Genomic DNA, 115,343 nt, shown 5'->3' with positions numbered 1-115,343 from the left:
AGTCCATTGACAGCTCCTGCTCTATCCGTTGACAGATTGGAGATTCGATTTAGTAAATATGATGTGATAAATATATCCCCGAAAAGTGAAAGTGAACTTATACACTCATTGTTAGCTATAAATCCTAAAATACAATTGGATGATATTTCATTGGAGCTAAATGAAAACTAGGTTCGATATATTCAGCAAAAGAGTGTAGTTTTGCACATAGTCTGCTCATGAATCGGGCCAAAATCCAATGTAGATAAACTGTTGCTTTACGTTCCGGCGCGCGCTTTCCGGAGGGCGTGGCTTGAGCCGCTTCCTTCGCTGCGCTCCGTCCAGGGTCTCAAGGCGAGTGCAAAGATATGCTCGAAAAGCTAACGCTTTATCTCGCAAAAGCCGTTCTTCGTAACGACTTTCGCTGATTCTCTCGGAGTCGACGCCTGCACTCCAAGCAACGGAGTGTGTTATCTGAAAAAGCATCTTAAGCTAATGGGCCAAATTGTTGCAGACAGTTAGTATTGAATCATACTTATAAATATAATTACAATCGCTATTAGCTATTATAAGAATTTCATCAAAGAAAAAAGAACTCAAAGTAATTTGGAATAATAAGAAAAAACTACTTATGATAAAGGATGTGAAATGGATGTGGAATCGTAATAATAATCATATGATGGGTTGGGAAGGCACCACCGGAATGGGAGTTATAGGTGTTTTAGTTGTCTTGCTCCTGGTTATCATCACCGTGTTGGTTATCTTTACTATCATAAAAATAGCAAGGGAAAATAAAGGTGGGCAAACAACACCTGCACATAAACTCTCGGATAACGAAGCCTTATCAATTCTCCAAAAAAGATTTGCTCAAGGGGAAATCAGTGAAGAAGAGTACTTAAGGATGAAGGATGTATTAAAAGAAAAATGATACAGCAGGAAGGTGGCTGCTGACCTGTTAAGATTAACCCTTATAATACAATAGGGCGCAGTTGTTGAATAAGGCTGTGCTTAAAACGGGCCATTTTGTAAAAAACAAAGGGGGGATACTAATGTTCAAACGTAAGCTATATTGTACGAATTGTAATCGAGAAGTTCAGGACGGAGAAGAAATCTATGCGAAGATGAAGGCTCCTAAGAACACTATAATGGTCGAGATTAAAGCATATTTGAAAAAAGAAAGCGAGATTTTTTGTACAGATTGTCTAGATAAAGTGAAATGATGTTTTAGGCAAACGGGCGCTTTAGTAGAAAAAGCAACGTCATATAAAGTTAATAAAAATAAGGGAGGTATATTAAAATAATCGTAAAAATATTATTTAACCCTATTTTAGCTTTTGCAATTTTTGTGACAGGTATATGGTTGGCCACAATAAATACATCGTTCGGTTTGATGTCAATTTTAGGCGGTTTATTATTTGGTTTCACTTCAATACGTAATGATGTGGGAACTATGAATAAAAAGGCGATGGTTTTATTTTCGGGAACGTTTATTTTCTATCTATCACTATTCTCGATCACATATCTAGTTATTATCAGGACTGTTTTTTAGCTTTGAAGTATTAAATAGTACATCGCAATCGGGTGGAGTTGTTTAATGAGGCTGTGCTTTAAACGGACAAGGTAGTTTGAAAAGGGGAATATTAAAAAATGATTGCCATTATTAGCATTCTAATTATTCTTTTTATATCAGATCAATTTATTAATCGAAAACTAATATAAAAGTTGAATATAGAAGAAACCGATTTAGATAAGCAATACGTAAACAAGCTACATAAACATGGGGAAATAATACTTTCTGGGACAAGTATTATTTTGATGATCATATTAGTAACCGACTTTCCACATCTTAGAATATTGATTTTTGTAGGAATGGTTGCTGTTTTCTCTTTCCGGACTATAATGCAGTGGATTTTCACAAAAGAAGATAAAACATACATTCTCAGTGCTATAACTTGTGTTTTATTAATTTTGGGTTTAGTTACTTATGGGACAACAAATCACTTTAATCTTATTTAAAAATTCGGGTGCCTTTAATGAATAAGGCAGTGCTTAAAACGGGCCATTTCGTTGAATAAATCTGTTGAATCAAGCAGTTGCAACCAATAGTTGCTGTATGGTTGGTGGTGTGCAACCTGTAAAACCAATACGATTACAGTAATCATATTGGAAAAGGAGTTTTGCATAATGTCGTTAGGTTCTAATATTAGTAGTAAAAGAAAATCTCTTAAGATATCGCAAGAATATGTAGCTGAACAGTTAGGAGTAAGTCGGCAGGCAGTATCAAAATGGGAAACAAATCGATCAGAACCATCAACAGATAATCTAATAAAGTTGGCTGACTTATTTGATAGTGATATTAAAGAATTAGTTTCTCCTGAGCAATATGTAGAGGAACAAAAAGAGATAGAAACTCGGATTGAACGAAATCAAAAAAATATAAATATGCAAATTTCAGCTGTCCTTGGTCGAGTTTTTACATTGGTCGGTTTTTTAGGTTATATGGGTGCTTACTCTGATAATGCTTCGCTTCCTGATTGGTATCCCAAAGTTTGGTGGGGTGTTTTCTTTTCGATTGGATTGGTCTTATCATTTGTAGGTTCAAGTGATTATTTTAAAAAACAATTTGGATCGAAAAAAATTATATGGTTTGATTTGTTATTTGTTTTTACTTTCTTATTTTATGATATGTTACCTTTTGTAAAAGATATAAATACATTGATTACTTTACTTTATGCTATTGTGATTTTGAGTTTCATAAATATTAAATTTTTTATACCAGTGTGGAGGACACCAAAGTTATCAAGCAAATAATGTTTTGAATTAACCCTCTTAGGTATATATCGCAATGGGGTACGATTCTTGAAAAGGAATTTGCCCCATTTCAGTAATAAGCCAGTTTAAAATATTGGCTGATTTCATAGCAGCTTTTCATATCGAGTAATTGAGTTACCTACTTCCATAGACTGGTAAACACCTGTTAAACACTTATAAAGAATCCAACACCTTTTTATATTAATGACTGCAAATTCATTTAGGGCGTCATTATCGATATCTACGATTATTTAAAGTGTATTTTTACAGAATAAATAAATGTGTGTTACGGTTTGAAATAGCCGTCAATATAGGGGAACTATTCATAGGAGGTATTTGGGGGTGTAATAACCATTAAAAATCTATATCTTTTTTTACTACTTGGAATTCTCTCTGGTGCAGCTATTACTTATTTCTATGATCACAAACCTTTCTTATTTTATATAGTTATGCTTGTGATTTTAGTCATTATCGGATTAAAAACAGGTAAAGGAAAATAGTGATTGTTTTGGGTGAATTTAAGAATTTCTATATTTTTTTATAGCGGCAATATTCTTTGTTATTCGGATGAAATAATACGTTGGACTAGAATCGGGGGCGATTGCTTTATAAGTGATGTCGTATTGCAATCGGGCCACTATATTTAATAAAAACAAGGAGGGTTAGAAAATTTATTTACTTTTATTCACTATAGTTTATTGTGTAATAACGCGTATTCTGGATATGGACTTTGACATTGCAATGGGGATTTATGTAATCGGCTTCGGTAGTCTCAAAGGATTGTTAAATCATGACCAGGAATACAAAGTTGTTTATAACTTCAAAAGTACTAGTAGCTTGTATAAAAAAATTGGATTTAAAGATTCTTTAATAGAGTTATTGTCTTTAGCATTAGTTTTGTTCAATGGTTATATACTTAGTCCTGACACTTTATCTCCTTTTGAACTAGTAGTTACGCTTTTTATATTGGCAATGCTATACCGTTTTCTGTTTTGGGGCGTAACGCAAACAATTAAAAAAAGAATTGTTCAAGAATAGGGTGCACCTGTTGAATAAGACAGTGCTTAAAACGGGCCAAATTGTGTTAGAGGGGGTGCAGAAGTTGAGTGGAAACAAAATGAAAATCGCTGTGTTAATAGTAAGTATATCTTTTATACTATCCATAACATTTTTTACGCTCTTCAAAATCAACTCTAATCATATAGCAAACGAGCTTGAAATGGCTGAGTGTATCGATAAGGAAGCAGGTATAAGCCTGGAAGTAGAGAAAAAGTTCTTGATTTCCAAAACTACTGTTTCTTGTGATGATAATTAATTTAGACTTTGAGCCCATTCAGTGATAGATCCATTATCTTAAAGAAAAAGTTCTACAAGTGAATTTGTTAGAAGTAACTGGGGGAGTATCATAATCGGGTGCGTAAATGGAACATTGCCTTGCAACAATAGGGCCAAGATTCTTGAAGAAGAGTTGTACTCTAGATTGGGTCAATGAGTTCGGTCGTATATTTAAATATAAGGGAGATGTTACGAATGAATAAAAATGAATGTCCAAAGTGTAATGGTACTGAGTTTGGTGAAGGTACGGATTTTATGGCAGTTAAGCCACTAGACAAAAAGTTATCAGTTGGATCGAATAAAATATTAACCTTCTGTCTTAATTGTGGAGAGGTTGTATCTACAAGGATTGAAGACCCAGGTAAATTTCGGAAGTGAATTGTAACTCTTATCACTTTGCTCATCAAAAGGGTGCGCTTAATGAATTAGGGATGGCGACATGAGGCATTTCGTGGAAATATAAAGGGGTTTGATTACTAATGTCTTTTACTACAATTATTGTATATCTAACATTGGCAGCTTTATTATTTACTCAGGTTGAAGTAGCAAAAATTAAGAAAGAAAACCAGAAACTAAAAGAGGAAATTATAGCAATAAAAACACATATCAAAAAATAGATAAGATAGATATAAAGCAAACCGGGCTATTGTTGAAGAAGAATTGTGCCTTTTTCAGTAATATGCCAATTTCTTTTAGAAGGAGAAAAACATGAAAAGACACTGCTGTGAAAATATGGATTACCATGCAAATTTCAAATGTGACATGCATAGCGACCCATTTGAATGTCCTGATAAAATATTAATTTTTGACAATAAAGAGAATGACTATGGGTTGATAATTCATGATGGTGGTTCATCAAGTATAGCTATTGATTTCTGTCCTTGGTGCAGTTCGAAATTATAACTTGCTAATCAAATGACGTACCGAATAATCATACAATGCTTTGCTAGAATCGGGGACAATTCTGGAATAAAGATTGTACCGCTAAAGGGCCAATTAGTTCAAATAGTTAGGTAAATAATATTGCATTGAAAGGAAAAGACATTGAAAAAAGTTAGAGCAATTTTTATTGGTGATGTCAGATATGATCAATGTCCAGTTTTTGAATTGAATAATGAAACGGACTACTTTGAAATGATAATTGACAAAGAAGTTAGATATGAAAAAGTAGTAGTTGAGGAAGATGATGATTTTTTGATTTTTGAAATTGAAAAAGATATCGCAACATTAATCGAGTAATAAGGTAATCGGGTGCAGTCGTTGAATAAGGGCTTCGCTTCAATCGGGCCAGATTATATAGTTATATTTATTGGTATAAGGAGAAGACTATTAGATTGGAGTTGATATTTAATGGGGCAACCTGGTATGCCATCTGGGTTTTGGATAGAACTTCTAATAATACTATTAATTATTATTTTGCTAGTTGGAATTATTCCAGCTATTTTTCGTTATAGAATGGGTGCAAAAAAAAGGAAATGGTTTTCATACAATCAGGTAAATAAATTGCATAAAAAAGTAGATTTGACTTTGCGTATAGTTTTTGTGATTTTTTTCATAACTTTTGCAATCCTTTTTAATATCCACCCCTTTTCAACATATATAATGATTGGACTTTTCGTACTAACTCAAATTGGTGTTCAAGCATATATGGAATGGAGATTTTCTGATAACAGAAAAGACTTTCAAGTATCACTAATTCAGCTTACTCTAGCTTTTGTTACCTTACTTGGATTCGCTTTTTGGTTAGAATAATTTTCATAAAAAGAATTATTTAAAGTAGCTTTAATGAAGCTATCGGGTGCAGTTGTGGAATAGGAGCTGCGTCGCAAAAGGGCCAAATCGTCGATTGAGTGGGATTGTAAATATTTTCGTGGAAGTTGTGTGTGAAATGAGGGGGAAAAGTGTTAGCAATTTTGATATTATTAGTTTTGATATTTTTTGTGTTCGACTTTGCAAAGATAAGAGCACAGAATCAAACAGTAATTAAGCAGAACTATAAAATTATCTCTCTCTTAAAGGAGATTAAAAGTAAACAATAATTTATGCTACTTATGCTCCATTCGGGGGCTTTAATCGTACAGCGTTATGCAAGAAAAGGGCGTGTTAAATGAATAAGGTGGATTGCTTTTCAACAAAACACTGGAAAAAATTTGTGGGATTTGAAACTTATATTTATTTCAACCGTATTAAAGTCAAAGGGCTGAAACGTTTTCAAATAGGACCTTAGTAAAGGATAATCACAATATACTTTTGGAGGTGTTTTTAAGCTATGAATTATGAATATAAAGAAAAAGAAAAGAAAAATGGTGTATGCGTTTCGATTAGAGATAAAGGTGAGAATTCATTGCTCGAAGTGGAGATAATAGGAAATAACGTAAAAATGGTTACATATATTCGAAATGACTATACAGCACATTTTGAAATGCCCCTGGAACTCTTCGAACAAATGTACAAAAAATTGATGGAGAATCATATTAATGGATAAATATATTTTTACTATTCCCTTGATGAAGGGGGTTAAAAAAGCATTCGAAATACATAATGAAAAAGGAATAACCATAGCTAAAATACAAAAATTCTATCCTAATTTCCTGAATATACTAACGGAGATATTTTTAACGGGATGGGAAGTTAATATAAAGGCTAACCAAGATGAAAAAGAGTTTTTTATCAAAGAGCATTTTCGCTGGACCAAAAATGGGTGGTCAATATTTGAAAATGGATTAAAAATAGGTACGTTAACTAATATCAAGGCAATTGAATTAGGTGATACAAAAGAAATTGTTATTGATGGGAAGAAGTATTACTATCTTGATAAGCCACTCGAAACCAAAACATACATAGAAGATGAAAATAAAAATGTCATTGCAATAATTGATTATAAACTGTTTGATTTATCACGAAAAAAAGAAATAGTCTTGTATAGCAATGAAATAGCAGTCACTTTGTTGGTCTGTATTGACTATTTATCAACTTTAAAGAAGAATTGAAAAACAACTTAACACTTTTAACTTTAGTGCATTCTTATTATTCGAACAATAGGGTGCAGTTGTTTTAATAGGACTACACTTCAATAAAGACAGGTTATTGGTGAAGGATTATTGGGGAAAAGTATTAGATTTAATTTAACATAGCATTATTGGGTATTAATAAGGGGATGAAAATATTGGGACAAAGAAATTCAAATATCAATGAGAAAACCCTGTTAGGTATAGGTAATATTATATTTATTTTTCTAATAGTTTTTGATGTTTATTTGTTTTTCACAAAGACTTCAATGGTTGCCAAGTTACTTGCGGGAGGTTCTTTTGTATTGTTAATGGCTTTACTTATTTTGAGCTTAAAAAAGACCATAAAACCACAAGAGAAATTCATATAACTTTGTAATCGGGTGCGATTCTAGTGCAAACGATTGCCTCCGGATCACGTAAACGAGCGAGATGGTGAAGTAAGGGAGGAGAATTCGTATGTCGAAGTATTTCAAAGGGAAATTTTAATTTCAAAAGTAATTGTAACCTTTATTTTTCTTAGCTTACTACTACTTGTTCAATATCGATCTAAGAATCTACTAAGTTTGGTTCATGTTTAAGGTGAACAATCCGATCCAAGTTTTTTTCATGTAAGTCGTCTGATAACTATAACTTTGAACTATTTGGAGGTCGTATTTTTGTTGCTTTACTTTTGATATATCTTAGATATAATTCGTAAATATTAAAATTAGGAGCTGATCTATTATGTTATATACGAATTCACTCGATAGTATTTCACCGGATATGTTAAAAGGATTTTTTGAAGGTTGGCCAAATCCGCCTAAACCTAAAACTCACTTAAAACTGTTGAAAAACAGCAGTAAAGTAGTTATTGCATTAGATGATGAAACAAATCAAGTCATTGGATTTATTACCGCAATTAGTGATGGCGTTCTATCCGCTTACATTCCACTTCTTGAAGTGTTGCCAGAATACAAAAATAAAGGTATAGGTAAAGAATTGGTAAGTCGTATGTTAAAGGAACTTGATCATATATATATGGTTGATTTATGTTGTGACGATGACCTAGTTCCTTATTATGAAAAGTTTAATATGATGAGGTCTAATGGAATGATTTTGAGAAACTATAAAATGCAGTCTGGGACTTAAAATAATATAAGCGCTTGGACAGAAATCCAAGCGTTTTGCCTATTGAATTCCGAAAAAAACAATTCAATAAATACTCTATTATACAAAAGAAAGATTTAAGTCAACGGGAAAATATCGTGTCATATCATGCAGTTTCATTCACGTCAGTCGATTTTTTTCGATCATTCTAATATTTAGAATGAAATCAATCGAAGCCCATTAACAGTACATTAGCTTAATTACGGTACGTTTAGGTAGTAGAAAATTTGGAGGTTTTAAGATGAATAAATACAATAAGAACATCCTAGCTATAACAATCATTACAATATTCACATTAATCTTAATGACAACATGGCTTGACTTGAACTTTGGATACACTCAGATATTATTAATCATTGCTGCAGCTTATGCTGTTAATCTTAATATTAAAGGCTTTAAGGAAAAGCAAAGAGAATCATAAAGCTTTAATACAAAAGGGTGCTTTAAAGGAATTTCAATTAGATTTAAACGACTTTATTGTTATATTTTTTAAGTACAGTGAAGCTGTATTCGGCAATCAAAACATGCTGATTATGGCAGCATGTTTTATGAATGAAAAAAGAGCCTAAATATACAATGAGTGTATAAATCATTGGATACTTTAGGCTTTTTAATTTTATTCCATATTGTGTTAAAGCAATCTACAGTTTAAGTGGGGACCTTCACAATCTTTTCTTTACCCTAACAAGACATCTCTTAAATATGTGGGACACATCAAAAAGACACCTTATATTCAAGAAAAGCACTCATTTTCTTGAGACTACTCTCCAAGCGACTGATACTTAGCTACCAGACCTTTTTGAACGCCTGGTCGTTCCGCAATGCGATGAGCCCATTCCAAGACATGAGTATATTCATCCATGTTTAAAAATTCATAAGAGCCTTCATACAATTTTCCTAAAGCTAAACGTCCGTACCAAGACCATATCGCAATATCTGCAATTGTATAGACATCACCAGCGATATAAGAACGCTGAGCTAATGTTTTATCAAGTAAGTCTAATTGACGTTTCGTTTCCATAGTAAAACGATCAATTGGGTATTTCATAGGTTCTGGCGCATAAGCAAAAAAGTGGCCAAAACCTCCACCAACATAAGGACCCGACCCAATTTGCCAGAATAGCCAATTAAGGGTTTCTGTCCGTCCATGAATATCTGTCGGGATCAGTTCATTAAATTTCTCAGCCAAGTAAAGCAGAATCGATCCTGATTCAAAAATTTCCACACGTGGACTTTGACTTTGATCGACTAGGGCTGGGATCTTAGAATTAGGATTGATCTTGACAAAATCTGACCCAAATTGATCGCCGGCTCCAATATTGATTTTATACACATCAAAGTCTGCACCATCGACACCCAACTCTTTTAATTCTTCCAGCATAATTGTCACTTTAATACCATTCGGTGTTCCCAGTGAATAAAGTTGGAACGGTGCCTCTCCGACTGGTAGTTTTTGTTCGAACCGTTCACCGGCTGTCGGACGATTACCGCCTTTATTTGGATGCTCTTCTTCCCACTGCCACACGTCTGGTAATTCATATTTTGTCATCTGAACATTCCTCCTACTTTCTATTATTACCCTCATCATACTAACAATATAAAAGTACTCCTAATAGTTAGCTTATCATCTATATTACTTTGATTTATAATTTGTGCCTAACTGTAAATAAACAACCATTCATGTAATCTCAGTCGCAAATTACATGATATACTTGGGATGTGTAAGAATGAATATTCAGTACTTTAGGCAGGTTGCTGAATGGGGTGAAGGAGGGATAGCGTGAGTTATTACTGCAACAGTTATTTAAATGTGCTTAAAAGAAACTATATGTTGGTTATAATTGCAGCAGTTTTGTTAGTTGTCACCTTTTTTATATGGGCTGGTATTCCAGTATTTTTTATAGGAGGTGCAGTAGCAGGACTAACAACGAGTCAATTTCTTGTTAATTTATGCATTTCGCTTTCAGTAGCGATAATTTTTTCTTTATATTTTTTACCAATCAATTTAAAAGTTGCACAAGATATAGCAGACACAAAAAAACGTAGCACGTATAATTCCTTCATACGAATAGAAATTGTGTGGATAGTAGTGATTACAGCGATTTTACAAATAATTTTAAGCATCGTTATTCAATGATTGAGTGCAATTATTGAATGAGACTTGGCATCCATTTTGTACATAAGCTTCAATCACTTCAATTGGCTATATAAATAAAATGGCAGTGAAAGGAAGATACAATGAAAAAAATAAGAGCTATTTTTATTGGTGATGTTAGATTTGATCAATGTCCAGTTTTGAATTGAACAAGGAAACCAACTACTTTGAAATGATAATTGACAAAGAATTTAGATATGAAAAAGAATTAGTTAAGGAAGATAAGGACTTTTTGATTTTTGAAATAGAAAATGATATTGCGACGTTAATCGAGTAATAAAGCAATCGGAGCCATTTAATGGGACAATATCTAAACGTTTGTTAATAGACTGCAAACATATTGTTCACTACAAAAAAACGAGTTGAAGAAATTGGAGGGAAGCCCTTGTCAGGAAAACAGTTCTATAACCGGATAGGAAAATCACGAAATATGTTTCTGATATTCGCCACAATAAACATTATCTTCTTTTCGGGAATATCATTTACTTTTGTAATTCCAGGACTAAAAGGGTTTAGCTTGTTTTTTATGGCTTTGACATTATCAATGTATTTCATTGTGGCAAACATATTTGTAGGCTTATTTAAAGATAGAATATGGTTTGTTTTTACTACTTGTATAATTTTAACCGGCCTTGGAATGGGTTGGCGTTTATGGCTTGAATGGGGAGAATTTAGTTTGGTTGAACATACCAGTCTGGCAGTTTATATAGGTTATCCAAGTGTTAGTGCTATCATCATTACAATGTTTTTTATCATCGGAAATTTTATATTTGTAAAAAAAGAAAACTTATCACTAAGATAACAGAGCGTTTTAAATGAGCTATCTTCTACTATAGGGTGCTTATTTTTTGCATAAGGTTTGTGCTCCAATCGGGTGCAATTGTTAAAGAAGCATTGTGCCTGAAACGGGCCATTTTGGTAGAAAGAGTGGTGATTTTTTGGAGCTATATCATCAAGAGTATTGGAATGAAAATGCATCGCTTATGGTATTCTTACACGGTGGTGGAGTTAGTAGTTGGATGTGGGACAAGCAAATCCAACATTTCACTAGCTATCATTGCGTTACAATAGATTTACCAGAACAAGGGAAAAGCAAAGATGTTGAAAGTTTCTCAATTCAAAAAAGTGCAGAGAAAGTTATTGAGCTCATAGAAAAAATTGCAAAAGGTAAAAAGGTTATTGTTATAGGTTTTTCATTGGGTGCACAAGTAGTTATTCAAATGATGAGTATGAAACCAACACTAATTACTAATGCGATCATTAATAGTGCATTAGTTAGACCCAATACGTTAGTTGGAAAAATGATTAGTCCAGCTATAAAATTAACTTCCCCTTTAATTTCCAATAGGTACTTCTCGAAAGTTCAGTCAAAAGTGCTTTATGTTTCAGAAGAATATTTTGAAACGTATTATAAAGAAAGTTCTCAAATGAAATCAGATACACTTATTCGAATACTAAAGGAAAATATGTCATTTGGAATACCTAAAGGTTTTAATAAAGCAGAGGGCAATATATTAGTAACTGTTGGCAAGAAAGAAAAGACTATAATGAAAAAGTCAGCTATGGACATAGTTTCAAATAATTCAAATTGTATAGGAATCATTATACCTAATGTAGGTCACGGAATTTCAATGTTGAATCCTAATTATTTTAATAAAATGATTGAAAACTGGCTTCAGGAAAGTGTATTACCGCAAGATGCAATAACTATAAAATAAATATGTGAGTGTTACCAACTGTGTGCGTTAGTTAAATAAATGTTGTGCCAGAACAGGGGGCGTTAATGGAACACAGCCTTGCAACATTAGGGCCACTTTGTTGAATGAAAAAGCATTTTAATTATTGGAGGAGAGTAATGAAGAAATATTTGAGTGTTTTAATAATATTCTTTTTATTAGTGCTCGCAGCTTGTGGAGAACCTTCCACATCAACTTCATCGTTTTTGATTGTAATTAAAAAAGGGCATTCAAGCGACTACAAAGAATATTGGATTGAAGCATACGATCCAAATAATCAAACAAAAGCAGAATCTTTTAAGATACTTGTTCAGGAAGAGATGGTTTGGAACTTGATTGAGGAAAATAAAGAATATTTTTCTTTGTACGCAAAAAAAGGTGATAACCCTTGGACTTTAGAACAAATAGAGCATCACGTGATAGCTGATTAATAAACTTTGAAGCTATGACTTTCAAAAAAATGAATTCAGAAACGATGAAAAACTGAACTTGTATTTCTATTTCTTCAATATTCAGGTGTGCGATTGCAGTATAGACGACTGCTACCAGATCACTTAAACGGGCCAGTTTGTTAGAGAGTAAGGGGTGAAAGTATTGCATACAATTTATGATTTTGCTTTTGCCGTTATATTGATTTTTTCTTTGATTTTATATATTATCATTGATTTTAAACGGAACGGAAAAAGTAATCTTGTAAGGAGAATATTATTTTATAGCTTTATCTTTTATTTACTGATTGTTGCCAGACTTACAATTGGGGGAATTTGGATCCCTTTGTCGAAAGATAATGAACCATCCGTTCAATTGGTTCCATTCTATTTCTTGAAAGACTTATTTTTAATGTATCGCTATGTTGGGATTGATTGGTTTTTCTGGAACTCACTAAAATTAACCTTTTTTAATTTTATTATGTTAATGCCTTTAGGGGTTTATTTGTCCTTTTTGTTTAAGATCGAAAGTAAAATTAAAGCCTTTCTAATAGTATTTCTCGTTAGCTTTATGATTGAAACCGTTCAACTTTCCTTTACATACATTGGACTTATAAGACCTCGTACCTTTAATGTCGATGACATAATAATGAATTCAATGGGTGGATACATAGCTTTTTTATTATGCGTGTTACTAAAGAAAGTTTACTTCGACAAACGTCTAGGCAACAAAATTTAATTTAACTCAACTTACGCAATCGGGTGCGTTTGTTTGGTAATATTTTCTCTAGAATTGTGCCAACGTCTTTATAAAACTCTAAAAGGTTCCATGAAGTGAACGAACTATCTTTTGATACATGAAAACTGATATAATAGAGGTAACAACAAACGAGGGGTGTTATTTATGAATGAAAATTCACAAGAAGAACGCCAAAAACAAATAGAATTTGCAGTTGGAATGGCCGCAATTGACGGTGGAAAACCAAGTGCATTTACAAAGAACCTCTTAAATCAATATGAAAATGGGCAAGTATCATCCAGCGAATTGAAGCAAGCGATTGTTGAAAAATATACAAGGGCTTCACAATGATTTATGGATCCTTATATTTATCCTAATACCAACACCTTAATCAACAAACTAGACATTCGGGATGAACAACAATTAATTGACGTTGAAGCACAGTTATTAATCGCTGGGATTGTAGATATTAATTCTATCACCCAAAAGATTGATTTTCAAAAACATGAAAGTCTCCAAATAATTCATCACTTTCTTTTTCATGAGCTGTATTCATGGGCTGGGGAATTCAGAACAGTCAATATCTCTAAAAGTGAACAGGTTTTAAATGGATTATCTGTTGCTTATAGCGATAAAAATCACATTATATCTGATTTGAAAACTGTTTACAGGTGGTCTGAATCTAAACAATGGAGTTATTCTAATCCTAGTCTCGTAAAAGACTTTTCTGCATTTATGATAAAAGCCTTGGCGTGTTCATCCTTACCGTGAAGGAAATACAAGAACAGTTTCAATTTTCATGAAGCTTTTTGCTGAAGCAAGTAGACTAGACTTCAAGGCTCAATTACTTTCACAACATGTAGGATATTTGTGAAATGCACTCGTTCTTGCCACGGTGGAAGAAGCTCCAGAACCACAATACTTATTGAATATGATGTCAGATGCACTAGAAGTAGTCGATTTCAATAATTTTAAGCCTGATGATGAAGCGTCTAATAATTATCAAGTGATTGGAAAATACGATGTTTCCAAATATGAAGAAAAACCTTTCGAAATTGATCTTGATGATGAATAACTTTGTTTTACAAATCAATTCGGTAAGCTATTTGTGTTCAATATAAAAAATGTAAAAGTGAAAATTCACTTTTGCATTTTTTATAACAACTTTATTTTCTTGTTGCTCAATTCCAAGTAATGTAGTTTGGTTGGAAAACTTAAGCTTAACAATAATCAGGGGGCGATTCTTGAAGAAGAACTTGCCCCCTTTCCTGTAATTGGATAAGTTTTCTTGAAGAAGGTTTTTGCTGAAGTGTGGGGGTTTTCGGAGGAGTTCGAATTTGGATTTTTTGAGGATACTTATATTTTTAATGATTGTAATTAGCGTTTATTCTGCTTGGAAAGGTTTTAGGAGAAAGCTTAAAATAGCAGAAGATGAAGAAGAAATAAGACATGCATTTGTGTCTTTCCTCCTGATGATAATTTTGTTTCTTATAGCAATTGTAGTATTTATTTTTTAAACTAACAGGACGAGATTCTTTAACAAAGATTTGCACCCTTTCAGTAACAGGGCCAATTAGATTGAAGAAGAGCCGTCTTCTAGGGGCATAAATATTTGAAAGGGATGCGGTTAACAGATGAAAAAGCATAAGGAAATTGAATACTGGGATTTGACAGAGAATCCTAAGGGTGAAATTTATAAAAGTCTTGTAAAAATTCTATGTGATAACTCAGACAAATTCTATTTTATCACAAGAAAAGAACTAAAATACAATCAAGAAATAATTATGCAATTTGAGCCTTACTTTATAGAAACTTACAAAACGAATAAATGGGCAGGAACTGAAACGACGACTGCAGCTGCAACAGTTTTTGTTATAGAATCCAATATAGAAACCTATAAGTTGTTAGTAAAATATGCAATTAGTTTATATGATTGGGTTGCTCCAGAATTACCAGAAGACTTGACGTTTATAAAAAATAACTTTACTTGGTTTTCTTGTACAACACACGAGAAATTTGCAGGTTTTTCAATTCGGTCAGATTATTACAAAAGTCTAATGTTTGGCATTAAGGGTTTGAAATTGGAAAGAATAAAATAAAAATCATTTGGCAATCAGGTGCGTTTAATGAATAAGGGCTGGGCTACAATCGGACCAGATAGATGAATCTAATTTCAAGCCAAAAACGTCTAAAAAAGGATAAAGGAGGTTTATTGATGAGTATTTCCGAAATTATTATCCTGTTACTGATTTACAGCGGATTGCTTGTTTTCTTTTTAGTTCCATCTACTAAAATGGAACAGGTAAAAGTGTATAAAAGACAAGAATCCCTCTCCTCTGTTTTCAAAGACACTTTAGTTAAATCGGTCTTCCAAAAAAAGGCTATATTTGCTTTAGCACTGTTTGGATTTGCGTTATACGGTATTCAGTCTGGGTTTGTGGGTGAAGAATGGCATTATAATGCTCATAGTGGCTACCCATCAATCAGTTATAAATTGCCAGCACTACTTACTATGGGTGGTGCAGTAATATATACAGCTATACTCTTCCTGGTAATTGGGTATGTGAGTACAATAAAGAGCATAAGGAATGCGAAGTATCAAGCGTAGAAAAGGAATTATAACAACAATCTGGGTGCGATTGTGGGGCAATTAATACACCAACTTTAACAAGAGAATATGGCATGCAAAAACGCGCAGGTCATTATCTGTGCGTTTTTCGTTTGATTTTTCTACTGTTATTCCATTGTCGAAAACATGCGCTAATTAGTTTGCTAATTGGAATGCGTTTATATGTTTTCTCCCGATCAATCGAACCCGTTAAGATAATAATACACTTTTTTATATCGGGTTCTCATCAGAGAGGAAAGCAGAGAAATAAGGAACTGTTTAGCATATTGAATCAACGGAAAACAGAGTGAAATGAGTATCGCATTTAGCAATGCTTTTTTTTATACTTTAAAATCAATAAGAAATCATTTGGACAGTTCATTTAATTCGAAACACTCATTATAATGAAACTTTACATGTCATATGAACGTATCAATAGTAGAACTATTCTTGTACTTTAATAGGGCAAGATAATGGAATAATTCCATCGGCCAAAATTTTATTATAATAATAGATAGGGAGATATATATGGAGATTCAAAAACAAAAATTCAAAAAATCTTCGAAAAAAGCACGAAAAATAAACATATATATGAATCTGTGCTACTTATAGAAAATTATAGCGGGGATTTTTCATATCAACTTGGGTACGGAGGTAAGAACACTGATACCCCCTTCCTAATGGCAAGCATTACAAAGTTGTTCACAAGCACTTGTATTCTTATTTTGAGAGAGCAAGGAAAACTGTCACTAGACGATAAAATAGCAAAATACTTTGAAGAAGATACGTTGAGTAGCCTCCATATATACAAGGGGCAAGAGTATTCCAAGGATCTTACACTCTCTCATTTATTATTTCATACAAGTGGATTGCCGGATGCCATAGAGGAAGGCAGTAATAAAGCAAGAAGACGTGCAATCTACAAGGATAGGCAAATTAGTATTGATGAAACCATCATGAAAACGAAACAATTGAAACCACACTTTGCACCGGATATTGGAAAAAGGGCTCATTACGCAAATATAAACTTTGATTTACTAAGAAAAATAATTGAAATAGTTACTGATTCAACATTAGAAGATGTTTATAAGCAATTCATCTTCGACCCTTTAGGACTCAAAAATACATACCTTCCAATAGAAGAAGATGATTTTGTTCCTAATGTTTATTATAAGGATACCTCCTTTTATCTGCCGAATAGTATTAGAAGTATTTCCGCTAGTGGCGGTTGTATTTCTACGGCTCGTGAATTAATGATATTTATCAAAGCTTTTTTTGGAGGAAGGTTATTTAATAAAACTGTTTTTCATGAATTAGAAATGGATAACAAGTTGCAAATCGCCATGTCCCCCATTCATTACGGTGCCGGATATATGAAAATTTCGTTGGGTGGTCTTGTGACACTATTTATGGGAAAAGGTGAATTATTGGGTCATTTAGGCTCAACAGGTTCATTTGCGTTTTATTATCCTGCATCGGACTTGTTTTTTGTGGGAGACGTAAATCAAATGGCAAAGCCTGCGCTTCCTGTACGATTGGTGATGCGACTCGCAATGTCTATAAAATCGTAAAGATTTTAAAAAGTATAGCTTGGCAGTAATAGGCTTTTTATTTTTATAATGCAGGGTTTCCTAGAATTCGAAGAGAGGGGGTGCGGATAATGTCCGAACCGTTATTCATTAGTTTAATTGCATTTGCAGGTTTGTGTTTAGCAGGAATTGGATTTTACGTTATGTTTAAGTTTTAAAAAAAAATATAAAAAGTTTTATCAGCCTGAAATTTAACCATTAAACAATTGAGGGTTCGATTCTTCAATAAGGATTGTGCCCGTTGTCATATTACTAACTTGTTTGTAGACATTGATAATCTTGAGTGATTGGAGGAGCAGAATGATCTTATTGTATTTTATTACAGGTTATGTGGCTTTATATTCAGCAATTTGGTTACATGAAGTTGGGCACGGTCTTATGTATGCAAAATACGGGTGCAAGAATAATCCATTCAATGTTCATGTTCCACCGTATCTATTTTTCTCTACCCCAAATCCTATTGATGAAGATAAGGCTAAAAAAACGTTGAGTCATCAGCAACTTTATCATGTGGGGATTGCTGGAATTGTGGTTAACCTGCTCTTTGGAATCCCAATTTTTTTACTTCTTTTGTCTCTGGAATTTCCTAATACGCTAGCATTCTTTTTTCTGTTTTCCTTTTCTTTATTTCACTTGGTAGAAGCATCTACATATTTGGTTATCAGTAATATCTTTTTATCCAGTGACATGGTGCTAGTTCAACAATATAATCCTCGATTAAGGATTCCGCTTTTTATTATCGGATTATTTGTAATAGGTTTAATTGTATTTATGATGATTAATTGTCCTGCATCTTGGAAGTTTGGTTTTGTCTTGGCCGTTGTTATTATGACTGCATGCACAGTACTAGGAAGAATTATCTTTACTAAAATACATACAGCCAAGGCAGGTTGATCATCCGTTAAAGGGTGCATTCACCGCATAAGGTTTGTACTTAAATACGACAATTTAACGGAGTGTATATTAAAAAAAGGGGGGATTTAATTGAATCAAGAAAAGACGGAAATTCTTGTACTTGGAAGTTTTCATATGTCCGAATATGAGGGGCTGAATTCAGAAAAAAGGCAAAGGGAAATAGAGGAATTGGTGTCTAAATTAGAAAAGTTTAAACCAACAAAAATTGCTGTTGAAATGGTACCAGAGGATAGTGAATCTTTTAACGAGGAATTTAATCAATATAAACTAGGTACATACAAACTGAAAATGAATGAAATCTATCAAGTAGGCTTTCGGTTAGGTTTAAATCTGGAACATGAACAGATTCATGCGACGGATTGGATGGGCGAAGCGGATATGAGTTTTGGGGAAGTTGAGAATTGGGCAAAGGAAAATCAAACGAAATTTCTCAATGAAATATACGAGGGAATGAAGTTTCCTGTATTGTCAGAAGACAAGAGTGTACTAGATTACTACAAAGAATTAAACGCACCTGCCTTAATTGACACTTTGCATAAACTTCATTTGAATATTGCACGCATTGGTGATGTTAATGATTATGTTGGGATGAACTGGTTAAGTTGGTGGTATAAAAGGAACCTGATCATGTTTGCAAATTTAACTCGTCTCATTGATTCTGAGGATGAACGTATTCTATTCATTGTGGGTGTGGGGCACGTCTCTATTGTTACAAAGTTCATTGAGGAAAGTGAACTTTTCGAGGTCGTTGAGCCTCTTAGTTATCTGTCCTGAAAACAGAAAATTTTAGATGAATCTCCTAGAATCGGGCCAAATTGATGTATTCGATGTCGGGATTAAGGGAGGATTATATGAGAAAGTTATTAATATTTATGGGACTTATAATATTTATTATTTCAGGGTGTTCAAACCCAACAATTGTTGATGATCAAGGATTAGATGTTATTGGTATGCAATCAGGTATTGGTACCATAGATGATTCAGAGGACTTCGATAAGCAGAAATTCAGTTATGACATAACACTAAGTAATAAGGCGGAAATGGAAGTTAAAAGGGAGTCGGTTGAGATTGTTTTAACTGATTGGATTAAACAAAAACAAATAGAGAATATAATTACAGAGTTAACTTTCGACACTGAAAGTATCATTATCAAAGGTCATGTCAATTTCGATACAAAGGGGTTAAGTAAAGAGGAAATTGTTAGCCACGGACCCTTTATTGATGGGATTAATGTTATAACTAAAACTGGGGAAAGAATTTTTATAAAGACTGAATTTCATTAAGCTGAATAAGTTTCATTTAGGTATAGGATGTAGGGTGTTTTGTTTTTATAAGTCAAAGTAAAGTCTTCCGTTAAAGGGTGCGATACTGTAATAAGGATTTGCAACCACCTTTTATATTGGGCCATTTTACGGAAGAATATGCTCAAAGAAAAAGCATCCTTTTTACAAAGGATGCCTAAATCTAGTTGCACAGTTTTGGTATTTCATTTTCCTTTAATCTTTTTCGTTTGAAATCAATAGCGTGCCAATCTTGGGATGTTTCATTATTAAAAGTGATTGTCACTAGATCATTAGGAGGACCGTGGGCATCTTCAAATGTTATTAGCTGCACGGTAACATTAAATAAGTATGTGCCTACGGGCAGCCTTTTAATTTGAATAATCTTTTGGCACTCAAATTGTTTACCTGCTCCATATTGCTTCTCCAATTCCTTTTGAATCGAGGGATAAAGCAAATTCAAAATCAGGTCATCACGCAATCGTATATCAGTTTCAGTTACGGTTTTGGCTTGGCCAGGGGAATAAGAGAAAAGAGTCAAACAAGCAAGCAGAATTAAAAGGCTTTTTTTCATAAAAATCCTCCATTCAAGGTTGCTATTAGTATGAACAATAAAGAAATACTTATTAAACTAACGGGGCGATAAAAGCATAAGGGTTGTTATTCAATCGGGCCAGATTCTTTAAAAGTAAAGGGGGTAGAATGTTTAATGTTTGTAAAGAAAAGCACATTAATAATACTCTCTACTTTAGTTTTAATAATAATCAGTGTATTAATTTATTTTTTATATTTTAGTAAGCCTAAAAACTCACTTGAGTTATATCAAGCTATTTCATTCGCAGATGATTTTGAAAAGGTTCAAAATTTAACTTTAGAGGGTTATGAGGGTAATTTTAAGAAAGAAGACTTTGATTATATAAAAAGTGATGAGTCGATTGCAAAAAGTATAAGCCAAGTGACTTTGTTTGAATATGACGAAAAGACTTATGTCATTATGACATCTCCTGGAACACAAAAATTAAAAGTTTTATCGGTGGAAGAGTTGCCAAAAGATATAAGGGATTATTTTATTCAATTAGGAAAGTAAACAAACGGGCGCGATTCAGGTATAAGGGATTTCAGAAAAGGAAATTTAGTATGCTAAGGAGACAATGCTTTGGACAGATTTCACAGAATAATAGTTGTTTTATTTTTCATAGTAAACTTCTCTCTAATTTGGGTTTCTGCCAACATCTCCGAAATTGTTGTTTCGCTGAGTAGACTTGATGAGAGTAAAGGATATATGTTAACAGAAGCAGAGGAATTTACCCTATTTCTTCTTATTACTATCCCAATGTTTTTGATACAATTTCTTTTCTTATTTTTTGTTTTAATATACTTGAAAAGAAAGCTATACAAAAAATCTTCAATGATACTAAACCTAGTAGCCCATTTTCTGCTTCTTATGTGGTTCGTCTTTAGTGTATATCAATTCACGATAAACGGTTATTAAATAATCGGGTGTAGTTGTTGAAGAAGCATTGTGCCTGAAACGGAGCCAGATTGATGAATTAATTATTCATTCATTGGAGGAAAATATATGAAAAAAACTTTAGGGGCATTCATTATCCTTTTCACGTTATTACTTGCCTCTTGTGGAGGGACTTCAACATCCTCATCGTTAACTGTGATTGAAAAAGGTCAGTCAAACAACAACAAAGAGTTTTGGATTATGGTAAATGACTCGAACGATCCTAGCAAAGAAGAAACGTTTAAGATAATGATAAAAGAAAGGACTGTTTGGAACCTGATCGAGGAAGAGAAGGAGTATTTCATCATGTATTCAAACAATGGAGACAAACCTCGGGTATTAGAAAATATTCAGCAATAATGGCTGGAAAAGGATAACATGTTTAGTGCAATCCTTGCCCACAATAGGGTGCGGATTGTTTTATAAGGGATTACGTCTATATTGCAATCGGGCCAATTTTGAGGAAGTTATATAATTTATAATAAAGTGGTGATGAAAATATTTAACATATCTTTAAATATCATAGTTGTAGTGCTTGGAACTTTTATGATAATTACAGGAAATACTAAGTTGGCACCATTTTTTGTAATACTATTAGGGGTTACTATTTTGCCTAGGGCAATAAAAGATATTAAAAGTAAAGAAGATAAGAGCGATAATTTCGGAGCGTATATGAATATAACTATTTTTGGTATGCTTTTCACCTATTTTTTATTTTTATTACTGTCAGGCCATCTGTATCAATAAATTAAAATTATAAAGCAATAGGGCGCAATTCTGGAATAAGGATTTGCACCCATTCAGCAATCGGGCCAAAAGTTATTGATTTTATTTGTTGGGAGAATGTGGATTATGATAGACGTTGAGATTATGAAAGCTAGAAAGAAATTACGTTTAGAGTTATTAGAAGAAGTATATAATCTACATTTTGGTGGAGAAGGACAATTAAATAATTTATTGATTGCCAAAAGAGATGAGTTAATGGGAGAAAGGAATAGCGAAAAACACTTAGCTTATCATTATCTTCTTGAGTCAGGTTATATTTATATCGACAATATAGAGGTAGAAGATGGTGTGGTGACGGAAATTAATCATATCAAATTAGAAAATGGATATGATTATGTAGCAATTAATATTTTATTAAAGGGAATAGACTATGTTGAGTCTATGTATGATCTAGACTAGCAGAAAAATATTTCCCTATGTTCGAGAATCGGGTGCCGCTCGACAAGTTCTGTTATAAATGCAATCGCATGAAATACAGAGGATTATGCAATATAAATTCTAACTTTACAACGAAGGATGGGAATGATGGAGCTATGTTTCTTGAAACCATCCCGTAAATACAACTGCATGCATCACGACTGACAGGTCATAGGGTCTGAAGTACGCTATACTGAACAAAGGCGGTATTATTTTAGGGAACTTTTATTTTCTTTCCGTCACTATTCTCGATAACATATCTAGTTATTATTAGGACTATTTTTTAGCTAAATTGGATTAAATATTACATCGTAAACGGGTGAGTTTAAAACATGAAATCTCCGCTAGAGAGCCAGTTTATTTGAGTAATGGTAGATGGATAAAGGGAGGAATAATATGAAAAGGTTATTTACACTAGTAGCACTGTTGGTATTTGTTTTAAGTGCCTGTGCTAATAATAATCCGAAATCAAATACGATTTCTGCTGTTGAATTAACAGAGAGAGAGAATGCAATTCTTACGACTACATCAGTTAAATCATTTGTTTTCGACTTCACTATTGACAGTGATTATAAAGAAGTATCCGTATGGGTTGAAAAATACGAATCAGGTAAATTAGTTAATGAGGCAATAAGCTCTTTAATATCTGGTGTAGAGAATAATGGTTCTATTATTTTTGCAACTTCTAATCCAGATGAAAGTGGTAAGAAGCAGACATTCAATATAGGGATTAGCGGTAATGGTGGTATAGGTTCTGTAAGTAACGTCGAGACAACTTCAGATGATTTAGATGCTATGGCTAGCGTTTGGAGTAACCTCGAAGGAAAAAATAATTCAATTGAAGGTGTATTAGTGTTAGGGATTATCGGTTTTTCAAGTGATGGAATTATGAGTGGTCTTACTGATGATTTTTATAAAGATGCTGAAGGTCAGATGAATGAGCTTAAGAAATATGATGTTGCATACCTTCTGAAAGCTGAATTTATTAAGTAAAGAATTATTTAAGAAATGAGTGCAATTCTGGATTGAAAATTTACACCCGATCAAAAACAGGACCATTTTGCGGAATCATTCCTTAGACTAACGGGGCAGGTTAGTTCAATAAGAAGGTTTTTTTGCGATGGTGTTGAATAAGTTAATATGTGTGAATTATTCAACAAACAGGGTATTTTAATTTAGGTAACGGAGCAGTTTAGTTGTGGAAGAGAGGTGAAAATAATAATTAAAAAAGACAAAGAAATTCTTTTACTTTTGTTCTTTGCAATAATATTCTTCCTTATTTATTATAAGATTTTGGCATTTGAATATAACCGTTGGATATGGGAGACTGGTATTAGCGATCATTTTCATTCTTTACTATTGATATTCGTGGTAATTCCTGCGTCTTACTTTTCCGCAAAATACTTATCAAGTTTTTTTAAAGCAACAGAATAAAAGAACTTTACAATCCTTCTTTAACTAATGGGGGCGATTCTTGAAGAAGAATTTGCATCCAATTCCTATAATGGGCTAATTAAAAAGGAGTTCAAATGAATGAATTACAGCTACGAGGAATTTCTAGAAGACTTGGATACAGGGAGAGAGAGTCATTTTATTTATAGAAATGAAAATTACTATATAGGTGCTGGAACAGGTAGATTTATGTTTTGGAAGTTTTATGATTCTGCAAGTGAATTATAGGAGAAAAAATCATTTATATTTCTTGCAATCCAGAAACACAGGCGAGAGATTTAGCGTTATTAGTTGAACACGGATATCAAGTTAAAGGCATACAGCCTGTCGAAATATTCCCACAAACAAATTATATTGAAACTGGCAACCGCCCAACGAGAAATAACACGACAATAAAAAAAGCCTACACCTCGTTTCTCTGTTTTGTAAGTAGAGGGTCGAGGGGTGGGCTTTTTATAATCATTTTTGTAATTAGAACGTTTTAGTGCTTACGCTTTACTTCGATTCTATAGCCGTCAGGGTCAGTAACAAAGAAGTAAGAAGGTGTTCCACCAGAAAGTCCTCTCAATTCGCCTGTTTCATAAGAAGAAGCTTTACAAATTTCATGCATTTCTTCTAAATCATTTACTGTTACTCCTAGATGACTGAAACCATTTCCTATAACATATGGTTCTGCATCATAATTATAAGTAAGTTCTATTTGTACTGAAGAACCTGGTGAATTTAGATAGATTAAATCAAATTTATCATCAGGGAATTCTCTGCGACTGGCTACTTCAAAATCAAAAAGCTCAGTATAAAAATCTAAAGTAGCATCAATGTCTCTAACACGTAAACAAATCTCAACAAGTACTTGGTTCAAGTATATCATCCTCCATAATTTTATTGATTTTAGCTTATCATAGATACTATATAAGAACACTTGAAACGATTGAATAAAGTTAATTGTCCTATCAATTTTCGCTATGTATCATTCGGCAAAAAGCAACCCAGTAATTGTTCTAGAAGTCATCACGGGCGTTACGCAATTGAATAAAGTCCTCCAATGTTTCCGCTTGCAGAAAGAGGTTAATTTCCTTCTCCCTGCTGATCGTTGTCGGAAGCGTTGGCTGTCCTTTAGCACACAATTCCTGGACTTCTTCCAGTGCTTTGGAGATTTTTATATTATCCGGATGCATTTCGTATGCAAAACGTAAATTGGTTTCGGTATACTCGTGACCGGGATAAACATTTATCTCATCATCCAAGCGTTTAAATTTCTGCAAAGTTTCATATTGAGCTTCGTAATCACCGGTAAAAATCCGACCGCATCCTGCTGAAAACAAGGCATCCCCGCAAAAGAGATTATTTCCCATTAAAAAACTGATATGGCCATGCGTATGACCTCCTGATTCGTAGACTTGGAAAGTTTGGCTCAACAAGTTAAAGGAGTCTCCTTCCTTTACAATACTATTCACCAAGTCTTTCGTTTCTTTCGGTCCATAAACAAGACATTCGGGATGACTCGCTAGAATTTCCCGTACCCCGCCGGTATGATCATCATGCATATGAGTTAAAAGAATGGCCGCCAAACGAAGCTGCTTTTCTTCAAGGTAATCAAGGACAACTCTCGCTGTTCCCGGATCAACCACAACTGCCTCTGTTTCTTCTTGAATGCACCATATATAATTATCAGAAAAGGCTTTGATTGGATCAATAATCACTTTATGATTCCTCCTCTTTTTATATAATTAATTTGCGGTTTGGAGACTTTATCTCCCTTCCACCGACAAGTTTTAATTTACCCTGCTATCATAACACAGGGATTATTAATATACATGAAGAAGACAACCTCCTCTATCTGTAACTCAATCCTTAATCCCGTCATTTTAAAAAAATATTTTGTTTATCATTTTGTGAAGTACCACAACCGATAAGAATCCCAAATAGGCATCTTTCGGGAACAAGCACAATAACTTTTGTTGACAAGTTCACTTGACATTCATGGGTAATGAACTTATTGTTAACATGACAAGTATACTTGTCAAAGGTTGTGGAGGTGCCGAAATGAACAAAGATGAGATATTGAAAATTGCTCGAACACAAAAATTAGACGAGGGTCGTAAATATATTAATGATTTTGCATTAGGGGCTGTTGGAGCGTTTGCTTTTATAGCAATCAGCCTTATGATTGTGTATAAAAATATAATCAATGAAAGTTATGGTGATTTACTTAGTTTATTAATTGGTATGGTTGGAGCTTTTTGTTATGGAAAATTTGTTTTAACTTCAAAAAAGCATTGGTTTATTTTATTTGTGATTTTCCTGACAGGTGCATGTGCTGTCTTTATAGAATTGCCGGGATTATAAAATGATGAATGTGAAATTGGTTCTTCATAACAATTTAAAAAAGGTTCGTGCCGATCAAAAATTAAGCCAGGCTAAATTAGCCGAAAAAGTCGGAGTGTCGCGCCAAACAATTAGTAATATAGAAACTGGTGAGTTCGTTCCCACTGCGAGACTGGCATTATTACTTTGCTTAGCATTAGATAAAAAGTTCGAGGATTTATTTTACTTCTAATAGAATTTCCATAGCAACAAATAGTAATGGACCGAAACCATATCGGATTCGGTCCATTTTTTATCTGTTTATAAGAATAGCTCTCTAGACAGTGTTTTAACACTAGCTGCACTAGGTGTTACGTTGTGAATCTTTATTGTAAAACTTGTCGTAAAAGCTCATTTGTAAATAAAAACCTTACTAAGGAAATATTAATTACTGTACTTTAATTGACTTTCGTAAGGTTTCTAAGAGGGGATACATCGCATCGGCACCTTCTACGGGATATTGAAAAGTAATGGCGAGTGCGTGTTCACCAATCTCGTAAGCAATAAATCCTTTCACGGGATTGTCGCCATAGAATTGTATGTTTCCTTGCAATCCGTTTTCTTCAACAGGTGTACTTTCCAACTCAAATATTTCATCATAACTTTCTGTTTCAAATTTTTCTTGAAGATTCCTAACTGTTTTTTCAAGATTTGTGTGTTCTATCATTTCTAATGTTATTTTATAATCATCATATTGAGTGGAATATGTTATTAGATTGTTGCTCATTTCGGTAACAGTGAATACTTCGTCTAATTGATAAGCGATACCATAGGGTTCTATTTGATAATTAAGTACTTTAACTTCCAAGTCACTGCCTTCCACGATCCTAATTACTGTTTCGGAAGAGCCTGTTTGAACCTCCATGTTCGTTTCTGGATTTTCAACGACTTCTTCTGAATTCACTTGGTTTTCATCGTTTTTATCATCGATGATTGGAGTACCATTTGGTTGATTACTTTCGTTGCTCGTTAAATCCTTTCCACTTTGTTGGGTTATGCTGTTAGAAATGAAGTTGTAGCCGAAGAACATTAAAATCAACAGTACTCCAATATTTAAAGCATATTTAAAACCCGCGAATAATTTAGATTTGTTTTTGGAACGATCATTTTCCATTGTAAATAAAATTTTATTATGGAGTTTGGTCTTTCTCTTCTCATCCCAAATAATATCTGTGTCCAATTGTTTTAGTTGTTCATCGAGGTAAGAGTTATCCTTAGACTTGTTTTTCATTCAAAAACCCCTCCTTTAACAGTTCCTTTTCTAAATCGGGAATTGCTCGATAAAGTGTTGTTTTAACCTTTCCTTCTGACCAATTTAAGATTTCGCTCGTTTCCCTAGTACTAAACTCATTTATCTTCCTAAGAATGATGACCTCGCGGTAGCTGGATTTTAGCTTACTTAATGCTTTATACAACTCAACTGAACTTTCTCTGATTTCTAAAACATCTTCCGGTAAAGGTGCGGAATCCTTCAGCGTTTGGAGTACATCTTGGAAAATCTTTAAAGGTTTTTGCTTTCGGATATAGTCTATGGTGTTATTATGTGCAATACTGAACAGCCAAGTTTTGGGCTGCGATTTCTTTTGAAAAGAATGATGGTTTTTGTAAGCTTTTATAAAAGTATCGTGGGTCAAATCTTCCGCTTGATGATAATCGTTAATCATCATCATGATAAACTTGAAAATGGAATCACTATAAAGATGATACCAATTCGTAATTTCCTCCTTTGTATGTGGCAAGTAACTCACCCTTCCTTGCATTTTGTTATTCATCAGTTAGACGTATCATAAATTATTTGGTCACAATCCTGTTTTTTAAAGTGGATAATGGCCGTTGAAAAGCTCTTGAGTAGCTTAGGTTTAAAGTCCTCATTTGCAAGCAAATCGCGTTGAGTGCAAGGAAACCAGTGAAGAGTGCAAGCAAAGTGTTGCGGGGTGCAAGGAAATACGCATTGAGTGCAAGGGAAGTGTTGTGGGGTGCAAGCGAAACAAATGCGATTCCAAAATGGAATCGCATTTGTTTTATGCTGTTTATGCACTATAAGATTGTGAAAAGCTCTTGAGTAGCTTAGGTTTAAAGTCCTTATTTGCAAGCAAATCGCGTGGGGTGCAAGCAAATCGGTGGCGAGTGCAAGGAAACCCCCGCGGAGTGCAAGCAAAGTCACCCCGAGTGCAACCAAACCCTGTCGAGTGCAACCAAAACAATTTTATTTTAAAAGGTCTTTTTTCTTCTTTTCGATCAAAGAAGCTCCGGAGATTCCCGGTTTTGTCATTTCGTATGGATTTAGAATAATGCTTAATTCTTCTTCTGTCAGGACTTCATAGTGAGAACAAAGCTCATAGACGGATTTGCCGGTAAGTATGGCTTCTCGTGCAATTTTACTTGCCAGTTCGTAGCCGATATGTGGATTAATTGCTGTGATTGTTCCGACGCTTGTGTCTACATAGTGCTTCATTATTTCTTCGTTTGCAGTAATTCCGGATACGCAGTTGTCTGTGAATACTTGGAATCCGTTGTTCATGATGCTGATGGATTGCAAGAGATTGAAAACTAGTACGGGTTCCATTACGTTTAGTTCAAATTGGCCGGCTTCTGAAGCGAGGCAGATTGTGTGATCATTGCCTATGACTTGGAATGCGATTTGATTGATCAGTTCGGCCATTACTGGATTTACTTTTCCGGGCATAATGGATGATCCCGGTTGTCTCATCGGCAAGTTCAGTTCATTCAAACCGGTTCGGGGTCCCGATGCCATGAGCCGTATGTCATTTGAAATTTTGGACATATTCATCATACATACTTTTAAAGACGCGGAAACTTCTGTATAGACGTCTGTGTTTTGCGTGGCGTCTACTAAACTTTCAGCGGCACTAAGTGGAAAGTTGCTGATTTTTGCGAGTTGGCCAACGACGTTTAATATATAGCTCGGATCTGCATTCAATCCAGTACCTACCGCGGTAGCTCCCATGTTTACTTCATAGAGATGTTGTCGGGACTGGGAAATTCGATTGATATCCCGTCTGATGACTCGGCTGTAAGCATCGAATTCTTGTCCCAATCGAATGGGAACAGCATCTTGCAAATGGGTACGTCCCATTTTAATAATGTGGTCGAATTCAATTGATTTTATTTTAAAAGCGTCATACATTTTCTCCATTGTTGTGAGTAGTTTTGCGGACAATGCAAGTGTTGCGATATGTATTGCGGTCGGAAATGCGTCGTTTGTGGATTGAGCCATATTGACATGGTTGTTAGGGCTTAAAAAGGCGTAATCTCCTTTTTCTTTACCGAGTATTTCCAAAGCACGATTCGCGATTACTTCATTCGCGTTCATATTAATGGAAGTTCCTGCACCGCCTTGGATGGGATCCACGATAAATTGGTCATGCCAAAGTCCTTCTATAATCTCATCGGATGCTTGCACGATTGCTTGTTGTAAATTGAGCGGAAGTCGGCCGGTTTCATAATTTGCGTTCGCCGCAGCTTTTTTCACAATCGCCATTGCTTTAATTAATTCTGAATTGATTCGGTAACCGGTGATCGGGAAGTTTTCAACAGCTCTGAGCGTTTGGATGCCGTAGTAACACGTATTTGGAACCTCTTTTTTACCTAAGAAGTCTTCTTCAGTTCGCATACCCGAATTTCTCACTTTATTTTCCTCCTAGTTGTTGATGAATCTGAAATAGTACCTATGTAAAAAAATTGAAGTTATCTCGTTGTTAGTATAACACTTTCGCGGAATTCAATAACATAATTCGATTGGACGTACTTGTGAAAGAAACAAACGTGATTGTTTGTCACGCAGGTACGTTTTGTAATAGATTAGGCATGTCCACGCCTTGACTAACATAAAGTGTTGTATCCGCGGATAAATTATTGGAAGACGGATTTATTCGGAAATGGATAGACTACTAAATCAGGGGTGAATAGTATAACTAATTTTAGAAAAATTGGAATCTTGCTGACTTGTTCTGCTCTATCTTTTGGAATGTGTTTATCGACCGCAAACGCTTCTCAATCCATGAGTGATCTGTCTATAAAGCCTCATATTCAAATTGCTGCAACAGAAATGAATTTCACAAAAGATGATTTAATAAAAAAGTTTCGTTCCTTGTTTCCCAATCAGTTTGATTATTTAAAGTCGAGTGATTTTCAAATGGGTAGCGGGCTTTATTATCCTGAAGACGAGACGTTACGCTATGAACTATCCTTTACTAAGTTGGTAAACGGTAAACGAATATATGGGTCTGTGGGGTTTGTTGGTGAAAGTCTTGAAATTGAACAATTCAATTATCAACCAGCGAATGTGACTGAGGCTTTATTTCCACCAAAAGTTTCAAAAGAAGAGGCCAAAGAGATTGCGATTGCTTTACTTAAGAAGTTTAAAGATGGAAAGAAGTACCTATTTGAACCAGACTCGCTGAACTATTATTCGAGACAACTGTTGACTGATCCAATCCATTACTCGTTTTCATTTGCCCGCACGGAAAATAAAGTGCCACTCGCGGATCAAAGAATTGAGGTAAGTGTGCTTGGCAACGGAGAAATCGTCGGACTGTATAGAAACCCCATGAATAAGAACGCGTCCACTTTTGACGATGTAAAACGAGTGATAGATGAAAATAAAGTTCTTGAAAAAGTAAAAGGAAATCTTACGGTTGAATTGCACTATCAAATAGAGAATGATTATCAAACAAATCGAATAAATGATCGCAGTGTTCAGCTCGTATACAAACCAACATCTAATTTACGTGGGGTGCATGCGCTTTCGGGTAAGTGGTTAACGGCAAGGGACTATGTGGATAAGTTGCCAAAAAACACGAAATTGAAGAAGATTTCTGCCAAACCGATTCCAGCAAAATACAACGGAATTACTAAGGAAGAAGCAAAAAAAATTACTGAACAAGCTCTTGATATCTATCCCGACACTTGGAAATTAAGTGTTCAATCTATTGGGGAATACACAAATTATGGTGGACAGGAAGTTTTTAGTGTCCAGTATATGTATCAAGGTGAAAACGGAGGCCATGGGTCCAATTTAGAAATTGATAAAAAGACTGGTGAGATCATCCAGTTTTACGATGTAACAGCTCAAATCTTGGAACAGGCCGCAGAAAAACCTGTAAAGGCCGACAAAATTTCTGAGCAAGAGGCACTTGCTAAAGCAAAGAACTACTTATTGAAATGGGTTCCATCCTACCTTCACGAATATGCCAATCCCATTGCAGACTCTTATTATGAGGAACGACCTGGAACGTATTATTTTAATTTCCCAAGAATTTTAAATGGCGTTATTGTGATGGATGATCAAATTAACGTAAGCATAGCCGCCAATGGTTCATTAAACAGTCTTAGTGTAATGTATCAAGAAGTGAAGGAATGGCCATCAATTGAATCAGCCATTACTGAGGAAATGGCCAAGGAAATCTTTAAAGAGGCACTCAGTCTAAAATTGAATTATATGAAACAAGAGCAAAAAAACAATCACCATTATGATTTAGTCTATTTGCCTGTATTTAACGGACAAATGTTTAGCTCTATGGACGCCAATTCAGGAAAATGGAACAGCTTGTTTAATGTGAGCGATTTCCCCGAAGTTTCACATCCATGGGCACAGGAAGAGCTCAATTACCTCATCAGTGCCAAAATTTTAGAGGTAAAAGAGTTCGATAATTTTAATGGAGATACCGCCGTAACAAAAGAAGAGGCACTTAAAACGCTTATGAATGCCCTCACTTATTTTTATGACGGCAGGTTCTATGATTCGAGTGAAAACAAGAGTCAAACGTTCGAGAATATCGATCCTAAACACCCTTTATATCAAATGGTGGAACAAGCCGTTGAAATGGGCATCATTTTACCAAGCGATACAATCTTTCCAGTCGATGCCCCGATTACGAAAGAAGAAATGGCCGTTTGGCATATACGTGCTTTAGGGCTTGAGTTGGCAGCCAAACAGAGTGGTATTTATAAGCTTGACTTCAAGGACGGGGATCAAGTTCGAAAAGAATATATAGGCCATGTCGCTTTGGCAAATTCTTTGGGATTGTTCACGACGGAACAAAACTCTTTTAACCCCGCTAAAGAAGTGACCTATGCGGAGTTAGCAGTTTCAACAATTCGTCTAGCGCATGAAATAGCGAAAAAAGGAAGTAGCCAGAGGTACTATTAACAAATTAACGAGTGCAACATTCCTAATATAAATTAATAAACCATTGACGGTTAGTTGTTTTCCAGATATGCTATTCTTAATTATCAAAACAATTGAATAAATTTTCTTATCAAGAGAAGTCGAGGGACTGGCCCTATGACGCTTCAGCAACCAGCCTTTTGGTCAGGTGCTAATTCCAGCGAATCTATTTGGATTCCGCAGATAAGGAGAAGCATACTTTTTGTATTTTCAAAAGCCTTCTTCTAATTGGAAGGCTTTTTTTGTTTTTTAGAATAGGAGTGGAATAGTCCATGGTGAAGCATTTAATCGAACAACAATTAATAGAGCGAATTTTAGTTATGGATGGTGCGATGGGTACGATGATTCAGGCAGCGAATTTGTCTGAGGATGATTTTGGCGGTGAGGAATACGATGGGTGCAACGAATATTTAAACATTACGAGACCCGATGTCCTTGAGCGAATTCACCGTGAGTACCTTGAGGCAGGGGCGGATATCATCAGTACGAATACATTTGGTGGAACGCCGATTGTCCTCGATGATTACGATCTTGGTGACCAGGCATATGACATAAACTTTAAGGCTGCTGTGCTCGCGAAAAAATGTGCAGCGGAATTCTCAACGACAGACTGGCCGAGATTTGTTGCTGGGGCAATGGGACCGACAACGAAAACATTATCGGTTACGGGCGGCGCCACTTTCGACGGACTGACAAAAGATTTCTATATTCAAGCAAAAGCATTGATTGACGGCGGCTGTGACATTCTTCTTATGGAGACAAGTCAGGATATGTTGAACGTGAAAGCAGGAACACTGGGCATTAAACAAGCATTTGAAGAGACGGGTATTGAACTGCCTGTCATGATTTCGGGAACAATTGAACCAATGGGAACAACACTTGCGGGACAAAGCATTGAATCTTTTTACATATCGATTGAACATATTAAACCTCTTTCCGTTGGTTTAAATTGTGCAACTGGACCGGAATTCATGACCGATCACCTTCGTTCATTGTCAGAGCTATCTAGTGGATTTGTCAGTTGTTATCCAAATGCTGGATTGCCGGATGAAGATGGGCATTACCATGAATCTCCAGAATCCTTATCGAAAAAGCTCGAAGGGTTTGCGGATAAAGGATGGCTGAATATTGTAGGGGGCTGTTGCGGAACAACGCCTGCACATATTGTGGCGATTCGAGAAGTGGTTCGAGGTAAAAAGCCGAGACAAATCCCTGAGGAATTGCACGGTCATGCGATCTCTGGAATTGAACCACTTTTATATGATGAAACCATGCGTCCTTTACTCATTGGCGAACGAACGAACGTCATTGGCTCAAGAAAATTCAAGCAGCTGATCGTAGATGGGAAATTTGAAGAAGCATCTGAAATTGCTCGTGCTCAAGTAAGAGGCGGGGCACATGTCATCGATATTTGTCTTGCGAATCCGGACCGAGATGAACTTCAGGACATTACACGATTTATGAAAGAAGTTGTGAAGAAAGTAAAAGTACCTCTTGTCATTGATTCGACGGATGAAAAGGTCATTGAGGAAGCTTTAAAATATTCGCAGGGGAAGGTGATCATCAACTCCATCAATTTAGAAGACGGTGAAGAACGCTTTGATGCTGTTCTTCCTTTGGTTAAGAAATACGGAGCTGCTGTTGTCGTTGGAACAATCGATGAGCCAGGAATGGCCGTCACTCGGCAGCGGAAATTAGAAGTTGCACAGCGTTCGTATGACCTACTTGTTCATAAATGGGGAATCGCACCTGAAGATATTATTTTTGATCCGCTCGTTTTCCCGGTTGGAACGGGAGATGCTCAGTACATCGGTTCAGCGGTTGAAACAATCGAGGGCATACGTTTGATTAAAGAAAAAATGCCTCGCGCATTGACGATTTTGGGTGTTAGTAACGTTTCCTTCGGGTTGCCTCCTGTTGGCCGTGAAGTGTTGAACGCAGTGTATTTGTACCATTGTACATTGGCAGGATTGGATTACGCGATTGTAAATACGGAGAAATTGGAACGCTATGCTTCCATTCCAGAAGAGCAAATTCTAATGGCGAATGAACTGCTGTTTACGACAACAGATGAAACACTTGCGGATTTTACAAATTTCTACCGCGGTAAAAAGAAAGAAAAGACCGAGGATGATATTCCGAAAACGGTTCCGGAACGTCTCAGTTACTATGTCGTTGAAGGAACGAAAGAAGGTTTAATTCCCGATTTGGAAGCGGCAAGGGAGATGTATGACGCTCCACTCGATATTATCAATGGTCCATTAATGACGGGGATGGCGGAAGTAGGAAGGCTTTTCAATACGAATAAACTAATTGTAGCGGAAGTGCTCCAAAGTGCGGAAGTCATGAAGGCATCGGTTACGTATTTGGAACAATTCATGGAAAAAGATTCAGGAGACCGCGGCAAAGGGAAGATTGTTCTTGCGACGGTAAAAGGCGATGTCCATGATATAGGGAAGAACTTGGTCGAAATCATTTTGGGGAATAATGGATTTACGGTCATTGACGTCGGGATTAAAGTGACACCAGGTAAGTTAATTGAGGTGATTCGCGAGGAAAAGCCCGACATTATTGGGTTGTCAGGGCTTCTTGTGAAATCGGCACAACAAATGGTGTTGACCGCTCAGGATTTCAAAGCTGCTGGGATCGATATACCAATTCTTGTTGGAGGGGCAGCACTGACGCGTCGTTTTACAGAGACGAAAATTGCAGCAGAGTACGATGGACCGGTATTGTATGCAAAAGATGCGATGTACGGCTTGGAGTTGGCCAATCGTCTGCAAAATAAAGAGGATAAAACTGCATTGCTCGTTGAATTAGAAGAGGCGAAAATAAAGCGCGTTGAAAACGACATCATTAAAGAGGCGAAACGAGCGGCGGCACCAGCTTTGGAAGTGGCGGTTCGACCGGTGAAAATGGTTCGAGAAGACGCAGCAGTTCGAGTTCCAAAAGATTTACGCCGTCGGATTCAAAAGGATTATTCGGTCTCTCATTTGTCGCCGTATGTCAATATGCGAACGCTTATTGGTCATCATTTAGGACTTCGGGGGAATGTTGCTAAGATGCTTGAGAATAAGGAGCCGCGCGCGCTGGAGCTCCATGAAATGGTTACAGGATTCCTAAGTTCGGGTAATTTAAAGGCATCTGGATTGTATCAGTTCTTTCCGGCTCAGTCTGACGGGGATGACGTCATTATTTACAGTTCGGAAGACAGCAAAACGGAAATTGAACGTTTTACGTTTCCAAGACAAAGCAAGGAGCCGTTTTTATGTTTGGCGGACTTTTTGAAGACGGTGGACAGCGGTGAGATGGATTATGTCGCGTTAATGCAAGTAACGGCCGGACATGGGGTACGTGATTTTGCCAATCAATTGAAGGCGGAAGGTAAGTTCTTGGAAAGTCATGCATTTCAAGCGACGGCGTTGGAGCTTGCGGAAGGTTTTGCGGAGCGGATTCATCAGGAGATTCGCGATCAATGGGGGTTCCCGGATGCTACGGATTTCACGATGCTGGAGCGGTTTGCGGCGAAGTATACGGGGCAGCGTTTTTCGTTTGGGTATCCGGCGTGTCCGAATTTGGAGGACCAGTCGAAGTTGTTCGGTCTGTTGAAGCCTGAGGATATTGGTGTGCATTTGACGGAGGAGTATATGATGGAGCCGGAAGCGTCTGTTTCGGCGATTGTGTTTGCGCATCCGGATGCACGTTATTTTAATGTGGATTGAGTGTAGGATGTTTAATGAATAGAAAAATGCGGTTCCGTTTGGTGAGTAGACCAAGTGGAAACGCATTTTCTTTTTTTAGATATATATATGGCAAAGGAATAATGTGGTTAATACGCCGATTTCCGTTCCGACCGGACGCGTTCCATGGGGCGCTTGTCGAGCCTCCTCGTCGCGAAAACCACGCTCCTGTGGGGTCTCGACATTCGCGCTGATCCCATTGGAGTCGCCGGTCTGCACTTCAATTAGCTGAAGTCTGTGGGGAAGATAAGTTCAAGATTCAGATCAAGATCAATAGTGAAAGAGTGTGATTCTCTTTAGAATAGAAATCAACTAAAGTTCTTCACCAAGGTCATTTGACAAAGAACCCTTTCATGGACATCCCCAGTTATCGATAACTGAATTCACTAGGAACAGCGTTGTGACGTTCGCCTTTGTCGAGTGCCGCGATTTTTGTTAGGTCTTCTTCGCTTAGTTCGAAGTCGAATACGTTTAGGTTTTCGTCCATTCGTGAAGGTGTGACTGTTTTTGGTATTGGAACTACGTCTGTTTGTAGGTGCCAACGTAGGATGATTTGAGCTGGTGTTTTGCTGTGTTGTTTTGCAAGTTCTTGGATTACGGGATCTTCTAAAACTTTGGTGCCGTTCATTAATGGGCTGTAGGCTTCGATTAGAATACCGTGTTCTTTACAGAATTTATGGAGTTCCGTTTGTTGCAAGTAGGGATGGTACTCGACTTGGTTTACGGCCGGAATGATTTCGCATTCGTCCATGATTCGTTGTAAATGCTCGATGTCAAAGTTGCAGACGCCGATTGCTTTTGCGCGACCGCTTTTATAAATGGTTTCTAAGGCTTTGTACGATTCTACGTACATGTCGAACATTGGTGTTGGCCAATGTATTAGATAAAGATCTACATAATCAAGACCGAGTTTTTCTAGGCTTTCATCAAAAGCTTGCAGTGCTGTGTCGTACCCTTGATCGGCATTCCAAAGTTTTGTTGTAATGAAGAGCTCTTCTCTGGGAACAGTAGTACTAGCGATTGCTTTCCCGACACCCTTTTCATTTTTATAAATTTTTGCGGTATCAATTAAACGATATCCGGCGTCTATTGCTTTTTGTATTGTATGTTCAGCTTCATCATCAGGAATTTTCCACACACCGTACCCAAGTTGTGGGATTTCAAGTCCATTATTTAGTGTTTTAGTTTGCATGAAATGACTTCCTTTCAGTGTTGTTCTATCAGTCTATCATAGGATTTTGGAAAATTGAATTTTATCGGATAAACGACTTGAATTGCGATTCCCAAACTTTCTTCTACGGTAGTTTAGGTCTATACTATAGTTAAGAATGGGATGCGATTCTGCAAGAAAACACGGGAATCGTATAAACAATCGTGTTCACAGGTTCGTCGCTACTGTCACAAGTTATACACCTACTCGTATTCAAAAAAAGGTAAAATTAGTTTATAGCTATACTGTTGTATGAACGATGTCATTTTTTTATTTTGTATTCAAGGTTGGGCTTATGAACAGGTTTCTAGTAAAGGGAGGAGAATGAAAAATGTTATTTGAAGATCCAGTATTTGCCAGTCGGGTATTAACATTACTAACCCTTTCGTTTCACATTATTTACGCAACAATAGGTGTCGGTGTTCCACTCCTGATAATGATTGCACATTGGGTGGGCATTAAGAAAAACGATGAACATTATCTTTTAATGGCTAAACGTTGGGCCCGCGGGTTTGCTGTCACAGTCGCTGTCGGTGTTGTAACCGGAACAGCAATCGGACTGCAACTTTCATTACTGTGGCCGAACTTCATGGAACTCGCAGGAAATATTATTGCACTACCTCTATTTTTAGAAGTATTTGCTTTCTTCTTTGAAGCAATATTTTTAGGGATTTATGCATATACGGGAGATCGATTTAAAGACAAACGTAAACACTTTTTGCTTCTAATTCCCGTGGTTCTTGGTGCGGCCGCTTCAGGACTATTCATTACCGTGCTCAATGCATTTATGAATTCTCCGCAAGGATTTGACATTGTTAATGGACAACTTATAAATGCAAATCCGGTTGCAGCAATGTTTACACCGGCAATGCCGACGAAAGTAGCCCACGTACTGGCAACGGCCTTCATGACGTCTGCATTTATGGTTGCAGCCATTTCAGCATACAAAATGATAAAAGGATCGAACCATATTTATCATAAGAAATCACTGTATATGACAATGAAAATAGGACTTGTGTTCTCTATAGCAGCTGCATTAATCGGAGATTTCTCGGGTAAATATTTAGCAGAGTACCAACCGGAAAAGTTAGCTGCAGCCGAATGGCATTTTGAAACAGAGGAAGGCGCTCCACTCTTAATGTATGGGATTTTGGATGAAAATGAAGAAGTGAAATATGCACTTAAGATTCCATTCGGACTCAGTATACTTGCACATGGAACTCCGAATTCAGAGGTGATTGGATTAGACCAATTTCCTGTAGAAGAAACGCCACCACTTATAATCCATTACTTTTTCGATTTAATGATTACGATTGGTGTATTCATGATAAGTCTTTCACTTGTCTATTTTATAGGAATAAAACGGGCATGGCCTTTCGTGAAATCGAAATGGTTCCGCTCGCTCATTGTTCTCGGAGGACCTCTATCCTTCCTAGCGATTGAAGCAGGATGGTGGATGACTGAAATGGGTCGATATCCATGGATTCTAAAAGGAATTATGACGATAGATGCGGCAGCAACGTCCAGCGAGTATGTTGGATTAATGGTAATTCTATTCGGGCTTTTGTATTTGTTTTTAGGAATTGGAACCGTAGTTGTATTACGCAGAATGTTTGTCAATAATCCAGTTGAGATAGAGCTTGAAAAACAAAGAGTTGCACAAGGTGGTGAAACAACATGAGTTTAGAAATAATAGGGATTACGGTCCTTTGGACATTTCTATTTGGTTATGTCATCTTGGGGTCAATTGATTTTGGAGCAGGATTTTTTAACGCGTACAGTATCATCACAGGTAGACAACATATCGTTTCAAATGTGATCCAGCGTTACTTATCTCCAGTTTGGGAAGTTACGAATGTGTTTTTCGTATTCTTCTTTGTTGGGATTGTTGGTTTTTTCCCGAAAACCGCATTTTATTATGGAACGGTACTCCTAGTTCCAGGAAGTATAGCGTTAATTTTAATGATCATTCGTGGTTCGTACTATGCCTTTGAACTGTATGGCTCAAAAGGATACAAGGGACATAAAGGGTATGCCTTCATGTATGGAGTTGCAGGCGTCTTGGTTCCGGCATCATTATCCATAGTGCTTACCATTTCGAATGGTGGATTCATCTCCATGATTGATGGAAATCCTGTTTTAGACTATGTGGCATTGTTTACGAGTCCCTTAACATGGTCCGTTGTCGTTTTATCTACCGTTGCAGTTCTGTATATATCGGCTGTTTTTCTTACTTGGTATGCGAATAGAGCACAAGATACAGGTGCAACAAACCTAATGCGCAAATATGCAATGTTTTGGGCTTTCCCTTTAATCATTGCTGCAGTGGGGATCATTTATGAACTGAGCTATCATAATCCGGAGCATTTCTCTCGTATTCTAGATTTATGGTGGATGTTCGGATTATCGTTCCTATTATGGATTGGGTCGGTATGGCTGATTTGGAAGCGAAAGCAATATGGAGCAGCAGTTGGCCTACTAATAGGACAGTTTGCTTTAGCCTTTTATGCATATGGAATTTCGCTGTATCCGTACTTGTTGTATCCACATTTAACGATTCACGAAGGATTTACAAATGATGCAATGGCAATTTCACTTATTGTGGTATTCATTTTAGGGTTGATATTGCTCGTTCCTTCTATGTATTTATTAGTGAAACTCTTCTTATTTGATAAAGAGTATGTCCAGGGAATCAAGAAAAAGGAGTGAGATGAATGCTAAATAACTTTCTAATCTTTGTCGCTCCATTTCTCGTACTTTTTGCTGCAACTGGAGTTGTTTTCTGGAGTGCACCAAAAGATGAATCTGTTACAAAAGAAAAATAAAGCAACACATTTAGTTGAGGTGGATGCTTCGCTAAATTAGCTCATTTTTCGGGAGGTTTAAGCAATGGTTGGACTTAAGGAATTAGCATTAGAACAGAAAAGAAAGCTGGTTCTCTTGGTCATTTTTGCTGTCACAACAGCTGCGGCAATAATTGTACAGAGTTATTTATTAGTCTCAGTTGTGGATCGCATTTTTTTAAAAGATGCAATATTCTCTGATGTATTACCATTATTGATAGGATTGTTCTTTGCGTTTTTAGCAAGAACAGTCCTTCAGTTTTTAAGTGGGAGAACTGGAGTGAAAATGGCTTCACAGGTAAAAGGAAATCTTCGAAAACTGCTTTTAAATAAATTTTCTAAAAATACAACGCAATCCTCACTTCAAGGACAGTCCGGTAAAAAAGTAAGTGTGATGATGGATACTGTGGATGAAATTGATAGTTATTTTAGCGAATATATTCCCCAAGTAATTCAAGCTACTATCATTCCTCTCCTTATTTTAGTCGTGATCTTCACACAACATTTTACCACTGGCTTGATTATTATGATTACTGCACCTTTCATACCAGTATTCATGATGATCATTGGTTTCAAAACAAAGGACAAATCCGAAGAACAAATGGATAAAATGGCTGCTTTTTCGGGTGGATTTCTGGATACGTTACAGGGATTGACGACCCTTAAATTATTGGGGCGTTCGAAAGAACAAAAAGAAAAAATTCGAAAAAGTAGTCTAGATTTTCGAGATGCGACGATGGAAGTACTTAAAGTTGCATTTCAAAACTCATTAGTTCTGGAATTCATTTCGATGCTCAGTATGGGGGTTATTGCCCTAGAACTTGCCCTTAGTTTAATCGTTTTTGAGAATATTACGTTTCTAACCGCATTTTATATGTTGGTATTAGCTCCAGAGTTTTATACGAAATTGAAAGACTTAGGAAGTGCTTTTCATACGGGGAGAGGAAGTATGGGAGCTGCTAAAAAACTAGCTGCTGAACTATCCGAAACAGACAATCCTATTGTATGGGGAACGGACAGCTTGGAAAGAGTAGTACCGCTTGCTATTGAGTTACGCAATGCAGGTTTTACGTATGGAGAAGATGCATTTGCATTAAAGAACATTCAACTAGCAATAGGTCCAAATGAACAAGTGGCAATTGTCGGTAAAACGGGTGCTGGGAAATCCACGCTTTTAAATGTGATTGCTGGACTTGTTTCGGTTTCAGAGGGAGAAATGCTGATTAATGGGAAACCAAGGTCAACCTTTAAAGAAAAAGATTGGTTTGATCGATTAAGTTACATTTCACAAAACCCGTATTTGTTTTCAGGGACAATTGCGGAAAACATTGCGATTGGCGGACGCTTGAATGCGACTCGCATAGAAATCATAGAAGCTGCTGAAAAAGCTGGGATTTCCGATTTAGTGAACTCACTAGAACACGGCTATGATACACCAATTGGTGAAGGTGGAAGAGACCTTTCAGGTGGAGAAAAACAGCGAATCGCTATTGCTCGAGCATTTCTAAAAAGTCCATCCATCATTCTGTTTGATGAACCGACAACGGGCCTTGATCTTCAGACTGAGAAGATATTGCAAGCTTCTATTCGGAAATTGTCTAAAAATTCGGCAGTCATAACAGTTGCACATAGACTTCATACGATTAAAAATGCCGACAAGATTATCTTCTTGGACAATGGAGAACTCTTGGCAACGGGCACACATGAGGAACTGCTGGAATCAGTAGAACCGTATCGTACGATGGTGTCTGTTCAGCAAGGAGGGATTGCAAATTGAAAAAACTAGGATTTGTGATCAAGTTATTATTCATTGAAAAAAAGGATCTATTCTATTCTCTTCTTTTCGGATTTATTGCTGGGATAACAGCTGTTGGTTTATTTGCATCCAGTGGATATTTGATTTCCAAGGCGGCTATAACTCCTTCAATCTTTACGCTCATGATCATTGTTGCGTCGGTTAAAATGCTAGGAATTATATCTGCATTAGGTCGTTACGGAGAACGTTATTTTTCTCATCGAGGGACATTTACGATGTTAAGCAATATGCGTGTTTCCTTTTACGAGCAGTTAGAGCCACTCGCACCAACAATTTTCCGGAAGTATAAAAGCGGAGATCTTCTTGCAAGAGTAGTGGGTGATGTGGAAGCGTTACAGAATTTCTTTTTGCGCGTTTTTTACCCACCGGTTGTATTACTCTTAGTGTTTTTATGTACACTCTTTTTTACTGCGCTGTTTTCAATAGAGGTAGCAGTGCTTCTATTCATCGGTTTGATGGTAACTACATTTGTCGTTCCAGCATTCTTTGCTTTAACACAACGAAAAGTGGATCGACTCGTGAGACAAAGGCGCGGAGAATTATCTACCAAAGTGACAGAATTTCTCTACGGTTTTCGTGATTTGAAAATCTACCAACAACTCGATGTAAAAGAAGGCGAACTGCATCAATCTGTACATGCCTATTTAGAAGAACAAGAACGTGAAAGTATTCATAACTTGTTCAGCCAGGCTGCAAACAAGTTTCTGTCGCTTTTCATATCTTTGCTTGTTCTAGGGACGGGCGCATATTTAGTGGCAGATGGTCGAATGGATGGGATCTACCTTGCGATGTTTGTCATGATTTCCCTGACTGTTTTTGAGAATACAACTTCTATGGCGGCTTTCCCAAGTTATTTAGAAGAGAGTCGGCAAGCCGCGACAAGACTTACTGAAGTTGTTGGAAAAGACGATGTACATGAGAAATCTCAAGAAGTTTTTGAAAACCGATCTATTCTAGGCGTCCCTTCGATTGAAATGAAGGATGTAACGTTTTCGTTTCCTAATGAAATGCGTACTACATTAACAAATGTAACCACATCGTTTCCGTCAGGCTCAAAAACAGCCATAGTCGGTCCAAGCGGTTCTGGAAAATCGACGATGTTGCAGTTGCTGTTAAAGTTTTATCGCGCAGACCAAGGTCAAATTCGCTTCAACGAAGATTCGATTGATCATTTATCACAAGAGACGATTTGGGAGAAGACAAATGTTCTGCTCCAAGAAAATCATTTTTTCTATGGAACAATTCGAGAAAATTTACTGCTTGCCAGTGATGAATTGAGTGATATAGAAATGGAAGAGATGTTGGGACAGGTAAAGCTTGGACACCTATCCTTAGACGATAAAGTCTTAGAAAAAGGGGAGAATCTTTCAGGTGGCGAAAAGCAGCGTCTCGCCATTTCCCGAGCCTTACTCGTAAAATCGTCATTTTGGCTTTTAGATGAGCCAACGTCCTCTATTGATGCATTAACAGAGGCGCACATTATGGATTATTTATTTGAAAAAGCGAAAGAGGCTACGATTATTCTCGTGAGTCATCGCTTAACAGGACTAGAGAAGATGGATCAAATCATTGTGATGGACAATGGAACTATCGTAGAGACGGGTACATTTGATGAATTGATGGAGCTTAAAGGGTACTTTTATGAAATGAAACAAATTGAGCAGAGCGTGTTTCTAGTCCATTAAAGTGGAACACTAGGTATTTAAAAATCGAAACTTTAAAACGCGAAGTGCTGATACCGGTTCAATTACTTTCAACTTGCATGGTTTAGTCCTATACTATATTTAGATGTACTAAAAAAAGGAGATGTATTGAATGAGTAAATTACAAGACAAAGTAGTTATTATTACGGGCGGTGCTGGCGGTATCGGTGGCGGTATTGCAAAAGCAATGGTTAAAGAAGGCGCGGTCGTAGCAATCGTTGATGTGAATGAAGAAATGGGACAAGCGATGGAGAAGGAACTTCAAGCAATTTCTCCAAAATCGATGTTCATTAAAGCAGATTTAATGGATCATAAAAACTTATTTAAAATTGTTGATACTGTTGTTGAAAAATGTGGCAAGCTCGACGTGTTGGTCAACAACGCACACGCTTCAAGACAATTTACAATTGAAGAAACGAGCCAAGAAGATTTAGATTTGTCGTTTGGTACTGGATTTTACCCAACATTCTACTTGATGCAAGCGGCACTTCCACACTTAAAAGAGACTAAAGGTAGTGTCATTAACTTCGCTTCTGGTGCAGGGATACGAGGCCAAGAAACTCAAGGTGCTTATGCTGCTGCTAAAGAAGCAATCCGCGGTATTTCGCGTGTAGCTGCAAATGAGTGGGGTCCGTTTGGCGTTAACGTTAATATCATTAGCCCACTTGCCAACTCTCCTGGTGTTCAGGCATGGGCAAAAGCACAACCTGAGTATTACGAACAAGTTGTAAACAAAATCCCACTAGGACGTTTTGGTGAATTAGAAGAAGATATTGGTCGCGTTGCAGTCTTTTTAGCATCTGAAGATTCACGATACATTACAGGACAAACGCTTATGGTTGATGGCGGATCGGTTATGTTAAGCTAATAAAAGCTTTCTTAAAAGGAGAGTTTAAATGAAACAAAAAAATATTTTCAAACTAATTCGCACAGTTGAACAGATGAATAATGAAAATATTATGCAGTTCACAAAAAAGTTTCAGCATCCTCTTGGTATTTCACCAATATTGGTATTGGCTGAGTTGCGTACAAAAGGCCCCCAAAAGCAGGCGGAATTAGCCGAAACAATCGGTTATACAAAGGGTGCCATGACGAATATTTCCGAAAAGCTTGTGCGTCTTGGCTTTGCGGAACGATTGTACGATGAATCGGACCGTCGAACGATTCAACTTCAAATTACAACTGCGGGTATGAATGCATTGAAAGAAGCCCAAGCAATTGGTGAAGATGTATTCATGCTGCTTTTTGAAAGCTTGAGTGAAGAAGAAATCAATCAGTATTTAATGATTCAAGAGAAGATTGTACAAGGTATTGAGAGTAGAAAGAAGAAATAACGTGGATATGAATTTGAAGGCCTTTGCTTAGTTATGCAAAGGCCTTTTTTGTACGTCGTGGAGTAAAGAGCATTCACAACCAGGGGTTGAACTGGCAATTGTACTTACACGAAAGCATGTTGACTACACACTTTTGTTTAGGGGTCCTATTTTCCGTATTCGATTTTCAACGTATAGGAAGTATCTTCTTGCCCTACGAGTGAATAGTATAAAAAATGATCGCCTATTTTAGTCCCTTGAAAAACAATCATTTGGTCAGACATGTTGATTTCATTCATTGTATAGCCTTTGTCCGTTAAAAAGTTTTTGTAATTGTCTTGGTCATCAACCATTTTTCCAGGCACTTCGTATGTGAGCATAATAGAATTTTCGTCTGTCACAATACTTTTAGTGAGGGTTGCATTAAGTGGTATGTATACATCTTCAGGGAAATCATCAAGAACCAGTTCTTGTGCATCTGCTTCTTCGCCGCTGTTTTCTTTATCTACTTCAGATACTTCATCGTCTTTATCAACAGTTTGGTCTGATTGATCACCATTATCTTTTGGACTTGAAACGCAAGCCGATAAAAGCAACAAAAGGGCAAGCAATCCGACAATGCTTTTTAAAGAGTTCATAAAAAACTACCTCCTTTTGTCGTTTTTTTATACTGTAACAAAGTAAGGTTAAGTTTAGGTTAAGTTAAGTTAAGTGAATACGTGCAAAGGTCTTTTTATTTTCGTATGAATACACTAGTTAAAGAGAATCACAAAAGGAGGGGAACAAGGATGGAGGATTGGATTACGAGTTTACAAACAGACACCCCACAAAAAGGGTTTGAACTAGCGATAGTGCTTGCACAAAAGGGTGTCATGTACACGCAACCTTCAGCAGAAGTGAGGGCGGAGCTCAGAAAGGTCTATTCAAATAACCCCAACAGTCTCATAATGGCCTCCCATGTTGTAGCAAACTACTTTCAAACAGTAGCTGCTGCCAACAATTATTGGAAATAACGGTCTTGTTAAAGAATGGCTTTCCTAAGAGCTGTTCTTTTTTGTTGAATGAAATGCAAACTCATCCAATCGCTACAATTTGAAGCTTCATTTCCCCGCCTGGTGTACTAAAGCTTACTTCATCGCCAACAGAACGTCCTAAAAGGCTCTTCGCCAGTGGTGAATCATTGGAAATCGTTCCGTTTAGTGGATCGGCTTCTGCCATACCTACGATTGTATATATTTCTTTTTCTCCGTTAGGAAGTTCGATAAATGTTACAGGCGTACCGAGAACAACCGAATCGACAAAGTGATTCTTTTCGCTGATCATTTCTGCATTTTCAAGCATGTCCAAGAGCAGTAAAATTCGTTCTTCCATCTGGGCTTGTGCTTTCATAGCCGCTGCGTATTCCGAGTCCTCTCTAAAGTCACAAAACGTTCGCGCTGTTTTAATGCGTTCCAATGCTTCTGTACGTTTTTGCGTCTGTAAGGTGTCTAGTTCTTGCAATACTGCGTGTTTTCCAGATTCCGTCATTGGATACTTTTTAGGTTTCATGGATTTTTCGCTCCTTTGTTAAATGTTTTTGGTATAGAGAATTAAGGTTTAATTCGAGCCAGGTGAAATGAATCAATTTCCTACCTATCATCCTACCTTACTATGCGAATAAGTAAATATGAAAGGACTCAATGTGGGAAACAATAGTGAAGGTTTGAGCAAATAGAATTGGTTTTCACTGTGGTACTAGAGGGGGGCTATGAATAATTCAAGCCTTATTGTATGAAAAAGAGTACAAATTGGCATGCTTTATTGTAAAGGTACGTTTTAACTAAGGAGGATGAAAAATGTCGAAAGATAAGAAGGGTTTATCAAGGCGGGACTTTCTTAAGACGACTGGTATTGCTACAGGTGCTTTGATAGGTGGGGGCGTACTTGGAAGTCTGATCACACAAAACGCTACAAAGGATGATGTTGCAGGGACGGGTAAAAACGAAGCGGGCGGCGGCGAATATGTCGGCGAGGTATTTCGCGGACGAATGTTCTTTACGAATGAAAACGAGTTCAAAGTATTATCGGAAGCGGTTGAACGAATATTTCCGGAGGATGAGCTTGGACCCGGTGCAATAGGACTTGGTGTCCCATATTTTATTGACAACCAATTAGCGGGGAATTACGGAAGCAATGCAAAAGAATATATGCAAGGACCATTCTTTGCGGGCGAATCTACACAAGGGTATCAAAGTAGACTTACCCGTGCCGAAATATTCAGGTCAGGCATCGCAAAAATGGATGAAGAAGCGAAAAAAAGATACGATACAGGATTTGCTGCGCTTGAAGGTGATCAAAAAGATGAAATAATTACTGCGTTTCAAAAGAATGAAATAAATATGAAGGGCGTAGCTTCAGAATTCTATTTTAAATTACTAAGGCAAGCCACCCTTGAAGGTGCTTACGCGGATCCAATCTATAACGGAAATATAAACATGGAAGGTTGGAAGATGAAAGGATTTCCGGGACATCAGATGGCCTATATTAAAGAAATTGAAACCGATAAATATATGAACATAAAGCCTAAGTCAATCAGCAGTATGGAACACTAAAGGAGGAAAAACAATTGGTGAAAACGTTGGATAAAGTGGATGTAGTGACTGTTGGTGTTGGATGGCTTGGTGGAATCATTGGGGCTGAGTGTGCGAAAGCTGGGATGAAAGTTGTTGGAATTGAGCGCGGAAAAGAACGGAGTACCGCGGATTATTTAAGGGTCCACGATGAGTATCGGTATGCAATCCGTTATGAATTAATGCAAGACCTTTCAAAAGAAACAATCACATTCAGAAACAGCCGAAAGATGCGCGCTCTCCCAATGCGTCAAATGGGATCATTCCTTCTAGGCGAAGGACTTGGAGGGTCCGGAACCCATTGGAATGGGCATACATGGCGTTTCCTTCCGTATGATTTCAATATTAAAACGTTAACGGATGAAAAGTACGGAAAAGACAAGCTGTCCGCAGATTACTTGCTTCAAGATTGGGGCATTACCTATGACGAGTTGGAGCCTTATTTCGATAAATTCGAAAAGACCGCCGGCATATCTGGTGAAGACAAAAACCCATTTGCGGGGAAACGTGCGAACGGGTTTCCTACGCCTCCGATGGTAAAGACACCCATCTTGAAAAAGTTTGAAAAAGCGACGAGTGATCTTGGTTATACTCCGTTTATGTTGCCTTCAGCTAATTTGTCGGAGTCTTATAAGAACCCTGATGGTCAAACAATAGCAGCTTGCCAATACTGCGGTTTTTGCGAGCGGTTCGGCTGCGAATATGGTGCGAAAACTTCACCAGAGATTACAGTTATTCCAACGGCACTAAAAACAGGAAACTATGAAGTTCGATTCCATGCAAATGTCGTCGAGGTCATGAAAGAAGGGAACAAAACGACAGGCGTTCGATACATTGATACGCAATCGGGAGAGGAGTTTTTCCAACCCGCCGATGTCGTTGTATTAACAAGTTATGTTATGAATAATGCAAAGCTTCTTATGGTATCAGGCATCGGAGAAATGTATGACCCCGAAACAGGAAAAGGAACACTCGGCAAAAACTATGCGTATCAGGTCCTTCCTGGTGCAACAGGGTTTTTCGATGAACAGATGAATGTCTTTATGGGCGCGGGTTCGCTAGGTATGACAATTGATGATCTGAACGGAGACAACTACGATCATAGCGAGTTGGATTTCATACACGGAGCGAGCATGTCGATTACTCAGACAGGCGTTCGGCCAATTCAATCGAATCCAGTCCCGGCAGATACACCTGCATGGGGCCCGGAATTTAAGAAGGCGTCCATTCATAATTATTCCAGGACGTTAAGTGTAGGTGGACAAGGAGCGTCCATGCCGCATAAGGAAAACTTTTTGTCGCTGGATCCAGATTATAAAGATGTGTACGGTGTCCCGTTACTTCAATTGACGTACAATTTTACCGAACAAGATCGTAAATTACACAAATATTTAACAGAAAAAGCAGCAACGATAATGAAAGAGATGGGTGCAAAAACCGTTATGGCCGGTAATCCAATATCGGATTACGACATAGTTCCGTACCAAACAACACATAATACAGGTGGAACCATTATGGGCGCGAGTCCGGAGAACAGTGTAGTGAACAATTTCTTGCAACATTGGGAAGTTGAAAATCTATTTGTAGTAGGTGCAGGGAACTTTCCTCATAACGGGGGTTATAATCCAACCGGTACCGTCGGAGCACTTGCGTACAGGGCAGCAGAAGGAATTATTAAATACAGCAAAGCCGAGGGTTCACTTGTGTAAGTGTCATATTGAGAGGAGGCGGGTTTAATGGGAGGTTTGGCAGCTATCGGTGTCCCAGGCTTAATCATCATATTGGTTATTGTGCTGATGTTATTCGGACCGAGAAAGTTGCCAGAAATTGGCTCAGCGGTCGGGAAAACACTTTCTGAATTCAAAAAATCCGCAAAAGAAATAATGGACGATGAAGATGAAGTACCAGTTAAGGAACCAAAGAAATTAGATAAAGGATAAGCATCAAATTGAATATCTATATTGTTTTTGTGTTCCGAGGAATGCACCACCATCAAAACGGCCCCCACTCATGGGTTGCCGTTTTTGTTATTTGAAAATTAGGGAAATGACAGTAGTTTTTATTGGCAGCTCCCTTGGTTTTGAGCGTAAATGATATAGGTATAAAGAACCCTTTTTCAATAAACTGGGTAAATAGTTAACTTCTTATGATTGCTTTACTATCAATCCTTGTAGGGCTTTATGAATGAAAATAAGATGTTTTACAGGAAGGGAGGAGGGTTGAAAGTGTTTTCTATTATATGTATGGTGGTAACCATAGAAAAAATAGTTGGATTGTGATTGATAGAAGAACATCGGTAGATTGAATCACATTTTTGTCGACCATAGAAGAAGGGGTCAAAGAATCGGATAACATTTATAAAAATGTTCTTGTAAGCGAACAACTAAAACATAGTGTTTTGAAACGATTGACGAATACGCAAAATTTGGAACATGCATTGGTTAACCCCGTTTAATCTTACCGCTTGATGGAAGAACAACAACAGCATCTGCGATGTATGAAGCAAACCACTTAGTTTAATAAACCATACGTACAAAACGTGTAACGCGTAACAAATTATTTTTTGGAGGAATAGTGTGTATAAAATTGAATTGAAAAATTTAACAAAAGTATTTGGTCCGCAACCTTTGCAAGGGTTGAAATTGTTGGAAGATGGCCAGACAAAGTCCGAAATTCTAGATAAGACAGGAATGACGGTAGGTGTAAACAAAGCATCCCTTCAAATAAAAACCGGAGAAACTTTTGTCATAATGGGCTTATCGGGTAGTGGGAAATCAACATTAATCCGATTGGTGAATCGGTTGATTGAACCGACAAGTGGAGAAGTTTTAATTGATGGTGAAAATATGACTAAAATGAAGACTCCAGAACTATTGGAAACTAGAAGAAAAAAACTCGGGATGGTCTTTCAGAACTTTGGTTTATTGCCCCACCGTACTATTTTAAGTAATGTTGCGTACGGGTTGGAAATTCAAGGGATAAATAAAGAGGAACGAGAAGCGAAAGCACTTAAAGTTATTGATGATGTAGGACTGAAAGGATATGAAGCAAGTTTCCCAAGCGAACTTAGTGGTGGGATGCAGCAACGTGTCGGGATAGCAAGAGCTTTAACAAATGATACGGATATTCTTTTAATGGATGAGGCCTTTAGTGCACTAGATCCCATTATTCGAAAAGAAATGCAAAATGAATTGATGAGTCTACAAAGCAGATTAGGCAAAACAATCTTATTCATTACCCATGATTTGGATGAGGCCTTAAAACTGGGTGATCGAATAGCGATTATGAAAGATGGCGAAATCGTCCAAGTTGGAACAGCAGAGCAAATATTGGAAAATCCAGCAAATGATTATGTAGCCGATTTTGTAAAAGATATCGATCGCTCGAAAATCTTGGAAGCATCTCACGTTATGAAGCGACCAGAAGTCGTTATGACACATAGAGATGGTCCACGCATGGCCGTGCGTAAGATGGAAGAAGTTGGTGCGTCAAGTATCTTTGTTGTTGGAAAAGAAAACGATTTCAAAGGTTTACTGACGATTGATGACGCAATCAGAGCATACAAACAGGAAATTCCCTTAAAAGAAGTCCTTATTGAAGATGTGATTTCTGTACATCCGAGTACTTCACTTAATGACCTCATTGAAATCGCAGTCGATTCGAAATATCCGATTACAGTGGTGGAAGATGGCAAGTTGTTAGGAATCATTTCACGTGTGTCTATTCTTTCTGGACTTGTACTAGGGAAAGAAATAGATAAAGAGACAGATACAGTAATAGATAAAGAGACAGACATCGTAGTAGAAAAAGAAATAGACAATGACGAGGTGGGTGCACAATGAATTATTTTAACTTCCCCATCGAAGATTATACGAATAACTTTGTAGATAATTGGTTACTCCCAAATACAGCAGAGTTTTTCGACAAAATCAGTGATTTTCTACGCGCATTTATTAACATGGTTACGGATTTCCTGCTTTTCATACCAGCTGAAGTCATTGTAGTACTGGTCATTTTGGTAGCTTGGAAAGTTTCAGGAAAAGGGCTTGCTTTATTTGCGCTCATTGGTGGTTTTTATGTAGGAGCGGTGGATTTATGGGACGAATCGATTCAAACCGTTGCCATTGTAATTGTATCCACTGCCATATCTGTTTTATTTGGTATTCCGATTGGTGTTTTAACAGCATTAAATAAAACAGCCGATCGAATTGTACGACCGTTACTAGACTTCATGCAGACATTGCCTAGTTTTGTTTATTTAATACCGGCGATTTTGTTATTTGGTCTTGGAAGCGTACCTGCTGTAATCGCCACATTTGTATTCGCGACACCACCTGTGGTTCGTATGACGAGTTTAGGTGTGAAACAAGCACCTGAAGATGTGATTGAAGCATCTAGAGCTTTCGGATCTACTCGCTGGCAACTACTTGTGAAGATTCAGTTTCCACTTGCGATACCAACAATTATGGCAGGGGTCAACCAAACAATGATGTTAGCCCTTTCTATGGCAGTCATTGCTTCAATGATTGGTGCACCAGGACTAGGGGACACTGTGTTAACTGGTATTTCCACAGTGAACATCGGACTCGGATTATCTGGTGGTTTAGCGATTGTTGTAATGGCCATTATTTTAGATAGAATAACGCAAAGTATAGGTAAAAAATCGTAACAGTTAGGGAGAGATAAGTTTGAAAAAAATAATTTTAGCAAGTCTGATGGCAGTACTGCTCGTCATTATGGCTGCATGTGGTTCATCAGATGACAAAGAAAAAGGAACAGAATCAACTAAAAAAGACACGACGATCACATTGGGTGTAACACCATGGACAAGTACAGTTCCACCAACAGCAGTTGCCAAACTAATCATTGAAGATATGGGTTATTCAGTGAAAGAAGTAAAAGCAGATGTAGGAAACGTGGTCATTGGACTTTCACGTGGAGACATTGATGCGTTCATGGACATATGGCTTCCAGGTCATGTAAACCACATTACAAAATTCGAAGATGATATTGAAGAACTGTCTATCAGCTATGATGATGCAGAACTTGGCATAATTGTCCCTGCATATATGACAGATATTAACAGTATAGAAGATCTAAAAGGAAAAGAAGATTTATTCAATAATGAATTGTTCGGAATCGAAGAAGGCTCTGGTGGTACACCACTTATTAATGATGCAATCGATAAGTACGAACTAGATATGAAACAAGTGAACTCTTCAGAAGGCGGCATGTTAGCGCAAGCTCAACGCTTTATGAGTGCTGAAAAGCCGGTCGTATTTTACGGATGGCGCCCACACTCAATGTTTAATAAATTCGATTTAAAGTTACTTGAAGATGAGAAAAACATCTTTGAATCATCTACAGTACTCGTATATGGTAATAACGGTCTGAAAGAAAAAGCACCTGATGTTCATGCGTTTTTGAGCAATTGGAGCATTACTCTTGACGAGGTCGAACAAATGATCCTAGAGATTGAAGAAGACGGCAAGGACCCTGAAGAACTTGCACGTGAATGGATTGACAATAACCAAGATAAAGTCGATGAAATGTTAGGTAAGTAAAACATAAGCTCTGCATGGTGAGTAAGATATCACCGTTCAGAGCTTTTTTTCATTAAATGGGGCAGCAGACGATGCAGTCTTCTAGTTATGTAGAGTAAATTTAAGGAGAGATTCGTTTGAAGAAAATCGTTTTAGCAAGTCTGATGGCAGTACTGCTCGTAATAATGGCTGCATGTGGTTCAGATGACAAAGAAACAGGAACAGAATCGAACAAAAAAGAAGACACGACAATCACATTTGGCGTAACACCGTGGACAAGTACAGTACCGCCAACTAAGATTGCCAAACTGATCATTGAAGATATGGGATATACAGTGGAAGAAGTCAATGCGGATGTAGGAAACGTGGTCATTGGCCTTGGACGAGGAGATCTTGATGTGTTCATGGATTTGTGGCTTCCAGTGCACGAGGTTAAAATTGAAAAAAATAAAGACAACATCGAAGCATTGTCCATTAGTTATGATAATGCAGCATTGGGTATAGTTGTCCCTACTTATATGACGGATATAAATAGTGTAAGCGATCTTGTAGGAAAAGAAGATATGTTCAACAATGAATTATATGGAATTGAAGAAGGCGCAGGTACGACACCAACTATTAACGAATTGATTGATAGTTACGGATTGGATATGAAGCAAATCACCTCTTCAGAAGGGGGAATGTTGGCCCAAGCCAAGCGTTTTATAAGCGATGAAAAACCGGTCGTTTTTTACGGATGGCGTCCACATACGATGTTTAATAAATACGATTTAAAAATGCTTGAAGATGAGAAAAACCACTTTGAAGCCTCTACAGTAACAGTATTTGGGAATAAAGAGTTGAAAGAAAAAGCACCAGAGGTCCATGCATTTCTGAGCAATTGGAACATTTCCATTGATGATATGGAAGAACTGATTGAAGTACTTGAAAACGACGGAACGGATCCTGAAGAACTTGCACGTGAATGGATTGACAACAACCAAGATAAAGTCAACAAGATGTTAGGTAAGTAAAACATAAGCTCTGCATGGTGGGTAAGATACTACCGTTCAGAGCTTTTTTTATTAAATGGGGCAGCAGACGATGCAGTCTCCTAGTTAATTAAAGTAAATTTAGGGAGAGATTCGTTTGAAGAAGATAGTTTTAGCAAGTTTGATGGCAGTGCTGCTTGTAGTTATGGCTGCATGTGGTTCAGAAGACAAAGACACAAAAACAGAAACAGAAAAGGAATCAGCTAACAAAGAAGACACAACGATCACATTTGGCGTTACACCATGGACAAGTACGATTCCGCCAACAGCGATTGCCAAACTGATCATTGAAGATATGGGGTATTCAGTGGAAGAAGTAAAAGCGGATGCGGGAAATGTGTTCGTTGGCCTTTCACGTGGAGATATAGATGTGTTTATGGATTCTTGGTTACCAGCACATGAGAACCACATTTCGAAATTTGAGGATACGATTGAAGAAATAGCAATCAGTTATGATGATGTGCCGACGGGTCTAGTTGTCCCTACCTATATGACCGATATTAACAGCATAAACGATCTTGCAGGAAACGAAGAGTTGTTCAACAATGAAGTATTTGGTCTTGAAGAGGGTGCCAGTGGTGCTACAAGACTTATTAATGAAGCGATTGAAGGGTACGGGTTAGATATGACACAAGTGAACTCTTCAGAAGGCGGTATGTTAGCGCAAGCGAAACGCGCTATAAGTGCCGAAAAGCCGGTCGTTTTTTACGGATGGCGTCCACATTCGATGTTTAAAACATTCGATTTGAAAGTGCTTGAAGATGAGGACAACAAGTTTGAAATATCTACAATAAAAGTGTTTGCAAATAATGGTTTGAAAGAAAAAGCGCCCGATGTTCATGCGTTTTTGACGAATTGGGGCACTACAATTGAAATTGTGGAAGAAATGATTCAAACGATGGACACAGATGGAACTAAAGCTGAAGTTCTTGCACGTGAATGGATTGAGAACAACCAAGATAAAGTTAATGAAATGTTAGGTAAGTAAATTAGATGAGCTCTGTAAGGTGAGTAAGACATCACCTGCAGGGCTTTTTTTATTGTGTAGTGGCCCATGAAAGTGCTTGTGAGCGTCACCTAGGACGAATTATGTAAATGATGGTAATCCAGTGCATAGGACTCATCCAGCTCACCTTCGGGTAGGTAGGTCGTAGGGTGGCCTTCTCTAGCTCGATTTGAGGTGTCGGTGCAAGGAAATGTAAATGATGTACTTATGTATTTGAAAAGAGATCATAAACACTTTGATGAGCGTCTTGTCATAACATAGATTTTAGTCGAAGAAAATTTTAGTTCGATAGAATCATTTTCAGAAAGACATTATTTCTAATCATGCTGCGTGTTATTTATGGTAAACTAAAGAGTAAGTAAACGAAATATTCGAACTATGGAAGACGCTCAGAAACATGTCCTATTTCTATATTTGTAAACTGTCAGATGCGATACTTTACTATTAATTTGATATAAAAAATAGACAAAGGGAGGAATACGAAAATGAAAAAACATGTTTTGACGTTGTTTCTAATCGTAGGAATGTGTCTTACTTTAGTCGCGTGTAACGATGCCGGTGATGATTCGTCGAACACAAATACGGACTCGGTTAAAGCGACTGAATCCAAAAAGGATAAGGGCGTTGGGGAGAAATCCACTGATGACGATAAACCAGAACAAAAGGATGAGACAGGGAAAGAGTTATCGATACCTGATGATATACCCAAGGATTTTCCGTTTCCAGAGGGAATGGTCATAACGAACATATCCGATAAGTCGGATGAGGAGAAAATTGGTTATTACATCGATATCAACTTAGAAAACATTGATGTGGTAGAAGTATTTGACATGTACCGGGAGTACTCCGAAAAGATCGGTTACATGATTACAAAAGATGGTGAAGTGGAAAGTGTACCTGGTGTCTTTCAATTTGCTACACTCAAAACATCTACAGACATGTTTATTATTACATTGAGACCAGAAGAAGAAAATGGAATGATTCAAGTTTTAGTAGGGAAGTGACCAATACACGAAAAGGTGATTAATATTGTGTACCTGTGCCAGAAACATTCAAGGAAGTTTAAACAAACTTGATTGTTTGGCACACAGGTACACTTTTTTACTTGCCCGCGTACTTTAAACGTCAACTTCTCCTTTACTAAAATCTAATTCGAATGATTTCGGTGAACTGCTTTCCTCAATCTTTCCACCTCTCGTTTCTTCCAAATAGTTTTCAAAATGTGTTGCGTTGAATAAAGTTGAAGGGCGTAAATACTTTTGCCAATGTGGATCGTTCAACCACTCTCTCACTTTCCAATCAATGACCTTTTTGAAATCCTCGAGGTTATATCCTTCTCGGTAGCGTGCTTTCACTAATCGTTCTGTTGGTTTTGAAGTTGTTTGAAAATCCTTTTGTGCTTTTTCATTTAAATAGTCAATGACAGACACAACGCCCGGATCGTTCTCGACAGTATACTTCTTAATACTCTTAATCTCTTTGGTTATTGCTGAGGGCAAATCGCCTTGTAGAGTGGGTGCAATTTGCATTTCATCTTGAGCTGAATTTGCAATCGCAGTGGGGGCATTTTGCAATGTCAGGTCATGCAAAGACGAATAGTCAATCCGGTACCATTTAGTCTTGTCCATCTTCATATGGTTATACTCCGCGGTAGAAATGATAATACCAATCTTTTCTAACTTACGAATGGTTCTTTTAATCGTATCCACAGACCAAAATGGAAACTCTTCAGTTTTCCACTCATCGTACGTCTTATACACCCATCTATAGCCACTCCTATGATTTTGAGAAATGAGCGATCTAAAATGGAGTTGTTGCAACAAAATGGCTTCGTTCAACCCAACTTGTACTGCCAACGATGGAATAATTTGAAGCGGTGCCTCGTTAATTAATAATTTCATCTTAAAACTCCTCCTAGTAAACACCTTTTAAATACACCATCAGTTGATGGCGGTTTTATTCATAAAAGCACTATAGCTTTTGCACAGTCGAATGGGACTATTCACTAGATATATAGACCTTGAATCATAAAAAGGATACTAAGAAGAAAAATTCTTTTTGACTAGGGGCTTTCTACTGCATGAAAAAAAGTGAATCCCATCTAAAAATTGAATTCCACGGGCACATCATATTCCATGAACATATTACCGAATAAAAGTTTACCAATCAATTCACGAAGTACGCCGTCGTAATAGCCGGAAATGTTATGGATATTCTTCTTTTTTGTTGCCTGAAATGTGATGGACAGTGCTTGTAGGGAGAGCGCATTGAATTGTTCGGATTTCCCTTTGTAAATATCATACTTTAAATAGCGCAGCGTTTGCGCACGGTATACGCCATATAATCTGCTGACTAAGGGCTGATTGTCTTTGCCTTTGAAGGATTCAACAAACTTTTTAAATCGATTGTAATGAGTGACGCTCACTTGGTGATACGTATTATGTATATAAGAATCTTTTTTGCTTATAAAAGAGATAGGTTCGTTCTTCGAATTGTTACTTGTATCCGTTGCAGGAGTAGGTTTTGTGAGCTCCTTGCGAGGTGCTGCTTTCGATACGACACTTGATGGTAAAAAAATATAAAGATTGGCTCCAAAACCGCCGGATACTTGCCGGATAAACGGTTTGATTTCGATGATTTGTAAGCGTTCAAGTTTGCGAATCGCACGTTGAATGGTACGCTCCGACTTATCCACATGCTTTGCAATTGTAGCAACTTTTAAATGAGCCACACCCGGATATTTTATGGCGTAACGGCTGAGCATTAAGAGTACATCACGGTCCGTTTCGTTTAATTCATACTTGCAACGGCCGAGATGGGAGGCAGTTGCTTCATTTAATTCGTGTTTGGATTGGAATGGTTGGTGGTTTGTTAAATAATTCATTGGCTCGTCCCCTTTGGATTCATTAGACCTATTAAATACGCTGTCACTACGTATATAGGTGAAAATCTTTAAAAGGGATACTTTTGAGTGAAAATAGTTTTGCGTGCTTGTGTAAGAAAGGTTCATGGAAGTTTGAAAAAATAGGATTGGTTGTCATATGGATTCCTTTAATAGCCGCAAAAAAACACCCCGAAAGTTAGATTGTAATTCTAAATTTCGGGGTGCATTTTAATTAATACTATTTTATTATCTACTCAATGGCCTGCTAAACGTTTTTCAAAATTCCCCTTGAATAACAAAATAGCATCCATATTTACTGCGAAATCGTAGTCACTGATATTCATATTAGTGACAAACTCGTTAGATCGCTCACGTACCATAATTGTCGGACGGATAGTATCTCCAATAGCGTCCTGAGTTACAGTGCTGCCGTAAAAATACCAGTTCGTTTCAGTAGGTGAATCTGCTTTATTTGTAGATAAATCCTTTTTTATGAGTTCGCATAAGTTATCCATAAAATCTTCACTTAGCTCAAGGGTTTTTCCGTATTCACCATCAACAGATATATCAGCATATCCATACCATATATTCCTACTTGAATGCTTTCCGTCATTAGATGTGTGTGTTTCGTCGAATAGAATTTTCATTTTTATTCGCCTCCAATTTAATTAGATTTCTTAAAACCAGTATACGCTAATTAGGAAATTTCAAAAAAAATTAGACGGATCCGTACAAGAATGATATTTTAAGGCAATTGTATACAAGTAAATATGCTAATTAACAATCCGCTAAATCTGTAGTGAAATCATGCTAATTAGCATTCTACTCACTAATTACATAGAGTTATTTGAATACTTAAGCTTATTGTCTAAAAAGTATGGTAAAATAATAGTAATGGGTATTATTTCTAATATAGTGTGTGAAATGACGTGGTAATCTATCTCTAGTTAAATAAGAAGACCTATGGATAGGAGTGAATCGAATTGATTATATACAATGAGCCATCTTCAAACTTTTTAGAACATATACTTGAGAATAAAATTGGATATGTACTTGAACAAAACGTGAAAAAGTACATGAATAAATCCATTTCAGCAAGTGAGTTAAGGTCCTGGGAAAACTCTCTTCCACAAATGGCGAAGGTTTTGAGAGATGCGGATTTAAAGGATAATACACATATTTTACTAGAATATAATTTACCATCGACCGAAAAAAGAATTGATTTCTTAATCGCTGGTCATGATAAAAAAGGTAGGAGAAATGCAGTAATTGTTGAACTAAAACAATGGCAGAAAGCGAAAGTGGTAAAGAGTGACGGAATCGTACGTACATTTTTAGGGGGTAGAGAACGAGAGACTGTACACCCTTCCTACCAAGCCCGTTCTTATAAACGTTTCCTTCAAAACTTCAACGAAGCTCTCTATCAAGATTCAACAATTAATCTTACTTCCTGTGCTTATTTGCATAATTATATTCCAGCTCGGACGAATGAGCCTTTACTGGATCCAAGCTACTTAAATTACATAGAAGATTCACCGATTTACTTTCAGTTTAATGATCGTGAGTTAGCGGAAAAGCTAAGAAACGACGTATCAGAGGGCAATGGATTTGAAATTGCAAAGAGTATTGAGGAAGGTAAAATACGTCCCTCGAAAAAGTTAGTTGAAACAGTGAATTCACTATTTCAAGGTAATGAAGAGTTTATATTGTTAGACGAACAAAAAGTTGCATATGAAAAAGTGATTGCGCTATTTGAAGAAGTGATACGGACTTCAACTGCTAAACATACAATTTTAATCAAAGGCGGCCCTGGTACAGGAAAGTCAGTAATTGGTCTGAATTTGATGAACTACTTACTATCAAGAGATTCGAATATTGAATACATCACACCCAATCAAGCGTTTAGAGAAATACTGCGTAAGAAATTAGTTGGATCCAGTGGCTTTGTGGAAATCCGAAATCTATTTAAGGGTTCAGCTTCCTACGTTGAAACTCCAAAAAATTACTATGATGTATTGGTTTGTGACGAAGCACACCGACTTAAAAACCAAGGACATATGAAAAGGAAAATTGAAGGTGAAAATCAAGCTACTCAAATTATCCGTGCAAGTAAACTAAGTGTATTCTTTGTGGATGACAACCAAGTCATTTCAAATAAAGACATTGGCAACTTCGATTTAATTAAAGAAGAGGCGAAAAAATTAAACTCGGAAGTTCATGTTGTAGAACTCGATTCGCAATTCCGCTGTTCTGGTTCAGGAAATTATATAGATTGGCTCGATAATATATTTAATGAGGATGAAATGCTTGTCCCATTAGAAGGAGACTACGACTTTCAGGTTGTGGATACTCCTCAGGAATTAATCCGAAAGGTTATTGATGAACAAAATGGACGAGTTATGGCAGGTTATGCATGGGAGTGGGATAAGAAACTTGTAGATGGGGAATTACCCAACGATGTTGTAATTAAAGAGATGGGTTTTGCAATGCCTTGGAATGATCCAAATCGTATCGACTGGGCAATACATCCAGAATGTGCCTATCAAATAGGTTGTATTCATACTGTACAAGGATTAGAAATGGAATACGCAGGCGTAATTATTGGAAATGATCTGGGGTACGATCCTGAAACGAAATCACTCGTGGTTAGAAGAGAGCATTTCAAGGATAGAGGTGCAAGACCAGCAAGACCGAAAAAGGATCAGGTTGATTTGTTGGATAAATTGGTAAGAAATACGTATAAGACACTGATGACGAGGGGGATGAAGGGGTGTTATGTGTATTGTTGTGATGAGGAGTTGGGGAAATATCTTCGGGAGAAGATTAAGTATTCCATTTGATGAAATAGTGAAAGGTAACTTGAATTACGTGTAACTAGGCGAGAAACTTTTAAAAAACATGATTTTTCCTAACTAGTTACCTTTTATAAACAACATAATAATTATTTAATAACAGATAATAAAAACTGTTTAGATAGGAGTGTTCTCTTTGAAGATATATTTCGAAGATTGGATTAAATACGAACAAAAAACTTCAACTAGAACAATAGAACTTATTGAAGAAGCTCTTATTTGCTATAGAGCACAAGCATATAAAGCAGCTTATTTATTTTCTTTTCTTTCCTTCCAAAACATTCTGAAAGAACGAGTACTTATTGCTAGCAAACCACCTGGATATACAGAAGATTATTGGTTGACGATTCAAAACGATTTGAGAAATGACGATAAATGGGAAGCGAAAATAATAGAATGTGTTAATAGGGAAAGACCTGCAACAATATTTAATTTATCAGCAGATACGAGGAACCAATACCTTTACTGGAAAGACAGAAGAAATGACTGTGCACATGCTAAAGGAAATAAAATAGGTTTTAGTCATGTTGAATCATTTTGGCTCTTTTATGAATCGAACCTTTCAAAGTTCGGTGTTGGAGGGGGAAAAGAAGCATTATTAGAAAGGATAAAAGTGTTCTTCGATTCAAATTATACCCCTTTTGATGCTGATCCATCAGTTATAATAAACGAAATTCCAGTTGCAGTGGAACATAGTGATTATTTAGAAGTTCTTGAGGTGATTTACGAACTTACTAAGGGAGATATCTTTAGTCCAATAAGAACACACCCATGGCATGAAATGTTTACTTTGAATGGAGAGTTTTTAAACCAGTTAATTGATTTTGTTAAAGTAAATAGACGGTTATGTAAAGTGCTATTTGAAGAGGACTCCTCTAAAGTTCGTTATTTCACTGAGGATCCGGTTTTTATCCGATCATTATGGAATGAAATGAAGCATTCATATAAGACCTATAAAGTAATAATAGGTCTTCTAAGACATGGTCTAATTCCTCAAAATCAGCTAAAAGAAATGATAGAGACTATTTCTAGTGTAAATAATGATACATTGTTTATTAATCAGGTGGAAGAATCTGATTTATTAACATTAGAGGAAACAGGTTTTTTTGAAATGTTTAAAAATATAGCATTTGTTGATATGAAAATAAATGATTTTGATTGGGCAAGGGGAAATAGAAATATTATTAAAAGTATTATTATAAGGTTTGGTTTTGATGAACATATAGTTAGAGCAATTAATAGTAGAATGAGTGGTCATTTTATCCCTTGGAAGTTTAGAGATTCGTTATTAGATTTATTTGAAGTTCATCCGGAATTAAAAACTCAATATATAGAAATTAACAACGAAATAGATGGTCTTCTACCGGATGTGCTTTTCCGCTAGTTCGTGATAATCTTTGGTGAAAATAATTCAGCATAAATGTGGAATAAACAATCATGAAAGTATAAAAACACTATTTATTGTCACACAGGTACTATTTATTATTAATAATGATACAATAGTCTGTATAAAGTAATTGAAATATAAGTCTATGGAAAGAGTGATTAAATGGGATTCTTAAAGCTAACTCTTAAACCAGAGTATCGATCATTTAGTGATGATATAATTAAAGACTTTTATATACCTACTCTTCAAGAATCTGTAAGTTATAAAAGAGCAGTTGGATACTTTTCTTCAACAGCCTTAATTGAAATATCAAAAGGAATATCTGGTCTAATTGCTAACTCAGGTAAAATTCAAGTGATAGCATCACCGCAGTTATCAGAAAGTGATATTGAGGCAATTAATAAGGGGTATAAGTCTCGTGAAGAAGTTATTAATCAATCTATATTAGATTCTTTAGATTTAAGAACTACTGATTATTATGAAAAGAAAAGATTGAACTTACTCGCTCATTTAATTTCAACAGGGGTACTAGATATTAAAATAGCATTTATTGAGGCATCTAATGGAATTGGAATATATCATGAGAAAATGGGTTTATTACAGGATAAGGAAGGCAATAAAATAGTCTTTACAGGCTCGCTTAACGAAACGAAATCTGCACTTTCATATAACTATGAATCATTTGATGTGTTTACTTCTTGGACAAATGATTTTGAACGAATTCGGTCGAAAGAAGATACTTTTGATAAGCTTTGGAATAATGATATTGATATGGTTGAAACGATGGATTTTCCTGAGATTGCGCTTGAAAAGTTTAAGGGTTATATTTTCGAAGAACCAGATTTAGTTATGGATGAAAAAGAATTATATAGAACTAATATAGATGAAGAAGAACCCTTAATAATAGGACCACATATGCCGAAGCAAATTAAATTGAGGGACTATCAATTGGAAGCGATTGCAAGTTGGAAGTCCAAAGGTTTTCGAGGAATATTTGATATGGCAACAGGGACAGGAAAAACAATCACTGGATTAGCCGCTGTTACTGAGCTATTCAAAGAAAACAATAATCGATTAGCTATTGTAATCGTTTGTCCCTATCAACATCTAGTTGAACAGTGGGTTGAAGATATTGAGTTGTTTGGAATGAATCCGATTATTGGATATTCAACATCGAAACAAAGAAATTGGAAGAGATTATTACAAGACGAGGTGGAATACTTTATATATGGTATTACTAATCATTTTTGCTTAGTTACTACTAATGCCACATTCTCATCGGACTCTCTGCAAAAAATAATCAAATCTGTGGATAAAGATATAGTTTTAGTTATTGATGAAGCTCATAACTTTGGTGCAGACTATCTCAAGTCAAAGTTGTTGTCTAAAGCAAATTATAGATTGGGTCTTTCCGCCACAATTGACCGTCATAATGACGAAGAAGGGACTAAAGCACTATATAACTATTTCGGTGATAAAGTAATTGAATATACTTTGAAAATGGCAATAGATAATAATATGTTAACACCTTACTATTATTATCCAATACTAATTTATTTGAATAGTGAAGAACTTGACTTGTACAGGAAATTAACTATCGACATCGGAAAAGCTTTGAATAGGGATGAGGGTAACTTTAGTGATTCAACCAAGTTTTTGATGATAAAGAGAGCTAGAGTAGTTGCAGGTGCCCAAAATAAAATTAGGGGGTTAGAAAAGCAGATTGCAAAATATAAGAATGAATCACATATGTTGGTGTATTGTGGTGCTGCAACAATCAATGATCCCGATTATATGGAAGGCAAAGCAGATGAAGAGGAGAAAAGACAGATTGATGTAGTAACTAATCTTTTGGGTAATAAATTGGATTTTAAAGTTTCTAAATTTACATCAGAAGAAAGTGCTGAAGAGAGAGAAGACTTAAAAGGTATTTTCGCTGAAGGGAAACATCTACAAGCTTTAATTGCTATCCGATGTTTGGATGAAGGAGTAAACATCCCAAGTATTAAAACAGCATTTATTCTTGCTAGTAGTACAAATCCGAAAGAGTATATTCAAAGACGAGGAAGAGTTCTGAGAAAATTCGAAGATAAGAAATATGCAACTATATATGATTTTATTACTTTACCAGTCAGTTTTGATGAAGCTAAAAGTATGGATATTTCTGAATTGCATGCTCTAAAATCATTACCATTAAGAGAAATCGATAGAATGGTTGATTTTGCAAGTATTGCTGAAAATTCATCGGTAGCAGATGGCTTAATTAATGATATAAAAGATTCTTATTACTTAAGAGAGGTTGATATTGATGACATTGAGCACTGATACTAAAGAAACAATAGAATTAGATAGAATTAAGTTAAATGCAATGAAACTGAGAGTTATACAATTAGAAAAAGTAAATGTTAAAACTAAGAAATATACAAAAGACGAAATGATTGAACAAATTAGAAATATTATTACTACAGAGATTAATAAAAACATTTAATATACTTTAAGGTGGTGAATGCTATGTTGATAAAGAAAATAGAGATTGTAAACTTTAGACAGTTTAAAGGATTGCAAAGCATAGAGTTTTCAAAAGATCCGGATAAAAATATTACATTGATATTAGGGGATAACACTAGTGGTAAAACTACTTTGTTACAAGCATTTTTATGGTGTTTTTATGGAAAAGTAAATTTTAAATTAAGGGATGCGCTTTTGAATCAAACAATCAAAGAAGAAATGGTTTTTCACTCCAAAGCAATGGAGACTATGTCTGTAACAATTGAGTTAACGCATCAAGACTTGGAATATATTATAACAAGAACATTGAAGCATCACTTAAGAAATAAAGATGTGAAGACAGATAACTTTAGTGAATTAAAAGTATCTTATAAAATGGAAGATGGCCAAACTAAATCTTTTGAAGGAAAAGATAATCAAAGGAAAGTAGAAGAAATATTGCCAGAGGATTTGTCAAGTTATTTTTTCTATGATACTGAAAGATTTGGTAATGTATCCGATAAAACCGATGTTACAGCTGCGGTTAAGGGATTATTAGGTTTAACGGTTTTAAAGAATACAATGAATCATATTGGTAGAGAAACACAAAGTGATACTGTGTTAGGTGCTCTTTTTAATAGTTTAAGTGATAAAGATGATTTAGTTGCAATTAATGCGAAAATTAAGTTTGAGCAAGCAGAGAATGAAAAAAAGGTTTTGTTAGATAGAATTCAAGTAGCTGAAGAAGAAAAACGCATAAAAGTTGTTAGAAATATAGAGGTTCAGGACATCTTGAAGGATATGACATCTTCTTCGAAGTTACAAAGAGAAAGAGAATCAAAAGAATTAAAGTTGAAGTCTGAAACGATTGGATTAGTAAGAGAAGAAATCAACTATTTGAAAAACTTTAATGATAAATCATATTTATTCTTTGCCAGACCACTAATTAATAGGGCATTGGAAAAATTAGAAAACGCCGAGGTATCTGATAAAGGAATTAGAGATATGAATGCAAATTCAATTGAACATATAATTCAAAGAGGCATATGTGTGTGTGGAACTTGTATCGAGATAGGTAATGATGCCCATCTGAAATTAATTGAGGAGCTAGAATATCTCCCGCCGAAGTCGATAGGCTTACTTATTAGTAACTTTGTTAACTCAGCATCAGCTTATCGTTCTTCGAGTGATAGATATTCTGAAAATTTACAGAAAAGTTATATAGACATATTAAAAAACAAGCAAAGAGTGTCTTTTCTTACGGATGAAATTAAAGATATAAGTAATGAAATAAACAAGAATATTGCTTCTAAGGATTATGAACAAGAATTAATTAGTAATCAGAGCAAAATAGATAATTTAGATGAGAAAATTAATAATTTTTCAATAAGCATGGGAGAACAGGATCAGATTATTAGGGAAAACAAAAGGATATATCAATCGACCATTGGCGTTTCGGAAAAAAATAAAGAAATTAGACTACACATGGCCTATGCAGAAGAAATTTATAAATGGATTGCAAATAGTTATTTTTCAAAAGAGAAAACTATTCGAATAGAGATGGAGGAAAAAGTAAATAAGTATTTCACTCAAATTTATCATGGTAATAGAAGAGTAGAAATTGATGATAAATACAGAGTTACATTAATTACAAAAACAAATGATATAGATATAGTTACTGATGAATCAGGTGGATTAGAAACGGTGAAAAACTTTTCTTTTATTGCTGGATTAATGGACCTTGCAAAAAATAAATTAACAAAAAAAGATGATGTTGATGTAGATTCAGAAGCATTCCCTTTAATTCTTGACGCTCCATTTTCAAATGCAGATGTAAAGCATGTAAATAATATATCTAAAGTATTGCCCACGATTGCAGAACAATTGATTTTAATAGTTATGTCGAAAGATTGGAATTATGCTGAAGAAGAAATAGGCGATAAGGTTGGTAAAAGATATGTTTTGGAGAAAAAATCGGAAATTGAAACAATAATAAAGGAGGCATAATTATAATGTTTAGAGCTGATATTGATATTAAAGGAAAACATGCTGCATATATAAAACAGTTGGTAGATGATTATAAAATTTTTGCGTTAAACCTTGATGTTTATATGTCCTCAGCTTTAATTGGTTACATAAATGGTAGAAAAGAAGATATTGACATTAGTGAAGAGTTTAGTGATGTAGTTAGTAAAATCGGGACGCAAGCATTATTAAAGAAAGAGATAGAATTAGATTTAATATATAGATTGATAATGCTTTTGGATAACACAAAGAATTCAACCTTAGAAGAACAAATAAATAGAGCTTTTAGAGCCGACTCGCATTCTTCCCTAAAAGAACTGCATAAAGAAAACATGTCTGTCTTTAATTCTTATGTAAGGGGTGGTATTACAGTCTTATATGAGGAATTGATTCGGGATTCTACCGTAAGAGAGGATCAATTTAAAAACATACATGATTTTGTTAAAGGGCTAGATGATGATTTCAATCTTGTCGTAGAAGAATTAGCCGAAAGAGAATTGAAAAGCGTTTTAGATGCTTAAAGTCTCCATCAATTAAAGCAATCATAACTTTTTGAAAGTAGGACAGATAATGGGATACAATCAACACCAAAGTTTTTTTCTTCGTGAAAGATGGTTAGGGAAAGGTTTAAGAGAAATAAAAAACGATCCTAATTTCTTTTTTCAATCAGATGCATTTGAAAAAATCGGTTTAGGTAAAAACATGGTGCAATCTTTACGTTACTGGATAGACGCTACAGGTGCAGCAAAAGTTAAAGGAACTGGGAAAAATCGTTATCATGAATTTCAATCTATAGGTGATTGGGTTTTACGAAACGATCCTGCTATTAAACATTTTGAAACAGCTGCATTATTACATTATACAATTGTTTCAAATATCCATAATAGTACTACATGGTATTGGTTTTTTAATCTTTTTTCTGAATCAATGTCTACTCGAGAAGATATATTTGTTGAGTTGGATCCATGGGTGCAGGAAAGAGAAACACGAGTTATAGCAGAGAATTCTATTAAGAGGGATATTGATTGTTTAATACGTATGTATACCGCAGGTAGAAACTTTAAAGACCCTGAGGAAGTAAACGCAAGCCCATTTAATAAATTAGCTTTACTGAAAGAGATAAATGGTACTGTTTATAAGGTAGAACCATCTATTCCAGACGGAAGTCTACTTTTCGTTCAGTATATACTATTAGCGTACGGGTTTGAACACAAGCAATATGAGGTTAGCCTAGAGGACATCGTTCATAAAGAAGGATTATTGGGAAAATCCTTCAACTTAAGTCGTTCAACAATTGTTGGTTTACTAATGAAACTGCTAGATGATCCAGATTATCCTCTTCAGTTTACTCGAACAAATAATTTAGATATGGTTAAGATTCCAGAAATAGACCCTGAGGAATTCCTGAGAAACTCTTCAGAGTGAAAGGTTGTTGTGAAATGTGGTTTTAAATCGTTCTTTTAAAACGAGTGTAAACGTTAAGTTTGATATAGGTAATGATGAATTTGTACAAAGATATTTACCAACACCTTCCCATGCAGAATCATTAATCGGATTAGCGGAAGGTTTTTTAAACAAAGGTGGAAATTCGGCCCATATCATGGTGGGCCCCTATGGTAGTGGAAAGTCATTAGTTGCAACAATTATGGCGAATTTCGTTTCTAAAGCTATAAAAAAACGTGAAATTAAAGTTTTAGTAGATAAATTTAGTAAAGTCCATCAGGAAGTATATCAAAGTTTAAGCGAATTGACGAGTTTAAATAGAACTTATATACCGATTACCTTAAGTGGAAGTGAAGGACAATTTAGTGACGCAATTATTACGTCAATAATAAACAAGCTGAAATTGAACGGAATAGAAATTAGTTTACCCGATGAAAAAAATAAAATAATTAAAATTATAGCTGATTGGTTGAATGAATATCCAAGTACATACAAAGAATTCACCACGTTGTTAAAAGATAGGAATTCTAATCCGAAATTATCTTTGCAGAAGATTGAAAAAGGCGATATTGCTGAAATAAAATGGTTTAAAATAATTTACCCAAGCCTAACAGCAGGAGCAGAATTCCAATCAAATACAGGTGGTGTTTTTATTGAAAAGATTGAATTAATATTGGATGTATTAGAAAAAGAGAATATAGGTATTTTTATTATTTACGATGAATTCGGTAGGTTCTTACAAAATCTAGATCATCAAGAAGTTTACAAAGCGATGCAAGATATTCAAGATCTTGCTGAGATTGCAAATAGGGTAAGTGGATATTTACAAGTTCTACTTATATCTCATAAGAGTATGTCACAGTATATGTTTGGATTTACAGCTGAATACCAATCGGAATTTCAAAGAATTGAAAAAAGATTTTCAACATATTTTGTTGAAAGTGATACAGCTACATATTATCGAATTGCGGAGCAATATTCGGCTGCAACTACAGAAGAGTTTTTGCTTGAAATTCCAGACTTCAAAGAAATAGTGATGGATATAAGGTCGTTTAATTTATTTGGGGATTTGAACCAACAAGAAATTGAGAAAGTAATTGTGGAGGGTGCTTATCCTATACACCCGGTTACTTTGTACCTTTTACCTCGTATATCTAAAGTGTTCGGTCAAAATGAGCGAACATTATTTACGTTCTTAGAAAGCGAAGACACGGGTGGATTAATGAATCATATTAGAAGAAATTTCTCTTATTATTATCCTGATAATCTGTTTGAATTTTTCTTTTCGAAAGGTATAGAAGGCAATCAAAACGATGAAGCGTTAAAGTCATTAAAGGTTTTTAAAAGAATTGAAAAGAACCTCCCGAAAAATGAAGCAACCAAAGCTTCATATAAAATCCTAAAGCTGATAACACTTTGGGAAATTTCTCATTCCAATACCATTTATAGGATAGATAGTGATTTAATATCATTTGCTATAGGTATGAAGAAAATACAAGTTGAAAAAGAGTTAAAAGAATTAAGTGTGAAAAAGTTTATTCGATTTAATCGTATATTGAATCAGTGGGAACTAATGGAAGGTAGTTCGGTCGTTATAGATGAGTTGATCGACTCTCAACTTTCGGAGCTCAGATTGAGTCAGGATAAAAGAATGCCATTTCTTAGTAATACGATTAACAAAAGATATTTTCTGGCATCAGCATATAACGATATAAAAGATATGACTAGGTTTATGAAAGTTAGTCTAATAAATTCTAAGGAGTTCCTTAAGAGCGCTTCAAATGAGCAGTCCTTATTACATGATGACGCGGATGGTTATATATATTTAATTCTATTAGATAGTAAAAATGACTATAAGCAAGTGTTAGAAAAGGTCAAAAGTATCGAGAACAGCTACTTAATATTTTCTATATTAACTGAGGATTTTAAAAGTATTCAGGAACAAGTAGATCAGGAAATGGCTATAAGCAATATTATAAGTGATAAAAACTTGTTGTCGGAACATCGCAATTTGGAGATTGAATTAAACCTTTTACATGAAGAATTACTTTATGAAATATCGTCTTATTTAGATGCCTATTTTACCTTCAAGTCTAATGTAGTTTGGATTTACCAAGGAGAAGAGCTGCATCTTTCTAATGAAGTGGATTTAGAAGATAAAATCAGCAATATTATGTGGGATAATTATAGCGATACACCAATAGTAATGAATGACTCGGTCAATAGAATGAATGTCGTTGGTATTCAAAGAACATCATTGTATAAAGTTCTCGATGGAGTTTTGAAATCATATGACCAACCCAATCTTGAAATAATTGGTCAAGGGCCTGATTATTTAATTTATGCGACTGTAATTAAAAATAATGATATTGATTTAAAAAGTTTAGACAGTTTAAGCGAAGAAAAATTGGCTTCGATTAGGGAAACTTTATTAAAAACAATAGAGGAATCTCCGGAAGGTAATCTGGAAAGGATTACTGAGATTTTATCTAGTGCGCCTTATGGGATAAGAAAACCACTCATACCACTTTTTGTTGTTATCCTATTAAGGGATAAATGGGATCAGTTAATGTTTTATCGAAATTCAATGTATGTACCCGCATTAGAAGCAGAAAAAATCTATGAAATGTTTAATGAACCTTGTGAATATAGTTACGAGTTTCATGATTATTCAGTAGGTTTGAATGATATGATGAATACTTTAGAGAGACATCTTAAAATGTATATTAGCGAATATGTGTTAGAAAGCATACCTTTAATAAGAGTGAGCAGTGGTTTATTGAATTGGCTTCGTGCTTTGCCAAGACATACACAAATAACAAATAATCTTTCTGACGAGCTATTACAACTTAAAGAAGTTATCAGAAAGAGCGAAGTTACACCTCTAGCAAGTATCGAATATTTACAGGATAAGTATGGCAATAATATAGAGGGTTTAAAAGCGTTAATGTCTGAATTGAGGTTACATCACAAACTTTTTGTAGAATCAGTGAAAAATTACCTGCTTGAACAGCTAGATATAGAAAGTTTTATTATTAAAGATGACTTTTTAAAAGAATATGATGCTGAGGTGATTATCAAAAATCGCTTATTGTCTTCGTTAAAACAAGCATCGACTATTGAAGAGATGTCAATGATCTATATCGGAACTGAGTTGGTAAATTGGTCTGACACAACTTATGAGTTATTTTTAAGCCAAGTTAAAAATGACTTGATTAGTTTGGATGATCAAGACGTAATCAGTGATGATGTTGTCGAATTGACCTATAATAATAAGTATAAGAAAATTAGAAAACTAGAGTTATCTACTAAATCTAATATTATTTATGATAATGTTAATCGTATGATTAAGAATGCTGGTAAGACTGTCCCTAGGGAAGAAATAGATTATATTATTTATAAATTAATAAATGAATACATTGAATAGGAGAGGTTCAAATGACTAGAAAACCAGTCCATGTTGCAATGTATAGCGGAGGTGCTTCAAGTGCTTTTGTAGCCTATCAAATGGTACAAGCACATGGAATAGAAAATTGTATCCTTTTCTTTACGAATACGCTTTGGGAAGATGAGGATAATTATAGATTTATGGACGAAGTTGCCGAGTATATAGGAATTGAAGTTACTGAACGAATGGATGGACGAACTCCGGAGGAAGTGTTTTACGATACGCGCTTCCTTGGTAATTCTCGTTTAGCACGATGTTCAGAGGAACTGAAAGTGAAGCAGACGATTGTTTTTTTGGAAGAGCTTCGGGATGAACGGAACCTAGAACCTATTCTTTACTTCGGTATTGGTCCACATGAATCGCATCGAGCGGAGAATCTAACCGCATTTTACGAACATAATCCGATCGAACCTGTAGAAACACGTTTTCCGATGATAGAAACTTTTCGTGAAGATTTAGATGTGAAGGCGATTATTGAAAAAGAGTGGGGCATTCCACTACCACGTATGTATGCATTAGGTTTTTCACATGCAAACTGTGCTGGCCGTTGTGTGCGTGGTGGATTTCAGCATTATGCACAGCTATATCAAGTTTGGCCAGACAAGTATGCATTGCAGGAAGAAATGGAGGAGAACTTCCGAAAACATTTCGACAAAAATGTTACGATTTTGAAAAAAGATGGCGGCCCTTACACGCTAAAAGATTATAGAGAGCGAATGGAGAGGGAAGGCGTCGAGAGCTTCCTTAAAATACAAGATGAAACAGTACCTTGTGTTTGTTCATTTTCTTAAACATAGAAAATTCCTTAAGTATCGCTGAATGGCCAATTTATTTGCCAATAATTTAATTGACGTAAAATACTGGATTACAAAATGATTTCAAATCATTTCGTAATTCGGTTTTTTTATTTATATAATACTAAACGTTTCAATAAAACAATTATCCATTTATCAATAATTGAGAATACGTATATTAAGATTTGCATAAAAAGTTAAAGATAGCATTTAAATATCTTTATAGAAATTGAGAATATTTACCTGGGCAGAAATGGGTTAAGTTCTAATTGTTTTTTACACCAAGTTGAGAAAACCCCGACTAAATATGTCTAAACCAGAGCGATTATAAAAGGTTTTTTAACTGATGGTTAATGTTCTAGCGTTTGGTAAAGACTCATAGAATAATACTATTTACACTAAATGCTGTTATTCATAACAAAGTCGGATTCTTATGAAAGTTGAATCCATAGTGAGGAGGAGCTAAATGAAAGAGTTTCATTTGGTGAATAAATCTGATGTAATAGTATCCAGAATTAAAGAAATGGTTATAGAAACTAAGCGGTCGGTAGGTGACCTGGCTTTTATGGGGAACGTTAAACCACGGTATGTAAAAATTTTAAACATAAAAAACAAACGTGCAACAGTTTGTGATTTACAAGGGAATAACTTTCATGTATATATATCCAGCTTAACCCTAGAACCTAAAATACTTGATAAGCCAATTACGTTACTAGGTGATTGTAATCATCAATTTCAAACAAACAGTTTCTGCTAGTTTTGAATGAATATATATTTCCTCTATTCATTTTAGGATTGCGGACAGAATGAGCTAACTAAGCGGAGTTTTGAGCCACTGTCTAGTAAGGCGAAGGTAAACAGTCATTGGAATGCTACTTTCCAATGACTGTTTACTTTAAATTTTAAGTAACTGTGCGTGAAAGTATTCTGACTATACACTACAATTACATATTTATTAGGCATATGCTGAAAAGTTCATTTATTTTGTATGTGTATACAATTGGTTGAATTGTTTGTTGTTGTTTCTCACACAGGTACCCCAAAATCTTTATTAATGAACAATTAAATAAACCTTTTGTAGAAGGGCACCACTTAGTCCCCATGTTTACCCAAACTCAATTTGAAAACACTATTGATTTTGCTGATAATATTGTTACATTATGTCCGAATTGTCATCGTGAAATTCATTACGGTTTACAAGTTGACAAATCTAAAATGGTTAAAATATTATTTGCCAATAGAAAGGATCTCTTCCATAAGTATGGAATTGAAATAACAATAAAAAAGTTGTTATCTTTTTATAAAGTGGAAGAAAAATATGAATGATTATTAACTTTTCTATAACGCTCAAAATATTTATATAGATGAATATTGGGCAGCTGTGCGTGAAAGTATTAAGACTATACACTACAAATGCATATTTACTATGTATGTGCTGAAAAGTTTATCTGATTTGTATATATATACAATTGGTTAAATTATTTGTTGTTTTTTCTCACGTAGGTACCTTGAAAATGGATTGAAGAATTGGCCTTAGAGAAACAATCATATTGACAGAATTCTTCACTTGCCCTATACTAATACTCAACTAAACATAAACTCTTTTCTTATTTAGAGAGACGGAGGGAATTGGCCCGACGAAGTCTCAGCAACCTGCCTTGTGGTAAGGTGCTACGTCCAACAGGGGAACCTGAACGATGAGGAGAAATTTTTGCATGCAAACTCTTCTCTCATTGGGGGAAGAGTTTTTGTTTGGAAAAATATTCAGGAGTGATGATAATGACGAGATTAAAAGAATTGTATGACCAGCTAAAAAATGTGCAGAAACGACAACCGACGGGAACGGCAAGTGCAATGCAGCGGCATCAGCATGTGGCAGAGCTGCAGCGGAAAATCGATTATTATGAGCAAGGCGATACGATTTCACGTACGTTCATTCAACAGGAGATGGCTGAAATCCATGCCGTCCAACAAGAAATCGACAAGTTGACAGCTGTAAAAGAGGATAAGAAGCGTGCGCTGATGAAGAATGTGTTTGGAGAACACTTGCCATTGGTGTGAAGTGAGGTAGGATTTTAATATGTGAATCAATCTAGATGTTTTTTCCTAAGGTCAAGTAGAGGGGGGAGTTCATGAATCGTTTAAAAGTGACAGGTGAAAAGCGGTTGCAAGAGCTGTACGGAAAGTTGAAAGAAGCCAGGCGGAATGAACCGTTTGGTTTCAATGCACATCTTGCGCAATTGGCTTTTCAGATACTGGACCTGGAGCGGAAGTTGAAGATTGATAATCCGGACAAGCAAAATGATTTCATTGGCATTATGCTGGAACATGCCTTTTATATGAAGACCGATCGGAAGGATCCTTATGTCGCCAAGCAGACATTTCAGCAGATTTTGCGGATCGATCCGCATAACGCGGAAGCGAATTACCGATATGCCTTTCTCCACTATAAAGACGGGAATTGGACAAAGGCGATTTCTTTTTTTAAAGAATCGATTTTACACAGCTCGCCGGATTTCCCATTGGCAGAGGATCAGGTTGTTAAGGCACATTTGTTCATCAGCTACTCTGCGATGATGCTTGTGAAAGAATCGATGCGGGCAGTGGATGACTTGCAGCCAGAAGAATCGCTAGAGACAGAAGGCATCAGCATCGATCAACTTTCAGCGGATGTCAAAGCGCTGCTGGCTCTGAAGGAATACCGGCTGAATAGCAATACAGGTGAAGAATTCATCTCACGTGACCGGTATAAAGAATTGGAATCGAATGTATCGCCTGGTGATGTATGGGTGGATTTGACGGTGGAAGAGCCTTATATTCAAAGCGGTGATCTGAGCATAAGAATATCCCATCAGCTGGGAAATTTGCTGAAGCGGCTGCTGTTAAAATCAGCCAAACAGGAAGCATTGCCGTTATATGAGCTCATCGGCAATCAGGAAGAAATGTTTCACGATAGCGAGGATTTTAACTGGGATAATTATCGGCAAAAGATCCGGCGAGTGAAACAAAAACTGGTCGAAGTCGGATTGCCTGAACGATTCATCCAGTCAGTCCGGGGAACGCAAAGTTATCGTATTGAACCGTGCACGTTTTTTATTATCCAACATGATGCTGAATAATTTCGAAGCCTCTCTACTCAGTAGGGAGGCTTTTTCTGTGACAAGGGCGTCACAGTCATTTCCGTATACTTGGGGTATCAAATGAAATGGAGATGATGAGATGATGAAAAATTGGAATGGTTTATTGAATGGATATGGTTATGAAGTGAAGGAAGTTTGTGAGGGTCAATTTGAAGTGGGCGGTCTTACTGCACACAATAAGGGTTTTCTAGAATCCCATCTGGAGAAGTTGTCGATTGTGACGAGGTTGGAAGATGGGATTTTGTCAGTTGATGGCGTGCTGACTGAAGAAGAATGGGTGAGTCACTTGGAAACAGTTGTCGACGGCAGAAGTGAATCGAGCTATGGACCGACGGAGATTCCGTTGGATAAGATCGATGTATATATCGCTGGAATCGTCATGCAGCTGAACCGACTCGGCTGTATTATGACGTATTCCTGTGATGGACATGAGCGAAGATCGCCACATCTGTATTTTGTGTCCGCGGAGTTTGCGCGAATGGCCAAGAGCTTGCTTGCTCACTGTGGCTTGCGTGTCAAAAGAATCGGAGTGCGATTATCTATTCAGACGGACCGCAAAAATCTTCCGGCCATTGCCGTTCAGATTTCGGAACTCTCACGTGAACAGGTGGAGAACATCCATCGTGAGCGAAATGAGTTCATCAGTGAAGAGGTTTTCAATAAAACATTGGAAGAAGTTCTTGCCATACCCGGTGAGAGTGGAGAAGAGGGTCAAATCCGTGAATATGTCATGCGGGAACTGCGTCCGTTTACCGATCAGATAGAAGTGGATCATTACGGGAACATAGTCTCCGTAAAACGCTTCGGACCAGGTCCGACTATTTTGTTGAATGCGCATCTCGATACGGTTGAACGAATTGCCGATGACCGTGAAATCATAAAAACAGGCTCTATCTGGTCGAGCAGTGAAGGGATTTTAGGAGCGGATGACCGAGCGGGAGTGAATGTCGTACTGGCAACTGCCAAATCAGTCGGAAAGAGCGAATTTAACGGAACACTGAAATATATTTTCACCGTTAAAGAGGAAATCGGCCTACTCGGTGCACAGCAGGTCGCAAAATCATTCCTATGGGATGTCGATATGGCTTTCGTCATCGATCGCCGTGGCACGCATGATATTGTCACGTCAAGAAACGGTATCCAACCGTTCTGCACACCCGCTTTCGGAACTGCACTCGAACGGATTGCCCGAAAATCCGGTGCCAGCAAATGGCGAGCAGTCGCTGGCGGGTCGAGTGATACGTATATATGGGCACAGAACGGGATAGAAAGTGTAAACCTTTCTGCCGGGTATATGAATGAGCATACTTCAAATGAGATGTTGGATGTGAAGGCTAGTTATGGTACGTATAGCTTTGTGATGGAGATATTGAACGATTGGCGGATTTTGATGAGGGTAGTTGGATTGAGAGGGAATAGGGAAAGGGTTGGTGTTGGAGTATAAGGTTGGGTGTGAAGTTAGTTTGGGCAGCCAGTTTGAGAAGGCTATAAATTAGGGATTTGCAAACCTGTGCATGCTTGAATTCGGATACAGTTCAGAATTCAAATGGATTAAGAGATGCACAGGCAAGCAAAATCTTTCCGACAAAATAAAATTACTTCCCAAACCTTGATTTCCTGTCAAAATATGCATGCAATCGAAACTCGTAAATATTCCTTACCCAGCGATAAAGAATCTCCGTGTGCTCTAGTATAGGTGTAACATTAATCGTAAAAACATCCTTGTGAAAAGTAATAAATTCCATTGAAGACCCACTCAAATTTCATAAAAGCATGTCAGTCTCTTTAGTTTGTTCATTAGTATTAATTAATCCATTATATAAAAAAGTTATCCTTAAGAATAATCCAGTAGGAGATAGGGTTGGGCATCGATACGCGTAGAAGGTATTTACCATAACATTGGCGAATAAAGATGGAAACTAGTAAGGGGTTTTTAATTTGATGGGAAAAAATATTGCTTTTAATCAGTTTTTTACCGCTGAAGACATATCAGAACCATTAGCCTCTGTAGCTAGCAATGAGCAGTGGAAAATTGAAGATTACTTTGAGAATAAAAATTATGACGTTATTGGTTACGAAGAAAATGATAGAGTGATTGGTTATCTTGAAATAGATAAGAAATATGAATTTACTAATCTCCGGAATACAGTAAATGATTTCAGTATTTCCGATTTAATTACTAATAACACAAATTTGTTGGATTGCCTTAAACTACTAAAAATTAATACTCGTTTATTCGTAATAAACAAATCTCAAATAGTATCGATCGTTACAGAGTCAGATATACAAAAACCCGCTGTGCGAATGCTCTTTTTTGGGATAATAACTTTTTTTGAAAGCAAAGTAGCGGAACTTATAGATGAGGTATATCCAGATGATGAATGGGTTCCATTGTTAAACGATGGTAGGATTATTGCAGCAAGGAAAATATACAAAGGTTTTGTTGACAAAAATCAGGAAACTAACTTAATAAGCTGTACACAAATTTGTGACAAAACAGAGTTATTATATAAAAGTGAAGAATTATTAAAAGAATACGTTGATATGTCTAAAACAGGTGCAAAGAGTTTTTTTCGCTCAATAGAAGGTTTTAGAAATGCTTTAGCACATGCTGAACCACTAACCTTATGGTCTGAGGAAAAGGATATAATCGAATTGACGGATGAATTAATAATAATAACAGAAAAAGTAATTAACCGTAAAACGGCTACTGTTACAGAAGTGTAGGAAAGGAAAAAGATTAAGAACTTGTATTTAAAGTGGGTTGGTGGAATGTTAGAGAAGTGAAAGTAAGTACTATGAATATCGTATTTTGCAAAGTCTTAGAGCATTATATTGTAATTGACTGAGTAGTATTTAGGAGTTTTTATTAATTAGGGGGTGCGATTAAATATGCTGAGTCTATTTAGTAGAAGGCAACGGAATAAAAAAGTCGATCTAAAACTATCACCACAAGAAATTAAGAAAATAAAGATTATTAATAGAGTAAAAGAGCTAGATAAAGAATTTAATATTAGTAGTGAGCATATTAACTCATCTTTTGATAATGGTCTCTTTATTGACGAAAAACAAAATAGAATAGGAGTTTATAACGCTAAAAAGGTAGTGCGGTATGGAAGTTATTTGGAACATAAAGAGGTAATAAATGAAAGATTTATTATCATACCTTTTATAGATTTAGAAATGGTCAGTATAATGTTTCAGGAAAATAAACCGGTGCACATTTATAGATACAACAATGAGAGCATATTTCTCATGAGTGATTATAAAGATAATATATTCATTAAAGACCAAAATCTGCAACAAATTCTAATGGAACTTGATAAGGTAGCTATATCAATAAACGTAGCTGTATCGGTTTCTATTAATTTTCTACGGAAATATCAATCGTCGGAAAACAAGTATGAATATGAAGAAAGCAGAGAATCGATTAATTGGGAAGAATCATTTAACTATAATAGAGATATAGAAGAACTTAAAAATATTATTACAATATTCTTTAAAAATATGTTAAGTGTAGAGCCTTTATATATTGAAAAAGAAATTATTAAAGAAGAAAAAATAAAGTTGGAAAATATCGGTGAGCGTGTAAAGTATTTGGAGAAAAACAGTGTGCGAATTAACGACACTGATTACCTAACCACACACCTAATAAATTCATGGGAATATATTATTGATGAAATATCTCAAGTTTTGGATTATAAATATTATTTTGATTCTATAGTATTAAAAGCAGTTAGGAATAAACATATTTATCTTTCGTGTAGTCCAGAAGATATGAAGAATCTAGAAATACCCGAAATAAAAAGTGTAGTGGATTATGTTTTTAAGGAAATGAGGTACGATCAAGTATCAATTGTTCCAAGTGATTTTGTTATAGAAAAGGTACCTTTCAAAACATACCAACTTATATGTGAACAAATACTTAAAGAAGTGATAGATAGATGGGAAGAAGACTTTCCTAAACTTAAGAACTCTAAGATACGGGCGGTTGAATCAGATTATATTTATATCGATTATGATGGAAATAAGATGGAAGATCTAATAGAAAAAATTCAATATGATGATCAAATATTTGAAGTTATTAATTTACTAACGGGTTATGAAAAAATAGAGGTATTATTTGTAAATAGCAAAGATTCAATTGCTCAGATAGGGTTAAATAATCTTGACGAACTATGGAATGTGGTCCAGTTATTTATTGAAAATAATCAGCTAAATAAATATTCTTCCACTGATTTATCAACGATTAAAATACACGGGTATGATAATGATAATATTTTTATTTACTTTTCGGAACAAAATATTAGCTCCACATATTTATCGTTCGACGAGGCAAGAGTAATTGAATATGCCTTATTAATTTATACTGGTAAAAGTTTGACAGTCCAGATCATTGAACATCCAGTAGAAATTAGCAATTAATGTATACTTTTAGTGAGTGTTTTGGAAGAGAATTAAGAAGATACCTGTGTGGTGTACAGGCATTAATATTTAACACAGTACAAGGAGGATTATTGTGATAACGGATTCAGATTTAATGCATCTTAAGCGTTGCATCGAACTCGCAAAAATTGCATTGGAAAGTGGCGACCAACCGTTTGGCTCGGTCTTGGTGGCAGCTGATGGTCATGTACTTAGAGAGGAACGTAATCATGTGGGAGATGGAGATCATACAAAGCATCCGGAATTTGCTTTGGCGCGCTGGGCGGCGGAGCATATGACTTTGGAAGAGCTAGAGAAAGCGACCGTCTATACTTCGGGTGAACATTGCCCGATGTGTGCTGCTGCTCATGGTTGGGTAGGATTAGGTCGAATTGTTTACGTCAGTTCGTCTGAGCAACTGGTGCAGTGGTTGACCGAATTTGGGGTTGACGTCTCGCGGTCGCGTGTTCGTAGTCTTCCGATACAAGATGTAATTCGTAACACGAGAGTAGACGGTCCTATACCTGAACTCGCGGAGCAAGTTCGCGAACTTCATCGACAGTTTTATATGGGGATAAGTTAGGGATATAAAAAATGCCTGTGCACCACACAATTCGGAAACGATTTAGAATCGCGTCTAAGTTGTGTGGTGCACAGGCAAGAAAGAGCATAGAAAATGACGAACGGGTATTGGTTGCTGTAAGAGCATCTAGGAGAGGTATCTATTTTGCTCGATCGCTTTATATTATTGAAGGAGCTAAATTAGAGTCATATCGAAGGATAGGAAACTTAATAGTTTATGAGGAGAAAGATAAATAATTAAAGAAAATTGAAAAAAGACCCTGTATACAACCAAGGTCTCTTTTATTGATCAAGTAATCAACGGCAGGGCGGCGTATCCTGCATCTCCCAACCCATATAAAATGGGGGTGTTGGCTGCCAGTTCCAACTTCTATTGAAAACTCAGTCATTACATTTATACACATCTAATCGATGGATTATGCTCTTGTCTACATATTAATTATAACTTGAATTTCATTATATTTCAACTAGAACAATTGAAGATGCCTGTGTGGTGTACAAGCATTACTATTTAACACAGTAAAAGGAGGATTATTGTGATAACGGATTCAGATTTAATGCATCTTAAGCGTTGCATCGAACTCGCAAAAGTTGCGTTGGAAAGTGGCGACCAACCGTTTGGCTCGGTCTTAGTGGCAGCTGATGGTCATGTACTTAGAGAGGAACGGAATCATGTGGGAGATGGAGATCATACAAAGCATCCGGAATTTGCTTTGGCACGCTGGGCGGCGGAGCATATGACTTTGGAAGAGATAGAGAAAGCGACCGTCTTTACTTCGGGTGAACATTGCCCGATGTGTGCTGCTGCTCATGGTTGGGTAGGATTAGGTCGAATTGTTTACGTCAGTTCGTCTGAGCAACTGGTGCAGTGGTTGACCGAATTTGGGGTTGACGTCTCGCAGTCGCGCGTTCGTAGTCTTCCGATACAAGATGTAATTCGTAACACGAGAGTAGACGGTCCTGTACCTGAACTCGCGGAGCAAGTTCGCGAACTTTATCGACAGTTTTATATGCGGATAAGTTAGGAATATAAAAAAAGCCTGTGTACCTCACAACTCGGAGACGATATAGATCGCGTCTAAGTTGTGTAGTGCACAGGCAAGAAAGCGTTTATGAAGCAGATCTGGGCTAAAGTAATTTGATTTTACTTAAATTACTTTAGCCCAGCTTCTTTTTTTAGGTTTGTTCCCCTTGGCGCGTCCAATCCTCTTACAATTTGGTGTTTTCCCTAAACCCCTCGCCGAAGACATCCCGTACGTCATGTATGGCAATAAAAGCATCTGGGTCCGCGGCTCTAACAATCTTTTTGAGCCTTACAACTTCTTGGCTACTGATGACGATATAGAGAATATCTTTTTGCTCTTTTGTATAATAACCATGTCCGGAATAGACCGTTACGCCTCTATCCATCAGCTTGTTCACTTGACGTGCAATTTGATTGGGATCTTTAGAGATAATCGTAACAGCTTTCTTTGTGTTGAACCCTTCAATGATAAATTCCATTACTTTTGTTCCGATATAAAGCATGATAATCGTAAGCATCATTTTTTCCGCACCGATCACAAAATAGGAGGAAAAGACGACGATTAAATCGAAAAATAATAACCCATAACTGATGCTCCAACCGAGGTATTTTTGCGTAATGCTGGCAAGAATGGTCGTACCAGCTGTCGTACCGCCAACGCGGATGATTAACCCAATCCCAACACCTATAAATACACCGCCGAAAATAGCATTGACGAAGATTTCGTCTGAAGCAATGCGCCAATCTGACGTTAGATGCAAAAATAATGAGTTGAAGAGTACGGCGAAAACGGTGTAAACGATTGTACTTTTATTTAAAAATTTGAAGCCGGCAATGAGTAAAAATCCATTTAAGATTAAGTTAACAAGTCCTGGCGACCAACCGTACAAGTAATAAGCGATAATTGTAAGTCCAGTGACTCCGCCTTCTCCGAGATCATTCGGAATAACAAAAATATTCACCGCAAGTGCAAAGATAAAAGAACCTACGATAATGAATAGAAGATCTATAATTTTTTTCTTCATGTTGCCCCACCTATCTACAAGTCAATTCCAATAAATTCAATCGAATTAAATCTTAACATACCGTCCGTAAGTTTGCTTTATATTTTACGGAAAGCGGGATTCAAATTGTTGGAAATCAAGATGATAAAGATGGGGGCAAAATAGATGCGGTGCTAATAATTTGAACCTGAATTTCAGGCAGGTAACATGATAGGTAGGTAAAACAAACCGAATGGAGACAATAAAATGACTAATGATGATGAGACTAAGGATCCGCGTAAAGAAGCGCTACTTCTCTATCTTGAAAGTACACCACCTGCACAGATGTTGCGTGATTTATCAGGTGGCAAAAAGCCATTATCCACAGATGTACAGCTTGCGGAACGCCTCGTGAGTACACACGGGATGTCAATAGGTGTTGTCAATGTCCTTTTACAATATGTGTCTATTCAAAACGACGGAAAGATTACGAAAAACTATGTAGAAAGAATTGCCTCACACTGGAAAAATAAAAAAATAACTACCGCGAAAGAGGCGATGGAAGTTTCGCTTGAACAACACAGTAAATATGTAAAGTGGAAAAAAGGTGGACAGCAACCTATAAAAGAACTGGAAAACATCAAAGTGGTTGAGGCTAGGCAGACTGCTATTGAGACAGCCGTTTATGATTCAAGCATGTCTGATGAACAACTAGGGAAATTTGTAAGGAACATGTTTGTTAGAAAATAGAACAATCAACAGTATGCCTGTGAAAAACACAACGCCGACACAATTTTGAAAAGTGTTTAAGTTGTGTGATGCACAGGCAAGTGAAATTAGAAACTATCTTTAATGTTTAAATAAATATGATTGTTTCTCACATAAGTACCCTTGAAATGCGTGCCTGTGTAAAACAAAACTCCAAAACAATTCTGGAAAACGTATGAGTTGCATGACGCACAGGCAGAAAAGAAGACGCATGTTCTTTTTTCGAAAGTGATTAGGAGGATTATTATGAAAAATAAAAGGAAGTTCGTATTGTTCATTGCTCAAAGTTTAGATGGGTATATCGCAACAAAAGAAGACTCGCTTGATTGGTTATTTAAGGTTGAGGGAGAAGGAGATAATGGCTATTCGGAGTTTTTCGAAACGATAGATACAATCTTAATGGGGAAGAGGACATACGATTGGATTATGGAACAAGAAAAAGGTCAATTCCCTTATGCAACAAAGAGTAGTTACGTTTTTTCCAGGTCGTCAGTAATGGATACAAAAGACGTTACATTTGTGAATGAAGATATTGTTGACTTTACTAATAATTTAAGAACAGAAGAGGGTAAAGATATTTGGATAGTTGGTGGTGGAGATATCCTACATACATTTTTAAAGGAAAAAGTAGTCGATGAACTAATTATAACAGTTGCACCAATCATCATAGGAGAGGGAATTCCTTTATTTAAACCAGATGAGTACGAACTAGATCTTTCACTTAAAGGTATTCGAACCTTCAATCAGTTTGTTGAATTAAAGTACACAGTAAATAAATGAGTGCGACTGGTTTACTGTTATCTTGAGGGCAATTCTTGAAAAAGTGTTGTCCTCTTTTAAAGTAGAAGGACCAAATTGATGAAACATTTTAGCATAGATAGAGTCTAATGTAATGGGGGTTGATTTGATGAAAAAGGTAGCATACGACGATTATTATAAGGAGCAAAACTATTTTGGGAATCCTTATCCCGATCTCATTGAGTTTTTTAAGAATTATCAAGCTAAAGGAACCCTTCTTGACTTAGGTTGTGGGCAAGGAAGAGACGCATTACCAATTGGAGAATTAGGGTATAAAGTGATTGGAATTGACCATTCAACAGTGGGGATACATCAGCTGAATAAAGAAGCTGAAAATAGAGATATAGATGTTGAAGGATTCGTTGGCAACGTATATGATTTTCCGATATCCCAAGACGTTGATTTTGTATTATTAGACTCAATGTTACATTTCTATAAGAATGATTTGAAAAAAGAGACTGTGTTTGTACAAAAAATACTAACTGAGCTCAGAGAAGGCGGAGTTTTTGTGAACTGTATTTTAAAAGGAGATGCACGTGAAAAGACTTTGAAAAAGATCATTAACGAGTCTGCATATGAATGGGAAACATTAACTGATGGTTATATGGAGTACAGTGAAGCGAATGCAGAATTTCATCTTCTTGCCGTTAAAAAAGGTAAGAAGCAGTGAAGAATCTAAAGGGAAAATAGAAAGGAGTTTATACATATGAATAAAACATTAAATAAACTAGCGTCGTGGCTAAAGAAGCCGGTGACGTTCGAGCCGTCTGATTTTGACTTTGATCACACGGAAGAGAACGAAGTGTTTTACATAACAGAACAAGAAGCGGAGGAGCCGTTTGCAGTTTGCTCGGTGGATGCTGCTTTTCGGTTGAAGAACTTCGAATACATCGATGCTGAAGTGTTTGGAGGACCAGGTGACCTGAATGCGAAGGATATAGCGCAGGTTGCAGAAGAATTCATCCACATGTTTCATCCGGATGAGCTGAAGACATACGGGTTGCAGGCGGTGATTGACCTGGACGGGCTCTATTTGATCCAATACGGGATAAAAGAAGAACGCTACAATCTCGAGCTGCCGTGCATCGGCTTTATGTTGACGATTTCAGCCGGAGGACAGGTCAAGCAGTTCTCTTTTGAGGAAGGGCCTGCAAATATCGTATATCCGGAACATGTCATTTCAGAAGAGGAAGCGATGGCCGCTTATATTGCATGCACGGACTTTGAACTGGAAATCCATAAGACCGATACGGAGCATTTCCGCAATGGAGATGATACGTACCGTCTCGTCTGGTCATTGAAGGAAGCAGCCGTCGATATTCCAGCTTCGGGTGAAAAATGGGACACAGTATGTGAAGGAAATGTCTATGAATCGCTTCCTCCTCATACATCAGTGGATGTTCCGTTCCTTCAAGCGGTTGGTATGACAGACGAGCATGTGAAGATCGGGGAACACTTGGACGAGGGGCTGCGTGTCGAAAAGTGGCAGCATGCTTCACTGCAAGCTCCAGAATCTGTGGATTGGAGTGAGGCATACGCATCAAGCATGATTACGATCCATTATGACAGTTCGGACCGCCCGGTTTTCGTTTATAACGGCGAGGTGTGGACAGATGATGAGATATATCTTGACGATGAAGTATTGGAGCAGCACGCGTTGAATTACCTCTTCGGTCTGTTTCCGGATGCAGCGACGCGGTTCAAGCTCCAGCAAGTGGAGCATGAAGATGAATGGGAAGAGCTGCAGGACGTTGAAGATGAGCTGAACGAAGATCCGGATGGGGATTGGGCGGCTGAACAGGACGCTTCGTTTGAAGACGAAGTGGATGAGGACGACTGGCTGGGTGATGACGGAGAAGTCGAGGGTGAAGAGACGAAAGATTTTTATTTCCACTATCATTTGAACGGTGTACCGGTTGAAGGCATCGCAGTAGTGGTCCAAGTCGGTCTCTATTCCGGCCGTATTGTTTCGGCATCGATGGAAATGACGGAAGAATTCCCGCCAACAGACATACCCACTGTGCCTGTACTCACGAAAGAAGAGGCGGCAGAACAGATGAAGCGCAGGATGAAGATGGAACTGGCGTTGTCGATGGAGTTCGACGAAGAAGGCGAAACGTTTTACCGGCTGACATATGTGCCCTCGTTCCCGGAAACGACCGGTCATGTGCGCATGATTGACGCGGTGAATGGCACCGCGTATTTCATGGAAGTCGGCGGATCGATATTTTATTGATTTGAAAGAAGTATAACTGTGTAATGCACAACTCCAACACAATTCCGAAGAGTGTCTGAGTTGTGTGATGCACAGGCAAATACAATATAATGAACTGGATTTAATACAAATACCCCATTAAATCTAAGTCTCCTTCTTCCCATACTCGACCATGTACGCTTTTCACCATCAGTTCTTCAACCTGTTCGTGACCTAGTCCAATAGTCGTTTGGGTTGTCTCATCTATTTGCATCCATTTGCAATTAGTTGTTATGGATACATAGCCATTACGCGAATACAAGCTAGCATCATCTGCAAATAAAAGTATGAAATCTATAGGTTTAGGTGTACAAAATGCATCGATTTCTCGAAGAATAAAAGACCCTATTCCCTCGGATCGTCTACTTTCTAACACACATAAATCGATTAGACCAAGGACGTTGACTATGTTTCCATTTAAATTCATGACTCTATAATCCAATCCAACTTGTCCAATCACTTCATTTTCCTCATCGCTAACGACAAATCTAAGATGCGGAAGTTGTTTATAGTAGATTCGATCACTGGGATAGTCCTCACCAAATGATGAAGTTACTAGTTGTTGTAACTTGTTTTTGAGTGGACCATCGATCTCATATTCTGCTATTTTTCTAATTTTCATTATGTATACACTCCTGTCGATTATAAATCGTACTCTTTTAGTACATTATCTTTAAAAGCTTTTATGAACAAAAAACCAAAGGGATTGAATTCATTATATAGTAAAGTGATTCGTCCTGTTATGCCGTTTTTGGTATAGGCAGGTAAAAACAGGGAATCTGTTCATAATAAAGGCTATGTGCCAATATAAAGACTAAGAGCTTGGTACATTTTTTAAATTTGTACGAGATGGGAGAGGTAAAGATGCACATTCAAGCGGATAGAAATGCAATTTACAATAATTCAGTAACGCGCACAACGAACGCGCCAATTAGTAAACAGCCTGCTGCTTTAGAAAAAGGGAATCCAACCGATGTGGTTGAACTTTCGAAGACGAACCAAATGATGAAAACGATGCTCAGCACAGATAAAGGAACAGCGGCGAATACGACACTATTCGTCGACAATGCGACGTTCCAAAAAATTGCAACGTATTCCACCAATCATCCGGATACGAAATGGTCTGAAATAGGTGTAGATGAAGACAAGCGTTGGATCGTGATCAATGGCCAACGATTCGAATCCCCAATAAGTGAAGAAGAAAAGGCGATGTCAAAAAGAGCACAAATGACACTTATGGATCACCTACAAGAATACGAAGACCGCATAGAAGAGACAAAACCGAAAGAACAAGTAACGTTAGACTTCTTGACAGACAATGCGAATGCAAAAGCAAACGGAAATCCCAAAATCCACAATTTGCTTCAAAATGAGCCCGTCATGGATATGTTGAAAAATATTTCAAAAGGCTCTAAAGGAAAAATCTCAGTTTCCTTTTAAAGTGGAAGGTCGATACAGATGGCTTCCATTCAATAAAAGGTGGGTATGACTTGCAATCCAATTTGTTTAACGAAAAAGATCATATGCAAATGGAGGAATCCTTATGAAGATAACTGGCAATGCGATGATGCACCAATCGCTAAAAAATCTAGTGCCCATGAAGAAAGATAAAACAGAAGTCGAAAATAACAACGCAGATCCTGAAATGAGACGTCAACTAGAGGAACTGCAACGAATGGTAGCTGAAGAACAAAAGTATCAAAAAAGATTAGAAGCGGATCAAATTGCGAAAAAAATCGCACGTGGAGAATCTGTAACACATGAGGAACGACAACAATTGCAAGGAGTCGATTCAGAAAAGTTAGCAAAAGCGGAGCAAGCGAATATGCAACGAAGGGCGCTATCGGCTCAATTAGAAAATGCCACAACAAAAGAACAAGCCAATGCGATTTTATTAACTGGTAAAGCATCCGCAACTAAAATGATAGAAAAAGGCGAAAAAGAGTTCGGCGAATTGTTACTTGCAGCTATCGACAAAGCGGAAGAGGATTACCGTAAACAGAAAAAAAGTTCTCAACATATAATTCCGATCGATGGAAAACTCATAAAAGTCAGCGATCCAAAACCCCAATCCATAGATATTCGTCTCTAGCAAAATTTTAGGCATCAGTGTGTAAAACTACTCTGACTATGCTGAATTGTTTGTTGTCGTTTCTTACTCAGGTACCCCAAAATGATAACCAAATGAAAAAATTTGGAGGTGGAAGATCAATGAGGAAATTTCAATGGATCTTACTGATTGCCGTGTTTCTTTTGTTATCTGCTTGTAAAAGTGACGAAGGTAAAAGTCCTTCCACGAAAGAAAATGCAGGAATGCAAGAAGAAAAAGAAGATGTAAATGATTTGCAAGATCAGAAAGAGAAAAAGCCCGTTGCGGACATTGAAGAGGATACACTCTACACGTGGGAAATAAATGAGCAAACAAATTTGTTGTTAGTGAAAGAACGAGGCGAAATCGAAGTATTTGAGGATGAATATGCAATTGGTTCGGAGGGAGAACGTCAATATTTTGGGAATGTGGCATTATACATAGTCAATAAAGATGAAGAAAACGGCATCCTCCAAGAAAGATTGGAAGATATTACTTTAAACTTGGACCGTGCTTTCTCAAAGCCATATTCATTTAATGGAGAGCAATTCATTGTCTGGGTACAACCTGAGGCAACAAATGTAAATAAGCTTAGGATGTGGCGTTATACAGATAGCGAAATTAAAAGCGTCCAGTTTGATGCGGAAAGCACGCTAATCGTTTCTCATCAACAAATGAAGTTTCTTAAAGATGAGTACTTGCAAGTATACTTTTACAATAATCAGGATAGTGATGGAGACGGCATCGGCTGGATTTATAGGACGTGGAAATGGGATCATGATACAGCCAAATTTACAGAGCACGCCGTGAAGAAATACACACAGAATACGCAATATGGGTGGGAATCTGGAAAACTTACAACAGAATTGTGGCATGAACATTCTGGAGAATATGTATTATTTCCTGAAATGACGATGACAGATGAAGTTATCGACTTAATTGAAAACGGTCAGTTGCTTGATAATGATATTCGAATTGGCCAGTCGATTGATAAAGTACTTGGGATTATGCCTGATTACACTACAAATGAATATTATGAGGGGGCTCCTTATTATTCGTTCCCTGGACCTAGCAGTTATTTTTATAATGAGGACACTCGTGAAATTACAGGAATTTCATTATCAGCCGGCTCATTAACAAATGATTTAGCTTCGATAAAAGCGATATTCGGTGAGCCAGATGAAGATAGGTATGATGAAATGGAGCAGAATTATGTACTACTCTATACAGTTGGAAATTATCTTCTTCGTGTGAATTACGATGAAAATGGTGAATTGAGCGGTTTTTGGTTGTTTTAATAGAATTGGAATGAAAAATACTAAGGACATGTTGCAGGAAAGACGGTAGTAGACAATAGAGATAGTGAATGAGAGTGAACCTTTTTTCATTATCTCTGTTATTTTTTAAAGTATATTTTCATAATTACTTTTCCAAGTACTAGCTATTGAATCGTTTGTCGTTGTTTCTCACGGAGATACCCTTACGAATTCAAAGTTCCTATTAAACTGGCTACCTTTATTGACTGAACAAATAGATTGCTTCCTTACTTTAGTATGAGTAAGGTTAAAACTATAGTATAGGAGGGGTTAAGATGAAGGCTCTTACATTAAATAATGGCATTGACATTCCAATCGTCGGAAGTGGGACAAATACGTATGGTAAAGAGGGAAATCAATACGCAGGTGCTTTAAGAGGTGACACGGAGGAAATCGACTGGGCCATTGAAAACGGCTACCGCCATTTTGACTCTGCTCAAAAATATAGGAATGAAGAAGTTCTTGGAAAGGGGATAAAGAAATCGTCCTTGCCACGTGAAGATTTTTTTATCACGACGAAGCTTAATACATTCGAAGGTTTTGGTGGTACAGACTGGGCCCATGCTGAAATTGAGAAAAGCTTAGAGAAATTACAAACGGACTATATTGATTTATTCCTTATCCATAATCCATGGGATAATCATACCGAAATCCTGGAAGCATGGCGTATTTTGGAAGACTACTATAATCGCGGAGTGTTTAAGTCCATCGGTGTTTCTAACTTTAAAAAAGAACATCTGGACATCATTCTTGAAAATGGCAGCGTACCCCCAGCAGTTAATCAAATTAAATCCCAAGTCGGTAACTGGAATGAAGAATTAATTGACTATAATAAAAAGAATGACATTGCAACGGTTGCCTGGTCTCCATTAGGCGGTATCGATGAAAAGGCTCTGCAAGTTCTAGAAGAAATCGGTAAGCCATACGGAAAAAAATACGCACAAGTTGTGTTACGCTACCAAATTGAACGTGATGTCATTGTCATTCCAAAATCTCATAATAAAAATCGCCAAGCACAAAGTTTAGCTATTTTTGACTTTGAACTCACTGAGAGCGATCGTGACCGTATTGCCCAGTTACCAGGTTCTCATTAAACTAGGAGCCAGGTACTAGGTACCTCGAAATCAATTGTTTGTTATACATTGTTATTTGAAATCCCTTGCCGGAGTAAAACTGGCAAGGTTTTTTAATATGTAGTTAGCCACAGACCCTACCTAGTATTGCACCCATAAGTAATTCAAATCTATGAATATAATAGAAGGAGGTTTCTATAAAAATATTTGTTCTAGATGGGACTTCCTTATGCCTTTTTACTGAATCAAGGTATCTACGTGGAATATTGTTGAGTCTTGGATGGAGAGGAGGAGATTTAATTGAAGAGTAAAAGTGAAATAATGGATACTATATGTCAATTGGAACATCATATTGCAGATGATTTTGAGTCACAGGATTTAGAGTTCAAACAGTGGAATGACCGATGTATGGAAGAAAATGTGATGAAAATGATTAGATATGCTGTCTGTATGGCGAATGGCGGAGGGGGAAGCGTTGTCTTTGGAGTGGCTGATAGGATACAAGGGATTGACAATGTGTTAAAAGGGGTTCCGTTTGATGTTGATATATATGAATTACAAAAGAGAATTCATGAAAATACGGTTCCCCATCTAACGCCTTCATTCGATGAGATATTTTATAAAAACGATTCCATTAGATTACTAGTCATGCACGTTATTCCTGAATATCCGTCTTATATGATGCCTAATGGGACAGCAACAATTAGGCGTGGGAAAGAGTGCCTTCCGTATAACCTTTTTAAAGATGATCAATGAATGAGCTTGAGTGTTGGTACCCAAAGAGCAATCCTTTGTTAAAGTTAAGAGATACCTAAAGATATGGTCAGGAAGAAACAATAACCAACTTGACTTAAGGTTGACTGCCTGTCTAATATGGATGGTAGAATCATAAATAGATTTTGAAAACCATGAAGAGTATGTCTTAGGTCAAATTAACTTGAAATATGCAAAAATAGTTGAACAAAAAGAAACACCCTTCCTGTAGAATGGATATACATGCAATTAAATAAAGGAGGAAGTTGGACTATGAATCAAACAATTATCTGTAGATGTGAAGAGGTTTCTTTACAAGATATTCAAAATACCGCAATTACATATAACTGCTCTGCCCGTGAAGTTAAATTACGAACGAGGGCCGGTATGGGATACTGTGGCGGGCGTACATGCAGGCCCGCAGTAGATGCCGTATTGGAAGCGGTTACGGGAGAAAAAGCAGGACATGACATACCTATGAAAGTCCAACCGCCCGTTAGACCTGTTTCACTATCTGTTTTAAGGGGGAAGGTGCGATGACGAAGAACCGAATACTAGATCATCCTGTTCTTGGAAAGTTGGAGAACCAAACACCTATAACCTTTATTTTTGATGGGACTACATATAAGGGTCTTGAAGGGGATACGATTGCATCAGCACTTCTTGCAAATGGCGTGAGGCAACTACGAGTTCATGAGGAAACTGGTGCACCGCGGGCCATTTACTGTAATATAGGCCATTGCTTTGAATGTCGTCTCACAGTCAACCAAGCTCAGGGCATTCGTGCATGCATGACACCTATTCAAGAAAATATGATCGTCGAGAGCGGTAAATTACAAGCAGCTCCCTTTGCATCTACTTCGGAAGAATGGCCGCGTACATATGCCGAGTTTGAACAAGAGAACAAAGGAAAAAAGGTCGGTGATTCACATGTATGATGTTGTAATAATTGGTGCGGGACCGGCTGGTTTATCAGCCGCAATTGCCTGCCGTGAATCCGACTTAAATGTCATTGTTATCGATGAATTTCCGAAGCCAGGCGGTAGACTACTAGGACAACTTCACCAAGAACCAAATGGCGAATGGTGGAATGGAATAAAAGAAACACAAATTCTAATAGATCAGGCAGAAAAACTGAACACGGAAATTAAATGTGAAGTGTCTGTCCATCATATCGAAAAAATAGAACATGGTTATTCGGTACAGACAAATATAGGCGTTTTTGATACGACGAATCTACTCATTGCAACAGGTGCTGCAGAAACGGCTGTTCCAATTCCAGGCTGGACACTTCCTGGTGTGATGTCGATTGGTGCAGCACAGGTGATGACGAATGTACACCGCGTACGTGTTGGGAATAAAGGGATTGTGGTTGGTGTCAATGTATTGTCTGCGGCAATCGCTCGTGAACTACAAATTGCTGGCATTGAACTGCATAGTATGGCCTTACCGATTTCCAATCCAGTTACAAAAAAACATGCAAATCCAAGACATGTAATGGATGGATTGGTGCGTATTGCACATTTAGCGCCTTCTGCTTTTCTTCGTTTTGGAAGTAAATTTGCCAAAGCGGCTTGGGTACGTAATATCGCTGTAAACTTCTATCCCAAAGGCGGCGTGAAAATGTGGGGAATGCCTATCCATATTCGTAAAGCCATCGTTCAAATAAACGGAACAGAAAAAGTCGAGTCCGTTACAATGTGCGATATTACTTCGGACGGAGAAGTGATTGCAGGTAGTGAAAAAATAATTGACGTCGATTTCGTTTGTATAGCTGGAGGGCTTTATCCACTTGCGGAACTTGCATCTGTAATCGGTTGTCCATTCCAGTACGTTGAAGAGTTGGGTGGTCATGTTCCAATTCATAATGAACAAATGGAAACACCACTAAATGGATTATACGTTGCTGGTAATATTACAGGCATTGAAAGTGCAAAAGTTGCCCGTGCACAAGGAACATTAGCCGGATACTCAATCGCAAAGAATTACGATAAAATAGAACAAGCATTGAAAGATGTAAAATCAACACGCGATTCTGCATCCATTCAATTCCATCCTCATATTGTTGAAGGCCGAGATAGGATCCAAAAAGCATTTCAAGAGTATCAAAAAGTTCAATAAACGATTGAATAGATGCTTGAATAGCGTATGATTTACCGAAATATAACCTGCTTGTTATAGGAATAGAAATGATTTTGCTGTGCCAAAGGAGGATTTTAGAATGTCAAAGAAAAATCATGCGGAAGTTGTCATTATTGGAGGTGGCATAGTTGGTTGCGCCATTGCCTATTATGTTGCAAAATCCGGAATCGATTGTGTGTTAATTGAAAAAGACGATATCGCTAGCGGAACCTCGTCCCGTTGTGATGGAAACGTTACAATCGTTGATAAAGATCCGGGATTTGATAGTTTAATGTCTTTGAAGAGTCAGGAACTCACAGTGGACTTGAGTGGAAAACTCGACTTAGGATTTGAATATCGTGCACTCGGTAGCCTACTCGTTTGCGAAAACGATGTAGAAATGGAAGCGGCAAAAAAGTGGGTAGACACACAAAATGCTGCGGGGTTGGATTTTAGGTTATTAGATCAGGCGGATCTTCGGGCGGAGTCACCCTATTTTGCGCATGATATTCCCGGCGGATTAGAGTGTAGAACGGACTCTCTAATCAACCCTTATCTATTTTGTTATTCGCTTATTGAAAAAGCGAAGCAATATGGACTTAGGGTTTATACAAAGTCAGAAGTAACTTCAATTACAAAAAAAGAAGAATTTACAATTGAAACGACAAACGGTACATTTACTGCGAAAAAAGTCGTCAATGCTGCGGGCGTATGGGCACCATTTATCGGTAAGATGCTTGAACTTGATATACCAATCATCCCAAGAAAAGGTCATATTATCGTTGGCGCAAGACAAAAGCCGGTTATGATGCGAAATGTCATGGAATTTGGTTACTTAATGAATAAATTTGGCCGTGACCGTATTGTGGATCCAGTAACGGAGAAACATGGTGTAGCGTTGGTGCTTGAACCAACTGAAAGCCAGAATTTCTTGATTGGAAGTAGTCGCGAATTTGTGGGGTATAACGGAAAGATTGATATGAATGTCGTTCAAACAATGGCAAGAAGAGCACTTCGTTTTTATCCGAAAATGGATGATTTCACGATGATTCGTACGTACACTGGTTTTAGGCCATGGACGGCTGATCATTTACCAATCGTTTCAGAAGTCGACAGCATACCCGGATTTTTCATCGCCGCCGGACATGAAGGTGATGGAATAAGTTTAGCAGCAGTTACTGGGAAATTAATTGAAGAATTAATTCGTGGTGTATCTGATACTATTATTCCAACAACTCCATTACGATTTGATCGTTTTACTAAAGTACCTGTTTCATAAATTTTGGGTACCTGTGGATGAAACTATTCTCACAGGTACCATATAATAGATGCAAAAAGAAATTTCGCGTACCTGTGCAAGGAACTTTCGTGAAAGTTTAAACAAACATGATTGTTTGTCACACAGGTACCATTCACTATTTGTGCCATTCCCTTTATTGTTATTACTCATATGAATAATTTACCTCTTAAAAGTGCTGTATGATTTATTCGTATCTGCGCATTCTACATGTCAAGGAGGTGTCATACATGCCAAACAACAGCGGTAACTCGAACCAACTTTTAGTTCCAGGCGTAAAACAGGCAATTGATCAAATGAAAAACGAAATCGCATCAGAGTTCGGCGTTCAATTGGGACCAGATGCGACATCGCGTGCCAACGGATCCGTAGGCGGAGAAATTACAAAGCGATTAGTTCGCCAAGCCCAACAACAAATGAATGGAAAAAATAACTGATTAAATGAATAAAGCAACTGCCCCGGAAGTATTTCCGGGGCAGTATTTTTTTAATAAGTTTTGCGTATCTGTGCGAGAAACTATCGTGAAAGCTCAAACAATAGGTACCCCGAAATTAAGAACTGTTGTATTCAAATGAAAAAATGCCCTTCCGACAAAAAATCGGAAGGGCATTTTGTTTTCTAAGAAACTAGTAGTTCTTTATTGGACGCTTACATTTAAGAGTTCTGTAAGAATAACGTAAGTTACTAGTAAGACGTGTTGTATATGATAGTAGACAGAAGCAATTACCTGAATGAAAGGAAGCAAATCCTTTATGAATCGTAAGACCAATTGGGTATGGATCGTAGCAATTTCCTTACTTATTGCAGCAAGTTCTGGAGTTGGATATAAAGGCGGAGATATGCAAATCGAACATGAAGCTCAAGCGGTAAATCGCTTAAGTGCAGAGCAATTTGTAGTGGACCATTTACTTAAACAAGACGGAAGAATGCGCACAAATCTAATGGAGAGAAAGAACGAGTATTTATCAGAAACTGTTGGACTGTGGATGGATTATTTACTCGCAAATGACGACTCAAAACAATTCAAACAGCAAGTCCGAGTATTAAAAAAATACTTTTTAACAAACGACTACTTAGTATCATGGAGGCTACAAAAATCAAGGGCAGCAAATTCGAATGCATCGATTGATGATCTACGTATTATGAATGCGCTATTTGAAGCGGGAGAGAAGTGGAACGAACCTTCATACCGTTCACTAGCTGCACATATGGCAAGTGGATTAAGGACGTATCAGCTGAAAGATGGCTATATGGTCGACTATATCGATTTGAAATCGAAAGACCAAGGATCTGTCATTACGTTAAGCTATATCATTCCAGATGCGTTTAATCGTTTGAAAGAAAACGAGTACTTATCTATGGATGTGTATGAGAATACATTTAAGCTTCTGACAGACATGCCTCATTCTGACAAAGGATTTTTTCCTAAGTTATTTGATGTTCAGACGAAACATTTTTCCTACGACTCCGAGGTAAACTTAATCGATCAATATTATATTGGCTATCATCGAGCTCAATGGAACGGTGACGTAACACAATTAGTACAGTTTACGAAAAGAGAAATGGCGAAAGAAAATGGTCGATTATACGGTGTGTATAGGTTGGAAACTGGAAAACCTCTCGTCGATTTTGAGGCACCCTCGGTTTATGCATTGGCCATATTAATGTGTTTAGAACTGGATGAATTTGAATTAGCGAAGCGATTGTTTGCCCAAATGAAGACGCTTCAACAAAACGATACATCTGAGCACTATTACGGGGGATATATTGATTTGCCCACTCTTGATACACATACGTTTGATAACCTATTGGCTATGATTGCAGAAAGGATAGGCGCACATGAAAACATTTTTTGAAGGAAGCCAGTTAATGATTATCGTGTTGTTGTTAGGAATTCAATTGCCTATGTACTTATTGCTACCTTATGGTATGGAAGGACTCGTTTTACTTGGATTCTTACTTCTTTTACTAAGCTATACGTTAGTGAAAGGTCCAGCTGCGGGATTATTTTGGAGTCTACCTTATTTACTAATACTCGGTGTCGTACTTTTTGATAGTCAGTTTTCAACTATTTTTTTCGGAGAAATTAAAATTCCGTTGCCTTATATAATGACTTACGGAATTGTTTTAATAAGTTTGATTGTGCTTGCGGGGTATATTCAAGAGCAAACGAGCAGTCAAACACGCCTAGTTTTGCAGCTTCAAGAGAGAATACGTAGATTCACGGCGGTAGATATTGAAACAGGTTTTGATAATTCAGAGCGCATGGATTTTGAAATAACCTCAGAAATGAAGCGAATAGATCGCTATGGAGGGTCCTTTGTTCTACTCATTTTACAAGTGGAACATTATGAAGAGTTTCAAAAGCTTTATGGTGAAAAGGAAAGAGAGCACTTACTTTCATTGCTTTCGTACAAGCTAGAAGAATTGACGCGGCAGACAGATCGTAAGTTTAGATATAGTGCAGATAGTCTAGCAGTTTTATTAACCAATACAGGTCTAGACTCGGTGGAAATCGTAATAAACAAGTTGGAGCGCCAATTGAAAAATCACCAATTGTTAAGTGGTAACTTAGTAGATATTACATTTCAAATGGGTCAAGTAACATATGGATCCAACTCAGATTGTAAAGACTATGAAGGGCTGATGGAGATGGTAGAGAGTGAGAGAGTTAGCTATGTACTATAAAATTGTAGCGTTAACGGGCATTCTGATTCTATCTAGTTGGGCTGCCTTAGCTGATACTTCAAAAGCAGCTGAGGAGAAGCCAGATATCCTTTTTATATACACATCTGAAAGAGAACGGGTCGACGAAAATATACAAATGTTAGATATGACTTTTTCAGCTTTTGCTGAAAATCAGCATGTAGTTTCTGCTGAAGACTTTACAACAGATTTGCTGCATGGAAAAAAGGTAGTTGTTTTCGTAGGAGATTTTGAAATGAAACTACCCTCACTGCTAATTCAGGAAATGGATCGCTATAAAGGAAAGTTCGTTGTCATTGGGTATAACGGAAATCAGTTCAAAGCGTTTAATGAATGGCAATTTCAAGAAGAAGTGCAAATTAGAACACTTAACAATAAATCTCTTGCAGTTCCGATGTCGCTAGTCGATGTAACTCCTCCTGAGGGGAGCGAACTGATAGAAGAGGGCAGCAGTTTAACGACTCAACATCCATATATCGTGAAAAAAGGGAGACTAACGTATATTGCTTCTTCAGCTTTTGATAGAGATCAAAAATATGTCTTGTCAAAACGAATGTATCAGATTATGGACGTCGAAGAACCTACAGTCCATCCTGCTTACATCCGTCTAGAAGATATATCTCCTGTTTCAGACTATAAGCTTGTAAAAAAAACAGGAGATTACTTAGCAGATCGGGGAATTCCATTTTACTTAGCGGTTATCCCTGTCTATGTAAATAATGAAAACGGAGAAAAAATTCACATGAAATCTAACCGGAAGTTAGTTGCCGTTCTCCAATATTTGCAAAGTCGTGGGGGGATCATCATCGGTCATGGATATACACACTCCTATCGTTACGAAGAAACTGGTGAAGGATTTGAGTTTTGGGACGATCAATTAAACCAGAAAATCTCTACTGAACGTACCGACAAATTACCGAAACCTTTACGAAAGAGAGAGTCGTTTCGCTCGGACCAGGAATATAGAGTATTCACAAATGAAATAGACGCGATTGAAAAGGGTTATATCGAAACAAAGCATAAGAAAGCGATTGAGGAGTTAACGGATAGTGGGTTGTATCCGCTCGCGTTTGAAGCACCTCACTATACGATGAGTTCAAATGGGTACAAAGTCACTTCGAATTACTTTACTTCAATTTTCGGACAAGTGCAGTTAAGTGATGAGGACTGGGAGATTATGGACGCCCCTCTATTTGTATCGAAGCCTTCAATTTTATCAGGTATGACACTGTATCCTGAAACTATAGGGTATGCAAATCCTGAAATCGAGGATCCATTAGAAGTAACTAAGATTGCTGTTAAAGAGTTGAAAGAAGTACCGGGATCTATGGTTGGAGGGTTTTATCATCCTTACCTAGGATTGGAGCACTTGCAGGAAATGTTGGATCTTATCCATTCAGTGGGAAACATTGAGTGGCTGGATTTGAGTACAGAAGAACAACTTGTACAAACAAATCAGGTAGTACTACACCAACAAGCAAACGGTGAACTACTAGTGGAATCTAAGAGAAATAATTGGAATCGTTTCTTAGAAAATGTTATTGATAAACCATTTGATGCAATCCTTTGGGGGTTATCAGTCATTGTATTTGTATTCATCATCGCCTTTTTTATCTACATTGTTAATTTACGAGCAGCACTGAAAAAACGATTGTTTAGAGAGAGGGATTTTAGTGGCTAATATTCTTTTTTACGTATCCCTAATACTCATATGGATGATGCTTCTCTATCATATGTTCCTTATGCAAGGAGGCTATCACCACTTCAAGACATTTGAGAAAGTCATACCGCAATGGAGAAAAAACATGACTGACTTGCCAACAGTTAGTGTATTTATACCTGCACATAACGAAGAAGTTGTGATCGAACAGACGCTGAAAGCAATGGCACGGTTGTATTATCCAAAAGACAAATTAGAAGTCATAGTGATCAATGATAACTCGTCCGATCGAACGGGAGAAATTGCTGCTCTCTATGCTGAAAAATATCCATTTATTAAGGTAATAGAAACAGAAGGTATAAACAGAGGGAAGGGGAAGTCTTCTGCTTTAAATGATGCACTTCGACAAACAGATAGCGAAGTCATTGCTGTCTATGACGCCGATAATACGCCAGAACGAATGGCGGTCTGGTATTTAGTTATGGGATTAGTAAATGATCCGAAAGCTGGAGCAATCGTCGGCAAGTTTCGCGTGACAAATGCGAAAGCAACTTGGCTTACGAGGTTCATCAACATTGAAACCATCTGTTTTCAATGGATGGCTCAAGGTGGTCGTTGGAGCTGGTTTAAAGTGGCGACAATCCCAGGGACGAATTTTGCGATTAGACGTTCGATTATGAAAGAACTAGGCGGTTGGGACGTAAAAGCACTCGCTGAAGATACTGAATTAACCGTACGCGTGTATGATGCGGGCTTTCACATTCGATTTTTCCCTGCTGCGATCACTTGGGAACAAGAGCCGGAAACACTTCATGTTTGGTGGAAGCAACGAACAAGGTGGGCAAGAGGCAACCAATACGTTGTATTGAAATTTTTAAGTCAGTTTTTCAAATTGAAACGAAAGAGAATTATCTTTGATTTGTTTTACTTTTTCTTTACTTATTTTTTGTTTTTCTTTGGAGTCATCGTGTCAAACGCCTTATTTATACTAAATCAGTTTTACGACATTCAGTTATCCGTTGGTAATGTGGCATTAGTTTTGTGGGGATTGGCATTTTTGCTGTTCCTAGCGGAAGTCATGATTACGCTCAGTATCGAGAAAACACAAATGAATCGTAAGAATTTTTTTACCGTTATTTTAATGTATTTTACGTATTCCCAAATGTGGATTGTTCTTGTACTGTATGCACTAATTCTAGAAACGAAAAGAATGATTTTTCAGCAAGAAGTTCGCTGGTATAAGACGGAGCGATTTGAAAAGAAACGGGGAGAAGTTAGTGAATAGAATCATTATTATTTTTTTAATGAGCTTAAGTTGTTTCATTGGAATGTCGATATTTGGACCTGTAGTGCTTGCAACGTATGAAATTAAGCTGGATAACGTTAATGTAATGCCTATTGATAAGAGAATTCAAAATCGTCACAGTTTGACGAACAAACCGGTCGAGCTATATGGACCTGTCGATGAAAAAGTATTCTTCTACGAAGTGAAAACTGAAGCAAAAAAAGATGAAAATAAAGTTGTCTTCTTCTTAAAGCATTCCGAACTACTCATTGAGCCCTCCGCTGTAACATTTAGCATTGACGATGAAACTGTACAGTCCGTATCACTTAAGAAAAGTGAGTTAACGAATAAGGTAGTGATTCCTCTAACAAAAGAAGCGCTTTCGAAAGGTTTTCATACAGTTACGGTTTCATTTAATGGTGTGCTAAAAGAAGGCATTTGTGTCAATCAGGAGACGCGAAGTAACTGGTTAACAATTGGGACTGATTCCTATATTCAACTGCACAGTCAAAAGACAGAAGATGTAAGTTTACTAGATTTCCCTATCATTTTTAGTGCAAAACAAGGCCAGTCTGTTTCAGTGATTATTCCAGATAAACCTTCTTTAGAGACAAGAAGTGCAGGAAGTGCAATTGCTGCTTTTTTACAAAGTAAGTCTGAGGATGCAAAAAGTGTCAAAGTAGTGCGTGAATCGAATGTAAACGTAATTGCTGGAAACTTTATAGTAGTTGGATCGCAATCAGAGTTTCAAACAGCGTGGGTGAAAACGTTGATAACTGAAGCGAATGTCAGTTTTCCAGACAAAGGACTTCTGTTATCGAGGCATCGCTTAAATGAGCACGCAGAATCGTTATTCATTCTCGTGAAATCTGCTGAACAGTTTAAAGGTCGAGTGGATATTCTGCTGGACGAATCTTTTAGAAATCAATTAACAGGTCAACAAATGGTGATTACCTCTACTCCAAAAATCGATAAGACGAATGGGTTAATTTCTTTGAAGAAATTCGGAATGAGTAATCTGACGTTTGACCGTGCAAATCGTGAGACTGATACGTATTTTGGGTATGCTCCTCCAAGCTGGAATGCAAAACCAACGTTGGAACTCTTGTTACGTCGCTCAGACACCTTGAAACCTAGAAATAGTAAAGAAGATAAAGAACTTGCAGGTGAAGACGTAGAACTGGTTGTTCACATTAATAACGTTCCCTATTCAGTTGATATCCGAGAACTATCTGAAGAAGAGAACGATGTGTTCACTGTTCAAATTCCGATTGAAGAAGGAACGATTCAAGAGAATCACTTGATATCTCTGCGAATTGAAGTCAATGGTTTACGCAGAAAAAATCCTTGCTATAGTACTAACGAGAATCGTTGGGTGTATTTATCTGAAGAAAGCTATTTTACATTCCATGAAGGGGATTCCACTAGTGAAAAGACATTGAATAGTTTCCCGTATCCATTTAGTGATCCATCACAACCAACAAAAGTCATCTTGCCAACGGAAAAAGAAGTTACAGATGGTGATTTAACAACGTTAATTTCTTCGTTAACAGGGTTTGGTCAAGTTCCTATAATTGAACTTTTTGAAGGGAATTATTTCAATGAATCGGATGCGGAAAATAGTCATCTGATTTTCCTAGGGGGAGTGGACTCTCAACCTATTCTGAAAAGCAATGAAGAGGACTTGATTGTTCCATATAAAGCGAACTTACCCGATTTCCATTCATTCGGGTTTTTACAAGAAGCGGTTCAACAATATAGCTGGATTCAAGAAAATCCATGGAGTAAGAAAGGCCATGCCATGCTGGTGTTTGACACAGCTGGCCCAGAAGCAAAAGTGATTAACGAGCGATTCCTTGAATCCCTGACAAATCTGAACGAAGCGTCTACCGTTGCTATTCAAACGAAAGAGAACCATATATATACTAATTCAAATGATTTTAAAATAGATGCAGGAAGCGTGAAAGTAGCGAGCATATCTGATTCGAAGAGTTCCTTCATGAATTCTAGCTGGTGGATGGTTGGATTCGGAATCTTAATACTCGCCGTACTAGTACTCTTAATAGTTGTGAAACGTAAACGACTAAAGGGTAAAGAGAACATGTAAAAAGGAAAGGTATTCCACATAATTATGTGATTATTAGTTCTATCCTGAAAAAGGCTTCGAATTTGTATGTATATACAATATGTTGAATTGTTTGCTGCTATTTGTTGCATATGTACCCCGCACTAATTTAGGACATGCGATAGTTGGGAAAAGAGTACCGAACAAAATAGCGAAAGTGAGAATATATGTATCCCGTAATCCAAATTTACAACAAAAGCATCGCACGTCTCGGATGCTATTCTGAAACACAGAGCCATCACTAAGTCGATTTCTCGGCTTAGAGATGGCTCTTTATTATTCGTTACAATTATCAAACACTCGTCTCCAAATGAACTATTGATATGATATAGTAAATATTAACTATTCAAAAACCAATATTCAGGAAGGGGGATACGTAATTGCAAAATCGAACAAAAAAACAACAAAAAGAAATGGATTCTATACTTGGATTATTGATCCTAGTAGCTGCATTAGTTGGCTGGTATAAGTTCGGGTCTCTTAAAGGTGTTGCGGTTACGGTAGGAGTTACATTTGGACTTATTATTATATTTTCTATTTGGAGAAAAGTACGTTTCAAGAAAAGAATGCATCTGTCTGGCATTACTGAAATAGATCAGATGTCAGGATTTGAGTTTGAGGAGTATGTAGGTACGCTTTTTGAAACACTTGGATATCGTGTAACTTATACGCCTACAACTGGTGATTACGGAGCGGATTTAATTTTGAAAAAAGGAAAAGACGTAATTGTTGTTCAAGCTAAACGCTATAATAGCTCAGTTGGGATTGCTGCTGTGCAAGAAGTAATACCAGCACTTAAAATGTATAACGCGAATGCTGCTTGGGTAATTTCAAACAGTTATTATACGAAAGCCGCTATCAAGTTAGCTAGAAGCAATCATGTACGAATGATCAACCGTGATGAATTAATTCAGATAGGGATTGACCTTAAAAAGAACAAAGCGGGTTTAAATGAGTCTGTACAAAATGGTAGTAAATCTATTTTAAACGATGTTGTAGATAAGCAATTTACGAACAAAGTAGAACCTATGATTGCGGCAACGATGGAAGCTGGAACTGTATCTGCAAATGAATTAGAAGAACTCTTGAAGAAATATCGCCTGGAAAAGTCGAGAGAATCAGGAATGAAGGCTTATCATATTTTCACGAACCAAACTTTGGATGAGCTTGTTGAAAAGAGACCCGGTACAATTGAAGAACTTCGAAAGTTACGTGGAATAGGCGAGAAAAAGATTGCAGATTTTGGGGGAGAGATTGTGCGGGTTATTCGGGATTTGAAACTTTAATAACTATAGCAAATCTGAAGTAGGACATTCTTTATTATAAGTAAGATTTGAAAAGCCGGAATTTTTTTCATCCAAATGTGCAACGCGTGATGTTATAATAGCTATAGTTATTACATATTCTAACGAGAAAGAGTGATGTAAAATGAAAAAACGTGCTTTAAGTATAGTAGTATTATCAGCAATGTTACTGTTTTCACCATTAACAGGAGGCTCTACAGTAGAAGCATCTACTCAGCCAATCATGTGGGGACAAAATGAACTGACTAAAACTCAACTAGGTAGAATCGTATTTACGACAAACGTAAAAGTGTATAAACGAGGCGCTGACAATGTACCACAGTTCCATTTAAATGCGAAGAAGGGTTCAATGTGGCGTGTACATAAAATCACTAACGAAGGCGGCAGAAACATCTATGATTTAGGTGGTGGCGTTCGAGTACAAGAGTCAAGCCTTTCTAAGTATGAGAAAGTACCAATGGCCCTAATGCGGAAGCAGATCCAGCAGTATGGAGCATACATTGAATGGGTAGATGTATATCCAGGAATGCTTGTAAGTGGGTCTCCACTAGTTAGCCGACTTATGAGCGAGGAAGTAGTGGATAAACTTAATAAGGAAATCCAAAACACCCTCAATACTTATGTGGTTCATAAAGAATCAGGCTTTCAAATGGAGATAACTGTAGTGAAGAATAGAGATAATGTTTTAACATTGGAATTTAAGCAATTTGGGCAATCTGAAGAAACTTCAAAATATATGCTGATTATTGATGCACTTAGTTACAATCTAACAACAGGTGAACAAATTGATAAAGTTTCAATAAAGAATGAATGTGAGAATTGCAATTACGGCTACAAATAATTTAAATAAATTACTAGGGGTAATATTGGCAAGTTAATGGGTAAGCATGATCCTGAGATAATGAGGATTATGCTTTTTTTATTGCAGCGGCTTTCATTAACTGAAAAAAATAATCTCAATATGAGAAGGGGTGGATGAATCAGACATATTATATTGCTGTTGTGTTCCTGTATATGAAACTTTCATTAAAGTGTAAAAAAACATAATTGTTTTTCACACAGTAGCGGTTTTTTCCCTATCACAAAACACGGATAACTACAGGGAATCCGCGTTTTGATAGGCCATAATTTGATTTAAATAATTTTCAATGAGATTTGCCTGGGCCACACAGCCCAATTCCGTAAATACATGAATCGCTTTTTGTATGAGGGCAATCCCTTTAGGATTATTCCCGGTTTTCAATTCATAGGCACCTTTCAAGTACATCAAGTTCGCCCGTTCGAATAATTTGTGTTCGGGAACCGAAATGGCGTTAAGATAGGAAAAGAACTCGGTCAATTCCGTCTGAAATCGCATATCTTTTGTGAAATGATTGATGGGCCCTAGTAGATAAATAATTGTATTCATAAGGATTGTGCCAATTACTTCATTCACCCGTTGGAACTCCTTATACCGGATGCTTTTTTCGTATGCTGTCCGAGATAACTGTAGCACCATGTCGGCATCCAGAAAAAGCATAGTTGCATTATAGAGCGTGAACTCATAATATCCCCATACTTCTACGCCGAAGAAGTAATCGGATAGTTTTTGAATCTCTTGTTTGTTTGATTTTTCATCAATTACTTTGTTGTCAAGAATACTTTCATACATTTCTAGCATCAAAACATGATACTGATAAGCCTCGATACCTGTTTGCTTCCATTTTTTCATTTCTTGCTCTTTTAATGTCCTTATGGCAGCTGAATCGCCCCGTTTGTATGCGGTACTTATGGATTTGAAAAATTGTTCGAGCTGGCCAAGTTGGAACTCGTCGTGCACAAACAAAAATTCATCAAAACTCATCATCAATTTATCCAACACTTTTGTGAAGAGCCCCAAGGTTATATCGGAATCGCCACGCTCAAATTTTGATAGAAATGAAATCGAGCAAATTCCGTCTGCTACTTCCTTCATTGTCCATCCTTTGTGTTCCCGGATTTGCCGTAGTGTTACTCCAAATGCTTTCATCCAAACCTCCCCAATTCCACTATATGAAAATTAAAGAAACCCATTGTAAGATACAAACTACACTGTACATTAGATGATTTCATTATACATGAGGAGGCGGCTAAAATGGCTGAAGCAAACCATTATATTGTAACAAACGGAACGATTATAGACGTTGAGAGGGAGGAGTCTTTCCTTGGCTCGATTGAAATTACGGGGACGAAGATAAAGAGGATTTACAAGGCGGATGAATGTTTGCCGGCATCAATTTCGACAATCGATGCGACAGGCACCTATATCATCCCCGGCCTGATTGATATGCATTGCCATATCCGGAGCGAGTTCGCCCCTCATTTCTTGGCGTCCGGTGTGACGACCGTACGAAATACGGCGAGTAATGTGCTGATGATTAAGGACTTGATCGAGGCACCGCTAGATGCACCGACGCCACGTGTTTTTTCAGCAGATCGAATGATTGACGGTGAGCCGGGGCTATGGGGGCCAACAAGTCCTGGAAACCTTGTTACAGAAAATCCTGAAATTGCTAGGCAGGAAGTGAGAAGGCAGGTAGTAGCTGGTGCTAAATTCATTAAAGTGTATGGTTGGGCAAATCGAGAAGTCATACAGGCAACGGTAGATGAGGCAAGTAAATTTGGCGTAGAAGTTGCGTGCGACTTAATTCATTCCAAAAACGTAAGCGCTTTGGATGCTGCGGAGCTAGGCGTTACATGGTTCGAACATGCTTCGGGATTTGTGCAGGAACTCTATCCGGGTTGGTATCCATCAGCTGACCAAGCAGAATGGAGTCATATCAATTGGGAAGAACCTGACGAGATAATGATTCAAGAACTATGTGAACAGATGCTGCGATACAACGTTAAACTGTGTCCGACCCTCGTTCTCATAGATCAGGCAAATCAGTATCCAGACATTTGGGACCCGAAAAACACGGTGACAAATTCACTCGAAGAACATGACATTTTGATGAGTCACTGGCGCAGCATGTCTAAGCAAGTTGACGTCATTAAACAGCAACTTGCCAATCAGCATACATTCACAAAAATTGTTGCGAAGACGTATTTTGACCTTGGAGGCACGGTTGTACCAGGTACGGATACGCCGGCACTTATTTATACCTTCCCCGGAATGGCCCTGCATCGAGAGTTGGAGCTGTTCAATGAAATAGGTATGACCGAAATGGAAATACTTCAGGCGGCGACAATTAATGCTGCGAAATCCATAAACATTCATAACATTGGAGCGATCAAAGAAGGGTACATCGCTGATTTCATCGTGTTGAATGAAAATCCACTCGAATCGATCCAGCATACGAAAAGCATCCATCGCATCGTTAAAGGTGGGAAAATATACAGCCAAGAAGAGATCCTAGAGCATATTCCAAGCAAAGAGAAGTCTGAACAGCAAATGGTTGAATTCGAAAAGAGATGGGAAATAGTAATTGGGCAATAGATTTTAGGTGTTTATGCACGAGATTATTTCGACTTTTCATTACGATTTCATATTTATTAGATAAATGATGGAAAGTTCTTCGGTTTTGTATGTATATAAAGTTGATTGGATTGTTTGTAGTTGTTTCTTGTGCAGGTGCCCCGAAATTAAAGCTAGGCAACGCTAGTGTGTACCTAACGCTATATCTCTGTTATTTTCTAATGGTTTTTTCATAAACACTTATAAAATCAGTAATGATTGAATCGTATGTTCGGTTTGTGTTATAATTGATTTAATAATCTGAAAATAATTAGGGGGTGCTTTTTCAAAATGGTTCTAGCATTCGTAAGAGAAGAAAATGAGCAATACGGATTTATTGAAGTCGATCAAGATGGGCTTTGGAAAAAAGTGATTGGTGAGCTGTTTGAAGATTTTATACTATTTTTCGCACCAAAATTGCATACACAGGTTGATTTCAGTATCGCGCCAGAATTTTTGGATAAGGAACTATTTCAAGAGGTCACAGATCGGAAAAAAGGTAGGCGATTTGCGGATCAGTTGGCAAAAGTTCGCTTGAAAAACGGAGAAGAGAAATGGATTCTTGTTCATATTGAAGTGCAAAGTACAAATGAAACAGAATTCCCCGAGCGAATGTTTCAATACTTTTATCGTATTTATGACCGTTATCAAGAAAAGATTATTGCGATTGCCGTTCATACATCCCCCGCGAAAAGCAATGCACTTGAACATTTTGAGTACGATTATTTTGGCACAACGCTTCATTATTCGTATACTAATTATAGAACTGAAGATTATCCAGATGAAGAACTTGAACGTTCAGATAAACTTTTCAGCAAAATCGTCTTAGCCGCTAAGGGGCTACATCAAACAAAAGATAAAGAACATCAACGTTATCTTTTCAAAAGTAAACTGATGCGGGCCATTGTTAGAAATAAAGATTATTCGCGCACCGCGGTCCAAGCTGTATTTCATTTTATAGATTATTTGTTACAACTATCGGAAGAGTATACAAAACAATTATCTGAAGAAATTCGACCAATGATAAGAGAGGAGACCGAACTGATGGAGCTATACAATAAGGAAAATGCACCTCCAACGATTATGAATGCTTTTGATTTGGAATTTGAGAAGGGTCTAGAGAAGGGAGTAGAGAAAGGACTAGAGAGAGGACTAGAGCAAGGACTAGAAAAAGGAAAGATAGTGGGGAAGATGATAGAGCGTCATGCAATTGCACAAAAACTAATCCTTGAAAAACTCCCTTTGGAAATGGTATCCACTGCGACTGGACTTACATTAGAAGAAGTGAAAGAGATTCAGGAAAAGCTGAATTGATACTGTTGCGTGTCTGTGCAAGAAACTTTCATGAAAGTTGTCACACAGGCACACTTTATTCCGAGAAATATGCTTGTACATGAAAAGCCTTCCAAGAATATACTTGGAAGGCTTACGTACTTTAGTAGGTATTTGCAAAACATCTCAATTATTCTAATTCCTTTGTTTAGTGCTTGATAAATGGATAGATCCTTTATTAATAAACTGTCGATAAAACATTCCTGCAAATAATAGCATCCCCATATAACCTACATAAGGGTATACAGTTCCAATGATTTGACCGAAGGGAAGAAGTCCGCCAAAAAAACCTAGTACAGTGACACCAATCGCGACCAACCTAAACTTCTTAACATTATCCTTTGCAAAATAATTTGTAACAGTCCACAACATTGGAGCTGCAGTAGAGTAGATAGAAACCAGTAACACGATGGAGAATAGTACACCAAACATCGGATGAATTTGATCTGCTAAGAATAAAGTCGGTATATCTTTAACATAGGCAACTTCTATGTTTGACAAAATTCCCAAATAAATTGCAAGTACAGCAACTAAAATAAGAATTCCACCAAGTATTCCGCCCCAAATAACGTTTTTTCTTTTCGGTTCAGACTTCCCTAATTTGATTAAGAATGGTGTAGCAACAAGCACTACAAATGAAGAATAGATAAAGCCAGACAACCACCATGAATTTGTTGCCTTAGGTACATTAATTTCCTCTAAGATTTGACCCGCTTGTGCAAAACCAGCTAAATTTGTAAAGAAGCTTGTTCCGCCAATCAGTACGACTAGAAGAATAATAAGTGGTCCAATAGCACCCAAAATTTTAACCATTCTATTTAATCCTAGAAGAACGGTTATGAGTACGAGTAAGGAAATGACAAATCGACCTACGTAGATGTTAACATCGTAATATTCAGTTAATGTAGCGCCGGCTCCGGAGATCATGACAACAAAAACGATGAGTATAAACATTTGTGAAAACCAATCAAAAAATGTACCCAAATATTTACCACAGAAGTACCTGAAAATATCTCCTGAACTCTCGGCTTGTAATTTTTGACCTGTTCCGAGTAAATATGCGCCAAACCAAGCATGTAAAATCATTGCAATTAGTATTGCTCCTATTCCTAAGTAGCCGAAAGAAGCAAAAAACTGTAATATTTCTTGTCCGGTTGCCGTACCGGCGCCAATAATATAAGAAATAAATGCTCCCGCAATTAATATAATTCTAAGTACATCTTTCATTGTTGTTATTTTCCCCCTTGTTATAATAAAACACCGAAAAGTTCTTTGATTCGCTATTTGTATTTATGATAATTGCGGTCACTATTACATCTAATTGACTAATTAAAGGCAATGAATAAGCAGTTTTTATAAACTACCTATTCATTTAAAAGTATCATACACTTATTTATTTAATTCTCGTTCTTTTAAAATAAATCCTAAAAAGTCGATCATGAGTCTAGCGGCGATTTGAGAAGTTACTCGTGTAGGATCGTATAACGGATTCACTTCTACCAAATCAAACCCAATCACTTTCCCTTTTTTTGCAACAGCTTCTAGAATCTCACTTACTTCATCATAATTAAAGCCACCAGGAGAAGGTGAGCCTGCACCTGGTGCAATTGATGCATCAAGCCCGTCAATATCTATCGTTACATAATACTTTTCGCCATCAGGCATATTTTCGAGTGCCTTTTCAATGCCAATTTTCCTAAGTTGTTTCGGAGATAAAATCGTACTACCGTACGCTCTTGCATCTTCAAAATCGGACCTTTTACTACTTCCTACACCTCTAATTCCTAATTGTGCCATTTTATTAATATGAGGCATTTCTGACATTCTTCTCATTGGACTACTGAGCGTGAATCGTTGACCGGAAGAATGTTTAAGCCAATCCAAATGAGCATCGATTTGAACTACGTTTACATTCTCTTCCGTGTCTAATGCAAAGGCAACCGGAGATGTTATTGAGTGGTCTCCTCCCATTACTACTGGAATAGCCCCTTTAGATATGATTTTTCTTATTGCCGCTTCTGTATTTTCGTGGCATTGTTCTAAATCACCATTTGCCATTGCTACATCGCCACAATCGACGATTTTCCATTCATTCCCTAGATATTCCATATCACGTTCCGGATCATATCCTGGCCCGAAAGCATATAATAAAGATTCTTCTCGAATTGATCTGGGTCCCATTCGACTTCCAGAACGCCAAGCAGTCGTTAAATCATTTGGAACACCAATTATTGCAACGTCAGCATCTAATTCATCCAAATTGGTGCAAATTGGATACTTTCTAAAAGATGCTATACCAGTATACGGCATGTCGAATGTTCCCTCATTATTTAATCCTTCTATTTTCGAATATTTACTCACAATATCTCTCCTCTATTTTTAATTCCCTATCTACTCTAAACTACTTCATTACTTTAATGGTCACGCCATACAGTGCCTATTAGTTCAGGCACCGATATGTACATTAATTGAGTTGTTGTTTCTCAAATAATAGTAGTAACTGACCTTTGGATTATCTTTTTAGTATTCTGAAGTTTTTGAATAGGGCATATATACATTCTATACTCTGGTTGTTTTATGTCTATGTCATTAAGTATGAAGATTCACACTATAAGTTGTATGAAAGTCCAAACAGTATATTACGAAATCAAAAAGTCCTTAGAAAGTAGTAGTGAACTATATTTGAAATCTATGGTATTTGGCGGTATAAGCTTATTAAATAGGAATAGAACATACTAGAATACACCCGTCTATGGTCTTCTGATTGACAATTCCTTTAAGATTCCAACAATTGATGGTAGTATAGATACCCAGCAGGATTTGATAAATAGGAACGGATTTTAATTTAATGAATAATTTCAGAGATTAGAAACGTTGGTAATATGGAGGGAAATACAATGAGTAATCTTTCACATTTAAATGACCAATCACCAATTAATTTCATTGAACAGACAAAGGCTTTACTTAAAGTTACTCAGAAGTTAACGATAGGACTAAACAAAGATTTGATATTAAATGATATTTTGGAGAAGTGCAAAGAGTTTTTCCGACCAGACACGGGGATGATTCTTCTTTTCGATGAAGATGAGGAAATGTTGATTCCCCATAATTATTTTGGTTTTAAAGATTATGTGAAATTGATAGGGATTCAAAATGGAGAAGGAATATCTGGTGAAAGTTTTTTGTCTAGGAAGTCGAATTTATACACTTATCCTGAGGATGTACGAAGGGCAATGGAAAACATTGATCAAGAATCTAAGATGATATTTCAAGACTCATTAGTTCATTGGGATAACGAAACACCATCCAGTACAATGTGCGCCATCCTTCAATACGATAATTTGTATTTCGGTGTTTTGATTATCGATTTTTATGCACCTGATAAATATTTCAGTGAACTGGATTTTAATCTATTTAAAATTTATGCAGAGCAAGCATCGACTTCCTATTACAATTCCATTTTGCTTAATAATGAGAAAGATAAAGTTTCAAAATTAAACTCTGCACTTTCTTCTAACAAAAAGCTGTTGAGTGAATCACTCCAAGGAAAAAGTGTTGAGGATATATGTGAATCTCTTTCCAATATGGTTGATCTACCAGTTCGTTTATTCGATGAGTTTTTATTTTCCAGGTTCCAATCGGATGATTTTACCCGCTCTGTCGATAGCTTAGAAAATTATTTGTATGAAGAATATTTTCATCACGGCTCTTTTACACTAAAAGAAGGTCTTGCTATTTATCCAATAAAATTTAAAAGTGAAATCCTCGGATTTTTCGTTTTACAATTAAAGAAGGAAGCGGTCGATGATTTTATTAAGAAGACCATTGAGCACGGAGTAGATTTGATTGCATTAAAATTAATTAAAGAAAAAGAAGTTTATGATACAAAACAGAAAATGGTTAACGAAATGATTGATGAGTTTCTCATACATAAACAGGAATCGACTTTTGTACAACGATTAAAGGGGTTTGATATTAAAAATAATATTCCTTGCTACCATATAATTTTCGATATAAAAGAAAAGGAAAGAATGGAAGAGGTACATAGAATCATCATCAATAAATCAACTGCATTACCGTATAAACCACTTTTGACCTCTAAAGGTGTGCTATTCTTTACGACACAAGGAAAAAAGGAGTTGGAAAGGTTTCTCAATACCTTATTGGAAGTATTAACGAAATTCAATTTATCGACCGCAATTATAGTAGGAAGAATGGTCAATAGCATAGTAGAAATAGATTCTTCATATAAGGATGCATTGTCAATCTTGCAAAAGCGGAAAGTTAAATATGGAAATGTTATATTATTTGATGATTTAACAATCGAGAAGTTGTTTTTACAAACCAATAGGGGAAATATAGATGACTTTGTTAATACAGTTTTAAAAGACCTTTCACCAAGCAATATGAAAAATAAGGTATTGTTCGATACTCTAGCTAGTTATATAAGAAACGATAAACTTCCTCACGAAACGAGCACAGATCTAAATATTCATGTAAATACATTATATTATCGACTTAAGGTCATCGAGAAAAAGCTGAATATACAACTTTCCAATCAAAAGGATTGGCTAAATATACATTTAGCCGTCAAATTAAGTAACATGGATCTTCTATAATGAACAAGTGCAATGCTAGGTTGCTACCTGTCACTGATTCAAAAATAATTTCGGGGTGAAAGATATAAGTAATGTGTATATTATTTTTAGGTACCTATGCATAAAACTACCCTGACTATATACTACAATTAGCTATTTAATAGGGATATGCTGAAAAGTTTATCGTTTTGTATGTATATACAATTGGCTAAATTGTTTGTTGTTGTTTCTTGCACAGATCCCTGTAATCAACCATGAAACTATTACTCTAAAAAGATTTAATGGAGTCAAATGAGATACCTTCAGAAATTGATTTTATACAAGCAATGGACATACAATTACAATAGGAATAAGCTGATCGCCATTTAATAAAGTGGTGATCGGCTTATTTTATTTTAAATCTAGCCATTGTAGCGGCCGACAAAAATGTGGACAGATTTAAGCTTGGCGATCATGTTTTCGGGAGTTGTCTTGGACCCCCTGCAGAATATGTCTGCCCTCGTTAGAGTGTCCTTGCTCAATGCCGAAGAACTTAACCTTTGAGCAGGCGGCTTATGAAGGAAGAGAAAATAAAGCTTGTTATTAGGATGTGCTATTCTTTGGATCAAATCATAGAGGCTAACAGGCATCTTGAAAGGGACGTACAAAACGGTAAATCGTCCTTAAAATCAATAGGTAGTGTTAGCGTCTCTTCTTAAAGTAAAGAAGTCTATTGTATCATGTCTAAATAACCGTTATTATGAAGAAGTTAATATATAATACCTATAATAATGATTTTAAGAATGATTATAAGGGATGAGCTGAATTTATGACTGTAGCAAAAATCAAACAATCTACTAGTATTGATTTAAAGAATTCCGGTGAGGTTGCATCAGTTAATAGTTTGATAAGTGTTTTACGACAGGTTGAAGAAATAAAAATCTCCATGAAAATGGAAGAGGCCCAAAAGTTTGCACAAGTACTTAGAAATTTAGGTGTGCAACAGGCTTTGGATTCAAATACGTTAGTGCTTAAAGTTTGCCCTAATTGTACTCAACTTACAGATTGCCATTATGTATTTGAAAATAACGTATACTGTTCAAATAAATGTGTGAAAGAGAGCATGCTTTTTGTTCACGGTGTAACTACAGTATGTAATTTTACAGGGCTTGGCCCGCTTGAAATTAAGAAAATGATGATAGTGAATGAGTGGACATTAGATGAATGCGTTAGATCGATTGATAAATATGTAGAAGTAATTTCTAACGGTGCCTCAGTTCCAGTAGCGACTATGCAGGCATTTAAAAGTGCAGGTGTCTATAACACACTAAGTAGAAACTTATCAGCATATAACACGTTACGAGGCGGAGCAAACGGATTTAAAGGGTTTGTTTTCGAAGAGTTACATGCTGCTAAGGCTACACTCTCAGGAACACACACGACTGTTCTTAGTAACAATAGCGTTGCGGATTTTTTAATCGTACAACCGAACGGAACAAGAGTATTGGGTCAAGCAAAAGCGGGATACAATAATGTATATATTGATTTTAAAAAGTATTCGGGGCAAACGATTGTTGTGGATAAAGGAAATACGCAGTTAATTCAACGAGCAAAAAATGCTGGATTATCGGTTATAGAATCTGACGTAAGCTTGAAACAAAGTAAAG

General features: G+C 36.8%; 119 protein-coding genes and 2 riboswitches (2 of these 121 cut by a window edge). Of the genes, 101 read left to right on the top strand and 18 right to left on the bottom strand.

What is annotated here, in order from left to right; all coding sequences use genetic code 11:
* The 17 genes from ACFSFY_RS12890 to ACFSFY_RS12810 all read left to right on the top strand — a co-directional run.
* Positions 1-171, top strand: partial view of a PH domain-containing protein gene (locus ACFSFY_RS12890; RefSeq protein ID WP_381538636.1) — the 3' end only. Its footprint begins 285 nt before the window's first position; 171 of the gene's 456 nt are visible here — the last part of the coding sequence; the start codon falls outside the window, past its left edge; the stop codon is at positions 169-171.
* A gap of 460 nt (positions 172-631) precedes the next feature.
* On the top strand, positions 632-907 hold the full coding sequence (locus ACFSFY_RS12885) for an SHOCT domain-containing protein (protein WP_381538634.1): 276 nt from the start codon (positions 632-634) through the stop codon (positions 905-907).
* 121 nt (positions 908-1,028) lie between these two features.
* Complete coding sequence (locus ACFSFY_RS12880; RefSeq protein WP_381538632.1) at positions 1,029-1,199, top strand: Fe3+ hydroxamate ABC transporter substrate-binding protein; 171 nt, start codon at positions 1,029-1,031, stop codon at positions 1,197-1,199.
* Between the two features lie 502 nt (positions 1,200-1,701).
* On the top strand, positions 1,702-1,995 hold the full coding sequence (locus ACFSFY_RS12875; RefSeq protein WP_381538630.1) for a DUF4181 domain-containing protein: 294 nt from the start codon (positions 1,702-1,704) through the stop codon (positions 1,993-1,995).
* 168 nt (positions 1,996-2,163) lie between these two features.
* The gene (locus ACFSFY_RS12870) at positions 2,164-2,790 is read left to right on the top strand and encodes a helix-turn-helix domain-containing protein (protein ID WP_381538629.1); all 627 of its coding nucleotides are present in this window, start codon (positions 2,164-2,166) and stop codon (positions 2,788-2,790) included.
* Between the two features lie 723 nt (positions 2,791-3,513).
* Positions 3,514-3,828, top strand: coding sequence for a hypothetical protein (locus tag ACFSFY_RS12865; protein WP_381538627.1), 315 nt, complete (start codon positions 3,514-3,516; stop codon positions 3,826-3,828).
* 64 nt (positions 3,829-3,892) lie between these two features.
* Positions 3,893-4,105, top strand: coding sequence for a hypothetical protein (locus ACFSFY_RS12860; RefSeq protein WP_381538625.1), 213 nt, complete (start codon positions 3,893-3,895; stop codon positions 4,103-4,105).
* Positions 4,106-4,320: 215 nt separating this feature from the next.
* A complete protein-coding gene (locus ACFSFY_RS12855; protein WP_381538623.1) occupies positions 4,321-4,503 on the top strand; it encodes a hypothetical protein in 183 nt (60 codons plus the stop codon).
* Positions 4,504-4,604: 101 nt separating this feature from the next.
* Positions 4,605-4,742 carry a hypothetical protein gene (locus ACFSFY_RS12850; RefSeq protein ID WP_381538621.1) on the top strand — a complete coding sequence of 46 codons (138 nt, stop codon included), beginning with the start codon at positions 4,605-4,607 and terminating at the stop codon, positions 4,740-4,742.
* A 91-nt stretch (positions 4,743-4,833) separates the two neighbouring features.
* The gene (locus tag ACFSFY_RS12845) at positions 4,834-5,028 is read left to right on the top strand and encodes a DUF6980 family protein (protein WP_381538619.1); all 195 of its coding nucleotides are present in this window, start codon (positions 4,834-4,836) and stop codon (positions 5,026-5,028) included.
* A gap of 141 nt (positions 5,029-5,169) precedes the next feature.
* Positions 5,170-5,364: a hypothetical protein gene (locus tag ACFSFY_RS12840; RefSeq protein WP_381538617.1), complete on the top strand. Its 195-nt coding sequence runs from the start codon at positions 5,170-5,172 to the stop codon at positions 5,362-5,364.
* Between the two features lie 111 nt (positions 5,365-5,475).
* Entirely contained in the window at positions 5,476-5,877 is a 402-nt protein-coding gene (locus tag ACFSFY_RS12835) for a DUF4181 domain-containing protein (protein WP_381538615.1), read from the top strand.
* A gap of 517 nt (positions 5,878-6,394) precedes the next feature.
* The gene (locus ACFSFY_RS12830) at positions 6,395-6,610 is read left to right on the top strand and encodes a hypothetical protein (protein WP_381538613.1); all 216 of its coding nucleotides are present in this window, start codon (positions 6,395-6,397) and stop codon (positions 6,608-6,610) included.
* Positions 6,603-7,115, top strand: a complete 513-nt coding sequence (locus ACFSFY_RS12825; protein ID WP_381538611.1) for a tubby C-terminal domain-like protein — start codon at positions 6,603-6,605, stop codon at positions 7,113-7,115. Before ACFSFY_RS12830 ends, ACFSFY_RS12825 begins: the two co-directional genes overlap by 8 nt.
* A 176-nt stretch (positions 7,116-7,291) precedes the next feature.
* Positions 7,292-7,504, top strand: a complete 213-nt coding sequence (locus ACFSFY_RS12820) for a hypothetical protein (RefSeq protein ID WP_381538609.1) — start codon at positions 7,292-7,294, stop codon at positions 7,502-7,504.
* Positions 7,505-7,859: 355 nt separating this feature from the next.
* On the top strand, positions 7,860-8,264 hold the full coding sequence (locus tag ACFSFY_RS12815) for a GNAT family N-acetyltransferase (RefSeq protein WP_381538607.1): 405 nt from the start codon (positions 7,860-7,862) through the stop codon (positions 8,262-8,264).
* 259 nt (positions 8,265-8,523) lie between these two features.
* Positions 8,524-8,703 carry a hypothetical protein gene (locus ACFSFY_RS12810; protein WP_381538605.1) on the top strand — a complete coding sequence of 60 codons (180 nt, stop codon included), beginning with the start codon at positions 8,524-8,526 and terminating at the stop codon, positions 8,701-8,703.
* Positions 8,704-9,042: 339 nt separating this feature from the next.
* Here the strand turns inward: ACFSFY_RS12810 and yghU are convergent, their stop codons facing one another.
* Positions 9,043-9,831: a glutathione-dependent disulfide-bond oxidoreductase gene (gene yghU / locus ACFSFY_RS12805; protein WP_381538603.1), complete on the bottom strand. Its 789-nt coding sequence runs from the start codon at positions 9,829-9,831 to the stop codon at positions 9,043-9,045.
* Positions 9,832-10,062: 231 nt separating this feature from the next.
* Here yghU and ACFSFY_RS12800 point away from each other — a divergent pair, with 231 nt between their 5' ends.
* From ACFSFY_RS12800 to ACFSFY_RS12735, 14 genes are all read left to right on the top strand, one after another.
* Positions 10,063-10,419: a hypothetical protein gene (locus ACFSFY_RS12800; RefSeq protein WP_381538601.1), complete on the top strand. Its 357-nt coding sequence runs from the start codon at positions 10,063-10,065 to the stop codon at positions 10,417-10,419.
* A gap of 403 nt (positions 10,420-10,822) precedes the next feature.
* A complete protein-coding gene (locus ACFSFY_RS12795) occupies positions 10,823-11,239 on the top strand; it encodes an ABC transporter permease (protein WP_381538599.1) in 417 nt (138 codons plus the stop codon).
* Positions 11,240-11,375: 136 nt separating this feature from the next.
* Positions 11,376-12,155 carry an alpha/beta fold hydrolase gene (locus ACFSFY_RS12790; protein ID WP_381538597.1) on the top strand — a complete coding sequence of 260 codons (780 nt, stop codon included), beginning with the start codon at positions 11,376-11,378 and terminating at the stop codon, positions 12,153-12,155.
* 137 nt (positions 12,156-12,292) lie between these two features.
* Positions 12,293-12,604 carry a hypothetical protein gene (locus ACFSFY_RS12785; protein ID WP_381538595.1) on the top strand — a complete coding sequence of 104 codons (312 nt, stop codon included), beginning with the start codon at positions 12,293-12,295 and terminating at the stop codon, positions 12,602-12,604.
* 163 nt (positions 12,605-12,767) lie between these two features.
* Entirely contained in the window at positions 12,768-13,340 is a 573-nt protein-coding gene (locus ACFSFY_RS12780) for a VanZ family protein (protein ID WP_381538593.1), read from the top strand.
* A gap of 165 nt (positions 13,341-13,505) precedes the next feature.
* Positions 13,506-13,691 (top strand): antitoxin VbhA family protein, encoded by a 186-nt coding sequence (locus ACFSFY_RS12775; RefSeq protein ID WP_381538591.1) that lies wholly within the window; start codon positions 13,506-13,508, stop codon positions 13,689-13,691.
* Positions 13,692-13,694: 3 nt separating this feature from the next.
* Positions 13,695-14,111 carry a hypothetical protein gene (locus ACFSFY_RS12770; RefSeq protein WP_381538589.1) on the top strand — a complete coding sequence of 139 codons (417 nt, stop codon included), beginning with the start codon at positions 13,695-13,697 and terminating at the stop codon, positions 14,109-14,111.
* Positions 14,112-14,265: 154 nt separating this feature from the next.
* Positions 14,266-14,415 (top strand): hypothetical protein, encoded by a 150-nt coding sequence (locus ACFSFY_RS12765; protein WP_381538587.1) that lies wholly within the window; start codon positions 14,266-14,268, stop codon positions 14,413-14,415.
* 559 nt (positions 14,416-14,974) lie between these two features.
* Positions 14,975-15,439 carry a hypothetical protein gene (locus ACFSFY_RS12760; protein WP_381538585.1) on the top strand — a complete coding sequence of 155 codons (465 nt, stop codon included), beginning with the start codon at positions 14,975-14,977 and terminating at the stop codon, positions 15,437-15,439.
* A gap of 116 nt (positions 15,440-15,555) precedes the next feature.
* Complete coding sequence (locus tag ACFSFY_RS12755) at positions 15,556-15,948, top strand: hypothetical protein (protein WP_381538583.1); 393 nt, start codon at positions 15,556-15,558, stop codon at positions 15,946-15,948.
* A gap of 524 nt (positions 15,949-16,472) precedes the next feature.
* A complete protein-coding gene (locus tag ACFSFY_RS12750; RefSeq protein ID WP_381539073.1) occupies positions 16,473-17,519 on the top strand; it encodes a serine hydrolase domain-containing protein in 1,047 nt (348 codons plus the stop codon).
* Positions 17,520-17,837: 318 nt separating this feature from the next.
* The gene (locus tag ACFSFY_RS12745) at positions 17,838-18,431 is read left to right on the top strand and encodes a hypothetical protein (RefSeq protein ID WP_381538582.1); all 594 of its coding nucleotides are present in this window, start codon (positions 17,838-17,840) and stop codon (positions 18,429-18,431) included.
* A 90-nt stretch (positions 18,432-18,521) separates the two neighbouring features.
* The gene (locus tag ACFSFY_RS12740; protein ID WP_381538580.1) at positions 18,522-19,226 is read left to right on the top strand and encodes a DUF5694 domain-containing protein; all 705 of its coding nucleotides are present in this window, start codon (positions 18,522-18,524) and stop codon (positions 19,224-19,226) included.
* Positions 19,227-19,303: 77 nt separating this feature from the next.
* Positions 19,304-19,735: a hypothetical protein gene (locus ACFSFY_RS12735; protein ID WP_381538578.1), complete on the top strand. Its 432-nt coding sequence runs from the start codon at positions 19,304-19,306 to the stop codon at positions 19,733-19,735.
* Positions 19,736-19,916: 181 nt separating this feature from the next.
* On the opposite strand, the gene ACFSFY_RS12730 is transcribed toward ACFSFY_RS12735, so the two are convergent.
* Complete coding sequence (locus tag ACFSFY_RS12730; RefSeq protein ID WP_381538576.1) at positions 19,917-20,306, bottom strand: DUF3888 domain-containing protein; 390 nt, start codon at positions 20,304-20,306, stop codon at positions 19,917-19,919.
* 135 nt (positions 20,307-20,441) lie between these two features.
* Between ACFSFY_RS12730 and ACFSFY_RS12725 the strand changes: the two genes are divergently transcribed.
* The 6 genes from ACFSFY_RS12725 (at position 20,442) to ACFSFY_RS12700 (ending at position 24,382) form a co-directional block, all read left to right on the top strand.
* Positions 20,442-20,819: a hypothetical protein gene (locus ACFSFY_RS12725; RefSeq protein ID WP_381538574.1), complete on the top strand. Its 378-nt coding sequence runs from the start codon at positions 20,442-20,444 to the stop codon at positions 20,817-20,819.
* A gap of 492 nt (positions 20,820-21,311) precedes the next feature.
* A complete protein-coding gene (locus ACFSFY_RS12720; RefSeq protein WP_381538573.1) occupies positions 21,312-21,602 on the top strand; it encodes a hypothetical protein in 291 nt (96 codons plus the stop codon).
* 492 nt (positions 21,603-22,094) lie between these two features.
* Positions 22,095-22,427: a hypothetical protein gene (locus ACFSFY_RS12715; protein ID WP_381538571.1), complete on the top strand. Its 333-nt coding sequence runs from the start codon at positions 22,095-22,097 to the stop codon at positions 22,425-22,427.
* Positions 22,428-22,841: 414 nt separating this feature from the next.
* Positions 22,842-23,438, top strand: a complete 597-nt coding sequence (locus tag ACFSFY_RS12710) for a hypothetical protein (protein ID WP_381538570.1) — start codon at positions 22,842-22,844, stop codon at positions 23,436-23,438.
* Between the two features lie 540 nt (positions 23,439-23,978).
* Positions 23,979-24,125, top strand: coding sequence for a hypothetical protein (locus ACFSFY_RS12705; RefSeq protein WP_381538568.1), 147 nt, complete (start codon positions 23,979-23,981; stop codon positions 24,123-24,125).
* Positions 24,119-24,382, top strand: a complete 264-nt coding sequence (locus ACFSFY_RS12700; RefSeq protein ID WP_381539071.1) for a hypothetical protein — start codon at positions 24,119-24,121, stop codon at positions 24,380-24,382. The genes ACFSFY_RS12705 and ACFSFY_RS12700 overlap by 7 nt, the downstream gene beginning before the upstream one ends.
* On the opposite strand, the gene gloA is transcribed toward ACFSFY_RS12700, so the two are convergent.
* Together gloA and gloB are read right to left on the bottom strand one after the other, a co-directional pair.
* Positions 24,379-24,759, bottom strand: coding sequence for a lactoylglutathione lyase (gene gloA, locus ACFSFY_RS12695; RefSeq protein ID WP_381538567.1), 381 nt, complete (start codon positions 24,757-24,759; stop codon positions 24,379-24,381). The genes ACFSFY_RS12700 and gloA overlap by 4 nt on opposite strands.
* A 139-nt stretch (positions 24,760-24,898) precedes the next feature.
* A complete protein-coding gene (gene gloB, locus ACFSFY_RS12690; protein WP_381538566.1) occupies positions 24,899-25,600 on the bottom strand; it encodes a hydroxyacylglutathione hydrolase in 702 nt (233 codons plus the stop codon).
* 343 nt (positions 25,601-25,943) lie between these two features.
* On the opposite strand from gloB, the gene ACFSFY_RS12685 reads away from it, so the two are divergent.
* Entirely contained in the window at positions 25,944-26,246 is a 303-nt protein-coding gene (locus ACFSFY_RS12685) for a DUF6442 family protein (protein ID WP_381538564.1), read from the top strand.
* Between the two features lie 4 nt (positions 26,247-26,250).
* Positions 26,251-26,457 (top strand): helix-turn-helix transcriptional regulator, encoded by a 207-nt coding sequence (locus tag ACFSFY_RS12680; RefSeq protein ID WP_381538563.1) that lies wholly within the window; start codon positions 26,251-26,253, stop codon positions 26,455-26,457.
* 195 nt (positions 26,458-26,652) lie between these two features.
* Here ACFSFY_RS12680 and ACFSFY_RS12675 read toward each other — a convergent pair whose 3' ends face one another.
* From ACFSFY_RS12675 to aspA, 3 genes are all read right to left on the bottom strand, one after another.
* Positions 26,653-27,495 (bottom strand): hypothetical protein, encoded by an 843-nt coding sequence (locus ACFSFY_RS12675; protein ID WP_381538561.1) that lies wholly within the window; start codon positions 27,493-27,495, stop codon positions 26,653-26,655.
* Positions 27,479-28,003, bottom strand: a complete 525-nt coding sequence (locus ACFSFY_RS12670) for an RNA polymerase sigma factor (protein WP_381538560.1) — start codon at positions 28,001-28,003, stop codon at positions 27,479-27,481. The genes ACFSFY_RS12675 and ACFSFY_RS12670 overlap by 17 nt, the downstream gene beginning before the upstream one ends.
* 467 nt (positions 28,004-28,470) lie before the next feature.
* On the bottom strand, positions 28,471-29,898 hold the full coding sequence (gene aspA / locus ACFSFY_RS12665) for an aspartate ammonia-lyase (protein ID WP_381539070.1): 1,428 nt from the start codon (positions 29,896-29,898) through the stop codon (positions 28,471-28,473).
* A 387-nt stretch (positions 29,899-30,285) separates the two neighbouring features.
* Here aspA and ACFSFY_RS12660 point away from each other — a divergent pair, with 387 nt between their 5' ends.
* Both ACFSFY_RS12660 and metH read left to right on the top strand, forming a co-directional pair.
* Complete coding sequence (locus ACFSFY_RS12660; protein WP_381538558.1) at positions 30,286-32,436, top strand: PepSY1/2 domain-containing protein; 2,151 nt, start codon at positions 30,286-30,288, stop codon at positions 32,434-32,436.
* A gap of 103 nt (positions 32,437-32,539) precedes the next feature.
* Positions 32,540-32,644: riboswitch (SAM riboswitch) on the top strand.
* 82 nt (positions 32,645-32,726) lie between these two features.
* A complete protein-coding gene (metH, locus tag ACFSFY_RS12655; RefSeq protein WP_381538556.1) occupies positions 32,727-36,176 on the top strand; it encodes a methionine synthase in 3,450 nt (1,149 codons plus the stop codon).
* Between the two features lie 385 nt (positions 36,177-36,561).
* Here the strand turns inward: metH and ACFSFY_RS12650 are convergent, their stop codons facing one another.
* Positions 36,562-37,386: an aldo/keto reductase gene (locus tag ACFSFY_RS12650; protein ID WP_381538554.1), complete on the bottom strand. Its 825-nt coding sequence runs from the start codon at positions 37,384-37,386 to the stop codon at positions 36,562-36,564.
* A 349-nt stretch (positions 37,387-37,735) separates the two neighbouring features.
* On the opposite strand from ACFSFY_RS12650, the gene ACFSFY_RS12645 reads away from it, so the two are divergent.
* The 7 genes from ACFSFY_RS12645 to ACFSFY_RS12615 all read left to right on the top strand — a co-directional run bounded on the left by ACFSFY_RS12645 (position 37,736) and on the right by ACFSFY_RS12615 (position 45,100).
* Positions 37,736-39,085, top strand: a complete 1,350-nt coding sequence (locus ACFSFY_RS12645; RefSeq protein ID WP_381538552.1) for a cytochrome ubiquinol oxidase subunit I — start codon at positions 37,736-37,738, stop codon at positions 39,083-39,085.
* Positions 39,082-40,113 carry a cytochrome d ubiquinol oxidase subunit II gene (locus tag ACFSFY_RS12640; protein ID WP_381538550.1) on the top strand — a complete coding sequence of 344 codons (1,032 nt, stop codon included), beginning with the start codon at positions 39,082-39,084 and terminating at the stop codon, positions 40,111-40,113. The genes ACFSFY_RS12645 and ACFSFY_RS12640 overlap by 4 nt, the downstream gene beginning before the upstream one ends.
* 5 nt (positions 40,114-40,118) lie before the next feature.
* Positions 40,119-40,229 carry a cytochrome bd oxidase small subunit CydS family protein gene (gene cydS / locus ACFSFY_RS12635; RefSeq protein WP_381538548.1) on the top strand — a complete coding sequence of 37 codons (111 nt, stop codon included), beginning with the start codon at positions 40,119-40,121 and terminating at the stop codon, positions 40,227-40,229.
* A 64-nt stretch (positions 40,230-40,293) separates the two neighbouring features.
* Positions 40,294-42,024, top strand: a complete 1,731-nt coding sequence (cydD, locus tag ACFSFY_RS12630) for a thiol reductant ABC exporter subunit CydD (protein ID WP_381538546.1) — start codon at positions 40,294-40,296, stop codon at positions 42,022-42,024.
* Complete coding sequence (cydC, locus tag ACFSFY_RS12625) at positions 42,021-43,748, top strand: thiol reductant ABC exporter subunit CydC (RefSeq protein ID WP_381538544.1); 1,728 nt, start codon at positions 42,021-42,023, stop codon at positions 43,746-43,748. The genes cydD and cydC overlap by 4 nt, the downstream gene beginning before the upstream one ends.
* 130 nt (positions 43,749-43,878) lie before the next feature.
* Positions 43,879-44,634: an SDR family NAD(P)-dependent oxidoreductase gene (locus tag ACFSFY_RS12620; RefSeq protein ID WP_381538543.1), complete on the top strand. Its 756-nt coding sequence runs from the start codon at positions 43,879-43,881 to the stop codon at positions 44,632-44,634.
* A gap of 28 nt (positions 44,635-44,662) precedes the next feature.
* Positions 44,663-45,100, top strand: coding sequence for a MarR family winged helix-turn-helix transcriptional regulator (locus tag ACFSFY_RS12615; RefSeq protein WP_381538541.1), 438 nt, complete (start codon positions 44,663-44,665; stop codon positions 45,098-45,100).
* Positions 45,101-45,246: 146 nt separating this feature from the next.
* Here ACFSFY_RS12615 and ACFSFY_RS12610 read toward each other — a convergent pair whose 3' ends face one another.
* Positions 45,247-45,717 carry a hypothetical protein gene (locus ACFSFY_RS12610; protein WP_381538539.1) on the bottom strand — a complete coding sequence of 157 codons (471 nt, stop codon included), beginning with the start codon at positions 45,715-45,717 and terminating at the stop codon, positions 45,247-45,249.
* 150 nt (positions 45,718-45,867) lie between these two features.
* Here ACFSFY_RS12610 and ACFSFY_RS12605 point away from each other — a divergent pair, with 150 nt between their 5' ends.
* On the top strand, positions 45,868-46,092 hold the full coding sequence (locus ACFSFY_RS12605; protein WP_381538537.1) for a hexameric tyrosine-coordinated heme protein: 225 nt from the start codon (positions 45,868-45,870) through the stop codon (positions 46,090-46,092).
* A 61-nt stretch (positions 46,093-46,153) separates the two neighbouring features.
* On the opposite strand, the gene greA is transcribed toward ACFSFY_RS12605, so the two are convergent.
* The gene (greA, locus tag ACFSFY_RS12600; protein ID WP_381538535.1) at positions 46,154-46,627 is read right to left on the bottom strand and encodes a transcription elongation factor GreA; all 474 of its coding nucleotides are present in this window, start codon (positions 46,625-46,627) and stop codon (positions 46,154-46,156) included.
* Positions 46,628-46,914: 287 nt separating this feature from the next.
* On the opposite strand from greA, the gene ACFSFY_RS12595 reads away from it, so the two are divergent.
* The 9 genes from ACFSFY_RS12595 to ACFSFY_RS12555 all read left to right on the top strand — a co-directional run bounded on the left by ACFSFY_RS12595 (position 46,915) and on the right by ACFSFY_RS12555 (position 56,272).
* Positions 46,915-47,670, top strand: coding sequence for a gluconate 2-dehydrogenase subunit 3 family protein (locus tag ACFSFY_RS12595; RefSeq protein WP_381538533.1), 756 nt, complete (start codon positions 46,915-46,917; stop codon positions 47,668-47,670).
* 14 nt (positions 47,671-47,684) lie between these two features.
* Entirely contained in the window at positions 47,685-49,397 is a 1,713-nt protein-coding gene (locus tag ACFSFY_RS12590; RefSeq protein WP_381538531.1) for a GMC family oxidoreductase, read from the top strand.
* A 27-nt stretch (positions 49,398-49,424) separates the two neighbouring features.
* Positions 49,425-49,628: a twin-arginine translocase TatA/TatE family subunit gene (locus ACFSFY_RS12585; RefSeq protein WP_381538529.1), complete on the top strand. Its 204-nt coding sequence runs from the start codon at positions 49,425-49,427 to the stop codon at positions 49,626-49,628.
* Between the two features lie 636 nt (positions 49,629-50,264).
* Positions 50,265-51,530, top strand: coding sequence for a quaternary amine ABC transporter ATP-binding protein (locus ACFSFY_RS12580; RefSeq protein ID WP_381538527.1), 1,266 nt, complete (start codon positions 50,265-50,267; stop codon positions 51,528-51,530).
* Entirely contained in the window at positions 51,527-52,357 is an 831-nt protein-coding gene (locus ACFSFY_RS12575) for an ABC transporter permease (protein WP_381538526.1), read from the top strand. The genes ACFSFY_RS12580 and ACFSFY_RS12575 overlap by 4 nt, the downstream gene beginning before the upstream one ends.
* 19 nt (positions 52,358-52,376) lie before the next feature.
* Positions 52,377-53,252 carry a glycine betaine ABC transporter substrate-binding protein gene (locus ACFSFY_RS12570; protein WP_381538525.1) on the top strand — a complete coding sequence of 292 codons (876 nt, stop codon included), beginning with the start codon at positions 52,377-52,379 and terminating at the stop codon, positions 53,250-53,252.
* A gap of 116 nt (positions 53,253-53,368) precedes the next feature.
* The gene (locus tag ACFSFY_RS12565; RefSeq protein WP_381538524.1) at positions 53,369-54,244 is read left to right on the top strand and encodes a glycine betaine ABC transporter substrate-binding protein; all 876 of its coding nucleotides are present in this window, start codon (positions 53,369-53,371) and stop codon (positions 54,242-54,244) included.
* Positions 54,245-54,359: 115 nt separating this feature from the next.
* Entirely contained in the window at positions 54,360-55,250 is an 891-nt protein-coding gene (locus tag ACFSFY_RS12560) for a glycine betaine ABC transporter substrate-binding protein (protein WP_381538522.1), read from the top strand.
* A gap of 503 nt (positions 55,251-55,753) precedes the next feature.
* Positions 55,754-56,272, top strand: coding sequence for a hypothetical protein (locus tag ACFSFY_RS12555; protein WP_381538520.1), 519 nt, complete (start codon positions 55,754-55,756; stop codon positions 56,270-56,272).
* A 114-nt stretch (positions 56,273-56,386) separates the two neighbouring features.
* Here the strand turns inward: ACFSFY_RS12555 and ACFSFY_RS12550 are convergent, their stop codons facing one another.
* From ACFSFY_RS12550 to ACFSFY_RS12540, 3 genes are all read right to left on the bottom strand, one after another.
* Entirely contained in the window at positions 56,387-57,169 is a 783-nt protein-coding gene (locus ACFSFY_RS12550; RefSeq protein WP_381538518.1) for a conserved phage C-terminal domain-containing protein, read from the bottom strand.
* 200 nt (positions 57,170-57,369) lie between these two features.
* Entirely contained in the window at positions 57,370-58,152 is a 783-nt protein-coding gene (locus tag ACFSFY_RS12545) for a helix-turn-helix domain-containing protein (RefSeq protein WP_381538516.1), read from the bottom strand.
* A 254-nt stretch (positions 58,153-58,406) separates the two neighbouring features.
* Entirely contained in the window at positions 58,407-58,799 is a 393-nt protein-coding gene (locus ACFSFY_RS12540; RefSeq protein WP_381538514.1) for a hypothetical protein, read from the bottom strand.
* 336 nt (positions 58,800-59,135) lie between these two features.
* Here ACFSFY_RS12540 and ACFSFY_RS12535 point away from each other — a divergent pair, with 336 nt between their 5' ends.
* The 18 genes from ACFSFY_RS12535 (at position 59,136) to ACFSFY_RS12450 (ending at position 81,760) form a co-directional block, all read left to right on the top strand.
* Positions 59,136-60,992, top strand: a complete 1,857-nt coding sequence (locus ACFSFY_RS12535) for a DNA/RNA helicase domain-containing protein (RefSeq protein ID WP_381538512.1) — start codon at positions 59,136-59,138, stop codon at positions 60,990-60,992.
* A 148-nt stretch (positions 60,993-61,140) separates the two neighbouring features.
* The gene (locus ACFSFY_RS12530) at positions 61,141-62,388 is read left to right on the top strand and encodes a hypothetical protein (RefSeq protein WP_381538510.1); all 1,248 of its coding nucleotides are present in this window, start codon (positions 61,141-61,143) and stop codon (positions 62,386-62,388) included.
* 165 nt (positions 62,389-62,553) lie between these two features.
* Positions 62,554-64,716, top strand: coding sequence for a DEAD/DEAH box helicase family protein (locus ACFSFY_RS12525; RefSeq protein WP_381538509.1), 2,163 nt, complete (start codon positions 62,554-62,556; stop codon positions 64,714-64,716).
* Positions 64,700-64,879 (top strand): hypothetical protein, encoded by a 180-nt coding sequence (locus tag ACFSFY_RS12520; RefSeq protein WP_381538507.1) that lies wholly within the window; start codon positions 64,700-64,702, stop codon positions 64,877-64,879. The genes ACFSFY_RS12525 and ACFSFY_RS12520 overlap by 17 nt, the downstream gene beginning before the upstream one ends.
* 23 nt (positions 64,880-64,902) lie before the next feature.
* Positions 64,903-66,885 (top strand): AAA family ATPase, encoded by a 1,983-nt coding sequence (locus ACFSFY_RS12515; protein ID WP_381538505.1) that lies wholly within the window; start codon positions 64,903-64,905, stop codon positions 66,883-66,885.
* A gap of 5 nt (positions 66,886-66,890) precedes the next feature.
* A complete protein-coding gene (locus ACFSFY_RS12510) occupies positions 66,891-67,424 on the top strand; it encodes a hypothetical protein (protein WP_381538504.1) in 534 nt (177 codons plus the stop codon).
* A gap of 49 nt (positions 67,425-67,473) precedes the next feature.
* Positions 67,474-68,328: a DUF4007 family protein gene (locus ACFSFY_RS12505; protein ID WP_381538502.1), complete on the top strand. Its 855-nt coding sequence runs from the start codon at positions 67,474-67,476 to the stop codon at positions 68,326-68,328.
* A gap of 16 nt (positions 68,329-68,344) precedes the next feature.
* Positions 68,345-71,773, top strand: a complete 3,429-nt coding sequence (locus ACFSFY_RS12500) for a hypothetical protein (protein ID WP_381538500.1) — start codon at positions 68,345-68,347, stop codon at positions 71,771-71,773.
* Between the two features lie 11 nt (positions 71,774-71,784).
* On the top strand, positions 71,785-72,585 hold the full coding sequence (locus ACFSFY_RS12495; RefSeq protein WP_381538498.1) for a hypothetical protein: 801 nt from the start codon (positions 71,785-71,787) through the stop codon (positions 72,583-72,585).
* Between the two features lie 469 nt (positions 72,586-73,054).
* Positions 73,055-73,345 (top strand): hypothetical protein, encoded by a 291-nt coding sequence (locus ACFSFY_RS12490; RefSeq protein ID WP_381538497.1) that lies wholly within the window; start codon positions 73,055-73,057, stop codon positions 73,343-73,345.
* Positions 73,346-73,596: 251 nt separating this feature from the next.
* Positions 73,597-73,914 (top strand): HNH endonuclease, encoded by a 318-nt coding sequence (locus ACFSFY_RS12485; RefSeq protein ID WP_381539068.1) that lies wholly within the window; start codon positions 73,597-73,599, stop codon positions 73,912-73,914.
* A 278-nt stretch (positions 73,915-74,192) separates the two neighbouring features.
* Positions 74,193-74,292, top strand: a riboswitch (SAM riboswitch).
* A gap of 69 nt (positions 74,293-74,361) precedes the next feature.
* The gene (locus tag ACFSFY_RS12480; RefSeq protein ID WP_381538496.1) at positions 74,362-74,649 is read left to right on the top strand and encodes a hypothetical protein; all 288 of its coding nucleotides are present in this window, start codon (positions 74,362-74,364) and stop codon (positions 74,647-74,649) included.
* A gap of 71 nt (positions 74,650-74,720) precedes the next feature.
* On the top strand, positions 74,721-75,707 hold the full coding sequence (locus ACFSFY_RS12475; protein WP_381538494.1) for a tetratricopeptide repeat protein: 987 nt from the start codon (positions 74,721-74,723) through the stop codon (positions 75,705-75,707).
* A gap of 100 nt (positions 75,708-75,807) precedes the next feature.
* The gene (locus ACFSFY_RS12470; protein ID WP_381538493.1) at positions 75,808-77,172 is read left to right on the top strand and encodes a M20/M25/M40 family metallo-hydrolase; all 1,365 of its coding nucleotides are present in this window, start codon (positions 75,808-75,810) and stop codon (positions 77,170-77,172) included.
* Between the two features lie 497 nt (positions 77,173-77,669).
* Positions 77,670-78,455, top strand: coding sequence for a hypothetical protein (locus ACFSFY_RS12465; protein WP_381538491.1), 786 nt, complete (start codon positions 77,670-77,672; stop codon positions 78,453-78,455).
* 165 nt (positions 78,456-78,620) lie between these two features.
* Positions 78,621-80,153, top strand: a complete 1,533-nt coding sequence (locus ACFSFY_RS12460) for a hypothetical protein (protein ID WP_381538489.1) — start codon at positions 78,621-78,623, stop codon at positions 80,151-80,153.
* Positions 80,154-80,247: 94 nt separating this feature from the next.
* Positions 80,248-80,736: a nucleoside deaminase gene (locus tag ACFSFY_RS12455; RefSeq protein WP_381538488.1), complete on the top strand. Its 489-nt coding sequence runs from the start codon at positions 80,248-80,250 to the stop codon at positions 80,734-80,736.
* Positions 80,737-81,271: 535 nt separating this feature from the next.
* Positions 81,272-81,760: a nucleoside deaminase gene (locus ACFSFY_RS12450; protein ID WP_381538486.1), complete on the top strand. Its 489-nt coding sequence runs from the start codon at positions 81,272-81,274 to the stop codon at positions 81,758-81,760.
* Between the two features lie 184 nt (positions 81,761-81,944).
* Here the strand turns inward: ACFSFY_RS12450 and ACFSFY_RS12445 are convergent, their stop codons facing one another.
* On the bottom strand, positions 81,945-82,784 hold the full coding sequence (locus tag ACFSFY_RS12445) for a YitT family protein (RefSeq protein ID WP_381538485.1): 840 nt from the start codon (positions 82,782-82,784) through the stop codon (positions 81,945-81,947).
* 225 nt (positions 82,785-83,009) lie between these two features.
* On the opposite strand from ACFSFY_RS12445, the gene ACFSFY_RS12440 reads away from it, so the two are divergent.
* The 4 genes from ACFSFY_RS12440 to ACFSFY_RS12425 all read left to right on the top strand — a co-directional run bounded on the left by ACFSFY_RS12440 (position 83,010) and on the right by ACFSFY_RS12425 (position 86,544).
* Complete coding sequence (locus ACFSFY_RS12440; protein ID WP_381538483.1) at positions 83,010-83,492, top strand: DnaD domain protein; 483 nt, start codon at positions 83,010-83,012, stop codon at positions 83,490-83,492.
* Between the two features lie 264 nt (positions 83,493-83,756).
* Positions 83,757-84,290 carry a dihydrofolate reductase family protein gene (locus ACFSFY_RS12435; protein ID WP_381538481.1) on the top strand — a complete coding sequence of 178 codons (534 nt, stop codon included), beginning with the start codon at positions 83,757-83,759 and terminating at the stop codon, positions 84,288-84,290.
* Positions 84,291-84,417: 127 nt separating this feature from the next.
* Entirely contained in the window at positions 84,418-84,978 is a 561-nt protein-coding gene (locus ACFSFY_RS12430; protein ID WP_381538479.1) for a class I SAM-dependent methyltransferase, read from the top strand.
* A gap of 36 nt (positions 84,979-85,014) precedes the next feature.
* Positions 85,015-86,544: a hypothetical protein gene (locus ACFSFY_RS12425; RefSeq protein ID WP_381538477.1), complete on the top strand. Its 1,530-nt coding sequence runs from the start codon at positions 85,015-85,017 to the stop codon at positions 86,542-86,544.
* Between the two features lie 100 nt (positions 86,545-86,644).
* Here the strand turns inward: ACFSFY_RS12425 and ACFSFY_RS12420 are convergent, their stop codons facing one another.
* The gene (locus ACFSFY_RS12420; RefSeq protein ID WP_381538476.1) at positions 86,645-87,184 is read right to left on the bottom strand and encodes a GNAT family N-acetyltransferase; all 540 of its coding nucleotides are present in this window, start codon (positions 87,182-87,184) and stop codon (positions 86,645-86,647) included.
* A gap of 242 nt (positions 87,185-87,426) precedes the next feature.
* Between ACFSFY_RS12420 and ACFSFY_RS12415 the strand changes: the two genes are divergently transcribed.
* From ACFSFY_RS12415 to ACFSFY_RS12335, 17 genes are all read left to right on the top strand, one after another.
* Positions 87,427-88,002 (top strand): hypothetical protein, encoded by a 576-nt coding sequence (locus tag ACFSFY_RS12415; RefSeq protein ID WP_381538474.1) that lies wholly within the window; start codon positions 87,427-87,429, stop codon positions 88,000-88,002.
* Positions 88,003-88,105: 103 nt separating this feature from the next.
* Positions 88,106-88,654: a hypothetical protein gene (locus ACFSFY_RS12410; RefSeq protein ID WP_381538472.1), complete on the top strand. Its 549-nt coding sequence runs from the start codon at positions 88,106-88,108 to the stop codon at positions 88,652-88,654.
* Between the two features lie 119 nt (positions 88,655-88,773).
* On the top strand, positions 88,774-89,949 hold the full coding sequence (locus tag ACFSFY_RS12405; RefSeq protein WP_381538470.1) for a hypothetical protein: 1,176 nt from the start codon (positions 88,774-88,776) through the stop codon (positions 89,947-89,949).
* A 293-nt stretch (positions 89,950-90,242) separates the two neighbouring features.
* Positions 90,243-91,061, top strand: a complete 819-nt coding sequence (locus tag ACFSFY_RS12400) for an aldo/keto reductase family protein (RefSeq protein ID WP_381538469.1) — start codon at positions 90,243-90,245, stop codon at positions 91,059-91,061.
* Positions 91,062-91,340: 279 nt separating this feature from the next.
* Entirely contained in the window at positions 91,341-91,796 is a 456-nt protein-coding gene (locus ACFSFY_RS12395) for an ATP-binding protein (RefSeq protein ID WP_381538467.1), read from the top strand.
* A gap of 270 nt (positions 91,797-92,066) precedes the next feature.
* Positions 92,067-92,333: a (2Fe-2S)-binding protein gene (locus tag ACFSFY_RS12390; RefSeq protein WP_381538465.1), complete on the top strand. Its 267-nt coding sequence runs from the start codon at positions 92,067-92,069 to the stop codon at positions 92,331-92,333.
* Positions 92,330-92,731 carry a (2Fe-2S)-binding protein gene (locus tag ACFSFY_RS12385; protein ID WP_417766397.1) on the top strand — a complete coding sequence of 134 codons (402 nt, stop codon included), beginning with the start codon at positions 92,330-92,332 and terminating at the stop codon, positions 92,729-92,731. Before ACFSFY_RS12390 ends, ACFSFY_RS12385 begins: the two co-directional genes overlap by 4 nt.
* Positions 92,724-93,914: an NAD(P)/FAD-dependent oxidoreductase gene (locus ACFSFY_RS12380; protein ID WP_381539066.1), complete on the top strand. Its 1,191-nt coding sequence runs from the start codon at positions 92,724-92,726 to the stop codon at positions 93,912-93,914. Before ACFSFY_RS12385 ends, ACFSFY_RS12380 begins: the two co-directional genes overlap by 8 nt.
* A 100-nt stretch (positions 93,915-94,014) precedes the next feature.
* Complete coding sequence (locus ACFSFY_RS12375; RefSeq protein WP_381538463.1) at positions 94,015-95,193, top strand: NAD(P)/FAD-dependent oxidoreductase; 1,179 nt, start codon at positions 94,015-94,017, stop codon at positions 95,191-95,193.
* A gap of 248 nt (positions 95,194-95,441) precedes the next feature.
* Positions 95,442-95,648: a small, acid-soluble spore protein, alpha/beta type gene (locus tag ACFSFY_RS12370; RefSeq protein WP_381538461.1), complete on the top strand. Its 207-nt coding sequence runs from the start codon at positions 95,442-95,444 to the stop codon at positions 95,646-95,648.
* Between the two features lie 316 nt (positions 95,649-95,964).
* Complete coding sequence (locus ACFSFY_RS12365) at positions 95,965-97,068, top strand: glycosyl hydrolase family 8 (RefSeq protein WP_381538459.1); 1,104 nt, start codon at positions 95,965-95,967, stop codon at positions 97,066-97,068.
* Positions 97,052-97,900, top strand: a complete 849-nt coding sequence (locus tag ACFSFY_RS12360) for a GGDEF domain-containing protein (RefSeq protein ID WP_381538457.1) — start codon at positions 97,052-97,054, stop codon at positions 97,898-97,900. Before ACFSFY_RS12365 ends, ACFSFY_RS12360 begins: the two co-directional genes overlap by 17 nt.
* Positions 97,875-99,599, top strand: a complete 1,725-nt coding sequence (locus ACFSFY_RS12355; protein WP_381538456.1) for a DUF2334 domain-containing protein — start codon at positions 97,875-97,877, stop codon at positions 99,597-99,599. Before ACFSFY_RS12360 ends, ACFSFY_RS12355 begins: the two co-directional genes overlap by 26 nt.
* The gene (locus ACFSFY_RS12350; RefSeq protein ID WP_381538454.1) at positions 99,592-100,863 is read left to right on the top strand and encodes a glycosyltransferase family 2 protein; all 1,272 of its coding nucleotides are present in this window, start codon (positions 99,592-99,594) and stop codon (positions 100,861-100,863) included. The genes ACFSFY_RS12355 and ACFSFY_RS12350 overlap by 8 nt, the downstream gene beginning before the upstream one ends.
* A complete protein-coding gene (locus ACFSFY_RS12345; RefSeq protein ID WP_381538451.1) occupies positions 100,856-102,970 on the top strand; it encodes a cellulose biosynthesis cyclic di-GMP-binding regulatory protein BcsB in 2,115 nt (704 codons plus the stop codon). Before ACFSFY_RS12350 ends, ACFSFY_RS12345 begins: the two co-directional genes overlap by 8 nt.
* Positions 102,971-103,368: 398 nt before the next feature.
* The gene (locus tag ACFSFY_RS12340) at positions 103,369-104,274 is read left to right on the top strand and encodes a restriction endonuclease (RefSeq protein WP_381538449.1); all 906 of its coding nucleotides are present in this window, start codon (positions 103,369-103,371) and stop codon (positions 104,272-104,274) included.
* A 142-nt stretch (positions 104,275-104,416) separates the two neighbouring features.
* Positions 104,417-105,133: a hypothetical protein gene (locus ACFSFY_RS12335; RefSeq protein ID WP_381538447.1), complete on the top strand. Its 717-nt coding sequence runs from the start codon at positions 104,417-104,419 to the stop codon at positions 105,131-105,133.
* A 255-nt stretch (positions 105,134-105,388) separates the two neighbouring features.
* Here ACFSFY_RS12335 and ACFSFY_RS12330 read toward each other — a convergent pair whose 3' ends face one another.
* A complete protein-coding gene (locus tag ACFSFY_RS12330) occupies positions 105,389-106,300 on the bottom strand; it encodes a helix-turn-helix domain-containing protein (protein WP_381538445.1) in 912 nt (303 codons plus the stop codon).
* 105 nt (positions 106,301-106,405) lie between these two features.
* Here ACFSFY_RS12330 and ACFSFY_RS12325 point away from each other — a divergent pair, with 105 nt between their 5' ends.
* Both ACFSFY_RS12325 and ACFSFY_RS12320 read left to right on the top strand, forming a co-directional pair.
* Complete coding sequence (locus ACFSFY_RS12325) at positions 106,406-107,749, top strand: amidohydrolase family protein (protein ID WP_381538443.1); 1,344 nt, start codon at positions 106,406-106,408, stop codon at positions 107,747-107,749.
* 309 nt (positions 107,750-108,058) lie between these two features.
* Entirely contained in the window at positions 108,059-109,081 is a 1,023-nt protein-coding gene (locus tag ACFSFY_RS12320; protein WP_381538441.1) for an Rpn family recombination-promoting nuclease/putative transposase, read from the top strand.
* Positions 109,082-109,234: 153 nt separating this feature from the next.
* Here ACFSFY_RS12320 and ACFSFY_RS12315 read toward each other — a convergent pair whose 3' ends face one another.
* Both ACFSFY_RS12315 and speB read right to left on the bottom strand, forming a co-directional pair.
* The gene (locus ACFSFY_RS12315) at positions 109,235-110,326 is read right to left on the bottom strand and encodes a YkvI family membrane protein (protein WP_381538439.1); all 1,092 of its coding nucleotides are present in this window, start codon (positions 110,324-110,326) and stop codon (positions 109,235-109,237) included.
* A 162-nt stretch (positions 110,327-110,488) separates the two neighbouring features.
* Complete coding sequence (gene speB / locus ACFSFY_RS12310; protein ID WP_381538437.1) at positions 110,489-111,460, bottom strand: agmatinase; 972 nt, start codon at positions 111,458-111,460, stop codon at positions 110,489-110,491.
* A gap of 536 nt (positions 111,461-111,996) precedes the next feature.
* On the opposite strand from speB, the gene ACFSFY_RS12305 reads away from it, so the two are divergent.
* Both ACFSFY_RS12305 and ACFSFY_RS12300 read left to right on the top strand, forming a co-directional pair.
* Complete coding sequence (locus tag ACFSFY_RS12305) at positions 111,997-113,718, top strand: helix-turn-helix domain-containing protein (RefSeq protein ID WP_381538435.1); 1,722 nt, start codon at positions 111,997-111,999, stop codon at positions 113,716-113,718.
* A gap of 787 nt (positions 113,719-114,505) precedes the next feature.
* A protein-coding gene (locus ACFSFY_RS12300; protein WP_381538433.1) for a hypothetical protein crosses the window boundary here: on the top strand, positions 114,506-115,343 show its 5' portion. 617 nt of this gene lie beyond the right edge of the window; the window shows 838 of its 1,455 coding nt (coding positions 1-838); the start codon lies at positions 114,506-114,508; the stop codon falls past the right edge of the window.

The organism is Sporosarcina siberiensis, from assembly GCF_042681925.1.
GTDB lineage: Bacteria > Bacillota > Bacilli > Bacillales_A > Planococcaceae > Sporosarcina > Sporosarcina siberiensis.
This window is presented reverse-complemented; position numbering and strand designations above follow the sequence as displayed.

What these genes read in the sequence shown, in the direction of transcription:
- ACFSFY_RS12885 (WP_381538634.1), top strand. Translation starts at nt 632, where the DNA reads ATGTGGAATCGTAATAATAATCATATGATGGGTTGGGAAGGCACCACC.
- ACFSFY_RS12880 (WP_381538632.1), top strand. Translation starts at nt 1,029, where the DNA reads ATGTTCAAACGTAAGCTATATTGTACGAATTGTAATCGAGAAGTTCAG.
- ACFSFY_RS12870 (WP_381538629.1), top strand. Translation starts at nt 2,164, where the DNA reads ATGTCGTTAGGTTCTAATATTAGTAGTAAAAGAAAATCTCTTAAGATA.
- ACFSFY_RS12865 (WP_381538627.1), top strand. Translation starts at nt 3,514, where the DNA reads ATGGACTTTGACATTGCAATGGGGATTTATGTAATCGGCTTCGGTAGT.
- ACFSFY_RS12855 (WP_381538623.1), top strand. Translation starts at nt 4,321, where the DNA reads ATGAATAAAAATGAATGTCCAAAGTGTAATGGTACTGAGTTTGGTGAA.
- ACFSFY_RS12850 (WP_381538621.1), top strand. Translation starts at nt 4,605, where the DNA reads ATGTCTTTTACTACAATTATTGTATATCTAACATTGGCAGCTTTATTA.
- ACFSFY_RS12845 (WP_381538619.1), top strand. Translation starts at nt 4,834, where the DNA reads ATGAAAAGACACTGCTGTGAAAATATGGATTACCATGCAAATTTCAAA.
- ACFSFY_RS12835 (WP_381538615.1), top strand. Translation starts at nt 5,476, where the DNA reads ATGGGGCAACCTGGTATGCCATCTGGGTTTTGGATAGAACTTCTAATA.
- ACFSFY_RS12830 (WP_381538613.1), top strand. Translation starts at nt 6,395, where the DNA reads ATGAATTATGAATATAAAGAAAAAGAAAAGAAAAATGGTGTATGCGTT.
- ACFSFY_RS12825 (WP_381538611.1), top strand. Translation starts at nt 6,603, where the DNA reads ATGGATAAATATATTTTTACTATTCCCTTGATGAAGGGGGTTAAAAAA.
- ACFSFY_RS12815 (WP_381538607.1), top strand. Translation starts at nt 7,860, where the DNA reads ATGTTATATACGAATTCACTCGATAGTATTTCACCGGATATGTTAAAA.
- ACFSFY_RS12810 (WP_381538605.1), top strand. Translation starts at nt 8,524, where the DNA reads ATGAATAAATACAATAAGAACATCCTAGCTATAACAATCATTACAATA.
- yghU (WP_381538603.1), bottom strand. Translation starts at nt 9,831, where the DNA reads ATGACAAAATATGAATTACCAGACGTGTGGCAGTGGGAAGAAGAGCAT.
- ACFSFY_RS12785 (WP_381538595.1), top strand. Translation starts at nt 12,293, where the DNA reads ATGAAGAAATATTTGAGTGTTTTAATAATATTCTTTTTATTAGTGCTC.
- ACFSFY_RS12775 (WP_381538591.1), top strand. Translation starts at nt 13,506, where the DNA reads ATGAATGAAAATTCACAAGAAGAACGCCAAAAACAAATAGAATTTGCA.
- ACFSFY_RS12770 (WP_381538589.1), top strand. Translation starts at nt 13,695, where the DNA reads ATGGATCCTTATATTTATCCTAATACCAACACCTTAATCAACAAACTA.
- ACFSFY_RS12760 (WP_381538585.1), top strand. Translation starts at nt 14,975, where the DNA reads ATGAAAAAGCATAAGGAAATTGAATACTGGGATTTGACAGAGAATCCT.
- ACFSFY_RS12755 (WP_381538583.1), top strand. Translation starts at nt 15,556, where the DNA reads ATGAGTATTTCCGAAATTATTATCCTGTTACTGATTTACAGCGGATTG.
- ACFSFY_RS12745 (WP_381538582.1), top strand. Translation starts at nt 17,838, where the DNA reads ATGATCTTATTGTATTTTATTACAGGTTATGTGGCTTTATATTCAGCA.
- ACFSFY_RS12735 (WP_381538578.1), top strand. Translation starts at nt 19,304, where the DNA reads ATGAGAAAGTTATTAATATTTATGGGACTTATAATATTTATTATTTCA.
- ACFSFY_RS12730 (WP_381538576.1), bottom strand. Translation starts at nt 20,306, where the DNA reads ATGAAAAAAAGCCTTTTAATTCTGCTTGCTTGTTTGACTCTTTTCTCT.
- ACFSFY_RS12725 (WP_381538574.1), top strand. Translation starts at nt 20,442, where the DNA reads ATGTTTGTAAAGAAAAGCACATTAATAATACTCTCTACTTTAGTTTTA.
- ACFSFY_RS12720 (WP_381538573.1), top strand. Translation starts at nt 21,312, where the DNA reads ATGAAAAAAACTTTAGGGGCATTCATTATCCTTTTCACGTTATTACTT.
- ACFSFY_RS12715 (WP_381538571.1), top strand. Translation starts at nt 22,095, where the DNA reads ATGATAGACGTTGAGATTATGAAAGCTAGAAAGAAATTACGTTTAGAG.
- ACFSFY_RS12710 (WP_381538570.1), top strand. Translation starts at nt 22,842, where the DNA reads ATGAAAAGGTTATTTACACTAGTAGCACTGTTGGTATTTGTTTTAAGT.
- ACFSFY_RS12705 (WP_381538568.1), top strand. Translation starts at nt 23,979, where the DNA reads ATGAATTACAGCTACGAGGAATTTCTAGAAGACTTGGATACAGGGAGA.
- ACFSFY_RS12685 (WP_381538564.1), top strand. Translation starts at nt 25,944, where the DNA reads ATGAACAAAGATGAGATATTGAAAATTGCTCGAACACAAAAATTAGAC.
- ACFSFY_RS12680 (WP_381538563.1), top strand. Translation starts at nt 26,251, where the DNA reads ATGAATGTGAAATTGGTTCTTCATAACAATTTAAAAAAGGTTCGTGCC.
- ACFSFY_RS12675 (WP_381538561.1), bottom strand. Translation starts at nt 27,495, where the DNA reads ATGAAAAACAAGTCTAAGGATAACTCTTACCTCGATGAACAACTAAAA.
- aspA (WP_381539070.1), bottom strand. Translation starts at nt 29,898, where the DNA reads ATGCGAACTGAAGAAGACTTCTTAGGTAAAAAAGAGGTTCCAAATACG.
- ACFSFY_RS12660 (WP_381538558.1), top strand. Translation starts at nt 30,286, where the DNA reads ATGAGTGATCTGTCTATAAAGCCTCATATTCAAATTGCTGCAACAGAA.
- metH (WP_381538556.1), top strand. Translation starts at nt 32,727, where the DNA reads ATGGTGAAGCATTTAATCGAACAACAATTAATAGAGCGAATTTTAGTT.
- ACFSFY_RS12650 (WP_381538554.1), bottom strand. Translation starts at nt 37,386, where the DNA reads ATGCAAACTAAAACACTAAATAATGGACTTGAAATCCCACAACTTGGG.
- ACFSFY_RS12645 (WP_381538552.1), top strand. Translation starts at nt 37,736, where the DNA reads ATGTTATTTGAAGATCCAGTATTTGCCAGTCGGGTATTAACATTACTA.
- ACFSFY_RS12640 (WP_381538550.1), top strand. Translation starts at nt 39,082, where the DNA reads ATGAGTTTAGAAATAATAGGGATTACGGTCCTTTGGACATTTCTATTT.
- cydS (WP_381538548.1), top strand. Translation starts at nt 40,119, where the DNA reads ATGCTAAATAACTTTCTAATCTTTGTCGCTCCATTTCTCGTACTTTTT.
- cydD (WP_381538546.1), top strand. Translation starts at nt 40,294, where the DNA reads ATGGTTGGACTTAAGGAATTAGCATTAGAACAGAAAAGAAAGCTGGTT.
- ACFSFY_RS12620 (WP_381538543.1), top strand. Translation starts at nt 43,879, where the DNA reads ATGAGTAAATTACAAGACAAAGTAGTTATTATTACGGGCGGTGCTGGC.
- ACFSFY_RS12615 (WP_381538541.1), top strand. Translation starts at nt 44,663, where the DNA reads ATGAAACAAAAAAATATTTTCAAACTAATTCGCACAGTTGAACAGATG.
- ACFSFY_RS12610 (WP_381538539.1), bottom strand. Translation starts at nt 45,717, where the DNA reads ATGAACTCTTTAAAAAGCATTGTCGGATTGCTTGCCCTTTTGTTGCTT.
- ACFSFY_RS12605 (WP_381538537.1), top strand. Translation starts at nt 45,868, where the DNA reads ATGGAGGATTGGATTACGAGTTTACAAACAGACACCCCACAAAAAGGG.
- greA (WP_381538535.1), bottom strand. Translation starts at nt 46,627, where the DNA reads ATGAAACCTAAAAAGTATCCAATGACGGAATCTGGAAAACACGCAGTA.
- ACFSFY_RS12595 (WP_381538533.1), top strand. Translation starts at nt 46,915, where the DNA reads ATGTCGAAAGATAAGAAGGGTTTATCAAGGCGGGACTTTCTTAAGACG.
- ACFSFY_RS12585 (WP_381538529.1), top strand. Translation starts at nt 49,425, where the DNA reads ATGGGAGGTTTGGCAGCTATCGGTGTCCCAGGCTTAATCATCATATTG.
- ACFSFY_RS12575 (WP_381538526.1), top strand. Translation starts at nt 51,527, where the DNA reads ATGAATTATTTTAACTTCCCCATCGAAGATTATACGAATAACTTTGTA.
- ACFSFY_RS12555 (WP_381538520.1), top strand. Translation starts at nt 55,754, where the DNA reads ATGAAAAAACATGTTTTGACGTTGTTTCTAATCGTAGGAATGTGTCTT.
- ACFSFY_RS12550 (WP_381538518.1), bottom strand. Translation starts at nt 57,169, where the DNA reads ATGAAATTATTAATTAACGAGGCACCGCTTCAAATTATTCCATCGTTG.
- ACFSFY_RS12545 (WP_381538516.1), bottom strand. Translation starts at nt 58,152, where the DNA reads ATGAATTATTTAACAAACCACCAACCATTCCAATCCAAACACGAATTA.
- ACFSFY_RS12540 (WP_381538514.1), bottom strand. Translation starts at nt 58,799, where the DNA reads ATGAAAATTCTATTCGACGAAACACACACATCTAATGACGGAAAGCAT.
- ACFSFY_RS12525 (WP_381538509.1), top strand. Translation starts at nt 62,554, where the DNA reads ATGGGATTCTTAAAGCTAACTCTTAAACCAGAGTATCGATCATTTAGT.
- ACFSFY_RS12520 (WP_381538507.1), top strand. Translation starts at nt 64,700, where the DNA reads ATGACATTGAGCACTGATACTAAAGAAACAATAGAATTAGATAGAATT.
- ACFSFY_RS12515 (WP_381538505.1), top strand. Translation starts at nt 64,903, where the DNA reads ATGTTGATAAAGAAAATAGAGATTGTAAACTTTAGACAGTTTAAAGGA.
- ACFSFY_RS12510 (WP_381538504.1), top strand. Translation starts at nt 66,891, where the DNA reads ATGTTTAGAGCTGATATTGATATTAAAGGAAAACATGCTGCATATATA.
- ACFSFY_RS12505 (WP_381538502.1), top strand. Translation starts at nt 67,474, where the DNA reads ATGGGATACAATCAACACCAAAGTTTTTTTCTTCGTGAAAGATGGTTA.
- ACFSFY_RS12495 (WP_381538498.1), top strand. Translation starts at nt 71,785, where the DNA reads ATGACTAGAAAACCAGTCCATGTTGCAATGTATAGCGGAGGTGCTTCA.
- ACFSFY_RS12490 (WP_381538497.1), top strand. Translation starts at nt 73,055, where the DNA reads ATGAAAGAGTTTCATTTGGTGAATAAATCTGATGTAATAGTATCCAGA.
- ACFSFY_RS12480 (WP_381538496.1), top strand. Translation starts at nt 74,362, where the DNA reads ATGATAATGACGAGATTAAAAGAATTGTATGACCAGCTAAAAAATGTG.
- ACFSFY_RS12475 (WP_381538494.1), top strand. Translation starts at nt 74,721, where the DNA reads ATGAATCGTTTAAAAGTGACAGGTGAAAAGCGGTTGCAAGAGCTGTAC.
- ACFSFY_RS12470 (WP_381538493.1), top strand. Translation starts at nt 75,808, where the DNA reads ATGATGAAAAATTGGAATGGTTTATTGAATGGATATGGTTATGAAGTG.
- ACFSFY_RS12465 (WP_381538491.1), top strand. Translation starts at nt 77,670, where the DNA reads ATGGGAAAAAATATTGCTTTTAATCAGTTTTTTACCGCTGAAGACATA.
- ACFSFY_RS12460 (WP_381538489.1), top strand. Translation starts at nt 78,621, where the DNA reads ATGCTGAGTCTATTTAGTAGAAGGCAACGGAATAAAAAAGTCGATCTA.
- ACFSFY_RS12445 (WP_381538485.1), bottom strand. Translation starts at nt 82,784, where the DNA reads ATGAAGAAAAAAATTATAGATCTTCTATTCATTATCGTAGGTTCTTTT.
- ACFSFY_RS12440 (WP_381538483.1), top strand. Translation starts at nt 83,010, where the DNA reads ATGACTAATGATGATGAGACTAAGGATCCGCGTAAAGAAGCGCTACTT.
- ACFSFY_RS12435 (WP_381538481.1), top strand. Translation starts at nt 83,757, where the DNA reads ATGAAAAATAAAAGGAAGTTCGTATTGTTCATTGCTCAAAGTTTAGAT.
- ACFSFY_RS12430 (WP_381538479.1), top strand. Translation starts at nt 84,418, where the DNA reads ATGAAAAAGGTAGCATACGACGATTATTATAAGGAGCAAAACTATTTT.
- ACFSFY_RS12425 (WP_381538477.1), top strand. Translation starts at nt 85,015, where the DNA reads ATGAATAAAACATTAAATAAACTAGCGTCGTGGCTAAAGAAGCCGGTG.
- ACFSFY_RS12420 (WP_381538476.1), bottom strand. Translation starts at nt 87,184, where the DNA reads ATGAAAATTAGAAAAATAGCAGAATATGAGATCGATGGTCCACTCAAA.
- ACFSFY_RS12415 (WP_381538474.1), top strand. Translation starts at nt 87,427, where the DNA reads ATGCACATTCAAGCGGATAGAAATGCAATTTACAATAATTCAGTAACG.
- ACFSFY_RS12410 (WP_381538472.1), top strand. Translation starts at nt 88,106, where the DNA reads ATGAAGATAACTGGCAATGCGATGATGCACCAATCGCTAAAAAATCTA.
- ACFSFY_RS12405 (WP_381538470.1), top strand. Translation starts at nt 88,774, where the DNA reads ATGAGGAAATTTCAATGGATCTTACTGATTGCCGTGTTTCTTTTGTTA.
- ACFSFY_RS12400 (WP_381538469.1), top strand. Translation starts at nt 90,243, where the DNA reads ATGAAGGCTCTTACATTAAATAATGGCATTGACATTCCAATCGTCGGA.
- ACFSFY_RS12390 (WP_381538465.1), top strand. Translation starts at nt 92,067, where the DNA reads ATGAATCAAACAATTATCTGTAGATGTGAAGAGGTTTCTTTACAAGAT.
- ACFSFY_RS12385 (WP_417766397.1), top strand. Translation starts at nt 92,330, where the DNA reads ATGACGAAGAACCGAATACTAGATCATCCTGTTCTTGGAAAGTTGGAG.
- ACFSFY_RS12380 (WP_381539066.1), top strand. Translation starts at nt 92,724, where the DNA reads ATGTATGATGTTGTAATAATTGGTGCGGGACCGGCTGGTTTATCAGCC.
- ACFSFY_RS12375 (WP_381538463.1), top strand. Translation starts at nt 94,015, where the DNA reads ATGTCAAAGAAAAATCATGCGGAAGTTGTCATTATTGGAGGTGGCATA.
- ACFSFY_RS12370 (WP_381538461.1), top strand. Translation starts at nt 95,442, where the DNA reads ATGCCAAACAACAGCGGTAACTCGAACCAACTTTTAGTTCCAGGCGTA.
- ACFSFY_RS12365 (WP_381538459.1), top strand. Translation starts at nt 95,965, where the DNA reads ATGAATCGTAAGACCAATTGGGTATGGATCGTAGCAATTTCCTTACTT.
- ACFSFY_RS12360 (WP_381538457.1), top strand. Translation starts at nt 97,052, where the DNA reads ATGAAAACATTTTTTGAAGGAAGCCAGTTAATGATTATCGTGTTGTTG.
- ACFSFY_RS12335 (WP_381538447.1), top strand. Translation starts at nt 104,417, where the DNA reads ATGAAAAAACGTGCTTTAAGTATAGTAGTATTATCAGCAATGTTACTG.
- ACFSFY_RS12330 (WP_381538445.1), bottom strand. Translation starts at nt 106,300, where the DNA reads ATGAAAGCATTTGGAGTAACACTACGGCAAATCCGGGAACACAAAGGA.
- ACFSFY_RS12325 (WP_381538443.1), top strand. Translation starts at nt 106,406, where the DNA reads ATGGCTGAAGCAAACCATTATATTGTAACAAACGGAACGATTATAGAC.
- ACFSFY_RS12320 (WP_381538441.1), top strand. Translation starts at nt 108,059, where the DNA reads ATGGTTCTAGCATTCGTAAGAGAAGAAAATGAGCAATACGGATTTATT.
- ACFSFY_RS12315 (WP_381538439.1), bottom strand. Translation starts at nt 110,326, where the DNA reads ATGAAAGATGTACTTAGAATTATATTAATTGCGGGAGCATTTATTTCT.
- ACFSFY_RS12305 (WP_381538435.1), top strand. Translation starts at nt 111,997, where the DNA reads ATGAGTAATCTTTCACATTTAAATGACCAATCACCAATTAATTTCATT.